This is a genomic window from Streptomyces sioyaensis (assembly GCF_004122735.1).
GTDB lineage: Bacteria > Actinomycetota > Actinomycetes > Streptomycetales > Streptomycetaceae > Streptomyces > Streptomyces sioyaensis.
This window is the reverse complement of sequence record NZ_SDIF01000008.1, coordinates 1-115,343: the sequence shown is the minus strand read 5'-3', so window position 1 is coordinate 115,343 and position 115,343 is coordinate 1. Positions and strand designations below refer to the sequence as shown.

The following is a 115,343-nucleotide window of genomic DNA, read 5'->3' as shown; positions in this document are numbered from 1 at the left end:
CCTGGACGCCTTCGGCCCCGGCCGGGTGATGTTCGGCTCCGACTGGCCGGTGTGCACCCTGGCCGCCGGCTATGAGGACGTCGTCGCGCTCGCGGAGGCGGCCACCGGACAACTCGCGGCGGCGGAACGGTCGGACGTCTTCGGGGGCACGGCCGGGCGGGTCTACGGGGTCGGGGCGCCGCCGGCAGCGGAGTCCGCGGGCCGCTGACACGGCGTCCGGATTCCGCCAGCCACGGCGCCCGCCGCGCCGGAAGATCGAGTCGTACCGCGGAGCAACCCCCGCGACACGGCGCCGCCCCTGCGGAAGCCACGGAAGCACGGCATACGGAAGCACGGCATTCCGCACGGCTGCGCCCGGCCACGGACGACTCGATACGAAGGTGATGACGATGACGGCGACGGTGCTGACGGAGACGACGGTGGCGGGGAACGGCGTCCGGCCGCTGGCCGGCAAGGTGGCGCTGGTGACCGGTGGCAGCCGGGGGATCGGCCGGGCGATCGCGCTGCGGCTGGCCGCCGACGGCGCGGCGGTGGCCCTGACCTTCCGGAGCGGGCAGGACCTCGCCGCGCAGGTGGTCAAGGAGATCGAGCGGGCCGGGGGGCAGGCCTGGGCGGTACGGGCCGACAGCGGTGACGCGGAAGCCGTGCGGGCCTCGGTGGCCGGCGCCGTCGACCGGTTCGGGCGGCTGGACATCCTGGTGAACAACGCGGGCATCGGCGTGCTCGGGCCGTTCGAGGACATCGCCCTCGACGATGTCGACCGGGTGCTGTGGACCAATGTCCGGGCGCCGTTCCTGGCGGCGCAGGCCGCGGCGGCGCATCTGACCGAGGGCGGGCGGATCATCTCCATCGGCAGCTGTATGGCCGAGCGGGTCGCCTTCCCCGGCGGCAGCCTCTACGCCACCAGCAAGGCCGCGCTCACCGGCCTGACCAGGACCCTGGCCCGGGAGCTGGGGGCGCGCGGGATCACCGCCAACCTCGTGCACCCGGGGCCCATCGACACCGATATGAACCCCGCGGACGGCGACAGTGCGGCGATGCAGGCGGGGCTCACCGCGCTGGGGGCGTACGGCCGGGGCGCGGATGTCGCGGCGACGGTGGCCCATCTGGCGGGCGGCGGCGGACGCTACATCACGGGCGCCTCGATCGCGGTGGACGGCGGCTTCGCGGCCTGACGGCCGGGCGCGGGCCGGGCGCAGGCGGGCGTGGGCCGGGCGCAGGCGGGCGTGGGCCGGAAGTGGGCCGGGCGCGGGCCGGGTGTGGGCACCCGCCTCACAGCGAGGCGCGCAGCCACTGCTCCACGCTCGCGATGTGCACCGTCGCCCAGGCCCGCGCCGCCTCCGCGTCCCGGTCGCGCAGCGCACCGAGGATCGCCCGGTGCTCGGTGAGGGTGCGTGTCACCGCGTCCTTCTGCGTCAGCCCCCGCCAGACCCTGGCCCGGGTGGTCGGCCCGGACAGCCCCTCCAGCAGGGAGCACAGCACGGAGTTGCCGGAGGCCGCCACGATGCCGCGGTGGAACTCCAGATCGCAGGCGACCAGATCCTCGACCGAGGGGGCCGGCCCCAACGCGTTCAACTGGGCCTCCAGGGCGTCCAGTTCCTCCACCGGGATCCGGCCGGCCGCCATGGCCGTGGCGGCCGGCTCCAGGATCCGGCGGACGGCGAGGAACTCCAGCACCGTGTCGTCGCGGTGGAAGTCCACCACGAAACTCATCGCCTCCAGCAGGAGGGTGGGGTCCAGGCTGGTGACATACGTGCCGTCGCCCTGGCGCACGTCCAGGATGCGGATGAGGGAGAGCGCGCGCACCGCCTCCCGCAGGGAGTTGCGGGACAGGCCGAGCTCGGCCGCCAGCTCGCTCTCCTTCGGCAGCCGGTCGCCCGGCCGCAGCGCGCCGGAGACGATCATGCCCTTGATCTTCTCGATCGCCTCGTCGGTGACCGCCATGCCGACCTCCCCGCCCGCCCGGACCCGTCCGGATCTCGCCCCGGATGACTGGCACAGACATCCGATGTCTGAGCCCATTATGACCTGTGATGCCCATCCCGGCCGCTCCGATGGGCGGCCCAGTCCTCCTCCGTGGCGGCGAAATCGACGGACAGCGCCATCCCGGCACGCGCCCCGCACGCGGAGACGACGATGGGGCGGCCCCCGTGGACCGCCCCCTCCTCACGCGCCGTACGCCGCCATGACGCACCGTCAGCTGACGGCTCTCAGCTCCCGGCCCTCAGCCGTCGTCGGCCGCGTCCGGCGCCTCCGCTCAGCCCGCCAGCATGTCCTTGACCTTCGCCCGGACGTCCTCCGTGTCCAGTCCGCGGATCATCAGGGTGGTGCGGCGGCGCAGCACATCGTCGACCGTCTCGGCCCACTCGTGGTCGCGCGCGTAGGCGACCTGCGCCCAGATCTCCGGGGCGTCGGGGTGGATGCGCTCGGCCAGCGCCGGGTTCTCGTTCGCCAGCCGGGCGATGTCGAAGGACAGCGAGCCGTAGTGGGTGGCGAGGTGCCGCGCGGTCTCCGGGGCCATCCGCGGGCCGGGCGTACCGCCGTCGACGAGCAGCCGGTGCGCGACCGCGTTCGGGTTGGCGATACCGGGCAGCGGGAGCTTCTTCGGCAGATGCGCGATCGGCTCCATGTCCTCGGCCAGCGGCTGGCCGGGCAGCGCGGCGAGCTTGCTCATGACCGTACGGCCGATGTGGCGGAAGGTCGTCCACTTGCCGCCGGCCACCGACAGCATGCCGCCGCTGCCCTCGGTGACGACCGTCTCGCGCTTGGCCTTGGAGGTGTCGCCGGGGCCGCCGGGCAGCACCCGCAGTCCCGCGAAGGAGTACGTGATCAGATCGCGCGACAGCTGCTGGTCGCGGACGGAGAAGGCGGCCTCGTCCAGAATCTGGGCGGTGTCCTTCTCGGTGACCGCGACATCCGCCGGGTCGCCCTCGAACTCCTCGTCCGTGGTGCCCAGCAGCAGCATGTCCTCCCAGGGGAGGGCGAAGGTGATGCGGTACTTGTCGATCGGGGTGGCCAGCGCGGCCTTCCAGGGGGCGGTGCGCTTGAGGACCAGGTGCGCGCCCTTCGACAGCCGGATGGAGGGGGCCGCGTTCGGGTCCTCCATCTTGCGCAGGTGGTCCACCCACGGGCCGGTGGCGTTGAGCACCAGGCGGGCGTTGACGCCGAACTCCTCGCCCTCCATCCGGTCCTTGAGCTCGGCGCCGGTGACCCGGCCCTGGGTGAAGCGCAGGCCGGTGACCTCGGCGTGGTTGAGGACCGTGGCGCCGGCCGCGGCCGCCGCACGGACGGTCATCAGGGCCATCCGGGAGTCGTTCATCTGGTCGTCGCCGTACACGGCCACGGCCTTGAGGTTGTCCGTCCGCAGCTCCGGCACGTCACGCTGCGCCTTGGCCGGGGATATGACGTGGCCGACGCCGTCGCCGAACGCGGACAGCGCCGAGTAGGCGAAGACGCCGGCGCCCAGCTTGGCGGCGCCGTGCGGGCCGCCCTTGTACACGGGCAGGTAGAAGGTCAGGGGATTGGCGAGGTGCGGTGCGACCTGGCGGGACACCGCACGCCGCTCGAAGTGGTTCTCCGCCACCAGCTTGACCGCGCCGGTCTGCAGGTAGCGCAGACCGCCGTGCAGCAGCTTGGAGGAGGCGGAGGAGGTGGCGCCGGCGAAGTCACCGGCATCCACCAGGGCCACCCGCAGTCCGGCCTGTGCGGCGTGCCAGGCGGTGGAGATGCCCAGGATGCCGCCGCCGATCACCAGGAGGTCGTACGTCGCCTTGGAAAGCTGCTCCCGAGTCTCGGCGCGGCTCGCGTGCGAACCACTGGCCGGGTGCGTCCCGAGTGCCGGGACGCTCTGCAGGGTGCTCATGTTTACTCCTCGTCCTCGATCCAGCCCATGGTCCGCTCGACGGCCTTGAGCCAGCTCTTGTACTCGCGGTCACGGGTGGCCGCATCCATCCGGGGGGTCCACTCGGCGGCCCGGCGCCAGTTGGCGCGCAGCTCGTCGGTGCTGGACCAGAAGCCGACGGCCAGTCCGGCCGCGTAGGCAGCGCCGAGGCAGGTGGTCTCGGCGACCATCGGGCGCACTACGGGAGCGTCCAGGAAGTCCGAGATGGTCTGCATCAGCAGGTTGTTGGAGGTCATACCGCCGTCGACCTTGAGCGCGGTCAGCTCGACGCCGGAGTCCTTGGTCATGGCGTCGGTGATCTCGCGGGTCTGCCAGGCGGTGGCCTCAAGTACGGCGCGCGCGATGTGCGCCTTGGTGACATAGCGGGTCAGGCCCGCGATGACACCGCGCGCGTCCGAACGCCAGTAGGGGGCGAACAGGCCGGAGAAGGCCGGCACGAAGTACGCGCCGCCGTTGTCCTCGACCGTGCTGGCCAGGGTCTCGATCTCGGCCGCGCTGTTGATCAGGCCCATCTGGTCGCGCATCCACTGGACGAGCGAGCCGGTGACGGCGATGGAGCCTTCCAGGGCGTAGACCGGCTCCTGGTCGCCGATGCGGTAGCCGACGGTGGTCAGCAGCCCGTTGTACGAATTGACCGGCTCGTGGCCGGTGTTCATCAGCATGAAGGTGCCGGTGCCGTACGTGGACTTGGCCTCGCCCTGCTCGAAACAGGTCTGGCCGAACAGCGCGGCCTGCTGGTCACCGAGCGCCGAGGCGACCGGGACGCCGGCCAGCACACCGCCGGTGGCGTGGCCGTAGACCTCGGAGGAGGACTTGATCTCCGGCAGCACCGCGGCCGGGATGTCCATCGAGGCGAGGATCTTCTCGTCCCACTGGAGGCCGTGCAGGTTCATCAGCATGGTGCGCGAGGCGTTCGTGACGTCGGTGACGTGCACGCCGCCGTCCACGCCGCCGGTCAGGTTCCAGATGACCCAGGAATCCATGGTGCCGAAGAGGATGTCGCCGCGCTCGGCGCGCTCGCGCAGGCCCTCGACGTTGTCGAGCAGCCAGCGGATCTTCGGACCGGCGAAGTACGAGGCCAGCGGCAGGCCGGTCTCGCGGCGGAAGCGGTCCTGGCCGACGTTGCGGCCGAGCTCCTTGCAGAGCGCGTCGGTGCGGGTGTCCTGCCAGACGATGGCGTTGTGGACCGGCTCACCGGTGGTCCGGTCCCACAGCACGGTGGTCTCGCGCTGGTTGGTGATGCCGATGGCCTTGACGTCGGCCGCGGTCAGCCCGGCCTTGTGGACGGCGCTGTCGACGACCTGCTGGACGTTGGTCCAGATCTCGGTGGCGTCGTGCTCGACCCAGCCCGGCTTCGGGAAGATCTGCTCGTGCTCCTTCTGGTCGACCGAGACGATCCGGCCGTCCTTGTCGAAGACGATGCAGCGGCTGGACGTGGTGCCCTGGTCGATGGCCGCAATGAACGGGCCATGCCCGTGGGACGCAGTGCCGTGCCCGTGGGAGGCAGTGGTGGGGGTGTCGCTCATGGTGTGCTCCAAGAAGTCTGTGCGGACGGGGCGGTCAGGCGGCTCAGGCGAACGCCACCTGGTAGATGCCCCCGGCGAGGGCTCCGCCGATCAGCGGACCGACGACCGGGATCCAGGCGTAACCCCAGTCTGAACCGCCCTTGTTCGGCAGCGGCAGCAGCGCGTGCACGATGCGCGGGCCGAGGTCGCGGACCGGGTTGATGGCGTACCCGGTCGGGCCGCCCAGCGACAGACCGATACCGGTGACGACCAGCGCGACCAGCAGCGTGCCGATGACGCCGACGCCCTTTCCGTTGTCGCTCAGACCGAGCGTCAGGATCGACAGCACCAGCACGACGGTGGCGACGATCTCGGTGGCCAGGTTCTGCACGGCATGCCGGATCTCCGGGCCCGTGGAGAAGATGCCCAGCACCGGGCCGGCCTTCGGCGCGGTGGCCTGGTCGACCAGGCCTTCATGGCTGGTGTGATCGGCCAGCACCTCGGGGTCCGTCAGATGGGCATGGAACTGCCCGTAGTACACGATCCACACCAGGACGGCGCCGATCATGGCGCCGAACATCTCGCCGGCGAAGTAGACCGGCACCTGGCTCCATTCGATCCCGCCCTTGATGGCGAGGCCGATGGTGACCGCGGGGTTGAGGTTGGCGCCGGACTTCGCGGCGATGTAGGCACCCGTGAGGACGGCGAAGCCCCACCCGAAGGCGATGGCGACCCATCCGGCGTTGAACGCCTTGGAGCGCTTGAATGTGACGGCGGCGCAGACGCCACCGCCGAGCAAGATCAGAACAGCGGTACCGATGGTTTCGCTGATGAAGATGTCGGAGCTGGACACCCGCGACTCCTTTGTCCTTCGTCCAGGGAATAACGAACCCCCGGGTCCCGTCCGGTGGTCCGCGCCCTCCGAGAGGGCGGTGATCGGTCCGCGGCGATGCCCCACCATAGCGAATATTGCCGTTAGGTGTTCGACAATGCCGACCGATGAACGGCAGTTTTCTTCACCCGTAGCACCCCGTCAAGGGTTCCGTGGCCAAAAACTTAGGTGAACTTAACGGGTGAAACCGGTCAGAACCGCCCGGCTCCAAGATCCCGGGACACGGCTCGTGCGCAATCCCTCACAGCGGCGACGATTTCCGGCCGCAGTTCGCCGTCGTTGCAGACCCGCTCCACCGCCCCGGTGATGCCCACCGCACCCACCGGCATCCGCCGCCGGTCGTGGATCGGCGCGGCCACCGAGGCCACCCCGTCCCAGGTCTCCTCCACGTCCGCGGCCCAGCCGCGCGCCCGGGTCAGATCCAGCAGCCCCTCGAAGTCCCCCAGGCCGGTCACCGTGCGCGGGGTGATCGCCTCCCGCTCCGCCTCGACGACCTCGCTGTGCGCGACCGGGTCGTACGCGCACAGCACCTTGCCCAGTGCGGTGCTGTGCAGCGGGTGCATCGCGCCGACCTCCAGCACCTGCCGGCTGTCGTCCGGCCGGAAGACGTGGTGGACGACCAGCACGCCCTGCTGGTGCAGGACGCCCAGGTAGACGGCCTCGCCGCTGGAGCGGGCCAGGTCGTCGGTCCAGACCAGGGCGCGGGCCCGCAGCTCGTGCACGTCCAGGTAGCTGTTGCCCAGCCGCAGCAGCTCCGCCCCGAGCTGGTAGCGGCCGGAGGCGCCGTCCTGCTCGACGAAGCCCTCCTGCTGCAGCGTCCGCAGGATCCCGTGGGCGGTGCCCTTCGCCAGTCCCAGTGAGGAGGAGATGTCGGAGAGTCCCAGCCGCCGTTCCCCTCCTGCGAGCAGCCGCAGCATCGCTGCGGCGCGCTCCAGCGACTGGATGGTGCGTGCCATCGGGCAACCTCCGAAGTGTGCGGTTCGACAATGCTGAACGATATCGGCCCATGCCGACTGGAGTCAGCGAAGTGACGCGACTTGGTCAGAGAAGCAACGAGTCTGCCAACGGCGGGGAAGGTGCCCGCAGTGGGGTGGAGCAGTGCTGTCCAGGGCGTGGAACGGGGAACACGTGTACCGGACCGGCAGCTACGCTGGCCGGGTGCGCCCTCTGAAGGAGGGTGCAAAGCCGACAGCCGTCGCAACCACGGGAGCATCTCCATGGCCTCGAACACGCCATCGCCCATCAGCACGTCCCGAGTCGACTCGTTCCGTGAGGCCCTGGCCTCGCGGGTGGTGGTCGCGGACGGTGCGATGGGGACCATGCTGCAGGCGCAGGATCCGTCCATGGAGGACTTCCAGCAGCTGGAGGGCTGCAACGAGATCCTCAACATCACCCGGCCGGACATCGTGCGGTCGGTGCACGAGGAGTATTTCGCGGTCGGTGTCGACTGCGTCGAGACCAATACGTTCGGTGCGAATTTCGCCGCGCTGGCGGAGTACGACATTCCCGAGCGGGTCTTCGAGCTGTCCGAGGCCGGTGCCCGGCTGGCACGTGAGGTGGCGGACGAGTTCACGGCCTCGACCGGACAGCAGCGCTACGTCCTGGGCTCGATGGGCCCGGGGACCAAGCTGCCGACGCTGGGGCACGCCCCGTACGTGACGCTGCGCGATGCCTATCAGCAGAACGCGGAGGGCATGATCGCCGGTGGCGCGGACGCGCTGCTGGTGGAGACCACGCAGGATCTGCTGCAGACCAAGGCCGCCGTGCTCGGCGCCCGCCGCGCCCTGCGGGCCACCGGCAGCAACCTCCCGGTGATCTGCTCGGTGACCGTCGAGACGACCGGCACGATGCTGCTGGGCTCGGAGATCGGGGCGGCGCTGACGGCGCTGGAGCCGCTGGGCATCGACATGATCGGCCTGAACTGCGCCACCGGCCCGGCCGAGATGAGCGAGCACCTGCGCTACCTGGCCCGGCATGCCCGCGTCCCGCTGGCCTGTATGCCCAATGCGGGCCTGCCCGTGCTGGGCAAGAACGGTGCGCACTATCCGCTGACCGCCGGCGAGCTGGCCGATGCCCAGGAGACCTTCGTCGCCGAGTACGGCCTCTCGCTGGTGGGCGGCTGCTGCGGCACGACCCCGGAGCATCTGCGGCAGGTCGTCGAGCGGGTGCGCGGCACCGTCCCGCCCGCGCGCGAGCCGCGCCCCGAGCCGGGCGCCGCCTCCCTCTACCAGACGGTGCCGTTCCGTCAGGACACCTCGTATCTGGCGATCGGCGAGCGGACCAACGCCAACGGGTCGAAGAAGTTCCGTGAGGCGATGCTGGACGGGCGCTGGGACGACTGCGTCGAGATGGCCCGCGACCAGATCCGCGAGGGCGCGCACATGCTCGACCTGTGTGTCGACTACGTGGGTCGCGACGGCGTGGCGGACATGGAGGAGCTGGCCGGGCGGTTCGCCACCGCCTCCACCCTCCCGATCGTGCTGGACTCCACCGAACTGAACGTCCTCCAGGCCGGGTTGGAAAAGCTCGGCGGCCGCGCGGTCATCAACTCCGTCAACTACGAGGACGGTGACGGGCCGGAGTCGCGCTTCGCGAAGGTCACCGCGCTGGCGGCCGAGCACGGTGCGGCGCTGATCGCGCTGACCATCGACGAGGAGGGCCAGGCCCGCACCGCCGAGCACAAGGTCGCCATCGCCGAGCGGCTGATCGAGGACCTGACCGGCAACTGGGGCGTCCACGAGTCGGACATCCTCATCGACTGCCTGACGTTCACGATCTGCACCGGCCAGGAGGAGTCCCGGGGCGACGGGATCGCCACCATCGAGGCGATCCGGGAGCTGAAGAAGCGCCACCCCGAGGTGCAGACCACGCTCGGGCTCTCGAACATCTCCTTCGGCCTCAACCCGGCCGCCCGGATCGTGCTGAACTCCGTCTTCCTCGACGAGTGCGTCAAGGCCGGCCTGGACTCGGCGATCGTGCACGCCTCGAAGATCCTGCCGATCGCGCGGCTGGAGGAGGAGCAGGTCACCACCGCCCTGGACCTGATCTACGACCGGCGGCGCCCCCAGCAGGGCGACGAACCGGCCTACGACCCGCTGCAGAAGCTGATGGAGCTGTTCGAGGGCGCGACGGCGAAGTCGCTCAAGGCGGGCAAGGCCGAGGAGCTGGCCGCGCTGCCGCTGGACGAGCGCCTGCAGCGCCGGATCATCGACGGCGAGAAGAACGGCCTGGAGGCCGACCTCGACGCCGCGTTGCAGGACCGCCCCGCGCTGGACATCGTCAACGACACCCTGCTGGAGGGGATGAAGGTCGTCGGCGAGCTGTTCGGCTCCGGCCAGATGCAGCTGCCGTTCGTGCTGCAGTCGGCCGAGGTGATGAAGAGTGCGGTGGCGCATCTGGAGCCGCACATGGAGAAGTCCGACGACGAGGGCAAGGGCACCATCGTGCTGGCCACCGTCCGCGGGGACGTCCACGACATCGGCAAGAACCTCGTGGACATCATCCTGTCCAACAACGGCTACAACGTCGTCAACCTCGGGATCAAGCAGCCGGTCGCGGCGATCCTGGAGGCGGCCGAGGAGCACCGCGCCGATGTGATCGGCATGTCGGGGCTGCTGGTGAAGTCCACGGTGATCATGAAGGAGAACCTGGAGGAGCTCAACCAGCGCAAGATGGCCGCCGACTTCCCCGTCATCCTCGGCGGCGCCGCCCTCACCCGCGCCTACGTCGAGCAGGACCTCCACGAGATCTACGAGGGCGAGGTCCGCTACGCCCGCGACGCGTTCGAGGGCCTGCGGCTGATGGACGCCCTGATCGCCGTCAAGCGCGGAGTGCCCGGCGCCACCCTCCCCGAACTCAAGCAGCGCCGCGTTCCCAAGCGGGACACCGCGGTGGCGGAGATCGAGGAGCCGGAGGGCGCGGTGCGTTCGGACGTCGCCGTCGACAACCCGGTCCCCGCGCCGCCGTTCTGGGGGACCCGGGTGGTCAAGGGCATCCAGCTCGCCGACTATTCGTCCTGGCTGGACGAGGGCGCGCTGTTCAAGGGCCAGTGGGGTCTCAAGCAGGCCCGCACCGGCGACGGCCCGACGTACGAGGAGCTGGTCGAGACCGAGGGCCGGCCGCGGCTGCGGGGCTGGCTGGACAAGCTGCAGACCGAGAACCTCCTCGAAGCCGCCGTCGTCCACGGCTACTTCCCCTGCCACTCCAAGGGCGACGACCTGATCCTGCTGAACGAGGACGGCACCGAGCGCACCCGCTTCACCTTCCCCCGCCAGCGCCGCGGCCGCCGCCTCTGCCTGGCCGACTACTTCCGTCCGGAGGAGTCCGGCGAGACCGATGTCGTGGGGCTCCAGGTCGTCACCGTCGGCTCGAAGATCGGCGCCGCCACCGCCGAACTCTTCGAGGCCAACTCCTACCGCGACTACCTCGAACTCCACGGCCTGTCCGTCCAGCTGGCCGAGGCACTCGCCGAGTACTGGCACGCGCGCGTCCGCGCCGAGCTGGGCTTCGGCGGCGAGGACCCGGACGACGTCGAGGACATGTTCGCGCTCAAGTACCGCGGCGCGCGCTTCTCGCTGGGCTACGGGGCCTGCCCCGACCTGGAGGACCGCGCCAAGATCGCGGACCTGCTCCAGCCGGAGCGGATCGGCGTCGAGCTCTCCGAGGAGTTCCAGCTCCATCCCGAGCAGTCCACCGACGCCATCGTGATCCATCACCCCGAGGCCAAGTACTTCAACGCACGGTAGCCGACCGGTCCCGGGCGACCGGGACCACCGGGGCGCGGTGCGATGGCGCCGTATGCGCAGGTCAGGGCCGTCCCCGGACGGCCCTGACCAGGAGCACCGCGCATTCCGGCGCGCACCGTCGTACACTTGTCGGTCCGGTAGTGGCCGGTCGTTCCCCCGCCGGGGAGGGCGACCGGCCCTTGCGTCCCTTGGGGACGTGGCAACGGAGGTGGATGGATGACCAGCAGCATCCCCGCAGTCGGCACCCGAACGGCCGAACCCGCGACCCTCCAGGCCGTCTTCCTCGATCTGGACGGGACCCTCGTCGACACCGAGGGGTTCTGGTGGGAGGCGGAGGCGGAAGTCTTCGCCGAGCTCGGGCACATCCTCGACGACGCACACCGCGAGGTCGTGGTCGGCGGCCCGATGACCCGCAGCGCCGGCTATCTCATCCAGGTCACCGGCGTCGACATCAGCCTGACCGAGCTCAGCGTGCTGCTCAACGCCGCCTTCCTGGCCCGGATCGGCCGCGGCGTCCCGCTGATGCCCGGTGCCGGCAGGCTGCTGGCCGAACTCGTCGCCCATGACGTGCCGACCGCACTCGTCTCCGCCTCGCACCGCGCCATCGTCGACCAGATGCTGTACTCCCTCGGCCCCGAGAACTTCCGGCTGACCCTCGCGGGCGACGACCTGGTGCGCACCAAGCCGCATCCGGATCCGTATCTGACGGCCGCCGCGCGGCTGGGCGTGGACCCGGCGCGCTGCGCGGTCATCGAGGACACCCTGACCGGTGTATCGGCAGGTGAGGCGGCAGGTTGCCGGGTCGTCGCGGTGCCGTCGGTGACGCCGGTCCCGCCGGCCGCGGGCCGCACGATCGTCCCGTCGCTGGAAGAAGTGGATCTCCCATTTCTCCGAACGCTCATCACGGAAAGCCGCCGGACCGTGCACTGAGCGTGTCCCGAAGAATGCCCCGGGGAACCGAGGGGAGTGGCCCGCTTATTTTCCGTGACGAATGCACTGACCGAATTGCTGCAGTGCCGTTGATCCCTGAACGCGTGACGTTTCTCACGCGCCAGGGCATCGACAGCGGGCCTCACAGGTGCTCCAGGGGGTCCCGTGGGGGGTTTCTGCGGGGGTAAGTGTCCGGATTGATGGAGCAACGCGCGTATCGTTCCCCCGTCCGGATATCGATCCGGCCGCCTCCGTTATCCATACGCCATATCGATTCAACTCCTTTGTGTCTCAGCGCGGCTGGCCGTGCCTACTAATCTCGACGCGAGCAACACCTCTGCGCTGATAAGGAACCTGCCGACGATGAATCGCAAGACCTTGGTGCTGCCGGCGCTGGCCGGACTCCTGGCCCCCGTTCTTGCTGCCTGCGGCGGCACGGACGGCGCGGGCGACGGCGGCAAGCCCATCGTCGTGGGAGTCGCCTCCCAGATCGAGGCAACCAAGGCAGCGCCCGCCCCTCTCGACCCGGCACAGGCCTACGACGTCGACGCCTGGAACGTGTTGCGCAGCACCCTCCAGACGCTGATGCGCCTGCCCAGGTCCGGCACCGCGCCGGTGCCCGAGGCCGCCGAGTCCTGCGGGTTCCGCGACACCCAGAACGAGCAGTACCGCTGCACCCTGCGCAGCGGACTGAAGTTCTCCAACGGCCATGCCCTGACCGCGCAGGACGTGAAGTTCTCCATCGACCGGATGCGTGGCATCAACAACCCCAACGGTCCGGTGTCGCTGCTCAGCGGCATCGACAAGGTCGAGGCGCCCAGCGACTCCGAGGTGGTCTTCCACCTCAAGAAGCCGGACGCCACCTTCCCGCAGAAGCTCGCGACGCCGGCCGCCGCGATCGTCGACAGCGAGGTCTACCCGAAGACGCGTCTGTACAACGGCTTCGACGTGGTCGGCTCCGGCCCCTACACGCTCAAGACCGAGCGCAAGAACGGCCGTCTCGCCAAGGCGATCTTCACCAGGAACCCCGGCTACAAGGGCGGTGAGAAGCCCAAGAGCGACAAGGTCGAGATGCGCTTCTTCGACGACTCCACCGCCATGGAGAAGGCGCTGCGCACGGGCGGCATCGACCTGATGAACCGCGGTCTGTCGCCCGCCCAGGTCAAGGGCCTGGAGAACTCCCGCGAAAGCCACATCGTGCTCCAGGAGATGCCCGGCCAGGAGATCCGCTACCTCGCCTTCAACACGAAGGACCCGGCGGTGTCCGACAAGGCCGTACGGCAGGCGATGGCGCAGCTCATCAACCGCTCCCAGCTGGTCCGGGACGTCTACTCCTACACCGGGGACCCGCTCTACTCGATCGTCCCCACCGGCCTCACCGGCCACATCAACTCGTTCTTCACCAAGTACGGGAACCCCAGCGTTTCCGCCGCCCGCAAGACGCTTCAGCAGGCGCACATCTCCACCCCGGTGAAGTTCACGCTGACCTACACCACCGGCCACTACGGCTCCAGCACCGTCCAGGAGTTCCGTACGCTGCAGCGCCAGCTCAACCAGAGCAAGCTGTTCGATGTCGACATCAAGGGCATCGACGGCTGGCAGCAGTTCCGCACCGACTCCACGGCCGGCAAGTACACCGCCTACGGCATGGGCTGGTTCCCCGACTTCCCGGACGCGGACAACTACATCGCGCCGTTCGTCGGCAAGGGGAACTTCCTCAACTCCGCCTACCGCAGCACCAAGATCGAGTCCCAGGTGATCCCGGAGACCCGGCAGCAGACCGACCGCAACGCCGCCGCGGCCGGCTTCAAGCAGGCGCAGGACACGTTCGCCGACGATGTCCCGCTGCTCCCGCTGTGGCAGGGCAAGCAGTATGTCGCCGCCCGCGACGACGTCACCGGCGTGGAATGGGCCCTCAACTCCTCCTCGTCGCTGCAGATGTGGGAGCTCGGCCGCGGCGTGGCCGACTGACCCATGCGCATCCGAACGATGCGTCACAGATCCGCCGCGGCCATCACACCGCGGCCCGACAGGCACGACCCAGAACGTGAGGAACAATTAGTGAGGAAGCGTGACCCGCGGCTGGCTGCCCCGATCGGAGCGGGGCTGGCGACAGCTCTGCTCGCGCTCGCCGGGTGCGGCACGGACGACCCGGAAGCTGCCGGCAACGGTGTACCCGTGGTCATGGGAATGACGAACACGACCATGGCCACCGACCCGGCGGCCGGTTACGACCCCGATTCCTGGCTGTTGTTCAACAACGTCTTCCAGTCGCTGCTGAGCTTCCCCAAGGGCGGTACCACCCCCGAGCCGGAGGCCGCCCAGCGCTGTGGCTTCACCGACGGTGACAGCAAGGTCTACCGCTGCACCCTCAAGGACGGCCTCAAGTTCAGCAACGGCGACGCGCTGACGTCCAAGGACGTCAAGTTCTCCTTCGACCGCACCCGGCGCATCAACGACAAGAACGGCCCCGCCGTGATGTTCTCCGCGCTCGACAAGGTCGACGCACCGGACGCCAAGACCGTGGTCTTCCGCCTGAAGACGCCCGACGCCACCTTCCCGATGAAGATCGCTTCGGGTGCCGGCTCCATCGTCGACCACGCCGACTACCCGGCCGACCGGCTGCGTTCCGACGGCAAGGCCACCGGGTCCGGCATCTACACGCTCAAGGAGTACAGCTCCAGTAAGGCCGTCTTCAAGGTCAACGGCTCCTACAAGGGCCCCGCGAAGGCCAAGAACTCCGGGATGACCGTGAAGTTCTTCAAGGGCGCGGAGCAGCTCAAGACGGCCGTCGAGAAGGGCGACGTCGATCTGGCCTATCGCGGCCTGTCCATGAAGGACATCGCCGCACTGGACAACGCCTCCCTGCACCAGCAGCACGGCACCCAGGTCGTCGAAGGCAGCAGCGCCGAGGTGATGCACCTGGTCTTCAACCTCAAGGACCCGGTCGCCGGCAAGCTCGGCGTCCGCAAGGCCATCGCCTACCTCCTGGACCGCTCGAACCTCGTCCGGGACGTCTACCAGCACACCGCGGAACCGCTCTACTCGGTCGTCCCGGCCGGTATCACCGGCCACAACACCGCCTTCTTCGACACCTACGGCGACCAGCCGAAGCCCGACAAGGCGAAGGAAGCGCTGCGCTCGGCAGGTATGCACGGCAAGGTGCCGCTCACCCTGTGGGCCACCCCCGACCGGTTCGGCCCGGGCACCGTCCCCGCCTTCCAGGAGATCGCCCAACAGCTCAACCGCAGCGGCCTGTTCGACGCCAAGGTGCGCAGCGTGCCCACCAAGGAGTACGAGAAGGGCGTGGCCGCCGGCCGGTTCGGCGTCTACGTCAAGGGCTGGATCCCCGACTATCCGGATCCCGACAACTTCACCCAGCCGTTCTTCGGCAAGGACAGCGTGCTGTCCAACCACTACAGCTCGCCCACCATCACCGGCCGGCTGCTGCCCAAGACGGCCGACCAGCCGGACCGCGGCGCCACCAAGTCCGACTTCCGGGAGCTGCAGAACATCATCGCCCAGGACGTGCCGGTCATACCGATATGGCAGGGCAAGCAGTACGCGGTCGCCCGTGACGGCATCTCCGGCCTGGAATGGACCCTGGACTCCTCGACCGTCTTCCGGTTCTGGGAGATCAGCAAGCCCTCCGAGGCCTGACCGGGCCCAGCACACGGCGGCGGGGCCGGTCCGGGAACTCCCGGGCCGGCCCCGCCGCCGTTCGTCTGCCGTGTCGTGCCGTGCGGCCGGCCGCTACTGCGCGCCGGGCCGCACCAGCCCGCTCTCGTACGCGTACACCGCCGCCTGCACCCGGTCCCGCAGCCCCAGCTTCGTCAGCACATGTCCCACATGCGTCTTGACGGTGGTCTCGCTCACGAACAGATCCGCGGCGATCTCCGCGTTGGACAGCCCACGGGCCACCAGCTTGAGCACCTCCACCTCACGCTCCGTGAGGGTGTGCAGGGTGTCCGGCACCGGCTCCTCGCCCGACGGCAGATGACCCGCGTACTTGTCCAGCAGCCGGCGCGTGATGCTCGGCGCCAGCATCGCCTCGCCCGCCGCCACCACCCGGATCGCCTGCACCAGCTCATCGGCCGGCGCGTCCTTGAGCAGAAAGCCGCTGGCCCCCGCCCGCAGCGCCTCGACGACGTACTCGTCCAGATCGAAGGTGGTCAGCACCAGCACCTTCGCCGGGCCGTCCTTCGCCGGGCCGGTGATCTGGCGGGTCGCCTCCACCCCGTCCATCCGGGGCATCCGGATGTCCATCAGCACCACGTCCGGCTGCAGCGCCCGCACCTGCTCCAGTGCCTGCAGGCCGTCACCGGCCTCGCCGACCACCGCCAGATCCTGCTCCGCCTCCAGAATCATCCGGAATCCCGTACGCAGCAGGGGCTGGTCGTCGACCAGCAGGACGCGGATGGCCACGTGCACTCCTTCGATAGGCCCTCTCCGGGCGATCGCGGGCCCGGCCCTGATCGCCCGGACCGGGTTAGATCTCTCCCATTCTGCCCTGCGGCACCACTGCGCCGTCCGCCGGGCGCACCTCCAGCGGATACACCGGGGGAGTGCCGCCGAATTCGGGACAGTGCGCCTGGTGGTCACACCAGCCGCACAGCTTGGTCGGCCGCGGCCGCCAGTCGCCGGTCACCGTCGCCCGCTGGATGGCCTCCCACAGCGCCAGCAACTTCCGCTCCACGCCCCGCAGGTCGGCCTCCCCCGGGTCGTACGTCACCACATCGCCGCTGCCCAGATAGACCAGCTGCAGCCGCCGCGGCACCACACCGCGCAGCCGCCACATCACCAGCGCGTAGAACTTCATCTGGAACAGCGCGCCCTCGGCGAACTGCGGCCGCGGCGCCTTGCCGGTCTTGTAGTCGACGATCCGCACCTCGCCCGTCGGCGCGACATCCACCCGGTCGATGAACCCCCGCAGCCGCAGCCCCGAATCCAGCACCGTCTCCACATACAGCTCACGGTCGGCCGGCTCCAGACGCGTCGGGTCCTCCAGCGCGAACCACCGCTCCACCAGCGCCTCGGCCTCCGCCAGCCAGGTCGCCAGCCGCTCGCCCGCGGTGTCGCCCGTGCTGCCGTCCGCCGTGTCGTCCGCGAACAGCTCGGCCAGCTCCGGCCGCTTGGCCAGCAGTTTCTCCCACTCGGCCGGCACCATCGCCCGCGCCCCGGCCGCCGTACGCTCCGCCGCCGGAGCGTCGAAGAGCCGCTCCAGCACCGCATGGACGACCGTGCCACGCGTCGCCGCCGCGCTCGGCTTCTCCGGCAGCCGGTCGATCACCCGGAAGCGGTAGAGCAGCGGGCACTGCATGAAATCGCCGGCCCGCGACGGCGACAGCGCCACCGGCGGCCGCGGCCCCTCCCGGTCCTCCGTTCCCGCTCCGGCGGCCTCCGCCGGCGCCCCGGCGGTCTCCGTCCCCGGCCCGCCGGGCCCGTCCTGCGTGACCGCCCCGGTCTGCTCCGCGCTCCATCCCATGCCGCAAAACCCTACGGCCCGCCACTGACAGGCGCTCACGCCGCGGTAGCCGCAAGGGCCCCGCGGCAGGTCGGGCCGGGGCACTCCGCATACCATCGACGCTGGACCCTTTCGCCCTGCATGATCGAGATACCAGGCCGAACAGGGGCGAATGCCGTAGTCGATGAGGGGACGCCGTGGACCAGAGCGGGAAGTCGCAGGACCCCCAGGAGTCCGTGCGGCCTCAGCCGCCCGAACCGCCCGAGCACCACGACCCGCCCAAGGCGCCCACGCCGGGCAGAAAGGGCAGCGGCGGCGGCATCCTGATGGGCCGTCCCTTCGGCGTGCCCGTGTACGTGGCCCCCAGCTGGTTCCTCGTCGCCGCCCTGATCACCTGGGTCTTCGGCGGCCAGCTGGAGCGGGTCCTGCCCGAGCTCGGCGCCGCCCGCTATCTCGTCTCGCTCTTCTTCGCCGTCGCCTTCTACGCGTCGGTGCTCGTCCACGAGCTGGCGCACACCGTCGCCGCGCTCCGCTTCAAGCTCCCCGTACGCCGCATCCAGCTGCAGTTCTTCGGCGGCGTCTCGGAGATCGAGAAGGAGACCGAGACGCCTGGCAGAGAGTTCGTCCTGGCCTTCGTCGGCCCGCTGCTCTCCCTCGTCCTCGCCGGCGTCTTCTACGCCGGGATGCACCTGGTCGAGCCGGGCACGGTCCCCGGCGTGCTGCTCGCCGGCCTGATGCTTTCCAACCTCATCGTCGCGATCTTCAACCTGCTGCCCGGCCTGCCCCTGGACGGCGGCCGGATGCTGCGCGCCGTCGTCTGGAAGCTCACCGGCAGGCCCATGAGCGGCACCATCGCCGCCGCCTGGGTCGGCCGCGCCCTCGCCGTCACGGTCCTCTTCGGCCTGCCGCTGCTCACCCACACCGGCGCCCTGGGCAACGCCCGCCCCGAGATCGGCGGCGCCGACTCGCTCACCGACGCCCTGCTCGCCGCGATCCTCGCCGCCATCATCTGGACCGGCGCCGGCAACAGCCTGCGCATGGCCCGGCTGCGCGAACGCCTCCCCGACCTCACCGCCCGCATCCTGACCCGGCGTGCCGTTCCCGTCGAGACCGACACCCCGCTCTCCGAGGGGCTCCGCCGCGCCAACGACGCCGGCGCCCGCGCCCTGGTCGTAGTCGACCGCCAGGGCCACCCCACCGCCCTCGTCCGCGAGGCCGCCATCGTCGGCGTCCCCGACCACCGTCGCCCCTGGGTCGCCGTGGGCACCCTCGCCCAGGACCTCAAGGACGGGATGCGGGTCTCCGCCGAACTCGCCGGCGAGGACCTCCTGGAGTATCTGCGCGCCACCCCCGCCACCGAATACCTCGTCGTCGAGGAGACCGGCGAGATCTACGGCGTGCTGTCCACCGCCGACGTCGAGCGGGCCTTCGTCTCCGCCATGGCCCGCCGCCCCTGACCCCGCGCGGCACGGCCCGCCCGCCGCCTCCCGGTCCGCCCGGCGGCCGCCCACTGGTCCGCGGCGCCCCAACGGGCCGGTAGGCTGGTCACATGTCCGAACCGACCGGTGCCGCCCGCCGTCGCGGGCCCTTCAAGGTCGGGGACCAGGTCCAGCTCACCGACCCCAAGGGACGCCACTACACCTTCACGCTCGAAGAGGGAAAAAGCTTCCACACCCACAAGGGAGCCTTCCCCCACGACGAGCTGATCGGTGCTCCCGAGGGCAGCGTTGTCCGTACCACCGGGAACGTCGCCTACCTCGCGCTGCGCCCGCTGCTCCCCGACTACGTCCTGTCCATGCCCCGCGGCGCCGCCGTGGTCTACCCCAAGGACGCGGGGCAGATCCTGGCGATGGCCGACATCTTCCCCGGCGCCCGCGTCGTCGAGGCCGGTGTGGGCTCCGGCTCGCTGAGCAGCTTCCTGCTGCGCGCCATCGGCGACGACGGCATGCTGCACTCCTACGAGCGCCGCGCCGACTTCGCCGAGATCGCCACCCAGAACGTCGAGCGCTACTTCGGCGGTCCGCACCCCGCATGGACGCTCACCGTCGGTGACCTCCAGGACAACCTCTCCGACGCCGACGTCGACCGCGTCATCCTCGACATGCTCGCCCCCTGGGAGTGCCTGGAGGCCGTCTCCAAGGCCCTGGTCCCCGGCGGCATCCTCTGCGCCTACGTCGCGACGACGACGCAGCTGGCCCGCACCGTCGAGGCGATCCGCGAGCACGGCACCTTCAACGAGCCGTCGGCCTGGGAGACCATGGTCCGCACCTGGCACGTCGAGGGCCTCGCCGTCCGCCCCGACCACCGCATGATCGGCCACACCGGCTTCCTGCTGACCGCCCGCCGCCTCGCCGACGGCGTCGAGCCCCCGCTGCGCCGCCGCCGCCCCGCCAAGGGCGCCTACGGGGACGACTACACCGGCCCGGGCGGTAAGGCAACGCCGGACGGACGGGAGAAGGCCGTACCGGCCAAGGACCGCTCCGCGGCGTCCGGAGACGGCTCCGCCGAGCTCGGCTGACCGACGTCACCGGTCCCGGCCGACCGCCCGGAACCGGCCACCGAATCCGCAGGCGCCGCCGACGAGTTCCCGCACCGGGAACCGCCGGCGGCGCCGTTGCGTTTCCCCCCGGGATCCCCACGGAAAACTCCGCCGGATCGGCACGGAAAACTCCCGTCCGGCCGGTTCCTTGGTGTCGCCTGCTGTGGAACGATGCTGGACACTCCCACCGCCACAGCACCTCACAGGAGTTACCCCGCGTGCAGCCCATGGCAGGCCAGGACCTCTTGCACACCCAGCCGCGCCCCATGCACTGGCTCGCCACCGCCACCGCCCTCTCGGCGGTCGTCGCGGCCGCGTCCTTCCTCCAGCCCGCCGACGCCACGGCCACGACCTCCCGCGACGCCACCACCGGCCGGCACCCCGCGGCCGCCCCCGACCCCGCCAAGGTGACCTTTCCGGTGGACTGCGGCCCCTACCGCCTCGACGTGGTGAAGAAGGTCTCCGCCGACCTCGACGGCGACGGGACGACCGAGACGGTAGCGGCGGTCCGCTGCCACAGCGGGACCGGCACCCCGCCCACCGGCGTCTACGTCCTGGCCCAGCCGACCAGGGCCGGCACGGCACCACGGTTCGTGGCCACCCTCGTCGCGCCCGCCCAGCAGCTCACCGCCCAAACCCTCACCGTCAGGCATGGCTCGATCTCGGCGGCGTTCCTGGGCTACTCCACCCGCGATGTGCCGCGCTGCTGCCCGGACACGCACAAGAGCCTCAAGTGGCAATGGAAGGGCGGGAAGTTCGTTCAGAGCGAACTCCCCGCCGCCATGGGCACCGCGCGTGCGTGATCTGTCACATGATGTGGTCGGCGCGGGCGCGTTCCGCACCCCGCCGGCTACTCCGCGTCCGGGCCGTAGACCTCGACGCCGTCCTTGACCCGGCGGACGTGGATGCAGTCCCCGGGGCACTCCTTCGCCGAGTCCCGCACGTCGGCGAGCAGCTTCAGCGGGACGGGCGTTGTGGCCCCCTCGTCCTGCAGCAGCTCGTCAGCGGGGCTTTTCACATAGGCCAGCCCGTCGATGTCGAGCTCGAAGACCTCGGGCGCGTACTGCGCACAGATGCCGTCCCCGGTGCACAGATCCTGGTCGATCCATACTTCCAGCTCTGGGGCTTCGTCCTGTGCGGTCATCTCGCCTGCCGTTCCTGCGTACGTGAACCGTTTTTGTCTAAGTGGCGCCAGCCCTGACGGGTGTTGACCGACTCGACGATACAACCGCTCGCTTTCCGATGTTGTTGGGTGGGTATTCCCTTGGCGTGAGGACGTGCGCAAGGGTGAAGATCGGACACGCCCCGACAGTCTTTTCGATCTAGGGGTTTCAACCTGCACCGGCCCAGGTAGGGTCAGGAAGCGTCCAGCTCCTTGGAGGAGGTGAGGACCGTGGCAGCCCACGACGACGACATCAACCGCGGCATCCGGCCGGGGCGAGGGTCTGAAGATCCCGCCGGCCAGGTTGCCTATCTCGAGCAGGAGATCGCCGTCCTGCGACGCAAGCTCGCCGACTCTCCGCGGCACACGAGGATTCTCGAAGAGCGGATCGTCGAGCTGCAGACCAACCTGGCCGGCGTCTCGGCACAGAACGAGCGTCTCGCCAATACTCTCCGCGAGGCCCGCGACCAGATCGTCGCACTCAAGGAGGAGGTCGACCGGCTCGCACAGCCGCCGGCCGGCTTCGGTGTCTTCCTGCAGGCGAACGAGGACGACACCGTCGACATTTTCACCGGGGGCCGAAAGCTCCGGGTCAATGTCAGCCCGAGTGTGGACACCGATGAGCTCAGGCGTGGCCAGGAGGTCATGCTCAATGAGGCGCTCAACGTGGTCGAGGCCATGAGGTTCGAGAGCGCCGGCGACATCGTCACCCTCAAGGAGATCCTGGAGGACGGCGAGCGCGCCCTGGTGATCGGGCACACCGACGAGGAGCGGGTGGTCAGGCTCGCCGAGCCACTGCTGGACATCACCATCCGCCCCGGCGACGCCCTGCTCCTGGAGCCCCGCTCCGGCTACGTCTACGAGGTCATTCCGAAGAGCGAGGTCGAGGAACTCGTCCTCGAAGAGGTTCCGGACATCGACTACACCAAGATCGGCGGTCTGGGCGGCCAGATCGAGCTGATCCGGGACGCGGTCGAGCTCCCCTACCTCTACCCCGACCTCTTCAAGGAGCACGAACTCCGCCCGCCCAAGGGTGTCTTGCTCTACGGCCCGCCCGGCTGCGGCAAGACCCTCATCGCCAAGGCGGTCGCCAACTCCCTTGCCAAGAAGGTCGCCGAGGTGACCGGGCAGCCCGCGGGGAAGAGCTTCTTCCTCAACATCAAGGGCCCCGAGCTGCTCAACAAGTACGTCGGCGAGACGGAGCGGCACATCCGGCTGGTCTTCCAGCGCGCCAGGGAAAAGGCGAGCGAGGGCACCCCCGTCATCGTCTTCTTCGACGAGATGGACTCCCTCTTCCGCACCCGTGGCTCCGGCGTCAGCTCGGACGTGGAGAACACCATCGTCCCCCAGCTGCTCTCCGAGATCGACGGCGTCGAGGGCCTGGAAAACGTGATCGTGATCGGCGCCTCGAACCGCGAGGACATGATCGACCCGGCGATCCTGCGCCCCGGCCGTCTCGACGTGAAAATCAAGATCGAGCGCCCGGACGCGGAGGCCGCCAAGGACATCTTCTCGAAGTACCTCACGGAAAATCTTCCGCTGCACTCCGACGACCTCGCCGAACACGGCGAATCGCGGAAGGCCGCAGTGAGTGGAATGATCCAGTCGGTGGTCGAGCAGATGTACGCGGAATCCGAGGAGAATCGCTTCCTGGAGGTCACCTACGCCAATGGTGACAAGGAAGTCCTCTATTTCAAGGACTTCAACTCCGGTGCGATGATCGAAAACATCGTAGGACGCGCAAAGAAGATGGCCATCAAGGCCTTCCTCGAACACAATCAGAAGGGTCTGCGGGTCTCCCATCTCCTCCAGGCTTGCGTGGACGAGTTCAAGGAGAACGAGGACCTGCCCAACACCACCAACCCGGACGACTGGGCCCGGATCTCCGGAAAGAAGGGCGAGCGGATCGTATACATCCGCACGCTGGTCACCGGAAAGCAGGGCGCGGACACAGGTCGCTCCATCGACACGGTGGCGAATACCGGCCAATACCTGTAACACCGCTCTCCGGCTGCGGATGTCCTGCACGGGGCGTCCGCAGCCGGACGCTTTTCCGGGAGCACCGGAACCGCTCCCCATAAGAGCGCGATGAACCAGGTAAAACCGGACTGGAGCAATGACTGTAATGATCTCCCCAGCGCCGCTAAGGCGTTCTAGGCTCTTCGGTACCGCTACATCACGCTGTGCGGGCGTGGGGCACGCACAGGGACCGGAGGCACAGCGGTACTTGAGCGCCGCCCCTATCCAGGGGCGCCGCCGGGCTAGGAGGGCCGCATGACCGTACGGCGAGTAATGGGAATCGAGACGGAGTACGGGATCTCCGTCCCCGGCCACCCGAACGCCAATGCCATGCTCACCTCATCCCAGGTCGTCAACGCCTACGCGGCCGCGATGCACCGGGCACGCCGTGCCCGCTGGGACTTCGAGGAGGAGAACCCGCTGCGGGACGCCCGCGGCTTCGACCTCGCACGGGAGAACGCGGACGCCAGCCAGCTCACCGACGAGGACATCGGCCTGGCGAATGTGATCCTCACCAACGGCGCGCGGCTCTACGTCGACCACGCCCACCCCGAGTACAGCGCCCCCGAGGTCACCAATCCGCGCGACGCCGTGCTGTGGGACAAGGCCGGCGAGCGGATCATGGCCGAGGCCGCCGAACGGGCCGCCCAGGTCCCCGGCGCCCAGCCCATCCACCTCTACAAGAACAACACCGACAACAAGGGCGCCTCCTACGGCACCCATGAGAACTACCTGATGAAGCGGGAGACCCCGTTCTCGGACATCGTGCGGCACCTGACGCCGTTCTTCGTCTCCCGTCAGGTGATCACCGGCGCCGGCCGGGTCGGCATCGGCCAGGACGGCCACGAGCACGGCTTCCAGCTCAGCCAGCGCGCCGACTACTTCGAGGTGGAGGTCGGCCTGGAGACGACCCTCAAGCGGCCCATCATCAACACCCGCGACGAACCGCACGCGGACGCGGAGAAGTACCGCCGGCTCCACGTGATCATCGGGGACGCGAACCTCTCCGAGATCTCGACGTATCTGAAGCTGGGCACCACCTCGCTGGTGCTCTCCATGATCGAGGACGGCTTCATCGCCGTCGATCTGGCCGTCGACCAGCCCGTCCGCACCCTGCACCAGGTCTCACACGACCCCACCCTGCAACACCTGATCACGCTCCGCACCGGCCGCACCCTCACGGCCGTCCAGCTCCAGATGGAGTACTTCGAGCTGGCCCGCAAATACGTCGAGGACCGTTACGGAGCGGATGCGGACGAGCAGACCAAGGACGTCCTGACCAGGTGGGAGGACGTGCTCGGCCGGCTGGAGAACGACCCGATGAGCCTGTCCGGCGAGCTGGACTGGGTCGCCAAGCGCGAGCTGATGGAGGGCTACCGCCGCCGCGACCGTCTGGACTGGGACGCCGCCCGCCTGCACCTCATCGACCTGCAGTACGCCGACGTACGCCCCGACAAGGGCCTGTACAACCGTCTGGCGGCCCGCGGCAAGATGAAGCGGCTCCTGGACGAGCCGGCGGTCGAGCGGGCCGAGCAGAAGCCTCCAGAGGACACCAGGGCCTACTTCCGCGGCCGCTGCCTGGAGCAGTACGCGGACGACGTCGCGGCCGCCTCGTGGGATTCGGTCATCTTCGACCTGCCCGGTCGTGACTCCCTGCAACGGGTTCCCACGCTGGAGCCGCTGCGTGGGACCCGGAAGCACGTCAAGGAGCTCCTGGACCGCTGCCGCACCGCGGAAGAGCTGGTGAGGACGCTGTCCGGCCGCTGAACCACGACAGGGTCACGACAAAATTCCCGGCGATCCGCAGCCGATCCGGGGCTGAAAATGCCGCGGTGCGGGAATCATCGAGGTGACTCCCGGGCGTTGCAGCAAGTGCAGGGCCGATGTCGGACCCTGCTTGTAGGGTCGGATCTTGAAGGTCACATCGAGCGGGGCGAACCGAGCGGGGTGAGGGACATGGCGACCAAGGACAGCGGCGGCGGACAGGCCAAGGCCACGCGTTCCACCGAAGAGGTCGAGGAGCAGACGCAGGACGCGCAGGCCACGGACGACCTCAAGGAACGCCAGGAGAAGCTGAGCGACGACGTGGACTCCGTCCTGGACGAGATCGATGACGTTCTCGAGGAAAATGCCGAGGACTTTGTGCGGTCCTTCGTGCAAAAGGGCGGGCAATAGGCGCGCTTTGCCTTTGAAACGAAGGGTCGGGGTGGGTGAGTGAGGGAGCGGCGAAGCGCCGCGCGCGGTGTGGAGAAGCTGCGCGCGGCCTTCGTCCCCTTGCGGTCTCACCGTGAGAAGTGCGGCGGCGTTGCCGGGAGGGCGCGGCGGACGTCCACCCACCTCACGCGCCAATACGCCCTCGGCGAAGCCGAACGCGAGGCGATGATCAAGGAACAGCGCGGGATGTGCGTGATCTGCCTGGCTGCCGACCCTGTGCATGTGGATCACGACCACGAGACGGGTAAGGTCCGAGGCGTACTGTGCTTCAGCTGTAACGCAGCCTTGGGTCAATTCAAGGATCGGCCGGACGTCTTGAGGCGGGCGGCCGAGTATCCGGAAGGAAACGTGTGGAAGCCAACACTCGAAGCATCGGGCGTCTACCAGCTGCCTTCCTGACGCCTGGCTCCTCGTCGTTCATGGACTTTCTCGGCGCGCACTCGCCCGATCTGCTGCCGGGCAACCGCCCGTTGCCGCCGGTGCAGGGTGCCATCGAGGCGCCGCACGGCACGACGATCGTGGCCGCGGCGTTCCCCGGGGGCGTGGTGCTCGCCGGTGACCGGCGGGCGACGATGGGCAATGTCATTGCGCAGCGTGATATCGAGAAGGTTTTCCCGGCCGACGAGTATTCGGCGGTCGGCATCGCGGGCACGGCCGGTCTCGCGGTGGAGATGGTCAAGCTCTTCCAGCTGGAGCTGGAGCACTTCGAGAAGGTCGAGGGTGCCCAACTCTCCTTGGAGGGCAAGGCGAACCGTCTGTCGACGATGATTCGCAGCAACCTCGGGATGGCCATGCAGGGCCTGGCCGTGGTGCCGCTGTTCGCCGGCTACGACCTCGACCGCGAGAAGGGCCGTATCTTCTCCTACGACGTGACCGGCGGGCGCTCGGAGGAGCACGGTTTCGCGGCGACGGGTTCCGGCTCGGTGTTCGCGCGCAGTGCCCTCAAGAAGCTTTTCAGGGAAGACTTCACGGAGGATCAGGCGGCCACCGCCGTCGTCCAGGCGCTCTATGACGCCGCGGACGACGACTCGGCGACGGGCGGGCCCGATATGGCGCGGCGGATCTACCCCATCGTCACGGCGATCACCGAAGACGGCTTCCGGAAGCTGTCCGACACGGAGATCTCGGACATCGCCCGGGCCGTGCACGAGCGCCGCCTGGAACAGCCCGACGGCCCGCGCGCGGCGCTGCTCTGACGGGACGGATGGTCCGCAATGCATTCGCCAGTGAGAGAGCTTTTGACAGGAAGGGACGGATAGCCGGTGTCGACGCCGTTCTATGTCTCACCCCAGCAGGCCATGGCCGATCGCGCCGAGTACGCCCGCAAGGGCATCGCGCGCGGGCGCAGCGTCGTGGTGCTGCAGTACACCGACGGCGTGGTCTTCGTCGCCGAGAATCCCTCCCGCGCCCTGCACAAGGTCAGCGAGATCTACGACCGGATCGCCTTTGCGGCGGTCGGCAAATACAACGAGTTCGAGAATCTGCGGATCGGCGGCGTGCGCTACGCCGATCTGCGGGGCTATACGTACGACCGTGAGGACGTGACCGCGCGGGGCCTGGCGAATGTCTACGCCCAGACGCTCGGCACGATTTTCTCCAGCGCCGCCGAGAAGCCGTACGAGGTCGAGCTGATCGTGGCCGAGGTGGGCAGTGCCCCCGAGGACGATCAGATCTACCGGCTGCCGCACGACGGCTCGATCGTGGACGAGCACGGTTCGGTGGCGGTGGGCGGCAACGCCGACCAGATCAGCAGCTACCTCGACCAGCGTCACCGCGACGGTATGACGCTCGCCGAGGCGCTCAAACTGGCGGTGGAGTCGCTGTCGCGGGACACCAACGGCGGTGAGCGCACCCTGACCGCCGAGCAGCTGGAGGTCGCGACGCTGGACCGTACGCGGCCGCAGCAGCGCAAGTTCAAGCGGATCCTGGGGCGGCAGCTCTCGCGGCTCCTGGACGAGCACGCCACCGCGGACGCCGGGGACGCGGCGGACGCGGATGCGGACGAGGACACCGGTGCCGGCGAGGCCGGGGCGTCCGACAAGAGCACCAAGGGCAAGGGAGCGACCGGCAAGGGCGACTCCGAGGGGGAGTCCGGCCCGCTGCTCTGATGCAGGGATTCCGGGAGGGAGACCCGGAGCGCGCGCCCCGGTGGGTCATCGCCCGCCGGGGCGCGCGGCGTTGCCGGGGGCGTCCGCGGGCGGGGCGGTGGAGCCGCGGGTGACCAGCTCCACCGGCAGGGCGGGGGCCGGGGCCGGATGTCCGTCGAGCACTGCCATCAGGGCCCGCATCCCGGCCTCGCCGAACTCCTCGGCGGGCAGCCGTACGGTGGTCAGCTCCGGCTCGACGGCCACCGCCAGGGCCAGGTCGTCGAATCCGGTGACGGAGACGTCTTCGGGGATCCGCAGGCCCAGCCGGCGTACGGCCTTGCAGGCGCCCGCGGCGATGATGTCGTCGTCGCAGAGCAGCGCCGTGGGGCGGGGGCCGGGGCCGGTCAGGGCGGCGTGTGCGGCCCGCAGCCCGGCGTCGATGTGGAGGGCGGTCGGCAGGCGCCGCAGGTGTGCCCCCGGGACGTCGTGCAGGGCGTCGGTGACGGCACGGGCCCGGACCTCGAAGGTCCAGGAGCGCACGTCGGCCGCGAGATGGGTGACGCGGCGGTGCCCGAGGGCGACCAGATGGGTGGTCAGCTGCCGTATGCCGTCCGCGATATCGAGGTTGACGGTGGCGGTGGCCCGGTGGTCGTCGGGCGCGCTGTCCAGCATGACCAGGGGCAGACCGGCGTCCCGGAGAGGGGCGAGGGCGTCGGCGGCCATGGAGGAGGCGATCACGCCGTCGAGGGTGGCCGCGGCGGAGTCGAAGGGGTCGCGGGCGGGGCCGATGCCCTCGGGGGAGGGGTAGAGGACCACCCCGAAGCCGTGGTCGGCGGCGACCCGGGCCGCGCCGGTGTAGACGCGGGCGAAGAATTCGGTGGTCAGGGCGGGGACGACGAGGAGCGCGGTGCGGGTGCGGCCCATCCGCAGGCTGCGGGCGGCGAGGTTGGGGCGGTAGCCCAGCTCGCGGGCGGCGTCGCGGACGGCCTCCGCCTTGCCGGGGGAGACCCGGCCGTGCCATTTGTCGCCCAGGACGAGGGAGACGGCGGCCTGCGAGACGCCGGCGAGGCGGGCGACGTCCCGGCTGGTGATGCGCGGCCTGCTCGCGCGCGCGGCCCCGGCCGCTCCGGTGATGGGGGCCTCGGTGCGTGCACCGGGGGGCGTGGCCTCGTTGCTGGTCACCGGGTGTGTCGCTCCTCGTGTTCGGCCGTTGCGGGGTGGACCGCGGCGTGCCGTCATGATACGTATAACGCCGGAAGTTATACGTAACACGTCCGGTCGGGCCGGACGGAGAGGGGCGGGGATGGCCGCGGGATATGCGGAGCTGCTCAGAACCCGGCACGCGGCCCGGCTCCTGGCCGGGACGCTGGCCGGCCGGCTGCCGAACGCCACCGCGGCGCTGGCCGTGGTCCTCTTCGTGCGGGCCGAGGGCGGCAGCTACGCCCTGGCCGGCGCGCTCTCCGCGGTCTACGGCCTGTGCAACGCGCTGGGCCAGCCGCTCCTCGGCCGGGCCGTGGACCTCTGGGGCCAGCCGCGGGTGATGCTGCCCGCCTCGGTCCTCTCGGCGCTCGGCGCGGCGCTGCTCACGGTCGTCGGCCTGGACGTGCTGTGGCTCGCCTATGCCGCCATGGTGATCGCCGGATTCTTCACCCCGCCCCTGGAGGGCGGTCTGCGGGCGCTGTGGCCCGGCGTCCTGCGGCGCGCGGACCGGGTGCATGCCGCCTACGCGCTGGACGCGGTCGCGCAGGAAGTCATGTTCGCGGTGGGCCCGTTGCTGGTGACGCTGTGCGTCGCGGTCTGGTCGGAGCGGGCCGCGCTGCTGGTGATCAACCTGATCGGGGTGCTCGGGGCGCTCTCCGTCGTGGTCTCGGAGCCGTCCCGGCAGTGGCGCAGCGCCCCGCGCGAGGCGCACTGGCTGGGGGCGCTGCGCTCGGCGGGGCTGCGGGTGCTGATCGGGTCGTTCTTCTTCGTGGGGCTGGCGCTGGGGTCGATCGCGGTGGCGGCGGTCGCGTACGCCGATGAGCACGGCGGCGGGATGATCTCCAGCTGGCTGCTCTCCGCGCTGGGCGCCGGTGCGCTGGTCGGCGGGGTGGTCTACGGCGCCCGCGAGTGGCCGGGGCGGCCGGAGGGGCGGCTGCGGCTGCTGATCGGACTGCTGGCGCTGGGGTATCTCCCGCTGGTGCTGGTCCCGGACGTCGTCGGGATGACGGTGCTGACCGGGGTCGCCGGGGTGTTTCTGGCACCGGCGCTGGCCTGCGCGTTCGTGGTCGTGGACCGGCATGCCCCCAAGGGCACCGTGACGGAGGCGTTTTCGTGGCTGGTGACGACGTTCGGGGTCGGATCGGCGATGGGCGCCTCGGTGGTGGGACCGGCGGTCGAGCGGGGCGGCGCGGTGGCGGGCTTCGCGGTGGCCGGGGCCGGTGGGCTCGCCGCGCTGCTCGTCCTTTTGTCGACGAAGCGATTCCTCGGGGATCCCGTGCAGCGTACGGCTGATGCGGGCACGACGGAAAATGATCGAAACGGGGCTGTCGAACCCGGTTTCAGAGCAGGCCGTCAGGCGTAATGTTCAGTCATGGACCGCCGCATTTTCGGGCTGGAGAACGAGTACGGCGTCACGTGCACGTTCAGGGGACAGCGCCGACTGTCGCCTGACGAAGTGGCGCGCTACCTCTTCCGCCGTGTCGTGTCATGGGGCCGCAGCAGCAATGTCTTCCTGCGGAACGGCGCCCGCCTGTACTTGGACGTGGGTTCGCACCCGGAATACGCAACTCCCGAGTGCGACAACGTGACCGAGCTGGTCACGCACGACAAGGCCGGCGAGCGCATTCTCGAAGGCCTGCTGGTCGACGCCGAGCGCCGCCTGCATGAGGAGGGAATCGCCGGCGACGTCTATCTGTTCAAGAACAACACCGATTCGGCGGGTAACTCCTACGGATGTCACGAGAATTATCTCGTCGCCCGTCATGGTGAGTTCTCCCGGCTCGCGGACATCCTCATTCCGTTCCTGGTCACCCGTCAGCTGCTGTGCGGCGCGGGCAAGGTGCTGCAGACCCCCCGGGGTGCCGTCTACTGCGTCAGCCAGCGCGCGGAGCACATCTGGGAGGGCGTCTCCTCGGCGACCACGCGCTCCCGGCCGATCATCAATACGCGTGACGAACCGCATGCGGACGCCGAGCGCTACCGGCGGCTGCACGTCATCGTCGGCGACTCCAACATGTCCGAGACGACCATGATGCTGAAGGTCGGTGCCACCGACCTCGTGCTGCGCATGATCGAGGCGGGCACGGTCATGCGCGATCTGACCCTGGAGAACCCGATCCGGGCCATCCGTGAGGTCAGCCACGACATCACGGGGCAGCGCAAGGTGCGGCTGGCCAGCGGGCGGGAGGCCTCCGCGCTGGAGGTCCAGCAGGAGTACTACGACAAGGCCGTGGATTTCTGCGACCGCCGCGGCATCCGTACGGGCCTCGTCGAGCAGGTGCTGGAGCTGTGGGGCCGGACGCTGGAGGCGATCCGGGACCAGGAGCTCGACCGCATCTCGACCGAGATCGACTGGGTGATGAAACATCAGCTCATCGAGCGGTACCGGACAAAGAACAACATCACCATGTCCCACCCACGGGTGGCGCAGATAGACCTCGCGTATCACGACATCCACCGCCGCCGGGGGCTCTACTACCTCCTGGAGCGGAAGGGTCAGGCCGCGCGGATCTGCAATGACCTGAAGATCTTCGAGGGCAAGTCGGTGCCCCCGCAGACCACCCGTGCGCGGCTGCGCGGCGACTTCATCCGCCGTGCGCAGGAACAGCGCCGTGATTTCACGGTCGACTGGGTGCATCTCAAGCTCAATGATCAGGCGCAGCGCACGGTCCTGTGCAAGGACCCGTTCCGGTCCGTCGACGACCGGGTGGAAAAGCTGATCGCCGGAATGTGACCCGCGGGGAATGCGGAGGTGTGCCGGGAGCCGAAGCGGCTCCCGGCACATTGCCTTGTTGCGCCAGGTGCACGGCGGCACAGGTCGTAGAGTGGCGGGCATTGCCCACTCACCCCACGAGCCCGAGTTGGACTGATGAACCTCATGAAGAACACCTGTCGCGCCGCCGCAGCAGCGCTGACCGTGCCCGTCCTGCTGTTCACCGCCGCCTGCGGGTCCGACGACGGCAAGAGCTCGGCGGGCGAACCGGTCGCCAAGGTCGACGGCAAGCCGGGGGCGCAGCCCAAGATCACGGTGCCCAAGGGCGCCAAACCGGCCGACAAGGCCGTCACCAAGACCCTCACCGAGGGCAAGGGCGCCACCGTCAAGAAGGGTGATCTGGTCCGGCTGGACTGGTCGGCGCAGTCGATGAAGGGCCAGAACCTCGGCAGCAGCTGGATGCGGCAGCCCGGCGCCAAGCCCGGCGGCCCGCGCGCCCAGATCGTCAGCGAGGTCACCGATCAGGCCCAGCAGCAGCAGTTGCCGCCGAAGGTGCTGGCCGCGGTCGCCGGGCAGAAGGTCGGCAGCCGCTTCGAGGTCGAGGGCACCGCCAAGGAGCTGGTCGGCCCCCGTCTGAACCCGCAGCTCGGCATCAAGCCGCAGGACGGCCTGGTGTGGGTCATCGATGTCGTCGGGGCGAAGAAGCTCGACAAGAAGGCGAAGGCCGAGGGCAAGCAGGCGGCGCCGGAGAGCGGGATGCCCGAGGTGACGGCCGCGGACGAGAAGGCCGCGAAGATCACCGTGCCCAAGGGGGAGCAGCCGCCCAAGGACCTCAAGCAGCAGGTCCTGATCAAGGGCAAGGGCCCCGAGGTGAAGGCCGGCGACGGGCTGATCGCGCAGTACACCGGTGTGAAGTGGGAGGACGGCAAGAAGTTCGACTCCTCCTGGGACCACGGTGGCGCGACCGCGTTCCAGATCGGCGCCGGTCAGGTCGTCCAGGGCTGGGACAAGGCGCTGGTCGGCAAGCACGTCGGTGACCGGGTCGAGATCGTGATCCCGCCGAAGCTGGCTTACGCCGGGAACCCGCAGAGCGGGCTGGACAAGAACACCCTGGTCTTCTCGGTCGACATCGTCGGCACGGTCTGACGGCGGCGCCCGCAAGATCTGCAAGACTGGCCCGGTAATCGTAAAGATTCGTAAGTAGGAGCACATCCGTGAGCATCGACAAGCCCGAGATCGACTTTCCTGACGGCCCGGCTCCCACCGAGCTTGAGATCGTGGACCTGAAGGAGGGCGACGGGCCGGTCGCCAAGGCCGGGGACACCGTCTCCGTCCACTACGTCGGTGTGTCCTTCAGCACCGGCGAGGAGTTCGACGCGAGCTGGAACCGCGGCAAGCCGCTGCAGTTCCAGCTGGGCGCCGGCCAGGTCATCGCCGGCTGGGACCAGGGCGTGCAGGGCATGAAGGTCGGCGGCCGCCGCCGGCTGACCATCCCCGCGCACCTCGCCTACGGCGACCGTGGCGCCGGTGGCGGCCTGATCGCTCCGGGCGAGACGCTGATCTTCGTCTGCGACCTCGTCTCCGTCTGAGGCCGCTGCCGCTCGCCCCGCGGGGCCACGGCTGACGTATCCGAGGGCCCGTGCCGCGATGGCACGGGCCCTCGGCTTTTGCCCTGAGCATCGCGAGCGGTACGGTCAACGATCGGGAGTACAACGAGAAAGGGCGTCGATGGCCATTGCCAAGGCCGAGCGGTTGATGAACCTGGCGCTGTGCCTGCTGGGGACGCGACGCCCGCTGACCAAGCGTGAGCTCAGGTCGTCCATCGAGGCCTATATCGAGGCCGGCAACGACGATGCGTTCAACCGTATGTTCGAGCGGGACAAGGACGATCTGCGGGAGCTCGGTCTGGTCATCGAGACCGTCGAGGGCATCGAGGGCGACGTCGGCTATCTCGCCCGGCGGGACAGCAACCGCCTTCCCCCGATCACCCTGGACGCCGAGGAGGCCGCCGCCCTCGGGCTGGCCGCGAAGATCTGGCAGCAGGCCCGGCTGGCCGGCGCCGCCTCCGGTGCCCTGCAGAAGCTGCGCGCGGCCGGTATGCCCCTGGCCGGGGAGGGCGCGAGCTACGACGCCGGGCAGCCGCACAGCGCGCTGGAGCCGCGGATCCCCGCCCACGAGGCCGCCTTCGAGCCGCTGATGCTGGCCTGCCGGGACCGCCGGCCGGTCGTCTTCGACTACCGCAAGTCCACGGCCGCCCACCCCGAGCAGCGGCAGGTCGAACCCTGGATCCTGGAGTGCTGGCGGGGCCACTGGTACGTCGCCGGCTGGGACCGCGAGCGCAAGGCGGAGCGGGTCTTCCGGCTCTCCCGGATCACCGGCAAGGTCCGTTCCCGGCAAGGGAAGTTCACCGCGCCGGTGCCCGATCACGTCACCGTCCGCGAGACCGTCGAGAGCTGGGCCGGCGAGACCGCCACCGGCACCGCCCGGATCAAACTCCGGGCCGAGCACGGCTATCCGCTGCGGGCCCGTGCGCTCACCGTCCGCGCGCTGGGCGACGGCTGGGACGAGCTGGAGATCCCCAGCGGCCATGGACTCGACGCCTGGCTCGTGGAGTTCGGGCCCGACGTGGTCGTACTGGAACCCGCGGAACTGCGCGCCGAGGTCATCGACCGGCTGCGTGCCGTGGCCAAGGGCTGAGAGGGACGGGACGCAGACTCCATGGCTACGAACGCGATCGACCAGACCCGCCGGATGCTGTCGCTGGTGACGTACCTGCGCGAGCGCCCCGGCGCCCGCGTCGGCGATGTCGCCCGCGCCTTCGGCATCACCGAGGACGAGCTGATCGCCGACCTCGACGTCCTGCCGATGTGCGGGACGAGCTTCCGCGGCGGCGACCTCCTGGACATCGACACCGACGGCGACCGCATCTGGTGGCACAACCCCGACGACGTCGCCGAGCCGCTGCGGCTGGCCGCCGACGAGGCGACCGCGCTGCTGGTCGCGGCCCGGGCGGTGGCCACCCTGCCCGGACTGCGCGAGGGCGACCGGCAGGCGCTGCTGCGGGCCACCGCCAAGCTGGAGGCGGCGGCCGGTGAGGCGGCCGGCGCCAGCTCCCGGCTCTCGGTGACCTTCGAGTCCGAGGGCGGGGTCTTCGCCGACGTCGACCGCGCCATCGCCGAGCGGCGCCGGCTGTGGCTGCGCTACTACTCCCCGGCGCGCGACGAGCTGACCGAGCGCGAGGTCGACCCGATCCGGCTGTTCGCCGTCGGCCATACGTACATGGAGGCGTGGTGCCGGCTCTCGGAGGCCCGGCGCACCTTCCGGCTCGACCGGGTCGCCGAGATCAAGCTGCTGGACGCGCCGGCCGATCCGCCGCCGGTCGAGCTGCGTGATCTGTCGGAGGGCCTGGTGCAGCCCGCGGCCGAGGATCCCGAGGTGTCCATCGAGGTCGGGCCCGGCGGCCGCTGGGTCGCCGAGTACTACCCGCACGACAGCGCCGAGGAGCTGCCCGACGGCGGTCTGCGGATCACCCTGCGCACCCCCGACCCGGCCTCGCTGCGGCGGCTGGCGCTGCGGCTGGGCGGGGACGGCCGGATCGTCGCGCCGCAGGCGCTCGCGGACAGCGCACGGCAGGCCGCCGACCGGGCACTCGCGGCATACGGCGAGTGAGCCCCGCGGCCACCGCGGGGAGAAGGAGGAGGCAGCGAGGGATGATGAGGACCACGAAGGTGACCGCCGGCCTGGCGGGCCGGGCCGCACCGGTGCTCTTCAAGGCCGCCTGCCCGGACTGCCGGGGCCGCTTCGAGCTCGCCTCGGACGCCTTCCGGCTGGCGATCGGCGCCAGCAGCCGTACCACCTTCTACTCCTTCACCTGCCCCGACTGCCGGCGCGCGGTGCGCAAACCGGCCGGCGAGCGGATCGTCGAGCTGCTCACCGGCGGCGGGGTCCGCACGCTGCGGCTGCACACGGGCTGACCGATAGGCTCGTCCCATGCTCTGGCCCATGATCGCAATCGCCCTCGGCTTCGCCGGGATCGCCGTGCTCGGCGTCCTGGCCGTCCGCGTCTTCGCGGAGGTGCGGCGGCTGGCCCGTCAGGTCGGTGCGGCCTCCGAGCAGATCCAGCGGGCCGCCGACGACCTGGAGCGGGCGGCGACACCGCTCGCCTCCCGGATGTCCGGGACCGGCCGGGACTGATCGGCGGGGCGGACAGGGAGTCGTTGCCGCCGGCGGCAGTGCTCTGCTGCCCGGAGGGCCGGAGAGGTACTCTGAGGCGCGGTGCGTACAGAGCGGCGGTCGAGGCAATCGGGGGGACGCACGGGCATTGCCCGGCGTTCACCACCGAACGTTACGATCGAGTGAGCACCAGGACGCCAGTCCGACCCCTATCGGCAGGCACCACAGCAGACGCCGCCCCGGCGAGAAGGTAGTCGCACATGCTCAGCAACCTGAGGCCCTCCGAGATCATTCTGATCCTCGTCGTTATTGTGCTGCTGTTCGGCGCGAAGAAGCTTCCGGACATGGCGCGTTCGCTCGGCAAGTCGGCCCGCATCCTCAAGAGCGAGGCCAAGGCGATGAAGAAGGAAGGCGAGACCGAGGGCGGTGCGGCCTCCGGCACGTCCGAGGCCTCCGACGGTGCCCAGCAGGCTCCTCGTACGATCCAGGCGGCTCCCGGTGATGTGAGCAGCTCGCGCCCCGTGGCCGAGCCGCAGCACACCACCAAGCAGAGCTGACCCGATCCGATCCCGCCGGCCGGTCCGGCCGGCGACGGCTGATGCACGAGACGAGGACGTGGGTTGCCCAAGTCTGCCCGCAAGCAGGAGAAGGACCCCGAGGGGCGGATGCCGCTCGCGGCGCATCTGCGTGAGCTGCGCAACCGGCTGCTGAAATCGGTGCTCGCCGTCGGTGTGATCACCGCCGTGGCGATGTGGCAGTACGACGCGATCGCCCACTTCATCACGGGGCCGGTCATCGACGCCGTCGGCTGCCCCAGCGGCACCGCGACCGCCGGGCCGCGCAGCCACCCGTGCGCGGAGGTCACCGCCAACGGTCTGCTGGCACCCTTCACCATCCTGCTCAAGCTGTCCCTCACGGTGGGCGTCGTCGGCGCCAGCCCGATCTGGCTGTACCAGCTCTGGGCCTTCCTCGCGCCGGGTCTGCACCGGCACGAGAAGAAGTACGCCCTGAGCTTCGTCGGCGCCGGCGTACCGCTCTTCCTCGGCGGCGCCTACCTCGCCTACGCGGTGCTGCCGACCACCGCGGGCGCCCTGGTCGGACTGACCCCCGACGACTGGGCCAACCTGTTCCCGGCCGACGAGTTCTTCGACATCGTCACGCGCATGGTCGTGGTCTTCGGCCTGGCCTTCGAACTGCCGCTGCTCCTGGTGCTGCTCAACTTCGGCGGTGTGGTCACCGGCCGCCGGATCCTGAGCTGGTGGCGGTTCATGGTGCTGGGCATCACGATCTTCTCGGCCATCGCCACCCCGACCGGTGACCCGCTGACCATGAGTCTGCTGGCCGCGCCGATCGTGGTGCTGTACTTCGGTGCCGCCGGCATCTGCCTGTTCAACGACCGCCGCCGCAAGCTGGGCAACCCGGATGCGGGGCTGGCGGACGACGAGGCCTCGGAGCTGGACCTGACGCCTTCCTCGCTCGGGGAGATCGAGTCGGTCTCCTCCGGGCGGATGCTGCCCGAGCAGGCCGGCGGCGACCGGTCCGACGACGGGCCGCGGCGCCCCGGCGGCTACGACGACGTGACCTGACGCGACGTGACCTGATGTGACGGTTCGTGACATGACGTGAACCGGGGTGACCCGGCCGGGTCCCTGGCGGCCCCCGCGCGCAGTGCGCCGGGGGCCGTTCGCACGCCGGCGGCCGGCTGCGGCGCACGCGACGGCCGACGGGACCGCGGACCGGACCCGCTCGGTGAGCGGACCGGACCCGCTCGGTAAAGGGCCGACATAAAGATCGCGTCGTTGTCAGAGGCGGCCGGTAGGCTCGTAGACACGATGACCGAGGACATGTCCCCTGCTGAGCGCTATGCCGCCGCCAAGCTCCGGGCGGCCGAGCAGGCCACCGCACTCGCCCCTTTCCGAGAGATGTACGACTTCGGCCTGGATCCGTTCCAGGTCGAGGCGTGCCAGGCGCTGGAGGCCGGCAAGGGAGTGCTGGTCGCGGCCCCCACCGGATCCGGCAAGACGATCGTCGGCGAATTCGCCGTCCACCTGGCCCTGGAGCAGGGCCGCAAGTGCTTCTACACCACGCCCATCAAGGCGCTGTCCAACCAGAAGTACCAGGATCTGGTCAAGCGTTACGGCGCCGGCAAGGTCGGTCTGCTGACCGGCGACAACAGCGTCAACTCCGAAGCCCCGGTGGTCGTGATGACCACCGAAGTGCTGCGGAACATGCTCTATGCCGGCTCGCGGTCGCTGGTCGGCCTCGGCTATGTGGTGATGGACGAGGTGCACTACCTCTCCGACCGCTTCCGGGGGGCCGTCTGGGAAGAGGTGATCATCCATCTTCCGGAGTCGGTGACGCTGGTGTCACTGTCGGCGACGGTCTCCAACGCCGAGGAGTTCGGCGACTGGCTGGACACGGTCCGGGGCGACACCGAGGTGATCGTCTCCGAGCACCGCCCGGTGCCGCTGTGGCAGCACGTCCTCGCCGGACGCCGGATATATGACCTGTTCGAGGAGCGGGACGGACAGAACGGCGGGCGCCGCGAGGTCAACCCCGATCTGGAGCGGCTCGCGCGGATGGAGAATTCCCGGCCGACGTTCGGCCGGGACAAGCGCCGGGGCCGCACGATGCGCGAGGCGGACCGCGAGCGCGAGCGGCGGCAGCGGTCCCGGATCTGGACGCCGAGCCGGCCCGAGGTCATCGACCGCCTCGACAACGAGGGCCTGCTGCCCGCGATCACCTTCATCTTCAGCCGGGCCGGCTGCGAGGCCGCCGTCCAGCAGTGCCTGTATTCGGGCCTGCGGCTCAACGACCAGGAGGGCCGTGAGCAGGTCCGCCGCATAGTGGAGGCGCGGACTGCCGGGATCGCCGACGACGACCTCCATGTGCTGGGCTACTTCGAGTGGTTGGAGGGCCTGGAGCGGGGCATCGCGGCGCATCACGCCGGCATGCTGCCGACGTTCAAGGAGGTCGTCGAGGAGCTGTTCGTCAAGGGTCTGGTGAAGGCCGTCTTCGCCACCGAAACGCTGGCGCTGGGCATCAACATGCCCGCGCGGTCGGTGGTGTTGGAAAAGCTGGTGAAGTGGAACGGCGAGCAGCACGCCGACATCACCCCCGGCGAGTACACCCAGCTGACCGGCCGGGCCGGGCGCCGCGGCATCGACATCGAGGGCCATGCGGTGGTGCTGTGGCAGCGGGGGATGGATCCGGGGGCGGTCGCCGGGCTCGCCGGGACGCGTACCTATCCGCTGCGGTCCTCCTTCAAGCCGTCGTACAACATGGCGGTCAACCTCGTCTCCCAGTTCGGCCACCACCGTTCGCGGGAGCTGCTGGAGATGTCCTTCGCGCAGTTCCAGGCCGACAAGTCGGTGGTCGGGATCTCGCGGCAGGTGCAGAAGAACGAGGAGGGGCTGGCGGGCTACCGCGGCTCGATGACCTGCCACCTCGGCGACTTCGCGGAATACTCCCGGCTGCGGCGGGAGTTGAAGGACCGTGAGACGGAGCTGGCCCGGCAGGGTGCGGCCCAGCGGCGGGTGGCGGCCGCGGCGGCGCTGGAGAAGCTGAAGCCCGGTGATGTCATCCATGTGCCCACCGGCAAGTTCGCGGGTCTGGCACTGGTCCTCGATCCCGGGATGCCCTCGGGGCGGACGAACGGCCACCGCGGCTTCGACGCGCAGGACGGCCCGCGGCCGCTGGTGCTGACTGCCGAGCGGCAGGTCAAGCGGCTGGCCTCGATCGACTTCCCGGTGCCGGTGGAGGCGCTGGACCGGATGCGCATCCCCAAGTCCTTCAACGCCCGCAGTCCGCAGTCGCGCCGCGATCTGGCGTCCGCGCTGCGCACGAAGGCCGGCCACCTCGTCCCGTCGCGGCACCGCAAGCCCCGGTCGGCGGCGGCCGACGACCGGGAGATCACCCGGCTGCGTACGGCCCTGCGCGCGCACCCCTGCCATGGCTGCGACGAGCGCGAGGACCACGCCCGCTGGGCGGAGCGCTACCACCGACTGCTGCGCGACACCCGCCAGTTGGAGCGCCGCATCGAGGGACGGACGAACACCATCGCCCGCACCTTCGACCGGATCTGCGCCCTGCTGACCGAGCTCGACTACCTCGAAGGGGACACCGTCACCGACGAGGGCCGCCGGCTCGCCCGGCTCTACGGCGAACTGGATCTGCTGGCCAGCGAGTGTCTGCGCGAGGGCGTCTGGGAGGGGCTGGGCCCGGCGGAGCTGGCGGCCTGCGCCTCGGCGCTGGTGTACGAGGCGCGCCAGGCGGACGACGCGGTGGCGCCCAAGCTGCCGGCCGGCCGGGCCCGGGAGGCCCTGGGCGAGATGGTCCGTATCTGGGGCCGGCTGGACGCCCTGGAGGAGACCCACCGGATCAACCAGGCGGAGGGCGTCGGCCAGCGCGAACCGGACCTCGGCTTCGCCTGGGCCGCCTACCGCTGGGCCTCCGGCTTCGGGCTCGACGAGGTCCTCCGTGACGCGGAGATGCCCGCCGGCGACTTCGTCCGCTGGTGCAAGCAGCTGATCGACATACTCGGTCAGATCGCGGCGGCGGCCCCGCCCGAGGGCACGGTGGCGCGCACGGCCCGCCGCGCCATGGACGGGGTGCTGCGCGGCGTGGTGGCGTATTCGTCGGTCGGCTGAGCGGGCCGGCCCCTCCTGGGCAGGCAGCTGCGGGCGACGGGGTGTGACGGCCGGGGCGGTGGGAGAAGGATGCCGCCATGACGATGACAAGCGACGAGGGCGCCGCCCCGGTGCGGCGCCTCGGAAGGCTCATCAGGCTGCGCCCGGAACACCGCGCGGAGTATCTGCGGCTGCACGCGGAGGTCTGGCCGGAGGTACTGGCGACGATCACCGCCTGCCACCTACGCAATTACTCGATCTTCCTGGAGGGCGATCTGCTCTTCTCGTACGCCGAGTACGTCGGGGACGACTACGCCGCCGATATGGCCGCGATGGCCGCCGATCCCGTGACCCGGCGGTGGTGGCGGCTCACCGAACCGTGCCAGGAGCAGACCGGGGGAGCCGTGCCGGGGGAGTGGTGGACCGATGCGGGAGGTCTTCCACCAGGACTGAGCCGCCGGGGGTGTTGCCCGGGCGGGGGCGTCGGCAGACCGCAACGGTGCACGCCGCGGGGGCCGATGGAGGACCGGCGACACGGGGCACCGGGCGCGTCGTTCCGCTCGGGACGACGCGCCGGGGGTGCGGACGGTCAGCCCGCGGCATCCGCCGTGTACACCCCGTCCAGCCAGCTCTGCCAGGCCCGTCCGGCCTTCTCGGCGTCGGTGTCGCCGGCGAACAGATGGAGTGTGAGGCCGACCGGCGCCTTGAAGGCGTTGCGCCCGAAGAAGCGGTACAGCCCGCCGTCGGTGCGCAGGCCGAGGAAGTGCTCGGTGCGGTAGTCGACGACCGCGTCCAGCGGGGCCGTGCCCGGCAGTTCGAGGCGCAGCCGGTCGCCCACCGCCGTCGTGGCTCTGACGCCGAGGGCGCGCAGCAGCCGCTCGAACCCGTCGGGGGTGAGCGATGCCGCCGGGCCCTGGATGTCGGCGAAGGCGGCCGGGCGGCCCGTGAAGTGCGCCAGGTACTGCCCGAGGGTGTGCAGGTAGAAGTCGGTGTGCAGGGAGGCGCCGTCGTACTGGCCGTCCCAGTCGTCGTCGCTCAGCACGCCGCTGTGGACGTACCGCAGTACGGCGGTGCCGCCGTCGCGGGCCTCGATGACGTACTCCAGCGCGTTGAACCAGCCGTCCTCGCCGTCCATCCGGACCTCGAAGCGGTGCGGCGGCTCCCAGACGGTGACCGCGTCGTCCGCCGCGTCGCTGCCCCCGACGCCGGCGACCTCCTCCTTGGGGAACATCCACGCCCCCGTACCGGTGGTGACGGCCGCGAAGACGTCTTCGGGGGCGGCCGGCAGCACGACCTCCCGGCGGATCTCGAACTCTCTGGGCATGGCTACTCCTCGGTCGGTGCGGTGGGCCGGTGCGCCGGGGCCGGCGCGGGTTCGTCGGCGGCACGGGTGATGCTGGGGTGCAGGGCGACGATCAGCCGGTGCTTGCGCCCGCCCGCCGCGCCGTCGTCGTGGTATTTCGCGACGAGGTGGTTCACGCTCGCGCCGAGTTCCTCGGCGAAGGCGGCCCGGTCGGCGGCCGAGGCGAACCGGATCTCACCGTCGACGGCGAAGGTCGCCAGCTGTTGCCGCGCCTTGGCCGAGCGCGTGATGAGCTCGCCCACCTCGCGCACCAGCCGGGCCGCGAGGGCCAGCAGCCAGCGGGCGGAGAGCTGGTCCGGCGCCCGGCCCGGGTCGGGCGCGACCGCGGCCAGCGCGGCGGGGGAGATCACATAGGACGCGGCCGTCGCCTGCACGATCCGCTCCGTCACATTGCCCTTGCGGCGCTCCTCGACCAGCTCGACCAGGCCGTGCCGCTCCAGGGCCCGCAGGTGGTAGTTGACCTTCTGCCGGGACAGGCCGACCTGCGCGGCCAGCGTCGTCGCCGAACCCGGCACGGCGAGCACGGCCAGCAGCCGCGCCCGCACCGGATCCAGCGAGACCCCGGCGGCGGCCGGATCGTCGATCACTGCTACATCGATCACCTCACCAGAGTGCAACCGAAAAACTTTGTTGTCAAGGAATGGAATGTTGTCGGAGGACGGGGGTGACCTTGTGGTGGCGAGGGGTGGCGATGCGGGTGGGGAGGGCGCGCGGGCCGGGGGAGGACGCCTTGAGTCAGCGACGGCGCCACGAGTCACACACGGCACGCCAAGGGCCCGGAGCTGACGTCGAGTTGCTCCGGGCCCGTGGGGAAACGGGTGGCCCACGCCTGCGCCTGCGGGGGCCGCGTCGTGCCGGGGCTGCCGCCCCGTGGGTCAGGAGGTCGTCGCTGCCGGGGACTCCTGCTCGGCCTCGACCTGCTGGTTCCAGTCGCGCTTGGAGGCCTGCCAGCCGTCCTCGTCATGGCCGGAGCGCCAGTAGCCGGAGATGGACAGCGCCTCGCGGGGGACGTCCCGCTCGACGCGGAGCAGCCGGCGCAGCTCCTTCACGAAGCCGGCCTCGCCGTGCACGAACGCCTGGACCTCGCCGGCCGGGAACTCCAGCGCCCTGACGGCCGCGACCAGTTCGCGGCCGACGGGGGCGTCGGCGCGGTACAGCCAGTGGATCTCGGCGCCGGCCGGGGCCGTCAGGTCCTGGCGCTCCTGCGGGCCCGCCACCTCGATGAAGGCGTGCACCTGCGCCCCCGAGGGCATCCGGGCGAGCGAGGCCGCGATGGCCGGCAGGGCGCTCTCGTCCCCCGCCAGCAGATGCCAGTCGGCGTCGGCGTCCGGGGCGTAGGCCCCGCCGGGGCCGAGGAACAGGATCTCGTCGCCCGGCTGTGCCGCGGCCGCCCACGGTCCGGCCAGGCCCTCGTCGCCGTGCACCACGAAATCCACGGTCAGTTCACGGCTGCCGGCATCCCAGGCCCGGACGGTGTAGGTACGGGTCCTGGGCCACTGGGTGCGCGGGAAGTCGGCGCGGATCTGCGCGATGTCGAACGGCTCGGGGTACTGCACGCCGGGCACCGGGAAGAGCAGCTTGATGTAGTGGTCGGCGTACTCGCCCGCCGAGAACTCCGCCAACTCCGCCGGCCCCTCACCCCCCAGCACCACGCGGACCATGTGCGGGGTGAGCCGCTCCGCGCGCTGTACCCGGGCGCGGTGCACGGTGGGCTTCTTGCGGGACGGACGCTCTGCAGCCACGGCGGTCTCCCCTGACGCGTGATGGTTAGGTTTACCTAACTTAACAGTTCACCGCCGCAGTGTGAGGAGCAGCCGCTGCAGCGCCCCGCCCAGACCCCACCGCGCGGCCAGCGCCTCCAGCCGCTCGGGGTCGGCCGGCTCGGCCGGGAGGGTGTGGTCGACGGCGGGGACGGGCGCGTCGGTGGCCACCTTCACGACCTTCGGCGCGACCGCCAGGTACGGGCCTGCCTCCCGCAGCCGGGTGCGCTGGGCGGGGGTCACCTTCGAGGCCGGGTCGGCCGCGGCGGCCAGGATGCCTGCCAGGTCTCCGTAGGCGTCCAGCAGCTTGGCGGCGGTCTTCTCGCCGATGCCCGGTACGCCGGGCAGGCCGTCGCTGGGGTCGCCGCGCAGCAGTGCCAGATCGGCGTAACCGGGGCCGTCCACGCCGTACTTCGCGCGCAGCAGCGCCTCGTCGGTGACCTGGAGGGTGCCGACGCCCTTGAGCGGATACAGGACGCGGATGCCGCGCCGGTCGTCGACGAGCTGGAAGAGGTCGCGGTCGCCGGTGACGATGTCGACCGGGCCCGTCGCCCGGGCGGTCAGTGTGCCGATGACGTCGTCGGCCTCGTACCCGGCCGCTCCGATACGGGCGATGCCCAGGGCGTCCAGGACGTCCTCGATGACCGGGACCTGCGGCGAGAGGGTGTCGGGGATCTCCTCCTCGTCGGGCTCCGCGGACCCGGCGGGGGCCTCCTCGGCGACCCGGTGGGCCTTGTACGAGGGGATCAGATCGACCCGCCACTGCGGGCGCCAGTCGAAGTCCATGCAGGCGACCAGGTCATCGGGGTGGTGGTCCTGGACGAGGCGGGCGATGAAGTCCAGCAGTCCGCGTACCGCGTTCACGGGAGTGCCGTCCGGGGCCCTGACCGATTCCGGTACCCCGAAATAGGCGCGGAAGTAGAGCGAGGCGGTGTCGAGGAGCATCAGGCGTCGAGTCACATCCCGCATGATGCCGTATGCCCCATACGTCACACAGGTGTGATCTAAAACACCGATGTGTTTGGGACAGATAAAGGCGGGCAGACGCGCACGCGGAGCTGACCGGTAGCGGATTCAAATATTCCACCGGTAAGGCGGGCCGACCCCGTGTCGCTCCACGACCTGTCCGTGGGGGTGACAGGTCGTTTCTCGTGCGACAAGAGAGGCATATGTGGCCAGGCTGCAAGCCGAGCACCTGTACAAAGTGTTCGGCAGAAGACCCGAGGAAGCGGTCCGCAGGCTCCGGGACGGTGCCGGCCGCGAGGAACTGCGGGACGAAGGCACCACCGCGGCGGTGATCGACGCCTCGATCGAGGTGGACGAGGGCCAGATATTCGTGGTCATGGGCCTGTCCGGATCCGGCAAGTCCACGCTGCTGCGCACGCTCAACGGGCTGCTGGAGCCCACCGCGGGAACCGTACGGTTCGACGGCCAGGACCTCACGTCGCTCAGCGACAAGGAGCTGCGCAAGGTCCGCTCCGAGAAGATCTCCATGGTCTTCCAGCACTTCGCGCTCTTCCCGCACCGCAGCGTGCTGGAGAACGCCGCCTACGGCCTCGACGTGCAGGGCGTACCGCGCGCCGAGCGCACCAGGCGCGCCACCGAGGCGCTGGAACTCACCGGGCTCAAGGGCTGGGAGAAGTCCTGGCCCGACGAGCTCTCCGGCGGTATGCAGCAGCGCGTGGGCCTGGCCCGGGCGCTGGCCACCGACGCCGATCTGCTGCTGATGGACGAGTCGTTCAGCGCCCTCGACCCGCTGATCCGGCGGGACATGCAGGACCAGCTGCTGGAACTGCAGAAGACCCTGAAGAAGACCATCGTCTTCATCACCCACGACCTCAACGAGGCGATGCGCCTCGGCGACCGGATCGCGGTGATGCGGGACGGCCGGATCGTGCAGATCGGCAGCGCCGAGGACATCCTCCTGCGGCCCGCCAACGACTATGTGGCGTCCTTCATCCAGGACGTCGACCGCAGCCGGGTGCTCACCGCCGGCGCGGTGATGGCCGAGGTCGGCACCGTACTGGGTGCCACGGCCCCCGACGGCCGGACGCTCGGCACCGCCGCGGAGTTCCGGGCCGCCGCGCCCGCGACGGTCGGTATCGACACCCCGCTCGCCGAGCTGTTCGCCCCCTGCTCGACCAGCACCGTTCCGGTCGCCGTGACCGACGCGCACGGTGAACTGGCCGGCGCCGTACCGGCCGAGCGGCTGCTCGCCGTCCTCGGCGACGGCGCGGACCGGGAGCCGGCCTCCGGCATCCCCTCCCAGGACACCGGCGCGCCCGCCACGACGGCGCGGCTCGACAAGCAGCCCGCCACGGGCACGGCGGCGGAGGACTCCCCGGCCGCGCCCGGGGACGACGCGCCCGAGGACGAGGTGAGCGCCGATGCCTAGGATCCCGATAGGCAGCTGGGCCGAGGGTGCCGTCAACTGGCTGCGCGACCACCTCGACTGGCTCTTCACCCTCATCACGAAGGTGCTGAACGGCCTCTACGACGTCATCCACACGGTCCTGTCCGGGCCCGAACCGCTGCTGCTGGCCGGCATCCTCGCGGTGCTCGCCTGGTGGCTGCGTGGTCTGCCGGCGGCCCTGCTGACCTTCCTCGGCTTCGCGCTGATCAAGTCGGTCGAACAGTGGGGCCCGACCATCGAGTCGCTCTCCCTGGTGCTGGTGGCCTGCCTGATCACCATCGTGGTCGCCGTGCCGCTCGGTATCTGGGCGGCCCGCAGCCGGGTCGTCGGCGGGGCGCTGCGCCCGGTCCTGGACCTGATGCAGACGATGCCGGCGATGGTCTACCTCATCCCCGGCATCCTCTTCTTCGGCCTCGGCGTCGTGCCCGGCATCGTCGCCACCATCGTCTTCTCCATGCCGCCCGCGGTCCGGATGACCGAGCTCGGCATCCGGCAGGTCGACGAGGAACTGGTCGAGGCGGCCGAGGCGTTCGGCACCCACCCGCGGCGCACGCTCTTCCGGGTGCAGCTGCCGCTGGCGCTGCCCACGATCATGGCCGGTATCAACCAGGTCATCATGCTGGCGCTGTCCATGGTCGTCATCGCCGGCATGGTCGGCGGCGGCGGTCTCGGCTCGTCGGTCTACAACGCGATCAGCTCGGTCGATGTGGCGCTGGGCGCCGAGGCCGGACTCGCGGTGGTCATCCTCGCCATGTACCTGGACCGGATGACCGGCGCGCTCAACCAGCGGGTCTCCCCGCTCGGCCGGCGCGCGCTGGCCAAGGCGCAGGCGGCGCTGGGCGGGATGAAGTTCCTGCACTGGCGGCCCGCCACCTCCGTGGCGATGGTCGGTGTGGTCGTGCTCGCGCTGCTCGCCGGCGGGATGAGCTACTTCGGCAGGTCCGGCGGCCCGTCCGGCGGCGGCAACGGCCGGCCGATCAGCCTCGGTTACGTCAACTGGGACGAGGGCAAGGCCACCACCTACCTGTGGAAGGAGATCCTGGAGCAGCGGGGCTACAAGCCCAAGGTCCAGGCGCTGGAGGCCGGTCCGCTGTTCGCCGGGCAGGCCCGCGGTGACATCGACGTCCAGACCAATGCCTGGCTGCCGACCACCCACGCCTCGTACTGGAAGAAGTACAAGGACAAGCTGGAGGACCTCGGGGCCTGGTACGACAAGACCTCGCTGGAGATCGCGGTCCCGTCGTACATGAAGGGCATCACGTCCCTCGACGACCTCAAGGGCAAGGGCGGCCAGTTCGGCGGCAAGATCACCGGTATCGAGCCGGGTGCCGGCGAGATGAAGATCCTCAAGGACAAGGTCCTCAAGGACTACGGCCTGGGCGGCGAGTACAAGGTCCAGGAGTCCAGCACCGCGTCGATGCTCAGCGAGCTGGACCGCTCGATCCGCGCCAAGAAGCCGGTCGCGGTCACGCTGTGGTCGCCGCACTGGGCGTACGACAAGTACAAGCTCACCAAGCTCAAGGACCCCAAGGGCTCCTTCGGCTCCGGAGACAGCCTGCATCTGCTGGGCCGCAAGGGCTTCGCCAAGGACGAGCCCCAGGTCGCCAAGTGGATGAAGAACTTCCATCTGGACGAGAAGCAGCTCACCAGCCTCGAGAACGACATCAAGAGCGCCGGTGAGGGCCATGAGCAGGACGGTGTGCGCACCTGGCTCAAGAAGCACCCGGGCCTGGTCGACAAGGTCGCGCCGTCCGCGGACGCCTCCTACGCCAAGGGCAAGGACGCGGGCAAGGCCCCGAACATCGGCTACCCCGCGTGGGACGAGGGCATCGCCACCACGTACCTGTGGAAGAACGTCCTGGAGAAGCGCGGCTACAAGCCGAACATCCGCAACCTCGACATCGGGCCGATGTGGACCGGGCTGTCCACGGGCCAGATCGATGTGGAGACCGACGGCTGGCTTCCGGTGGCGCAGAAGCAGTACTGGGACAAGTACAAGAAGGATCTCGTCGACGTCGGGGCCTGGTACGACAAGACCTCGCTGGAGATCGCGGTCCCGTCCTACGTCAAGGGCGTCAAGACGCTCGACGATCTGCGCAAGCACAAGGACGAGTTCGGCGGCAAGATCATCGGGATCGAGCCCGGCACCGGCGAGATGAAGCGCCTCAAGGACACCGTCGCCCCGGCGTACGGCCTGAAGGACTTCGAGGTCACCTCGGCCGGCACCAGCGCCATGCTGACCGAGCTGGACCGGGCGTACCACAAGAAGGAGCCCGTCGCCGTGGTGCTGTGGTCGCCGCACTGGGCCTACAGCAAGTACAAGCTCACCAAGCTCGCGGATCCCAAGGGCACCTGGGGCGCCAACAACCAGATCAAGACGCTCGGCAACAAGAGCTTCCCGAAGAAGTTCCCGGAGTTCGCCGGCTGGCTGAAGAACTGGAAGATGAACGCCGATGAGCTCGGCAGCCTGGAGAAGGACATCCAGGACGCCGGCAAGGGCAACGAGAACAAGGGCGTCGAGAAGTGGATCGGTGACCATCCGGGCATCGTCGACAAGATGGCGCCGGTGAAGTAGGCGAGCGGGGCGTGCCCGGCCCGCTCCCGCAGTGGGCCCCGTCCCCGGCCACCGGCCGGGCGGCGGGGCCTCTCGCATGGGCGGCCCGTGCCGGTGCCCCGTTCGGCGGCGGCCGCCGCGGGCCGCCGCCGGTCCCAAACGCGGCCGGTACGGCGAGATCTCCGCACGGCTCACCTGACCGGCCGCGTTTGCTGCGCGGCGGAACGGGACAGGTGATTCGCTCTCGTATATGACGGTATTTCCTTGGCGGTCGCCGTGGTCTGCCCACGGCCGCAGCGGTCGCGGACGCCGAAGGAGAGGATCGTGAAGCCTGCGCACACCGCCGCTGCCGCCCTGCTCGGCGTCACCGTCCTGGGCCTCGCCGCGCCCGCCGCGTCGGCCCATGTCGAGCCGGACCCCATGGTGGCCGGGCAACGGGTGCGCATCAGCGACGGCAGCCGGTGTGCCGCGGCCACCGGGGCGCGGGTGGCCTCGCCGCTGTTCGGGTCGGTGGTGCTGCGGCCGGGACACCGCGGGATGGCCGCCGATGCCCGGGTCGCCGAGGGGACGGCCCCGGGCCGCTACCCGGTCACCGTCGAATGCGGGCCGGGCCGGGAGCGGTTCACCGAGACCGTCACCGTGCGGGACGGCCGGGTCGAGGGGGTCGACGCCGGTCAGGCGGTGGGTGGTCTGGCGCTGTTCGCCCTGGCCGGGGGCGCGGCGTACTGGCTCCGCCGCACCGCCAACGGGCGCTCCCCGGGGACGGGTTGACCGGCTGCTGCCCGGCGGCGGTCCGCGGCCGGGCCGGTGCGCGGGCGCGTACCGTGGGCGGATGACCGGTCCTCGTTCCCCCCGGCGCGTGGTGTCCCTGGTGCCCTCTCTCACCGAGGCGGTGGCCGCCTGCGCGCCTGAGCTGCTGGTCGGGGCCACCGACTGGTGCAGCCACCCCGCCGGGCTCGACGTCGCCCGTATCGGCGGCACCAAGAATCCCGACCTCGGCGCGATCGCCGCGCTGGCGCCCGGGCTCGTCCTCGCCAACGAGGAGGAGAACCGTCCGCAGGACCTGGCCGCGCTCCGTGCCGCGGGGACGGACGTCCTGGTCACCGAGGTGCGGACGCTGGACCAGGCGTGGCGCGAGCTGACCCGGGTGCTGGTGGACGGCTGCGGGCTGCCCAGGCCCGGGTGGCTGGCGGCCGCCGAGGCCGCCTGGCGGGAGCTGCCGGTCCCGGCCACGGAGCGCACCGCGGTGGTGCCCATCTGGCGCCGGCCGTGGCGGGTGCTGGGCCGGGACACCTTCGCCGGTGACCTCCTGGCCCGCCTCGGCGTACGCAACCGGTACGCCGGCCACGCCGACCGCTACCCCCGGATCCCGCTGGAGGAACTGAACGGCGCGGGCGCCGAGCTCGTCGTGCTGCCCGACGAGCCGTACCGCTTCACCGCGGAGGACGGTCCCGAGGCTTTTCCCGCGCTGCCCGCGGCGCTGGTCAGCGGCCGCCATCTGACCTGGTACGGGCCGTCGCTGGTGGCGGCCCCGGCGGTGCTGGCCGAGGCGCTGGCCACGGCCCGCTGACCGCCGGGCGTTCGGCGGCTACGGGGTGACCGGCCGGGGCGGCGCCGGCAGGTGTCCGCGGGCCAGCCCGAGAGCGGTGCGGGTGAAGGCCACCGCCACCGCCGTGACGAGCAGTGCGTAGAGGGCCACCGCGAGCCCGTCGAAGGCGCCCAGCCCGGTCTGCCGGGCCAGTCCCGCCGCCCCCGTGACACAGGTCCCCAGCGGGAAGGTGAAGCCCCACCAGGTCAGCGTGAACCCCATGCCGTTGCGGACGGCGCGGACCACCATCGCCGTCGCGAGCGCGAGCCAGAGCAGGGCGAAGCCCATCACCGGGACGCCGTAGAGCACCGCGAAGGCGCCCATCGCGGGCGCCAGGGAGGCGTCCACGACTCCGGGCGCGACATGGGCGAGGTTGGTGACGGCGGTGGTGGACTGGCCCAGCGGGCCCAGGACGAGGAACAGCGTGGGGGTCAGGGCGAGGGGCAGCGGGCCGTGATGGAGCAGCCGGGACAGCACGAGCGGCAGCACGAGCAGGGTGGCCAGCAGGGACATCCCGAACAGCGCATAGCAGGCGTACAGCAGGGTCTGCCGCCACGGGCCGGCCGGCAGATGCGGCACCAGGGCGGGGCCCAGCGCCGCCGAGACCATGGGCGCGACCAGCGGCAGCAGCCAGACGGGGGAGGCGCTGCCGGCGTCGATGCGGTGCCGGGTCACCATCAGATACGGGATCGCCGCGGCCGCCGTGAGGCCGACGAGGGTGCCCAGGCTCCACAGGACGGCGTCGGCGGCGAGGGCGGCGGGTGCGCCGATGACCTCCCGGCCCACGGCCAGCGTGCCGCCGCCCACCGCCAGCAGCGCCATCGCCGTACAGCCGTGGAAGGGGGCGACCGCGGGGTCCAGCAGATGGCGGCGCACCTGGTCCCCGTGGCGGACCCAGTGCACACCCCGGGCGGCCAGCAGGGCCAGCAGCATCAGCGCCGACAGCGCCCAGACGGCCTGGTACGCGAGACGGGCACCGTTCGCCGTGAACGGCAGGGCCGCACCGGCGCCGGCGACGATCGCCGTCCCCATGACGGCGGCGTACCAGTTGGGCCCGAGGTGGCGTACCGAGCGTGGGGGAGCGGGGGTGCCGGTGCCTGTGCCGGTGACGGCGCGGGAAGCCGTGTGCGCGAGGGTTGCCATGGCATCCAGCGTGGTGGCCGGGCGCCGGCGCCACCAGGGGCATCGCGTCTATGAGGGCATAAGCTGGGTTTATGTGCAGAGGCGTGTTTGGGGGAGTCGATGGGTGACGAGGCCGAGCCCGCCGTGTCGCTGGCACACCGGGTCCCGGATCTCGGTGCGCTGGAGCTGCTGCTCGCCGTCGCCCGGCTCGGCAGCCTGGGGCGGGCCGCCCGTGCGCGCGGGATCAGCCAGCCCGCCGCCAGCAGCCGGATCCGGTCCATGGAGCGGCAGTTGGGGGTGGCGCTGGTCGAACGCTCGCCGCGCGGCTCCCGGCTGACGGACGCCGGTGCGCTGGTGACGGACTGGGCGCGGCGGGTGGTGGAGGCGGCCGAGGCCTTCGACGCGGGGGCGCAGGCGCTGCGCGGCCGGCGCGATTCCCGGCTGCGGGTCGCGGCCAGCATGACGATCGCCGAGTATCTGCTGCCGGGGTGGCTGATCGCGCTGCGCGCCCAGCGGCCCGGGACCGCCGTCTCGCTGCTCGCCGGCAATTCCCGCGCGGTCGCCGAGCGGCTGCTGACCGGCGCGGCCGACCTCGGATTCGTGGAGGGGCTCGAGGTGCCGGAGGGGCTGGACGGGACGGTCATCGGGCACGACCGGCTGATCGTGGTCGCCGCCCCGTCCCACCCCTGGACCCGGCGGCGTACCGAGCTGACCGCCGCCGAACTCGCGGCCACCCCGCTGATTCTGCGCGAGCGCGGCTCGGGGACGCGGCAGGTGCTGGACGCGGCGCTGGCCCGCCACGGCGGACTGGCCGCACCGCTCCTCGAACTCGCCTCGACCACCGCCGTGAAGGCGGCGGTGGTGAGCGAGGCGGCCCCCTCCGTCCTGAGCGAACTCGCCGTCGGGGAGGAGCTGACCGCGCGCCGGCTGGTGGAGATTCCGGTACGCGGGCTGCGGCTGGGCCGGGAGCTGCGTGCCGTGTGGCCGGCCGGTCAGCGCCCGGCGGGCCCGGCCCGCCAGCTGCTGGGACTGACCCGCCCGACGGCCTGAGCGGCCCCCGCACCGGCGGGCCGCCCCGCCCGCGGGATCACTCCGTGGCGGCCGCCCCGCCCGCCGCCACCAGGGCTTCCATCACCCGGGTGTCGTCGCCGGCCTCCGGGTGCCACTGCACCGCCAGCGTGAAGCCGGGCGCGTCCGGCAGCTCCAGGGCCTCGATGGTGCCGTCCTCCGCGTAGGCCGAGGCCAGCAGTCCGCGGCCGAGCCGGTCCACGGCCTGGTGGTGGTACGTCGGCACGGAGACCGGCTCGGGCAGCGTACGGCCCAGCAGCGTCCCGGGAACCGGCTTGATGTCGTGCCGCTCGAAGACGCCGGGGGCGCCCGCGTGGCCGTCGAGGTGCTGGACGAGGGTGCCGCCCAGCGCCACGTTCAGCAGCTGGAGGCCGCGGCAGATGCCCAGCAGCGGGACGCCGTCCGCCAACGCGGCCTCGATCAGGGCCAGTTCCCAGGCGTCCCGGTCCAGGGACGGCGGGCCGGTGCGGGGGTGCGGCTCCGCGCCGTACCGCGCCGGTGCCACATCCGCGCCGCCGGCGATCACCACCGCGTCCAGCCGCGCCACCGTCGCGGCGGCTGCCGCCGGATCGCCCGGCGGCAGCAGCACGGGCAGCCCGCCCGCGCGCTGCACCAGCCGCGGATATCCGGCGGGCACCAGCGCGGCCGGCAGCGTCCAGACCCCCCAGCTGGCTTCCTGCTGGTAGGTGCTGATGCCGATGAGAGGCTTGGACACGGATCCCGTCCCTTCAGAATTCCAGTTCGTGCTCAATGGCGGCCAGCTCCTCGGCCGAGCCCTGGACCTTCGGGCCGGTGAACCACTTGCGGGCCGACACCAGCCACCAGATGCCGGCGAAGCCGAGGACGACGAGGACGGCGATCGGGGTGTAGTTGAAGGTGTCCGTCGTGACCGGGCTGCTCGTCGGGAGCATGAACAGGACGGAGATGACCACGGTCCATCCGACGGCGATGGTGCCGATGGCCTTGCTCCAGCGGCCGAGGTGCCACGGGCCGCGCTCGAACCGGTCGCCCTGCAGCAGCCGGAGGAAGATGGGCATGACGTAGGCGATGTACAGGCCGATCACGGCGATCGAGGTGACGGCCGCGTACGCCGTGGTGTTCCACAGGTACGGCAGGCCCAGCAGGAAGGCGCCGCCGGCGGCCAGCCAGACCGCGTTGGTCGGGGTCTTGGTCCGCTTGTTGATGCTGTGCCACAGCCGCGAGCCGGGCAGCGCGCCGTCCCGGGAGAAGGCGTAGATCATGCGCGAGTTGGCGGTGACCGACGCCATGCCGCAGAAGAACTGGGCGCCGATGGCGATCAGCAGGAGCAGCTTGCCGCCGGTGCTGCCGAGGGCGTCGATGAAGATCTGCGCCGGGGGGACGCCGGTCTTGCTGTTCAGCGCGCCGTCGTAGCTCTGGATGGCGAAGGTGATGCCGACCAGCAGGATCCAGCCGGCGACCAGCGAGACGAGGATCGACATCACGATGCCGCGCGGCCCGGCCTTGGCCGCGTCGTGGGTCTCCTCGGTCATGTGCGCCGAGGCGTCGTAGCCGGTGAAGGTGTACTGCGCGAGCAGCAGTCCCAGCAGGCCGACGTAGAGGCTGGAGTGCCAGCCGGTGTTGTTGACGACGTGCGTGAAGACGAAGGAGGCGGACTGGTGCTTCGCCGGCAGGACGACCAGCGCGCCCACGATGACCAGCACACCGAAGACGTGCCACCACACGCTGACGTTGTTGAGCAGGGAGACCAGCTTCACGCCGAGGGTGTTCAGCAGGCCGTGCGCCAGCAGTATCACTCCGAACAGCATGATCGTGTGTGCCGGGGTGGCGGTGAAGCCGAACTGCAGGTCCAGCAGCGCGTTCAGGAAGGACGCGGCCCCGAAGTCGACGCCCGCGGTCACCGCGACCTGGCCGAGGAAGTTGAACCAGCCGGTGAACCAGGACCACGCCGGGCCGCGTGAGGGGGCCAGCTTCGCCGCCCAGTAGTACAGGCCGCCCGCTGTCGGGTAGCTGGAGCAGACCTCGGCCATCGCCAGGCCCACGAACAGGGTCATGATGCCGACCACCGGCCAGCCCCAGGTGATCAGGGCGGGGCCACCGGTGTTCATGCCGAAGCCGTACAGCGTCAGACAGCCGGAGAGCACCGAGATGATGCTGAACGAGACGGCGAAGTTGGAGAACGCCGACATGGAGCGTGCGAGTTCCTGCGCGTAACCGAGTTGGTGGAGGCGCTCTTCATCGCTGGACAGCTGAGGAGATTGATGTTCCTGGTCTGGGTCCGTCGCGTGCTTGTCGATCGACACAACGCCTCCGAGGGGCCTGAAGAATCCGTGGCGGGCACGGCGTCCGACGAACCGCTCCCTGCCTCGCAATAAAGGTATGGGGCGATACCTTTGCTCCCAGGAGAGCTGAGCGCAAGACCTGGACGGAAATATCTCGTGACGGTCAGGTTTCCCGGGACGGGAAGTTTCATGACAGGAAGCCGCGCAGCAGGGCCGCGGTGCCCGCGCAGTGCTCCCGCATCACCTCGCGGGCGCCGTCCGCGTCGCCCTCCAGCACCGCCTCGACCAGCGCGCTGTGCTGGGTCTGGGAGTGCTCCAGATTCCGCACCAGCAGCGGGATGCAGTCCAGCAGATCGTTGACGCTCGCCCGCACCGCCGCGTACTGCGCCGCCAGCGAGGGCGAGCCGGACAGCTCGGCGAGCGTCAGGTGCAGCAGGGTGTCGCGCCGGCGGTAGTCGGCCAGCGGGGCTTCCTGGGTCGCCGCGAGCGCCGCCCGCAGCCGGCCTCGCTGCACGTCGGAGAGCCCGTGGGTGGCGCACAGCCCGGCCGCGCCCACCTCCAGCACCTCCCGGAAGCGCAGGGTGTCCTCGACGTCGATCTTCTCGGTCCGGCGGCGCAGCTCGGCCTCGCCCGGATTCTCCGCCCGCACCCGGACGAACGTGCCGCCGTAGCGTCCGCGCCGGCTCTCCACCAGGCCCTCGTCCTGCAGCACCTTGAGCACCTCGCGCAGGGTGACCCGGCTGATCTGCAGCCGCTCCGCCAGCTCCCGCTCCGCGGGCAGCCGCTCGCCCTGGGGTACCAGGCCGAGCCGGACGATCTGGAGTATCTGCTCCAGCGCCTCCTCGAAGCCGTTGCCCGCCCGCACCGGCCGCAGCACGGGTGCCAGTCGGTCAGCCGCACCGTCCATCGATACCCCTTCCCAATCAATGGTTCGTGTGCCTACCTTATGACCTCCGGATGCAGTGACAGGAGGCAACACCGTGGCAGACCGCACGCCCCCACTCTCCGTCGAGGAGCTCAGAGACCTCGTCGACGCCGGGGAGATCGACACTGTCGTCCTCGCCTTCACCGATATGCAAGGCCGACTCCAGGGCAAGCGGTTCGCGGCCCGATATTTCCTCGACACCGTCCTCGACCACGGCACGGAGGGCTGCAACTACCTCCTCGCCGTCGATGTCGACCTCAACACGGTCGAGGGCTACGCCATGTCCTCCTGGGAACGCGGCTACGGCGACTTCGCCATGCACGGCGACGTCGCCACCCTGCGCCGCACCCCCTGGAACCCCGGCACCGCGCTGATCACCGCCGACCTCGCCTGGCACGACCGCTCCCCGGTCGCCGCCTCGCCCCGGCAGATCCTGCGGCGTCAGCTCGACCGTCTCGCCGAGCGGGGCTGGAGCGCGTACGCCGGTACCGAGCTGGAATTCATGCTCTTCAAGGACTCCTACGAGGACGCCTGGTCCCGCGGCTACCGCGAGATGAACCCCGCCAACCAGTGGAACGGCGACTACTCCGTCCTCGGCACCGGCCGCGTCGAGCCCGTCCTGCGCCGGATCCGCAACGAGATGGGCGCGGCCGGGATGACCGTCGAGTCCGCCAAGGGCGAGTGCAACCTCGGCCAGCACGAGATCGTGTTCGTCTACGACGAGGCGCTCACCACCTGCGACCAGCACAGCATCTACAAGACCGGTGCCAAGGAGATCGCCGCCCAGGAGGGCATGTCGCTCACCTTCATGGCGAAGTACGACGAGCGCGAGGGCAACTCCTGTCACATCCACCTCTCGCTGCAGGACGAGGACGGCCGGCCGGTGCTGGCCGACGAGAGCGGCCCGTACGGCATGTCGAAGACCATGCGGCACTTCCTGGCGGGCCAGCTCGCCGCGATGCGTGACTTCACGCTCTTCTACGCGCCCAACATCAACTCCTACAAGCGCTTCCGCCCCGGTTCCTTCGCGCCCACCGCCGTCGCCTGGGGCCCCGACAACCGCACCTGTGCCCTGCGGGTGGTCGGCCACGGCCGCGCCCACCGCCTGGAGAACCGGCTGCCCGGCGGGGATGTGAACCCCTATCTCGCGGTCGCCGGCATGGTCGCGGCCGGCCTGTACGGCATCGAGCACGAGCTGGAACTCCCCGAGGCCACCACCGGCAACGCCTACACCGGCGACGCCGCCCACGTTCCCACGACCCTGCGCGAGGCCGCCGAGCTGTGGGAGAACAGCCCGATCGCCCGCGAGGCCTTCGGCGACGAGGTCGTCGACCACTACCGCCACATGGCCCGCGTCGAGCAGGACGCCTACGACGCCGCCGTCACGGACTGGGAGCGCTTCCGCTCCTTCGAGCGCATGTGAGGAACCGACCGTGTCCACTGGTCTGCACGAGCTGAAGATTCTCAACCCGGCGACCGAGGAGGTGGTGGCCACCGTCCCCACCACCTCCCCCGCCGAGGTCGACACCGCGGTCCGCCGGGCCGCCGCCGCCCAGCAGTCCTGGGCCGCGGTGGCACCCGGCGACCGGGCCCGGCTGCTGCGCCGCTTCGCCGAGGTCGTCGACGCCCATATCGAGCCGCTGGCCGCGCTCGAACTCAAGGAAGCCGGCCATCCGCTGGGCAACGCCCGGTGGGAAGCGGTCAACGTCCGCGATCTGCTGCACTACGCGGCCGGGGGAGTGGAGCGCCTGAACGGCACCCAGATCCCGGTCGCCGGCGGCCTGAACATCACCGTTCAGGAGCCGCTCGGCGTGGTCGCGGTGATCGCCCCCTGGAACTTCCCGATGCCGATCGCCGCCTGGGGCACCGCCCCCGCGCTCGCGGCCGGCAACGCGGTGCTCCTCAAGCCCGCCGAGACCACCCCGCTCACCGCGATCGAGCTCGCCGAACTCGCCCTGGAGGCGGGGCTGCCCGAAGGCCTCTTCCAGGTCCTGCCCGGCGAGGGCCCGGTCACCGGCACCGCGCTGGTCGACCACCCCGGCGTCGCCAAGGTCGTCTTCACCGGCTCCACCGCGACCGGCCGGCAGATCGCCGCCCGCTGCGCGGCACAGACCAAGCGGCTCACCCTCGAACTCGGTGGCAAGAGCCCCAACATCGTCTTCGCCGACGCCGATCTGGAGGCCGCCGCGGCCGCCGCCCCCGGCTCCTTCCTCGACAACACCGGCCAGGACTGCTGCGCCCGCAGCCGCATCCTCGTCCAGCGCTCCGTGTACGACCGCTTCATGGAGCTGCTGGAGCCCGCGGTCAAGGCGTTCACCGTCGGCGACCCGGCCGATCCCACGACCCAGATGGGCCCGCTGATCTCCGCCGCCCAGCGCGAGCGGGTACGGTCCTACGTCCCCGAGGACGCCCCGGCCGCCATCCGCGGCGAGGCGCCCGCCGGCAAGGGCTTCTGGTACCCGGCCACCGTCCTGGAGGGCCGCCCCGAGGACCGTACGGCCGTCGAGGAGATCTTCGGCCCGGTCGCGGTGGTCATGCCCTTCGACGACGAGGCCGACGCGGTCCGGATCGCCAACACCACCGACTACGGCCTGTCCGGCTCGCTGTGGACCCGGGACGTCGGCCGCGCACTGCGGGTCTCCCGCGGCGTGGCGGCCGGCAACCTCTCCGTCAACTCCCACAGCAGCGTGCGGTATTGGACCCCCTTCGGCGGGTTCAAGCAGTCCGGCCTCGGCCGTGAACTGGGACCGGACGCGCTGACCGCCTTCACCGAGACCAAGAACATCTTCATCAGCACAGAGGAGCGCTAAGTGACCGACCAGACCGCAGTGTGCCGCCGCCTCGTCGGCCGTACCGCCGTGATCACCGGAGCCGGCAGCGGCATCGGCCTGGCCACCGCCCGCCGACTGGCCTCCGAGGGCGCCCACATCGTGTGCGCCGACATCGACGACAAGGCGGGCAAGGCCGCCGCCGAAGAGGTCGGCGGCACCTTCGTCCAGGTCGATGTGACCGACTCCGAGCAGGTCGAGGCGCTCTACAAGACCGCCTTCGACACCTACGGCTCGGTGGACATCGCGTTCAACAACGCCGGCATCTCCCCGCCCGACGACGACTCGATCCTCACCACCGGCCTGGACGCCTGGAAGCGCGTGCAGGAGGTCAACCTCACCTCGGTCTACCTCTGCTGCAAGCACGCGCTGCCCTACATGCAGCGGCAGGGCAAGGGCTCCATCATCAACACCGCCTCCTTCGTGGCCGTGATGGGCGCCGCCACCTCCCAGATCAGCTACACCGCCTCCAAGGGCGGCGTGCTGTCCATGTCGCGTGAACTGGGCGTGCAGTTCGCCCGCGAGGGCATCCGGGTCAACGCGCTGTGCCCGGGGCCGGTCAACACCCCGCTGCTCAAGGAGCTGTTCGCCAAGGACCCCGAGCGCGCCGCACGCCGTCTGGTGCACGTCCCGGTGGGCCGGTTCGCCGAGCCCGAGGAGATCGCCTCCGCGGTCGCCTTCCTGGCCAGCGACGACTCCTCGTTCGTCAACGCCGCCGAATTCCTGGTCGACGGAGGGATCGCGGGTGCGTACGTCACCCCGGTGTAACCACTAGTTGTTCACCTCCACTTCCGCGTCATGGCGGCCGGGCTTCGCACCACGCCCGGCCGCCATGCGCTAGCCTCCGCCTTCGATTCTTCGTTCGACAGGAGTGTGTTCCATGCTCACCAAACGTCGTTGGCTGGCAGCGGGTGCCGCCCTCGCGGTCGTGGGAGGCGGCGTCGCGTCCGCCCAGACGGCCACGGCGGGCCCGGCACCGCGTCAGTGCCCCACCCTCCACGTCACCAAGGGCTGGTACGGCGACAACCGTGCCAAGCTGCAGAAAATGATCGACGAGCGGGGCAGCTGCGCCGGCTCCGACGGCGCCCGGCCGGTCGCCACCTTCGACTGGGACAACACCGTCGTCAAGAACGACATCTCCGACGCCACGCTGGCCTGGATGCTGCGGCACGACAAGGTGCTGCGCCCCGCCAGCTGGAAGGCCACCAACAAGTGGCTGACCGACGACGCGGCTGCCGCGCTCACCAAGGCCTGCGGCACCTCCGTGCCGGCCGGCCACCCGCTGCCGACCTCGACCGACACCGGCTGCACCGACGAGATCCTCGACGTCTACAACGACGAGAAGACCTCCGGCGGCAAGACCGCGTTCGCGGGGGAGTGGAACCACCGGCGCACGGTGCCCTCCTACGTCTGGATCACCCAGCTGTTCGCCGGGCACACTCCGGACGCCCTGACCTCGTACGCCGCCAAGGCGCGCAAGCAGAACCTCGCCGCGCCGATCGGTACGGAGCAGACGGTCGGCACGCACAAGTGGGCCGGATACATCCGCTACTACGAGCAGCAGCGCGACCTGATCGGCACCCTCAAGAAGGCCGGCTTCGACGTCTACATCGTCTCGGCGTCCGCCGAGCCGCTGGTGCGCGCCTGGGCGCCCGGTGTGGGCATCGACCGTGACCACATCGTCGGCATCCGCAACATCGTCAGCCAGGGCCGGCTCACCACCGGCGTCCAGGGCTGCGGTGACGTCAAGGACACCAACGGTGAGGTCCTGACGTACATGGACGGCAAGCGCTGCTGGATCAACCAGGAGATCTTCCACGTCAAGGGCGCCAAGGCCTGGCAGCAGCAGGACCCGGCGCACCGCGCCGCCTTCGCGGCGGGCGACGCCGAGACCGATGTGACGTTCGTCGGCGATGCCACCGCCGGCCACCTGGCCATCAACCGCAACAAGACCGAGCTGATGTGCCGGGCGTACGACAACAGCGACCACCGCTGGATCATCAACCCGATGTTCATCGAGCCGAAGAAGCGCAAGACCGACGCTTACCCGTGCTCGACCGCCGGCTACGTCCAGCCGGACGGCACCCTCGCCCCGATCCACCGCCCCGACGGCTCGGTGATCCCGGACCAGCAGGACACGGTGTACTGAGCCACCGGCTCCGTACGGGGGAGGGCCGCGCCGGTCACAGAAAGGCGTGGCCCTCCCCGCGGTACGTCGGCACCGTGTCCACCACCCGGTCCCCGTCGACCAGGTGCAGCTCGGCGAACCGCTCGCACAGCTCACCGGCCTTCGCGTGCCGGAACCACACCTTGTCGCCGATCCGCAGCCCGTCGGCGGCCGGCCCCAGCAGCGGCGTCTGCACCTCGCCGGGGCCCTCCTGCGGGTCGTAGCGCAGCCCGGCCGGCAGATACGGCACCGGCAGCCGGTCCGCGCCGGCCACCCCCGACGCCGGATAGCCGCCGCCCAGCACCGTCACGACCCCCGGGCCGGGTCGGCGCACCACCGGCTGGGCGAACAGCGCCGCCGGACGCCCGCTGAACGAACGGAAGTTGTCGAACAGCCGCGGTACGTACAGTCCCGAGCCGGCCGCGATCTCGGTGACCGCCGCCTCCGCTGCGGTGTGCTGCACGCTGCCGGTCCCGCCGCCGTTGACGAACTCCAGCCGCGGTGCCACCGCCCGCACCGCCCGTACGGCCTCCCAGCGCCGCCGCGCCAGCTCCTTGCGCGCCGCCGCCTGCATCATCCGGACCGCCCGGGAGAACACCGGCCGGCCGGCGACCTCGTCGCCCACCCCCGCCAGATGCCCCTCGTACGCCATCAGTCCCACCAGACGGAACCCGGGCCGGCTCACCACCGCCCGGGCCAGCGCGGCCAGTTGGGCCGGCTCCCGCAGCGGAGAGCGGCGCGCACCGACCCGGACGTTCCCGACCGGCAGCCGGAAGGAGGTGTCCAGCTCCAGGCACACCCGCACCTCCGTGCCGCCGTGCGCACCGTCCGGGCGGGCCGCGTCGATCAGATCCAGCTGCGCCGGGTCGTCGACCATCACCGTCACCGCGGCCGCCAGGTCCGGCTCGGCGGTCAGCTCGGCCAGCCCCGCCCGGTCCGCCGTCGGATACGCCAGCAGGATGTCGCGGAAGCCCGAGCGGGCCAGCCACAGCGACTCGGCCAGCGTGAAACTCATCAGCCCCGCGAAGCCCTCCCGGGCCAGCACCCGCTCCAGCAGCGCCCGGCAGCGCACCGACTTGCTCGCCACCCGGATCGGCTTCCCCTGGGAACGGCGCACCAGATCGGCGGCGTTGGCGTCGAAGGCCCGCAGGTCGACGACGGCCAGCGGGGCGTCGAGGTGCGCGGTGGCCCGGTCGAAGGGGGTCTCCGCCGCGCGTGGGGGTCCCCCCGCTCGCGCGGAGCCGAGAGCGGGGGAGGAGTCGGGAGCCGGGGGACGGGCCCTGTCGCCATGCGCGTCGGCAGTCTGCGGTGACATGGCCGCAGCCTGCCAGAACCTCCTACCACTGGGTAGGGGGAGAGATGGCCACAGAGCGGACAGGGGTTGGAGCACGGACGCCGCCAGCCCTTAGAGTGGCCCGACACCGCAACCAGCAGGTCAGCGGCTGTTGTCCGGATACGAACCACCGTGCCCCGATTCCGGATCGGGTCGTGGCGGTCAGCGGTGCAAGGGGGAGCGCGGGTGAGCACCGACGCCGAATTCGCCGATGCGCGGCGCATCCCGCCCATACCCCCGCAGCCGCCCCGGCGGCCCGCTCCGCCGGAGCCTGCGGGGGACCCGCACACGGCCGTGCTGCGCCGGGTGCCGGGCGAACCTTCCGCCCCGGGGACGCCCCCCGTCCCGCCGCCTTCCATCTGGCGCACAGCCAGGGCCTGTGGAGCGGGCCGGGCGCGCCGTCGCGCCCCGGCGAGCCCGACCCCGCCACCCCGCAGGCGGCCGCCGGCGGCGAAGCGCCCGGCCCCGCATCCGCGCGCCTGGCACAGCCGCCGTGGGCCCCGGCCCCCCGGCCCGTGCACGGAGGTGGGCCCGGCGGGCTCCCGCGCCGCCCCCCGGCGAGCCGCCCCGGCGCCCGGGCGCTGGCCGCCGCGGCCTGCCTCGTCCTCGGCGTCGGCCTCATCGGCGGTGCGGCGGCGGGCAGTTGGCTCACCGACGAGGCCGCCGGCGCCACCCCCGACGCCGCGGCCACCTTCGCCAAGGGCCGCGACGTCTGGCACAACACCCCCGTCGACACCCTCTTCCCGCGCACCGTCCACGGCTTCGGCGCCGGCCCCGGCGGCGCCGACCGGACCTGGAGCCGGATCGCCGTCGCCCCCGACAGCGGCTGCACCGGCGCCTACGACCCCAAGCTCGCCGACGCGCTCGCCCGGGCGGGCTGCGTCCGCCTGCTGCGCGCCACCTACGTCGACGCCACCCGCAGCAGCGTCATCACCGTCGGGGCGCAGATCACCAAGGCCGACCAGGCCGGGATGACGGCGCTCAACACCCGCTTCAGCACCAGGAGTCTGGGCACCCGCACCGACCTGATGCCGCTGCCGTACGCTGCCCGGGACACCCCGGCCGAGGACTTCGGCCGCGCCCAGCGGGCCAGCTGGACCGTCCGGGTGCTCACCGACATCCCGGTCGTCGTCTACGCCGTCTCCGGCTTCGCCGACGGCCGCACCTTCGCCGCGCCGCAGCCCGCCGAGGCCGCGACGAAGCCCGGCGCCACCACCGCCCCGGCCGAATCCGGTCTGGGCCATGACGCCAAGGACCTGGCGGACCGCATCGGGAAGGACTTCCGCACGGCAGCCGGCGGCCCCCGGCAGACCACGGAGGCATCGTCATGACGAAGACCGTGCTGCGCGGCGCCGCCGTCGCACTGTCCTGCGCGGCGCTCGCGGTGCTGCCCGCCGTCCCCGCCCGGGCCGACGCCCTGCGCGCCCAGGAGTGGGCCCTCCAAGCCGTGCACGCCCAGCAGGCCTGGCGCACCACCAAGGGCGCCGGCGTCACCGTCGCCGTCCTGGACACCGGCGTGGACGCCAACCACCCCGACCTCGACGGCCAGGTGCTGCCCGAACAGGACCTGGTCGGCTTCGGCGCCGGGCCCGGAGACACCGCCTGGGCGCAGCACGGCACCGGCATGGCCAGCATCATCGCAGGTCACGGCCATGGTGCCGGCCGCCAGGACGGTGTGCTCGGGCTCGCCCCGCAGGCCAGGATCCTGCCGGTCCGGGTGATCCTGGAGGACAACGACCCACAGCGCGGCCGGGCCCGTACGGAGAAGGCGGGCGCGCTCGCCGACGGCATCCGCTGGGCCGCCGACCACGGCGCCGACGTGATCAACATGTCCCTCGGCGACGACAGCTCGTCCGCACACCCCGAGCCCCGGGAGGACGCCGCGATCCAGTACGCCCTCGGCAAGGGCATCCCCGTCGTCGCCTCGGCGGGCAACGGCGGCCAGAAGGGCAACCACGTCTCCTACCCCGCCGCCTACCCGGGCGTCATCGCGGCCACCGCCGTCACCCATGTGGGCGCGCGCGCCCGCTTCTCCACCCGCCACTGGTACGCCACGGTCAGCGCCCCCGGCTTCGACATCGTCATGGCCGACGCCGGGAACGGCTACCTCTCGGGCTGGGGCACCAGCCCCGCCGCCGCCTTCGTCTCCGGCGCCATCGCCCTGATCCGCTCCGCCCACCCCGACCTGAGCCCGGCCCAGATCCGCCGGCTGCTCACCTCCACCGCCCAGGACAGCCCCGAGGGCGGCCGGGACGACGACTACGGTGCCGGGCTGATCGACCCCGCCGCCGCCCTCACGGCCGCGGGGGACCTCAAGCCCACGCCGCAGAAGCCGTCCCCCGCCGCCTACGCCGACCGCTACTTCGGCCCCGGCCCCACCGCCGGCGACGCCGCGGACTCCCCGGTCAACTGGCTCCCCTGGACCGCCGGCGCCGCCGGACTGGCCCTCGTCGCGGCCGCGGTCGTCCTCTGGCGCGGCCGCCGGACCCACCCCTGACCGGTACGCACCCCGGCAGCCTCCGGACCCCGGCCCGCGCCGCGGACACCGCACCCCCGGCCGATACGCTCACGTGGTGCAGAAGAACATCCCCGATTCCGGTTTCCCCGACGACGACGGCTCCGCCGACCCGGCACTGACCGCGGCACTGGCGGCCTACGAGCGGGACCGCGACGCCGAGCCGGAACTCCTGGCGGCGCTCGCCGGGGCGCGTGTCCTGGTCCCCGTGGTGGCCGTGCTCGGCGAGGCCGAGACCGGACCCGACGGCCTGCGCCGCGAGAAGAGCAGCGACATGGCCGTCCCCACCCTCCAGGCCCCGGGCGGCCGCCGGGCCCTCCCCGCCTTCACCTCCATGGAGACCCTCCAGCGCTGGCGCGCCGACGCCCGGCCCGTCGCGGTCCCGCTCCAGCAGGCCCTGCTGGCCGCGTCCCACGAGCAGGCGGACACCGTCGTCGTCGACCTGGCCGGCCCGGTCACCTACCAGCTCACCGGCCCCGCCCTGCGCGCCCTCGCCGAGGGCCGCACCAGCGCCGACCCGCTCGCCGACCCGGCCGTCACCGGCGCCCTGCGCGCCCTGCTCGACGCCGAGCCGGCAGTGCGGCTCGCCCGGCTCGTGCCCTCCGGGGAAACCGACGCCACCCTCGCCCTCGGCCTCGCCCCCGAAGCGGACCCGGCCACGGTCGCCCAGCGGCTGGCCCGGGCGGTGGCCGCCGACGAGGTGCTGCGCGCCCGCCTGGTGAAGGGCCTGGATCTGGCCCTGCTGCCGCCCGGCGCCACCACCGACGGGGAGCCGCTCTTCCGGCGCTGACACCCCACCCACGGGGCCCGGCACCCGCTGCCGGTCCCCGGGCCGCCGACGGGCGGGTTCGTCTCCAGGGCCGCACAATGCGGAGGAGAGCTCAAGATCCACGCGAGGAGAGCCCCCATGGAGAAAACGGAGATCTCGACGGTCTTGACCCGCCCGGTCGTATCCGAGTTCCTCGGCACGCTGCTCCTGGTGTTCTTCGCCGTCGGCTCGGCAGTGCTGGCGGGCGAATACATCGGCACCTTCGGCATCGCCCTGGCCTTCGGCTTCACCATGGTGGCGCTTGCCTACGCGCTCGGCCCGGTCTCCGGCAGCCAGCTCAACCCCGCGGTGACCCTGGGCATGCTGCTGGTCCGCCGGATCACGCTGCGCACGGCGGCCGAGTACTGGATCGCCCAGGTCGTCGGCGGCATCGTCGGCGCGGCCCTGCTCTTCCTGGTCGCCAAGCAGGTCCCGGGCCTGCAGACCCACGCGTCGTTCGGCACGAACGGCTGGGGCGACCGCTCGGCGGTGCATCTCAACCTCGGCGGCGCCTTCGTCGTCGAGATGGTGATGACCTTCCTGCTCGTCTACGTGTGGCTGGCGGTCACCCACAAGGTGGCCGTGATCGGCTTCGGCGGTCTGGGGATCGGCCTGGCGCTGGCCACCGTCCACCTCATCGGCATCCCGCTCGACGGCACCTCCGTGAACCCGGCGCGCTCCATCGGCCCGGCGCTCTTCGCGGGCGGCGCGGCCATCACCCAGCTGTGGCTGTTCATCGTCGCGCCACTGATCGGCGGCGCCCTCGCGGCGGCGGTGCACCAGGTCACCCACCCGCCGCACGAGCCCTTCCTCATCGCCGACGAAGGCATGCCCCACAACGCCCCGACGGAGCCCCACGAGCCGATCTGACACCCGCCGCCCGCTCTCCGCGCACAGACGGGCCCCGGCCGTGTCCGGCCGGGGCCCGTCTGTGCGGTGTCGCGGAAACGCTTAGAACGCCTAGCCGTGGACCGGCCCGGTGTACTTCTCGCCGGGGCCCTGGCCGGGCTCGTCGGGTACCACCGAGGCCTCGCGGAACGCCAGCTGCAGAGACTTCAGCCCGTCCCGCAGCGGCGCCGCGTGGTACGAGCCGATCTCGGTGGCGCTGGCGGTGACCAGCCCGGCCAGCGCCTGGATGAGCTTGCGCGCCTCGTCCAGGTCCTTGTGCGCCTCGCCCTCCTCGGCGAGCCCGAGGTTGACCGCCGCCGAACTCATCAGATGCACCGCGACCGTGGTGATCACCTCGACCGCCGGCACCTCCGCGATGTCTCGGGTCATGGCGTCGAAGTCAGGGGTCGCCGCGTTCGGGGCGTCGGGCTGCTGCGGGGTCTGGTCGCTCATGTCTCGGGCTTCTTCCTGCTGAGGGGTCGCCTCCAGCCTATGGCCAGCGCGTCCGGCCCCCGCGTGCGGGAGTGCCCGTGACCGCGGCCCCGCCCGCGGCAACCGCACAGGAGTGGGTGCCACCCCTTGACTCGTGTATCCTGGTGTTCCGACCGGCCGGACACGCATGTGACCGGCCCACAAGTGGAGGCTCCGATCTCCCACCCGACTGGCCTCACCGGCCGGCGGGTCAACGGTCCGGCTGCGCCCCGCGGAGACTTCGCGGCGGTGCTCCAGATCCACGTGGAGCCCCGCCTGTGTCCCGTCCGGGGCATTTTTCATGTACCGGCGCGGTTGGTCACACCGAAAAGACGTTACGCGGCAGTCCGCCAGGCCGTCGCGTGGTGCTACCGAGGAGGATCCATCAGCGCCGAGCCCCGCATCAACGACCGGATTCGCGTCCCCGAGGTGCGACTCGTCGGTCCCAGCGGCGAGCAGGTCGGCATTGTGCCGCTTGCCAAGGCCCTGGAGCTTGCGCAGGAGTACGACCTCGACCTGGTCGAGGTGGCGGCGAACGCCCGTCCGCCGGTCTGCAAGCTCATGGACTACGGAAAGTTCAAGTACGAGTCGGCCATGAAGGCCCGTGAGGCGCGCAAGAACCAGGCGCACACGGTCATCAAGGAGATGAAGCTCCGGCCGAAGATCGACCCGCACGACTACGACACCAAGAAGGGTCACGTCGTCCGGTTCCTCAAGCAGGGTGACAAGGTCAAGATCACGATCATGTTCCGTGGTCGCGAGCAGTCCCGCCCCGAGCTGGGCTTCCGGCTCCTGCAGCGGCTCGCGTCCGATGTGGAGGAGCTCGGCTTCATCGAGTCGAACCCCAAGCAGGACGGCCGAAACATGATCATGGTTCTCGGTCCGCACAAGAAGAAGACCGAGGCGATGGCCGAAGCCCGTGAGGCGCAGGCCGCCCGCAAGGCGACGCGCCAGGGTGGTGCTCCCACGGAGGAGCCCGCCGAGGAGCCCGCCGAGGCGTGATCCCCAGGGCGCGAGCCCCGGATTCATGCCGGGGCACCCCGCCCCGGACACCAACCGATACATCTGACGCTCCCGCCAGCCCGGTCCGTCCCGGTGGGAGCGCCACTGACGAGGAGAGAACGGCGCATGCCGAAGAACAAGACGCACAGCGGTGCCAGCAAGCGCTTCAAGGTCACCGGCTCCGGCAAGGTGCTGCGTGAGCGCGCCGGCAAGCGCCACCTGCTCGAGCACAAGTCGTCCCGCGTGACGCGTCGCCTCACCGGCAACGCCGAGATGGCCCCGGGCGACGCCGCGAAGATCAAGAAGCTTCTCGGCAAGTGAGCCGCCGCGCCCCGCATGACGTACGGGGCGCGCGACTTCGACCGGGACCCAATCGAACCGGGCCGTGTGAGTACCCCCACGGCCCCGCTACAAGGAGTTAACAAGTGGCACGCGTCAAGCGGGCAGTCAACGCCCACAAGAAGCGCCGGGCGATCCTCGAGCAGGCCAGCGGCTACCGTGGCCAGCGCTCCCGCCTGTACCGCAAGGCGAAGGAGCAGGTCACCCACTCCCTCGTCTACAACTACAACGACCGCAAGAAGCGCAAGGGCGACTTCCGTCAGCTGTGGATCCAGCGGATCAACGCCGCTGCCCGCGCCAACGGCATGACCTACAACCGCTTCATCCAGGGTCTGAAGGCCGCCAACATCGAGGTGGACCGCAAGATCCTGGCCGACCTCGCGGTGACGGACGCCAACGCGTTCGCCGCGCTCGTCGAGGTCGCCCAGAAGGCGCTTCCGAGCGACGTCAACGCCCCGAAGGCTGCCTGAACCTCAGCCTGACGACGTTGTGACGCGGACCCGCAGGCCCCGGCCTGCGGGTCCGCCGCTTTTCCGGACCGGATCCCGCCCGGTCCGGGCCCCACGCACCGAAACAACAGAAGCGAGCCGCCGCCCATGGGCACCCCCGAGCTGATCTCCCCGCGTTCCCCGCGTGTCACCGCCGCCCGGCGGCTGGCCCGCCGCGCCTTCCGCGGCAAGGAGCGCCGGTTCATCGCCGAGGGGCCGCAGGCCGTACGGGAGGCCATCGCGCACCGCACGGACGGGGTGCCCACCCTGATCGAGCTGTTCGCCACCGTCGAGGCCGCCGAGCGGCACACCGAGATCGTCGAGGCGGCCCGCGCGGCCGGGGTGCGGGTGCACCTCGCCGACGACCGGACCATCGCCGACATCTCCCAGACCGTCACCCCGCAGGGCCTGCTCGGCGTCTGCCACTTCCTGGACTCGCCGTTCGAGGAGATCCTCGCCGCCCGCCCGCAGTTGATCGCGGTGCTCGCCCACGTCCGGGACCCCGGCAACGCCGGCACGGTGCTGCGCTGCGCGGACGCCGCCGGTGCGGACGCGGTGGTGCTCACCGACGCCTCCGTGGACCTGTACAACCCCAAGTCGGTGCGGGCGTCGGTCGGTTCGCTCTTCCACCTCCCGGTCGCGGTGGGCGTACCGGTCGAGCGGGTGGTGGAGGGACTGCGGAACGCCGAGGTGCGGATCCTCGCCGCCGACGGGGCGGGCGACCGTGACCTGGACGCCGAACTGGACGCCGGCTCCATGGGCGGGCCCACCGCCTGGGTGTTCGGCAACGAGGCCTGGGGGCTGCCGGAGGAGACCCGGGCGCTGGCCGACGCCGTCGTGCGCGTACCGATCCACGGCAGGGCCGAGAGCCTCAACCTCGCGACGGCCGCCGCGGTCTGCCTCTACGCCTCCGCCCGCGCCCAGCGCGGCACCGGCGGATGCCGTGCGGTGTCACCCGCCTGAGGGGCGTAGTCCGGATCCTCGCGGCACGGGTGGTGTGAGCTAGTAGGCTTGCGTGCCCGGGGGCCCGGAAGGGGGTAACGGGGATGAGTGTGAGGACTTCCGGCACCACAGCCACTGCCGGCGGCAGGCCGTCCGGCGGACCGCCGCGCGAGCCGTCGCCCGCCACGGCCGGAGCAGCGGACGCCCCGGGGACCGGTCTCGGGCTGGACCCCGACGATCTGCCCGACGGCCTGGTGGTCGCCGATGAGACAGGCCGGGTGATCTGCTTCAACGCCGCGGCGGCCAGGATCACCGGCATCGCCCCCGAGGACGCGCTCGGCCACCCCCTCGAACACGCCCTGCCGCTGCAGGACATCGAGGGCCGCCGCTGGTGGCGGCTCACCGACCCCTACGGCGGGCCGGCCATCCGCCGCGGCCAGCCGGAGCGCAATCTGCTGCTCGGCGGCCGCGAGGTGCTGGTCTCGGCCCGCTACGTCCGCAGCGGGCCGACCGGCCCCGTCCAGCGGCTGGTGATCGCGCTGCGCGGCACCGAGGCGCGGCGCCGTACGGAGCTCAGCCACGCCGAGCTGATCGCCACCGTCGCCCATGAGCTCCGCTCGCCGCTGACCTCCGTCAAGGGGTTCACTGCCACCCTCCTCCAGAAGTGGGAACGCTTCACCGACGACCAGAAGCGGCTGATGCTGGAGACGGTGGACGCCGACGCCAACCGCGTCACCCGGCTGATCGCCGAGCTGCTGGACATCTCCCGGATCGACTCCGGGCGGCTGGAGGTGCGCCGGCAGCGGGTCGACATGAGCGCCGCGGTCCGCCGGAACGTCCAGGCGCAGACCACCGCCGGCCAGCGGCCCGACCGCTTCCTGATCCGGATGCTGGAACCGCTGCCCGATTTGTGGGCGGACCCGGACAAGGTCGACCAGGTGCTGGGCAACCTGCTGGAAAATGCGGTGCGCCACGGCGAGGGGACCGTCACCATCGAGGTCGGACCGGTATCGGACGCGACCAGCACGGAGGGGACGAGCGTCACCGTGAGCGATGAGGGCCCCGGCATCCCCGAGGAGTCGATGAGCCGCGTCTTCACCCGCTTCTGGCGGGGCAGCAAGCGCGGCGGCACCGGCCTGGGCCTCTATATCGTCAAGGGCATCGTCGAGGCCCACGGCGGGACGATCACGGTCGGCCGGGCGCCGGCCGGCGGCGCGCAGTTCCGATTCAGTCTGCCCGTCGCGGCCCCGGCCTTCCTGGCCTGAGGACCCGCGCCGGGCGCCCCGCAGGGGCTCGGGCCTGCCGCGTGGCCCGTCCCCCTTAGACTTGACCTTTGGCACCTTTGGCGCACAGGCATCGCGGGCACCGCGCGGGCTCGGCATCCGACGTCTCCGAGCGACGTCTGGTCATCGACGTTTGTGAACGAAGAGCCGAGGCGAAGCGAGCCAAGCCAAGCCAGTCCACCGGAAGCACGGGAAGAGATGTCCGCACCCAATAAGTCGTACGACCCTGTCGAGGTCGAAGCCCTGAAACCGGAAGAGATCGCCGCCCGGCTGGACGAGGCGCTGGCCGCCATCGCCGCCGCGGACGATCTGGAGGCGCTGCGTGAGGTGAAGGTCGCGCACACCGGCGACCGCTCGCCGCTCGCGCTCGCCAACCGCGAGATCGGCGCCCTGCCGCCGCACGCCAAGGCGGACGCCGGCAAGCGCGTCGGCCAGGCCCGCGGCCGCGTGAACCAGGCGCTCAAGGCCCGCCAGGAGGAGCTGGAGGCGGAGCGCGACGCGCGCGTGCTGGTCGAGGAGGCCGTGGACGTCACGCTGCCCTACGACCGCACCCCGGCCGGCGCCCGGCACCCGCTGACCACCTTCATGGAGCGGGTCGCGGACGTCTTCGTGGCGATGGGCTATGAGGTAGCCGAGGGCCCCGAGGTCGAGGCGGAGTGGTTCAACTTCGACGCCCTGAACTTCGTGCCCGACCACCCGGCGCGCCAGATGCAGGACACCTTCTTCGTCCAGGGCAACGGCACCGAGGGCGATGAGAGCGGCGTCGTGCTGCGCACCCACACCTCGCCGGTCCAGGCCCGGACGCTCGTCGACCGCGAGCCGCCGGTGTACGTCGTCTGCCCGGGGCGGGTCTACCGCACCGACGAGCTGGACGCCACGCACTCCCCGGTCTTCCACCAGATCGAGCTGCTCGCCGTCGACGAGGGCCTGACCATGGCCGACCTCAAGGGCACGCTCGACCACATGGTCCGGGCGCTCTTCGGCCCGGACATGAAGACCCGGCTGCGGCCGAACTACTTCCCGTTCACCGAGCCGTCCGCCGAGATGGACATGGTCTGCTACGTCTGCCGTGGCGAGTCCGTGGGCAACCCCGACCGTCCCTGCCGTACCTGCTCCAGCGAGGGCTGGATCGAGCTGGGCGGCTGCGGAATGGTCAACCCCAAGGTGCTCATCGCCTGCGGCGTCGACCCCGAGAAGTACAGCGGCTTCGCCTTCGGGTTCGGCATCGACCGGATGCTGATGTTCCGGCACAACGTGGAAGACATGCGTGACATGTTCGAAGGCGACGTCCGGTTCACCCGGCCGTTCGGGATGGAGATCTGATGCGGGTCCCGCTTTCTTGGCTGCGGGAGTACGTCGACCTGCCGGCCACGGCAACCGGTCGTGACGTACAGGAAAAGCTCATCGCGGTCGGCCTGGAGGTCGAGACCGTCGAGCGCCTCGGCGAGGGCCTCAAGGGCCCGCTCGTCGTCGGCCAGGTGCTGACCATCGAGGAGCTGGAGGGCTTCAAGAAGCCGATCCGCTTCTGCACGGTCGACGTCGGCCAGGCCAACGGCACCGGCGAGCCGCAGGAAATCGTCTGTGGCGCGCGGAACTTCTCCGTCGGCGACAAGGTCGTGGTGGTCCTCCCCGGCGCCGTGCTGCCCGGCGACTTCAAGATCGCCGCGCGCAAGACGTACGGCAAGACCTCGCACGGCATGATCTGCTCCGGCGACGAGCTGGGCATGGGCGACGACGGCACGCACGGCATCATCGTGCTGCCGCCCGAGTACGAGGTCGGCACCGACGCCATCGCGCTGCTGGAGCTCGTCGACGAGGTGCTGGACATCGCGGTCACCCCGGACCGCGGCTACTGCCTGTCGATGCGCGGTGTCGCCCGCGAGACCGCCACCGCCTACGGTCTGCCGCTGCGCGACCCGGCGCTGCTCGACGTCCCGCCGCCGAACGCCGGCGGCTACCCCGTCCAGGTCTCCGACCCGATGGGCTGCGGCCGCTTCACCGCCCGTACGGTCGCCGGCCTGGAGCCCGAGGCGCGCACCCCGCTCTGGTTGCAGCGCCGGCTGCAGAAGGCCGGGATGCGCCCGGTCTCGCTGGCCGTCGACATCACCAACTACGTGATGCTGGAGCTCGGCCAGCCGCTGCACGCCTACGACCGGACCACGGTGTCCGGCCCGATCGGTGTCCGGCGGGCGACCCCGGGCGAGCAGCTGACCACCCTCGACGGCACCAAGCGGGTGCTGGACGCGGCGGATCTGGTCATCACCGACGACCGCGGCCCGATCGGGCTCGCAGGTGTCATGGGCGGTGCGAACACCGAGATCGCGGCCGCGGCCGCCGACCCCGAGACCGGGCGGCTGCGCGGCACCACCGATGTCGTGATCGAGGCCGCGCACTTCGACGCGCTCTCCATCGCCCGTACGGCCCGCCGGCACAAGCTGTCCTCGGAGGCCGCCAAGCGCTTCGAGCGCGGCGTCGACCCGGAGGCCGCGTCCGCCGCGGCCCAGCGGGCCGTCGACCTGCTGGTGCTGCTCGCGGGCGGTACCGCGGAGGAAGGCGTCACGGAGATCGTCACGCCCAGCGGGCCGCGCACGATCACCGTCTCCGCCGACCACCCGGACAAGGTCGCCGGTGTCGCCTACGGCCGGGAGACCGTCGTCCGCCGACTGCAGCAGGTCGGGTGCGATGTCTACGGCCAGGACGAGCTGGTCGTGACCGTGCCGTCCTGGCGGCCCGACCTCAGTGAGCCGAACGACCTGGCCGAAGAGGTCATCCGGCTGGAGGGCTACGAGAACCTGCCCTCCACCCTCCCGCTGCCGCCGGCCGGCCGCGGGCTGACCGAGCGTCAGCGGCTGCACCGCCGGGTCGGCCGGGCGCTGGCCGGTGCGGGCTATGTCGAGGCCCTGAACTACCCGTTCACCGGCTCGCACGTGCTCGACCAGCTCGGCATCGAGCAGGACGACCCGCGGCGCGCGGCGGTCACCCTCGTCAACCCGCTCTCCGACGAGGAGCCCGACCTCCGTACGACGCTGGTCCCGGGGCTGCTCGGCGCGCTGCGCCGCAACTACGGCCGCGGCACGCACGATCTCGCGCTCTTCGAGACCGGCCCGGTCTTCCGGGCGAGTGGTGACGAGAAGCCGGCCAGCCGGCTGGTGGTCGACCGCCGGCCGACCGACGACGAGATCGCCTCGCTGGACGCCTCGCTGCCGCAGCAGCCGCGGCGCGCCGCCGTGGTCCTCGCCGGGGGCCGGGAGCAGGCCGGCTGGTGGGGCGAGGGACGCCCCGCGAACTGGGCGGACGCCATCGAGGCGGGCCGCACGGTCGCGCGGGAGGCGGGCGTCGAGCTGATCGTCCGTCAGGACCAGCACGCCCCGTTCCACCCGGGCCGCTGTGCCGCGCTGCTCGCCCTCGTCGACGGCGAGGAGGTCCTCGTCGGCAACGCCGGTGAGCTGCACCCGCGGGTCACCAAGGCGATGTCCCTGCCGGAGCGTACGTGCGCGATGGAGATCGACCTGGACCGTCTGGAGCGGGCCGGCACCGGCCCGCTGCGCGCCCCGAAGATCTCGGCCTTCCCGGTCGCGACCCAGGATGTCGCGCTGGTGGTCGACGACTCCGTCCCCGCGGCGGAGGTCGAGAGCGCGCTGCGCGAGGGTGCGGGTGAACTGCTGGAGTCGCTCCGGCTGTTCGACGTCTTCACCGGTGAGCAGCTCGGTGCGGGCAAGAAGTCGCTGGCGTACGCGCTGCGCTTCCGTGCCGCCGACCGGACGCTGACCGCGGAGGAGGCCTCGGCGGCCCGTGACGCGGCGGTCGCGACGGCCGTGGAGCGGACCGGGGCGGTGCTGCGCGGCTGAGCGTGGGCGCTGCCCGCGACCGCCGCAACGGCGTGCTGAAGGCTGAGGGCGCAGACGGTATGGCCGTCTGCGCCCTCGGCATGTGCGGTGTGCGACGGGTGGGTCCTGCGCGGCCGGTGGGGCGTACCCGGGGTGGGGAAGACGGCCGTGGGGAGGCAGGGGCAGAGCACTCCGCCCCGGGGAGACCATCAGATCCGTACACGATCACCCAATCGGGTGATTATGTACGCATCGTCGTCGGGTGGACACGGAACGTCGCCAGAATCGGTCGGGTCCGGGCGGCCCGCGTGACCGCGGCAGCGGGCCGCACCAACCCGCTCAACGCCTGCTAGGGGACCACCGGCTAGGGGGACCATCGGCATGATCCGAACCTGGGCGAGGGGCGGAGTGCGCGCCGGTGCGGCACGCGCCCGGCGCGCCTTCGTCTTCGTCCTGCCCGGCCTCTGGGTGCTCGGTGTGGTGGCCTGGGAGCTGTGCCGCCCGACCAGCGGTCAGCTGCTGCAACTCCTCGCGGCCGCGCCGGCCATCGCCTGCGCGGGCACCGGCCGCCGGCAGTGCGTCCTGCTCGGCGGCGTGTGCGCCCTGCTCGCGCTGGTGCCGTTCGGCGGCGTCGAGGCCGGGGCCGGGCTGGGCACGCGCATGGTGACCTGCGGCGCGATCCTCGCGGTGATCGGCGCCAGCTATCTGACGGCCGGCCGGCGGCTGCGGCTGGTACGGGAGCTGGAGCGGACCCGGGAGGTCGCGGTCGCCGCCCAGCGGGTGGTGCTGCGGCCGCTGCCGCGGCGGATCGACGGGGTGCTGCTGGCGGCCGACCATCTCTCCGCGAGCGAGGGGGCCGAGGTCGGCGGTGATCTGTACGAGGTCGTGGGGACCCGCCATGGCGTACGGGCGGTGATCGGGGATGTGCGCGGGCACGGGCTGGAGGCCATAGGCACGGTCGCCGCGATGCTCGGCAGCTTTCGCGAAGTGGTGCACGACGAGCCCGAACTCGGCGATGTGCTGCGGCGGTTGGAGCGGTCGCACCAGCGGCATCTGCGCGAGCGGGCGGGGGAGGGGCAGCCGCCGGGCGGCGGGGAGTCGGTGGGCCGGCTCGCGGAGGAGTTCGTGACCCTGCTGCTGCTTCAGGTGGCGCGGGACGGCTCCGTCACTGCGCTGAACTGCGGGCATCCGTGGCCGTACCGCGTCGCCTGCCAGGCGGTCGCCCCGGTCGCGCCGGCCGAGCCGATGCCGCCGCTGGGGCTGTTTCCGCTGCCCGAGGAGCTGTCCGCGGTGCGGTGCGGGCGGCTGCGGCCCGGCGAGGGGTTGTTTCTGCACACCGACGGGGCGGCCGATGCGCGGGACGCGGCGGGGGAGTTCTTTCCGCTGGCGCAGGAGCTGCGCAGCAGTGTCGAGGCGGCCGCGGCGCCGTGCGGCCCCTCGCCGGCGGGGGTGGTCGGGGAGGTGCGGGAGGCGCTGCTGCGGCATGCGGGCGGGCGCCTCACCGACGACGTGGCGCTGGTGATGCTGAGCAACGACCGGGTGCGGGTGCCGGCGCGGTCGGCCGGCACCACGCCTCCTAGCGCGCGGCTTCCGCGCTGACCTGCCGGCCGCCCAGCGGCGGGAAGGTGACACCGGTCAGCCGCTCGGACGCCTGCCACAGCCGGCCGGCGCTCTCCGGGTCGCTGGCGGCGGCCGTCCTGCCGACCATCGCCGGTGCGCCGCGCATCTCGCCGAGCCCGTCGGGGCCGAGATAGGAGGCACCGGGCAGGTCCTGCGTGGCGGCGTAGAGGGTGGGGAGTGCACCGGCCCTGTTGTCCTGGGCGACCACGCGGTTGCCCAGTTGCATCACCGCGCGCCGCAGCGGGCTGGCGTCGGCGCCCTGCAGGTTGGTGGCGGCCCAGCCCGGGTGTGCGGCCAGGGCGCGCACCGGCGATCCCGCGGCGGTGAGGCGGCGTTGCAGTTCCAGGGTGAACAGCAGGTTGGCCAGCTTGGACTGGCTGTAGGCGGTGACGGGGCGGTACGCGCCGGTGAGGTTCAGGTTGTCGAAGTGGATGCGGTTGCCGGGCAGCCGGTGGGCCCCGGACGCCACGGTCACCACGCGGTCGGTGACGTACGGCAGGAGCAGGTTGGTCAGCGCGAAGTGGCCGAGGTGGTTGGTGCCGAACTGCGTCTCGAAGCCGTCCTTGGTCCGGGACTCGGGGATGTTCATGACCCCGGCGTTGTTGATCAGCAGATCGAGCGGGTCCTGCCAGTCGGCGGCGAAGGCGCGCACGGAGGCGAGGTCGGCCAGGTCGAGGCGGCGGACCTCGACGCTGCCCCGGGCGCCCCGCACGGTGTCCGCCGCGGCCTCGCCGCGCCCGGGGTCCCGTACGGCGAGCACCACATGGGCACCCGCCCGGGCGAGGGCATCGACGGTGGCGAGGCCGAGTCCGCTGTTGGCGCCGGTCACCACGGCGGTGCGGCCGGTCTGGTCGGGAAGGTCGGTGGAGTTCCATTTCGGGGTGTGAGCCATGGCGCCAATGTAGGCAACGCCAACAATGCTGTCAATGCCAACAATGTAGCCAGTGAATACATGGGAGATAGGATGGCCGGCATGCACACTCGTCGTTACCACCACGGAGACCTGCGCGCCGCGCTGCTCACCCGCGCCGAGCAGACGCTCCGCGAGAAGGGGCCGGGCGCACTGTCCCTGCGGGAACTGGCCCGCGACCTCGGCGTCAGCCACGCCGCGCCGAGCCGGCACTTCAAGGACAAGCAGGCGCTGCTCGACGCGCTGGCGCTGGCCGGTTTCGAGCGGCTGGACGAGGCCCTGAGCGCGTCCCGGGACGCCGCGGGCGAGGCATTCACCGACCGGCTCCGCGGGTTCGTCCGCGCCTATGTGGACTTCGCCCGCGCCAACGCCGAGCTGCTCGACCTGATGTACACGATCAAGCACGGTCCGGCGGCGTCCGAGGCGCTGATCGCGGCCGGCCAGCGGCTGGGCGCGATGGCGGGGGAGCTGGTCGCGGAGGGCCAGCGCAGCGGTGAGGTACGGGAGGGGCCCGTCGACAGCATCGCGATGCCGGTGTTCACCACCCTGCACGGCTTCGCCAGCTTCGCGGTGAGCGGCGTGCTCTCCGCGGAGGAGGCCACCTCCGGCTTCGACGCGGTGTTCGCGTACATACTGCGGGGCTGCGGGCCGAGTTGAGTCGCCGTCACCCTTCACACCCCGTGTGAGGGGCGCTTCACTACGCTCAACTGACGGAGTGGTGAAGTCGACAAGGCCATGAGCTGATGGCCCGTGGGCGGGCCCGGCTCACCAGGAGGCCGGTATGGAGCCCAACACCCTGCTCGACGCGATTCTCGACGAGTCCGGCATCTCGCACGCCGGGCTCGCCGCGCGCATCAACCAGCTCGGCCGGTGTCGCGGCCTGGCGCTGCGCTACGAACACACCGCGGTGGCCCGGTGGTTGAAGGGCCAGCGGCCGCGCGGGCAGGTGCCGGACCTCATCTGCGAGATCCTCGGCGAACGGCTGCACCGCCCGGTCGGGCTGGACGACATCGGGCTGAGCGGACCGGGTGACCGGCGCAGCACGGACACCCCGCTCTCCGGATTCGTCGAGCGGGCCACCGCGCTGTGGCGGTCCGACGAGCAGCAGCGGCCGCACATCCTCGACGCGCCCGCGCTGACCGGTACCTCGGCGGTCATCCCCGTGTGGGAGTGGGAGAACCCTCCCGAGGACTCCGATGTGTCCCGCGACGGGCTGACGCGCGTCGGCATGGCCGACATCGAGATGCTGCGCGCCGCGCGGACGCACTACGAGACGATGTACCGGAAGGCGGGTGGTATCGCTACCAGAGCACGCATCGTGGGATTCCTCAACGCCGAGGCGGCGCCGCTGCTGCGGGGCAGCTACAGCGATGCGACGGGGCGTCAGCTCCACCGGGCGACCGGCGGACTGGTCGCGGTCGCCGGCATCTGTGCGTACGACTCGGACTCGCTCGGGCTGGCCCAGCGCTACTTCCATCAGGCGCTGCGGCTGGCCAAGGCCAGCGGGGACCGCGGCCTCGGCGCGTATGTCATCGCGCTGCTGGTCAACCAGTCCCTCTTCGTACGGGAATACCGCCAGGCGGTCGCCTTCGCGGAGGCGGCGCTGCGGGCCGCGGGCCCGCAGATCACCCCGGCGCTCGCCGCGGACCTCTACGCGATGCAGGCCAAGTCCTACGCCCGGCTCGGCGACGGCGTCAGCGCGCTGTCGTGCATCCGGCGTGCGGAGGCGGCCGCGGAGCGCATCCGGCCCGGGCAGGAGCCGGCCGAGACGGGCTATGTCCAGCCCGGCCTGGTGAACGTACAGGTGGCGGAGGCGCTGCTGAGCCTCGGGGACCTGCGGGCCGCCCGGGAGCAGGCGGACGCCGCCGTCGACACCCCCGCACACGACCGCGGCCGGGTCCACCGGCTGGCCATGCTCACCCATATCGAGCTGCGCCAAGGCGATGCGGACCGGGCCGTGGCCGATGCCGCGCAGATGACGGAGCAGGCTCGGGGTATGGAGTCGCAACGGCTGCGGGACCGGCTGCGGGCGGTGCGCGAGCATCTGGCCAGGACCGGGAGCTCCGCGACGGACGAGGCTGCCGATCTCATCGACGAGGTGCTGCGCGTTCCGCTGTGACCGGGCTCGTGTCACCTTGCCGGCCAAACAGCGGAAGGTGGCAGTTACGTGCGTTGGAACATGCTCAGCGAAAAGCCCGTCTATGCGAATCCCTGGTTCCGGGTCCAACTGGCCGATGTGGAGCTGCCGGACGGCCGTCATCTGGATCACTATCTGATCCGGATGCGGCCCGTCGCCGTGGCCACCGTGGTCAACGAGGCCAACGAGGTGCTGCTGCTGTGGCGGCACCGTTTCATCACCGACACCTGGGGCTGGGAGCTGGCCGCCGGGGTCGTCGAGGACGGCGAGGACATCGCGGCGGCGGCCGCCCGGGAGATGGAGGAGGAAACCGGGTGGCGCCCGGGGCCCCTCCACCATCTCCTCACGGTGGAGCCGTCCAACGGCCTCACCGACGCGCGGCACCACATCTACTGGTCCGACCGGGCCGAGTACACCGGTCCGGCCCAGGACGGGTTCGAGTCCGAGCGGCGGGAGTGGGTGTCGTTGAAGCTGGTGCCCGACATGGTGGCGCGAGGGGAGGTGCCGGCCGCCAACATGGCCGCCGCATTGCTGATGCTGCATCACATCCGGTTGGGCTGACCGGTACCGGCCGGTGACCCGCGGCCGGCGGTCACCGGCCCGTGGCCTGCCACACCGCCACCGCCAGCGCCGCGAGCCCCGTGAGCGCGGCGAGCGAGGGCAGTGGCCAGCGGGCGCTCTCCAACTGCGTGACGCGGACCTGCAGTTCGTCCGCGTCACGCGTCTGCTGCTCGGAGCGCTGGGCCAGCAGCGCGAGTTGACCGTCGACCCGGGTGATGCCGACGTCGTGCAGACGTCTCAACTCGGCTAAGTCGGCGATCACCGGGTCGGTTCGGGGGTGGGCGGTCACGGTCCGCTCCTCATTCCTTCGTGTCGCGAGTTCGTAGTCCATACGGCTACCAGTCAACTGCGCTGCGGCGACGGGCGGGAGCGTGTGTGGCGGGGAGATGCTGGTCCATGTTTCACACCCCGTGCGAAATGACACGGGGTGACGGGCGGTGCGGCGCGTTCGTACGGGGTGTGAATCGCGCACCCCGACCGGGGCGGTTCACACGCTCCCGCTCGCGCCCGCGGGGGAGTTCACTCGAAGGTGCCACGGGGGCCGACGCCGGCGGACGGGCGCCCGCCGGCCCGGGGTCCGCCCGCCGGTTTTCCCCCGAGCGGCGGGCGGACGCCTCTCGGGCTCAGTACGAGTAGAAGCCCGAACCGGACTTCCGGCCCAGCCGGCCCGCGTCGACCATCCGGGCGAGCAGCGGGGGAGCGGCGTACAGGGGCTCCTTGTACTCCTCGTACATGGAGGCGGCGACCGAGGCCACGGTGTCCAGGCCGATGAGGTCGGTCAGCTTGAGCGGGCCCATCGGGTGGGCGCAGCCCATCTCCATGCCGTTGTCGATGTCCTCGCGGCTGGCGATGCCCGACTCGAACATCCGGATCGCGGAGAGCAGATACGGGATGAGCAGGGCGTTGACGACGAAGCCCGAGCGGTCCTGGGCGCGGATCGCGTGCTTGCCCAGGACGTCCTGGACCAGCGCCTCGGCGCGCTTGATGGTCTCCTCGCCGGTGGTCAGCGCGGGGATCAGCTCGACCAGCTTCTGAACCGGCGCCGGGTTGAAGAAGTGGATCCCGATGACCTGGTCGGGGCGGGAGGTGGCGACCGCCAGCTTCACCAGGGGGATCGAGGAGGTGTTGGAGGCCAGGATGGCGTCCGGCCGGGTGATCACCTGGTCGAGGATCTGGAAGATCTCGGTCTTGACCTGCTCGTTCTCCACCACGGCCTCGATGACGAGGTCACGGTCGGCGAATTCGCCGAGGTCGGTGGTGAAGCTGAGCCGGCCGAGCGTCTCGTCGCGCTCCGCGGTGGTGATCTTGCCGCGCTCGGCGGCCTTGCCGAGAGAGTTGGTCAGGCGGGTGCGCCCCAGCTCCAGTGCTTCGCCGGTGGTCTCGGCGACCATGACGTCCAGCCCGGCGCGGGCGCACACCTCGGCGATGCCTGCGCCCATCTGGCCGCAGCCGACCACTCCGACGCGTGCAATGTCGGCAAATGTGTCCGTCACCTCGTGCCTTTCGCTGATCTTCGGAAACCGGCGGTGCGCCGTAAGGTGCGACGCCCGCTTTCGGCCCCGACGTTACTCCGCGAGGTGCTGTGCTACCGGCGCCGGGGCGGGCATTCTGAGCCCTCAAGACGGTACGAACCAGACACTTGGGGACTTTTGATGAGACGGATGACACGACGAGGGTTCGCGGTGACCGCACTGGGTGCGGCCTCCTCCCTGCTCACCGCGGGGGCGGCGGCGCCCGCGGCCGGCGCGGCGCGGCGCGAGATGCGCGGCATGTGGCTGGCGACCGTCGCCAACCTCGACTGGCCCTCCAGCGCAAGGCTCACGCCGGCCGAGCAGCAGCGGGAACTGCGCGGCCTCCTCGACACCGCCGTCGCACGCAAGCTCAACACCGTGTTCTTCCAGGTGCGATCGACCGCGGACGCCCTGTGGCCCTCCCCGTACGAGCCGTGGGCGCAGTATCTGACCGGGCAGCAGGGCCGCGACCCGGGCTGGGACCCGCTCGACTTCGCGGTCCGCGAGGCGCACCGGCGCGATCTGGAACTGCACGCCTGGTGCAACCCCTATCGGATCGCCAACCACGACGACCCCGGCCGGCTCGTCGCGAACCACCCCGCCCGCCGGCACCCGAAGTGGGTCCTGTCGTACGGCGGCAAGCTCTACTACAACCCCGGGCTGCCGGAGGTCCGCGCCTTCGTCCAGGACGCGATGCTCGACGCGGTGCGGCGCTACCCCGTCGACGGGGTGCACTTCGACGACTACTTCTATCCGTATCCGGTCGCCGGCCGGCACCTGGACGACGACGCGGCGTTCCAGGAGTACGGCAGCGACTCCGAGAGCCGGGACGCCTGGCGGCGGGACAACATCAACCGGCTGGTCCACGAGATGGCGGGCAAGCTCCGCGACGAGGGCGAGCGCCGCGGGCGCCGGGTGCGGTTCGGGGTCAGCCCGTTCGCGGTCTGGCGCAACCACGCCACCGACCCGCAGGGCTCCCGTACCCAGGCGGGGGTGCAGACCTACGACGATCTGTACGCCGACACCCGCCGCTGGGTGCGCGAGGGCTGGCTGGACTACATCGTGCCGCAGGTCTACTGGCCGCTGGGCACCAAGGCCGCCGACTACGCCGAACTCGTGCCCTGGTGGGCGCGGACCGTCGACGGCACGGGGGTCGACCTCTACATCGGCGAGGCGCTCTACAAGGCGGGCGGGACGGAGCCCGTCGCCTGGAAGGACCCCGCCGAGATCTCTCGCCATCTCACCTTCGCCCGCGGCTATCCGCAGGTCGGTGGCCATGTGTACTTCTCGGCGAAGGTGGTCGCCAAGGACCCGTCCGGCGCCATGGCGCGGGTCGTACGCGACCACTACGCCAGCGCGGCACGGGCCTAAGGCCTCCGGGGCCGTCGCACGGATCGGCCGCACGGACCGTGGCCGCGCGGCCGACGTTTCGGTGGTCCGCGTACGGGACCGGGTCAGCGGCCGGATTCGGTGTCGGTGGCCTTGACGTGCCGGACGACGGAGTCGGGGCCGGGGGACATGATCGCCTCATGCCCGTCCTCGCCGCGGACACGGTAGGGCGGATCGCCGTTCGTGCCGATTACCTCGATGATCTCGACGACCCGGTCGTGATGCCCGACGGTCCTGCCGTGCACCACCAGCCGGTCGCCCCTGTTCGCGTGCATCAGGGCTCCTCCCCGTCTGGGGCGGCCGTGTGACCGGTGCGGCCGACGGTGCGCCGGCCAACGGTTGAACGGCCAACGGTTTCAACGGTTTACGGGCCTGTCGTGACCCGGACGGCGCTATCTGCCATCGCCGCAAGTTTACGTCCGCAGCGGCCCGACGCACCCGGGAAGTGCCGGGTTGTTCCGTCCCGGGGGCCGTCGGCGGCCCGTGCCCACGGTCCCGCCCGGCAGCCCGCCCCGGCGGCCCGTCTGTCACCCCCGGGCCCGCTGGGTGACCGCGATGCACGCCAGGACGGCCAGCGCCGTGGCGGGCGCGGCCGGTGGCAGGCGCTCGCCGAGCAGCAGCACCGACCACAGCAGGGTCAGCAGCGGCTGGGCGAGCTGCAGCTGGCTCGCCCGGGCGATGCCGATCACGGCCATCCCGCGGTACCAGGCGACCATCCCGAGGAACTGCGAGCCGACCGCCAGCCACAGCACCCCGGCGACCGAGCGCGCCGTCAGCTCCAGCGGCTCGGCGGACAGCGCCAGCGCCGCGCCCGCCACGGTCACGGGCAGCGCCAGCACCAGCGCCCAGCCGATCACCTGCCAGCCCGGCATGTGGCGGGCCAGCCGGCCGCCCTCGGTGTAGCCGGCCGCGCAGACCAGCAGCGCGACGAACAGCAGCAGATCGCTGCGGTTCGGCATCCCGCCGCTCTGCTGCACCGCAAAGCCGATGACGACGACGGCGCCGACCAGCGAGGCGATCCAGAACGTACGGGAGGGCCGGGCGCCGGTCCGTACGGCCGAGCAGGCGGCGGTGGCCAGCGGCAGCAGACCGACCACGACGGCGGCGTGCGAGGTGGTGGACGTCTCCAGGGCCAGGGTGGTCAGCAGCGGGAAGCCGAGCACGACGCCGCCCGCGACCACCGCGATGCCCGCCCAGTGGCGCCGCCCCGGCGGGCGTACCCGCAGCGCGAGGAGTGCGGCGCCGGCCGGGACGGTGGCCAGCACGCTGCGCAGCATCACCACCGTCCACGGGCCCATGCCCTCCAGTCCCCAGGCGGTAGCAGGGAAGGTGAGAGAGAAGGCGGCGACGCCGAGGACGGCGAGCAGCAGGCCGCGGCCGACGTGGGCGGTGGTGGTGGGCTTCGGGAGGCCCGGCCCCTTGACGGCGGCCTTCGGGGTGCCCGGCTCCTCGGCGGCGGTCGTCGCGGTGTCCGGATCACCGGCGGCAGGGGTGCTGACCGCTATTCCTACGGTGGCGATAGCGCTATCGTTGTGCTTCATGCAAGAGCGTAGCAGTGGTGCCGAGCTGGCCGCTATCCTCCGTAAAGAGCTGGACCGCTACTCTCCAGGAGAGAAGCTGCCGTCCAGTCGTGCCCTCGTCGAACGGCACCGGGTCAGCCCGGTGACCGTGTCCCGGGCGCTCGCCCAGCTGGCGGCGGAGGGCCTGGTCGTCACCCGGCCCGGCGCCGGGGCCTTCCGGGCCGAACCGCGGGGCGAGGCGCCGCGTCCCATCGACACCTCCTGGCAGGAGATCGCGCTGAGCGCGGAGCCGGCCGGCGATCAGGTGCCGCGCAGCGTGGACGCCACCGGCGTGCTGGCCACCCTCGCCACCCCGGCCCCCGGCGTCATCGAGTTCGACGGCGGCTACCTGCACGCCGATCTGCAGCCTGAACGCGCCCTGGCCGCCGCACTCGCCCGGGCCGGCCGGCGGCCGGGCGCCTGGGGACGCCCGCCGGTCGGCGGGGTGCCGGAGCTGCGGGCCTGGTTCGCCCGGGAGATCGCCGGCGCCGGCGGCCCGCTCGGCGCCAATGACGTGCTGATCACCGGGGGCGGTCAGAGCGCGCTGACCGCGGCGCTGCGCGCGCTCGCCGCGCCCGGCGCCCCGGTGCTCGTCGAGTCCCCGACCTACCCGGGCGTGCTGGCCGTCGCCCGCGCCTCGGGGCTGCGGCCGGTGCCCGTACCGATCGATGAGGACGGGGTCCGTACGGATCTGCTCGCCGAGGCCTTCCGCGCCAGTGGGGCCCGGCTCTTCGTCTGCCAGCCGCTGTTCCAGAACCCGACCGGCGCGGTGCTCGCCGCCGAGCGGCGCCGCGAGGTGCTGCGGGTGGTCCGTGCGGCCGGCGCCTTCGTGATCGAGGACGACTTCGCGCGGCTGCTGGCACACGCCGACGCCCCCGCGCTCCCGCCGACCCTGATGGCGGACGACCAGGACGGCACCGTCGTCCACGTCCGCTCGCTCACCAAGGCCAGTTCGCCCAATCTGCGGGTGGGGGCCCTGGCCGCCCGCGGCCCGGTGCTCGACCGGTTGCGCGCCATCCAGGTCGTCGACAGCTTCTTCGTGCCCCGGCCGCTCCAGGAAGCCGCCCTGGAACTCGTCGGCTCGCCCGCCTGGCCCCGTCATCTGCGGCTGATCGCCGGTGAGTTGACCGCCCGCCGCGACGCCCTGACCGCCGCCCTGCACCGGCAGCTGCCCGCGTTCACCCGGCACCGCCCGGCGCCGGGTCACGACCCCGCGCCCGGTGGTGTGTACGTCCCGCCGGGCGGCTTCCACCTCTGGCTGCGGCTGCCGGACGGCACCGACGAGGCGGCGCTGACCGGTGCGGCGCTGCGGGCGGGGGTCGCGGTCGCGGCCGGCCGCCCGTATTTCGCCGCCGAGCCGCCGGGCGCGTATCTGCGGCTGAGCTTCGCGGCGGCGTCCGGCACCGGCGAGATCGCCGAGGGCGTGCGCAGGCTCCGTGCGGCGTGTGCGGAGCTGGGGGTGGAGGTGAGCTGAGGGCGGGGAGGGGCGAGGTACGCCAGCGCCGCCGAGCCGGGCCGTCCACGGAGCGCGGGGCGGCACCGAGGGGATCCCGCTCGCCCACCGGTTCGACGCCGCCCCGCCGTTCTGCGAACCTCCCGGCATGAACGCCCCTGCCCTCGACGGCTACGAGATCTCCACCGACCCGGCCCGCCTGGACGCCGGCCTGGTCCATCACTGGCTGTCCACCGACGCCTACTGGGCCGTGGGCCGCCCGCGGGAGCTGCACGACCGCGCCGTGGCGGGCTCGCTCAACTTCGGCCTGTACGTGTCCGGTTCGGGGCGTCAGGCCGGCTATGCCCGGGTGGTCACCGATCACGCCACCTTCGCCTGGCTCTGCGACGTCTACATCTGCCGGGACGACCGCGGAAAGGGGCTGGGCACGGCCCTGGTCGAGGCCGTCGCCGACCACATGGCGCCCAGCGGCCTCAGCCGGCTGACGCTCGCCACCCAGGACGCCCACGGGGTGTACGAGAAGATCGGCTTCCGCCCCCTGGTGTCGCCGGAGCAGTGGATGACCTTGGGGCTGATCGACCCGGGTCCTGTCGAATTGTGATCAACTGGTGCCACCGGGGCGGCACCCCTCTTACCATCGGCGAATGAGCGTTCGACTCAAGCTGCTCGCCGCCGCCCGCAACTCCTCGCTGCTCGAAACCCGCTTCGACGACGACCGCCCGCTCGACACCGCCGGCTGGTACGAGGTCGAGCGGGCCGCTCCCGCCCTGTGCCGGCTCGCCGCCGCCGAACTGCGCTACTGCTCGCCGTCCGCCCGCTGCCGGGACACCGGCGAGGCGCTCGGGCTGCGCCCGCTGGCCCAGCCGGCGCTGCGCGACTGCGACATGGGGCGCTGGCGCGGCCGCACGCTGGGCGAGGTGACCGCCGCCGAACCGCGCGCGGTGGAGGCCTGGCTGGCCGATCCGCGCACCGCACCGCACGGCGGGGAGTCGCTGCCGGCGTTCATCTCCCGGGTCGGCGGCTGGCTGGACACCCGGCCGACCGACGACGCCGCCGGACTGCTCGCGGTCGCCGAACCCGGCGTCATCCGCGCCGCCCTGGTCTATGTGCTCCAGGCGCCCCCGCACGCGTTCTGGCGGATCGATGTGCAGCCGCTGTCGGTGACCACCTTCACCAGCCGGTCCGGTGGCTGGGACCTCCAGCTGGCGACCTGACCCGCCGCCCGCGCACCAGCGGAACGAGGCGGCCGGGCGGCCGGGCGGCGGAGCATTCTCACGCGGTGTGCGGTGCACGTCCCGGGGCCGTCCCGGCGCACCACCCGGAAAGCCCATTCCGCGCGCTCCGCCGTACGGGGCGTACGCACCCGTGTGACCTGCGGAAACAGCGAGCGCCGGAACGGGTTCCCGGGTAGTTCGCCCCCGGTGCGGCATTCGATCGAGGTGCGCGGCGGGTGACCGGGCGCTTGTCTCGGGTTATGCACATACGGCAGATATCCCCGTACGCCCTGGCGGCCGGCGCCCTGGTGGTGATCGTCCTGCTCGTCGGCGACGGCGACGGTGCGGACGCCGCCACCGAGGCCGTCGGCGGGGCGGTGAGCGACGCCGTCAACGAGGCCGCTCCCGCCGCCCAGGACACCGCCGGCACGGTGGTCGTACAGCCCGACCCGGTGGCACCGGGCACCGCCTTCTCCGTCCACGACGGCGGCAGCTGCGGGGGCGAATCCGCCACGGCGACCTTCGGCGACGCGGCGGACATCCCCGCGATGCAACTGCCCGGCCAGAGCGGCCGGACCGAGGGCACCGCGATCCTCCCGGAGAGCACGGCGCCCGGCTCGTACACGGTCACCCTCACCTGCGGCGGCACCTCGGGCGCCCGGCCCAGCGCGCTGGCATCCGGCCGGGACGGCGACGACGAGGACCACGGCGCGGGGTACGGCACCGAACAGGGCGACGGGGACGCCGGCGGGCGCGGCAAGGAATCCGGCGACGGCCGGAAGGTCCTCACCGGCACCATGATCGTCTCCGGCGGCGCCGACGGAACCGTCCCCCAGGGCGGCGCCGACACCGGCCTCGGCGGCGCGGCCGGTACCGGCCGGACGGCCACGACGGCCGGCGGCCTGCTGCTGATGGCCGCGGCCGGCTGGGGCGCCCTCGCCCGCCGCCGGGGCACCCGCGGCACCGGGAGCTGACGGCGGTGGAGCCCCATCCGCTCCGGCGCGGCCTGCTCATCGGCCTCCTCACGGCCCTGGTCACGGCGGGCGCGCTGGCGTTCGCCGCCGCCCGGCTCCGCGACCGCGAGGCCACCAGCGAGGTCGACGACGGCACCCACACCGTGCTGCGCACCGAGATCGCCAGAGCGATCAGCGGCCAGCTCACCCTGCCGTTCCGCAGCGGGCCAGACGCGGTGCACTGCTTCGGCGACCTGCGGCCCGTGCCGTACGACGCGGTGCGCTGCACGGCGCACTTCCCCCTCGGACGGGACCGCCACCTGACCGTCGAAGTCACCCGCGTCCGCCACAACATGGTCACCTACCGGCGCCACTCGCTGCCCCGTTGAGCGGCGCCGCGGCCGGGTCCGTCCCGTCCCGCTACGGCGTCAGATCCAGCGCGGCCAGCCCCGATCCGTCCATCAGGAACGGCACCGAGTCATGCGCATGCGTGATCTTCCAGGTGCCGTCGATCCTGCGGAGTCCGACGGTGGCGCGGCTCCACAGCTCCACCTCGAAGCCGTCCGTCTTCGTCCCGCGCATCCGGTTGATGCTGTGGCCGAACGCGACATCGTCGCCGACCGTGATCTCCAGCTGGGTCAGCGTCACCTCGATCGGTCCCCGCCAGGTCGCGTACCAGGCCTCGACGGCCCGCTGGTCCCGCGCCTGCGGTCCCTTGTACTGCAGCGGCGGCGCCAGGCTGAACTCCACGATGTCCGGCGCGCAGTGCGACAGAAACCGCCGGGCGTCCCGCGCCGTCGTCGCGGCCGCCCGGTCCTCCAGCACCTCCCGGATCCGCGCCTCGTCCGCCTTCCGTTCGCTGTCGGTCGTCATGAGGTCCTCCGTAAGTTGTTAGGTGGCCCGGGAGGGCCGGATGTGGCTTATGAGGTCTTGCCTTCAGTGGCTCGATGGGAGTGGCCGTCCGGCTCTCCGGGGCGCCCTGGCTGCTGATTGAGATGTGCGCGCTTGTGCGGTCGCTGATTACGGAGATGACGGCGGGGTGTTCCTCGGGCCAACGGCACGCTGTGCGGAACGAGGAGGGGCGAGTGAGCGACCGACGGAGCGAGGTCTGGGTCGGTATCGACGCGGGCAAGGGGCACCACTGGGCGGCGGTGGTCGATGGGACCGGTGCGACGTTGTGGTCGAAGAAGATCGAGAACGACGAGTCGGCAATCCTTGCCGCGCTCGGCGAGATCCTGGAGCTGGCGGACGAGGTCCGCTGGGCAGTGGACATCTCGGGGACGTCCTCGGCGCTGCTGCTGGCCCTGCTCGCGGCTCACGGTCAGCAGGCGGTCTACGTGCCCGGCCGGACTGTCAACCGCATGGCCGGTGCCTATCGGGGCGAGGCGAAGACCGACGCCCGCGACGCTTACGTGATCGCCGAGACGTCGCGTCACCGTCGGGACTTCGCCGCGATTGATGTGCCGGCTCAGCTGGCCGCCGACCTCGCGCTGCTGACCGCTCACCGGTCCGACTTGGTGGCCGACCGGGTGCGGATGATCAACCGGCTCCGCGACGTGCTGACCGGCGTCTTCCCGGCCCTGGAGCGAGCCTTTGACTACTCGGCCCACAAGGGTGCCCTGGTGCTGCTGACCGGGTACCAGACTCCGGCTGCGATACGCCGCCGCGGGCGGGCCCGGCTGACAGCCTGGCTTGCCAACCGCGGTGTCCGCAATGCCGACGCGGTCGCGGCCACCGCTCTGGAGGCCGCTCAAGCCCAGCAGACCGCCCTGCCCGGTGAGGACGTCGCCGGGCCGATCGTCGCTGAGCTGGCTGCCGAGATTCTCGCGCTGGACGACCGGCTGAAGCGCATCGACAAGCAGATCCGCGAGACCTTCCGCGCCCATCCGCAGGCCGGGACCATCGAGTCTCTGCCCGGCATGGGCCCCATACTCGGCGCCGAGTTCGTCGTTGCCGCCGGCGACCTCACGGCCTATGCGGACGCCGGCCACCTGGCCTCCGCTGCCGGTCTCGTGCCCGTTCCGCGTGACTCCGGCCGCAGGACTGGCAACATGCACCGTCCCAAGCGCTACAGCCGTCGCCTGCGCAGGGTGTTCTACATGTCCGCGCAGACCAGCATCATCCGCGAGGGGCCGAACCGGGACTTCTACCTCAAGAAGCGTGCCGAGGGGTGCAAGCACGTCCAGGCCGTCATCGCCCTGGCCCGCCGACGAGCCGGCGTCCTGTGGGCCCTCCTGCGCGACAACCGGGTGTTCACCTCCGACCCACCGGTCGCGCACGCGGCTTGACTCAGTCATTGAGACTCCCGTCGTCCGGCGCCGCAGCGCCCGCCTGTGCTGTGCAACGGGTAGACGCCGACGGCCACGGAAACTCATCGGTGCGGGCCGTGCGGACGTCGTCCCTGTGGGCGGCCCACCGGCCGCGGCCTCCTGGTCCGTGTCCCCGCCCGTATCCCTACGGCGCGGGCCGCGCCACCGCCGGGCTGCGGGACCGCCAGGCGTTCGCCGCCTCGACCCGGCCGCCCACCTGGAGCTTTGCGTAGGCGTGCTCCAGATGCTTGTCGACGGTCCGCGGGCTGATCGCCAGCCGGTGGGCGATCTGCTGGTTCGTCAGGCCCCGGGCGAGCAGGGCGAGGACGGCGGACTCGCGGCGGGTGACGGGGGACGGCACGGGCGTCGGCGGGGCGAGCCGGCCGAGGACGCGGCTGAGCCGGGTGCGCAGGACGGCGGCGGCCGCCACGTCGTCGTCGGAGAAGTCGCCGCCACTGCGGCTGAACGCCACACAGACCCTCCGCGGCACCCCGTCCGCATTGCCGGCGGGGAACGACATCGCCAGCTGATGCTCGCTGCCGCACGGCCGGTAGACGTCGGTGTAGGCGGCGAGGGCATGGAATTCGCCGGGGGTCTGGAGTGTGGAGCGGCGCATCGGGGTGCCCGGGCCCAGGGTGGTGTGGGCGACGAGGGGGTCGGCGGCCGACTCGCGGGCGAACGCCTCCCGGATGTCGTCGGTCAGCAGGCCGGCGGGCAGGGTGAGCGGGCGGTCGGCGGAGCCGGCGCGGGGGGACCAGACGATGCTGTCGCCGGGGACGGCGGCGAGCAACAGCGGCAGCAGGGCCGGAACGAGGGACTCCTCGTCGACGGCATCGCCCAAGAGGTCCACGACGGCGAGAATGCGCCGCAGGCCGGCCTCCGCGGCCGCGCTCATACGTCCAGCGTGCCGAGGGGGCAGGGGCCAGTCAAACGAGGGCCCGCCCGGCGGGCGGGACGCCCGGAGGACGAACGGCGGCTTCCACCCGGCCGACGGGGACACCCGCCCGACGGTGGCCACCCGGCCGGCCGGGGGAAGACCGGCCGGGCGCGTCAGACGCCTCAGCGTCCGACGGCATAGACGCGGTTGACGGGGGTCTCCGCGGCGAGTCGCCAGTGGTGGAGGCCGGCTTCGTCGGCGATCTGCCGCATCGCCTCCTCACCCGCGTGGTTTCCCAGTGCCTGCGGCCCGTGCTGGGCCAGCGCGGACGGCAGACAGACGGCGACCGAGGATGCGGTGATCGCCCGGCCGATGGGGTTGGTGTTCTCCTCGGCGTGCGCCGAGACGTTCGGCTCGACGAGCATGCAGGTCCCGTCGTCGGCCAGTGCCTCCTCGGCGTGGTGGAGGGCGCCGCCCGGATCGCCGATGTCATGTAGACAGTCGAAGAACGTGATCAGGTCGAAGTCCTCGCCCGGGAAGTCCTGGGCGGTGGCGACCTCGAAGCTGACCCGGTCGCCCAGGCCCTGCTCGGCCACGTTCTCGCGGGCCGCCTCGACGGACGGGCGGTGGAAGTCGAAGCCGCGGAACCGTGACCGGGGAAAGGCCTGCGCCATCAGCGTCGTGGAGTAGCCGTATCCGCACCCGACGTCCGCGACGAGCGCGCCGCGCTCCAGCTTCTCCACCACGCCGTCCAGCGCGGTCAGCCACTCCGGTACCAGCGCGGCCGCATAGCCGGGGCGGAAGAACTTCGCGGTACCGGCGAACAGCGCCGGGCCGTGCTCCTCCCAGCCGACGCCCTCTCCGGTGCGAAAGGCCGTCATGAGGGCGTCCTCGGTGGCGTAGAGGGCCTGCAGCAGGGTGAAGAAACCGGCCGCGTACGTGGGGGCGTCCTGGTCCGCCAGGACGGCGGCGTGCTCGTCGGGCAGCAGGTAGGTGTCGGTGCCGGGCGCGTAGGTGACGTATTCGCCGGCCACCTGGGCGGCCAGCCATTCGCGCACATAGCGTTCGGCCAGCCCGGTGCGGTCGGCGAGCTGTGTGGAGGTGAGCGGCCCGGCACCGGCCATGGCCGCGTACAGCCCGAGCCGGTCGCCGAGCGAGGTGCACAGGCCGGCGACCGCGGCGGCGCTGTCCGAGATCACCTTCTCCAGGAACTGCTGCACCCGCTCCTCGTCCAGGGCCCCACCGGGTGTGAGGTCGGCAGAGGTCGCCATGCGCGCCCACCTCCTCCGTCCTCTCCCACTGCAGCAGCGCGGCCGCCCGCCGCGCCATACGGGATTCGCCGTATTCGACGGGGGGACGGCACCGGCCGACACTGGAAGAACGAGGAGGTGCACCATGCGGAAGAAGGTCGACTGCCGGGATCACCCGAGCGAGATGAACTGCACCCTCGTCATCTCCGGCGAGGAGGACGAAGTGATCCGCGCCGCCGCCGAGCACGCGGTCTCCGTCCATGGGCACGCGGACAGCCCCGAACTGCGGGAGCAGATCAAGGCCGAGCTGAAGAACGAGGTTCCGCAGCACGCCTGACGCGCACGGCGATACGCCGTCCTGGCAAGGGGCGGCGGATTCGTCGTGCCCGGACGCGCGCCGCAGGGGCCACTGACCGGCGGCGGGGGGCTACGACCGGCGGCGGGGCTTGCCGCTCTTGCCGCCCTTGGCCCCGCCGGCACCGCCGCGCGGGGTCTTGCCGGCCGTCTTTCCAGTCGTCTTACCGGCCGTCTTGCCGGCCGCGGGCTTGCGCCGCGCACCGCCGGCGGGAGCGCGCTTCGACGACTTCGGCTCGGCCGGTGCGGTGGTGCGGCCCCGGGTGCTGTTGACCGTCCGCCCGCGCACGATCCCGATGAAGTCCTCCACCAGGTCGGTGGTCGCGTCCTCCGGCCAGGACAGCGCGACCCGCGACTGGGGGGCATCGGTGAGGGGCCGGTAGGTGAGGTCCCTGCGGTGGTGCAGCCGGGCGAGCGACTGCGGGACGACGAGCACGCCCACCCCGGCCGCCACCAGCTCGATGGCGTCCGCGGTCGTGGCGGGACGCTCGTTCGCGGGGCGGCCCGGCAGGGTCTCCCAGTCGAGGGTGTCATCGAGGGGGTGCAGCACGATGTCGTCGGCCAGGTCCTCGGCGGACACCTCGTCGACCGCCGCCACGAGGTGGTCCTTCGGGACCACGACCACCGTCGTCTCGGTGTAGAGGGGGATCGCGCTGAAGGTCGTGCGGTCGACCGGCAGCCGTACGAAACCCGCGTCGGCGCCGCCGTCCCGCAGCACACCGGCGGCCTCGGTGGCGGCCACCGCGACCAGGGTCAGCGGGATGCCGGGCAGCCGCTCCTGCCAGATACGCACCCACTTGGCCGGCGTCACGCCCGGTACGTACGCGAGCCGGAACGAGGGGGGCACATCGGAGCCTGTCACGCCGCCAGGTTACCGGTCGTGGTCGGAGCCCTCGCACACGCTGGCTACCCTTGACACCATGACGTCGCACCAGACCACCCAGACCATGAAGCCCGCGACCGCGGCAAAGAAGTTGGGTGTGTTCCTCGAAGCCACCCCCGCCGAGTTCCAGGAGGGTGTGGTCTCGCGCAGCGAGCTCAACGCGCTGCAGGCCGATCCGCCGGAGTGGCTGGTGGAGCTGCGGCGCAACGGCCCGCACCCCCGCCCGGTGGTCGCGGCGAAGCTCGGCGTCTCCATCTCGGGCCTGGTGCGCGGCGGCGTCACCGAGCCCCTCACCACCGAGCAGATCGACGCGCTGAAGCAGGAGCTTCCCGAGTGGCTGCAGAAGGAACGCGCCACCCAGGCCGAGGTCCGCAAGGAAGCCGTACGCATCAAGGAGAAGCAGCAGGAGAAGGACGCGAAGCGGGCGGAATGACTCCGCTGACGCTTTCCTGACCCGTCGACGGTCGACGGTCGACCGGCGGTCGTGGCCCGTCGCCCGTCGGCGGCCTGCCCCGCTTTCACGGACATCTCATCCGGGCCAGCTCTCGTACGCCATGTCCAGCGCCGCATGCGAAAGAAGTCTGGTGGTGTCCACGCAGGGCACCTCGAAGCCCTCGGCATTCATCACCAAAGGAAGTTCGGTGCAGCCGAGAAGAATGGCGTCCACCTCTCGCTCGACTCGGTGGGCGACACTTTCGAGCACACGTCGGCTCTCGTCCAGGAAAACACCCTTTGTCAGTTCGTTTGAAATGATCCCGGACACCGCGTCCTGGTCCTCGTCCGATGGGTAGACCACCTCGATCCCCATCGACGCCAAGGGGGCGTCATACAGGCGGCGCTTCGCGGTCGATGTGGTGCCGAGAACACCCACCCGACGGTACCCGTCCTTTCGGCATTGAGCCGCGGTGCTGTCAATGATGCTGAGTACCGGAATCTTTGCGTGCCGCACGACCTCATCAAATACGGCATGCATCGTGTTGGACGGGATTATCGCGAAATCGGCACCCGCCGCCGCTGTAAGGTTGACCGAATCGGCCAGAGTCGAGCCGAGATCAGAGAAGTCATCCGCAGCGATGGCGCGGCCGATTTTCTCGTACTTCGGCGTGTGGGTCACTATCTCCGGACACTCGATGCCGCGCCTTGCGGCTTCGCGGCCGATCTCCTGGTGGCATACCACGCCACCTTCTATCGTCGCGATGCATATACCCACGATCGCCATTTCATTCCCTCCAGTGGATCGACAGCGGCCGGTGGCCGCGCTCTGTCAGTCGAGGACGTCGGGTTCCTGCTCGGCGACGAGGTCGGCGAGCACCTGGAAGCTGTGCCGAGCCATGCCGGCGTTGCCGAACTGCCGGTGCGCCACAGCGGCTTCCTCGTCGGTCATGACGCGTGGCCCACCGGTGGCGTCGGCGAGCAGCTGCATCTGGCAGGCGCGGTCCATGGCGATGAACCACCAGGCAGCCTCTTCGACCGAGCGGCCGACGGTGAGCAGGCCGTGGTGTCGGAGGATGGCGGCGCGCTTGTCGCCGAGTTTCTTCGCGATGGCCTGGCCCTCGGTCCTCTCCAGCACCAGTCCCTGGTATGCGTCGAACAGGACGTGGTCACGGTAGAAGGCGCAGCTCTCCTGAACGATCGGGTCGAGCAGCTTGTTCAGGGTGGCGAACGCCCGGCCGTGGATGGTGTGCGCGTGGGCGACGGCGACGACGTCGGGACGCGCGTGGTGCACCGAGGAGTGGATCCAGAAGGCCGCCTTGTTCGTACGGCGCTCACCCTCGATGACATGGCCCAGCTCGTCGATCAACAGCAGGTCGCTGACCTTGATGCGGGAGAAGTGGACGGCATACGGGTTGACCCAGAAGCGGTCCGGGAACTCCGGGTCGCGGGCGGTGAGATGGCCGGCGATTCCCTCGTCGAAGCGGTAGCGGGCGAAGATGCGGAAGGCGATGGCCAGTTGGCGCTTGCGGTGCGCGCGCTCGGCCTCGACGGACTCCCGGCTCGCGGGGAGGTCGGGGAGATCCAGCATCTCGGGTTCGTCGGCGGTCCTTCGTGGTTTCTGCTGGACGGTCATCTGCTCGTCCTTCCGTGGCCAGATGCGTGCGGCGTGGCATCGGAGCCGGTCGCACGGGTGTTCTGTCGGAGCCGTCGTCGACGGCCGGGCGTGGCGGGTGCGGGAGTGGGATCCACCCGCGGGAAACGTTGATCCAGCAGCATGTCCGCCGGCTCGGCGACGGTCTCCGGTGCTCGCCAGGTTCGTCCGCTGTCCCGCAGCATGGCTGTTCAGTGGAGCCACTCTCCCATGAGGCAACCTCGCAGGCAATAGAAATTGCCTGACAGGCACGCTCTGGGGAGTGTGGGGGCTGTATGGCAGCGCGCCGGGGACCAGGGAGCCGTCGTCGGCGGCCGCCGCGAGGGCAGCCGCCGACGGAGCGGTCAGCGGCCGCGCGACGCGGCCGGAACGGGGTGGTGCAAGGGCATGGTGGTCGCGGTGGAGGCCATGAGCACCGTGACGGGGCGCTCGCCGACAGCGGAGAGTCGGTGCGGGCGGGAGGAGTCGAAGTGCACCGAGTCACCCTCGGACAGGCGGACGTCCTTGTCGCCGATCCGCAGCTCGACCGTGCCGGCCAGGGCGTGCAGCCACTCCTCGCCGTCGTGCTGCGCGGGCTGGGTGGCCTTGCCGACCGGCAGTTCGATGCGAATCATCGAGATCGCGCTGCGCGGGCCACTGAGCACGGCGAAGACGCCGTTACCGGTGTCGTGGCGGACGACATCGGCGGCCCGCAGCAGGTGGAAGCCCTCCTCGTGGTCCTCCTCGACCAGCTCGCTGAGCGAGACACCGTAGACCCGGGCGATCTGGAGCAGACCGCCGATCGACGGCTGCCGCTCGCCCTTTTCCAGCCGCGACAGATGCGGAGCGGAGATGCCGGTCTGTTTGGCCAGCGCGGCCAGCGTGAGATTGCGTGCGGTGCGCAACTCCCGCAACCGCCGGCTCACCCACAGATCGACATCCCGTTCACCTGCCACACGGGCAACGCTACACGCCAGTAGGACACCTCTGCCGGGTGCCGCTTCAGCTGCTCACCTGAGTCGCGTGGCGTCGCGGATGGGTTCGTGGGCACCCGTCACGCCCCGATGGATCACCCGCCGGGCGGAGCCGAGCCCGCTGGGTGAGGCTGAGCCGTGGAGGTGGGTCATGGGAAAGGTGCAGGCAGACGTGTGCGTGGTGGGCGCCGGCTTCGCCGGGCTCGCAGCTGCCAGACGGCTGGTCCAAGCCGGTCATGAGGTGGTCGTCCTTGAGGCCAGGGACCGGGTGGGCGGCCGGGTGTGGAACCGGGAGCTTCCCGACGGGACGGTGGTCTCGGCCGGCGGCACCTGGCTGGGCAAGGGGCAGGACCGCATGTTCCAGCTCTGCCGGGAACTGGGACTCGCGGTGTACCCCCAGTACGAGCAGGGCGATCATCTCCTGCGCCTGGACGGCGTCAACCACCGTTACCGCGGTGCCTTCCCCGTCATGGGCCCGGGGACGCTCTTCGCCCTCGGCCTGGCGTTTTCGCGTCTGCATCTGATGGCGCGGAGCCTCCCGGCGGATGCCCCGTGGCGGGCCCGGAGCGCTCGGGCGTGGGACGCCCGCACGCTCGGGCAGTGGCTTTCCGACCCGCTCAACGTGCCCTCGGCGGCCGCCCGCACCCTGCTCAGGTCGACCATGCACCTGCTGTTCTGCGCCGACCCGGCGGAGGTCTCGCTGCTGGGCGCCCTCACCCTGGCCCGGGGTGGCGGCGGTTTCGGCTACTACACCGACTCCCGCAGAACCGAATCCCACCTCGTGGACGGCGGAGCCCCCGAACTGGCCAGGCGCATGGCCGAGCAGCTGGGAGAGCGGGTGCACCTGTCCAGCCCCGTCCAGCGGATCGCACACGACGGCACCGGTGTGCGGATCGCTTCCGCCTCGCTCACCGTGCGGGCGCGGCGCGTGATCGTGGCGACGCCGCCGCTGCTGGCGGGGCGGATCAGCTTCGACCCGCCGCTCTCCACCGCGGCCAGCCATCTGCTGCAGCGAGTGGTACCGGGGTCGATCATCCGGGTGCACACGGTCTACCCGCGGCCGTTCTGGCGCGCGCTGGGCCTGTCGGGACAGACGCTCGCGCCCCGGTCGCCCGTCCCGATCACCATCGACCAGACACCACAGTCGGGAGAGCCGGGGGTGCTCAGCAGCTACGCCTTCAGTACCGGAGCCCTGCGGATGGGGCGCCTGGACCCGGCCGAACGGCGCGAGGTCTGGCTGGCCGCGTTGGCCGAGCGGTTCGGTGCCCAGGCACGCCGCCCGAGCCAGTATCTGGAGACCGACTGGTCCTCCCAGCAGTGGTCGCTGGGCGGGATGATCGGCCACTTCCCGACCGGCACCCTCACCAACTACGGCAGCGCGCTGCGCGAGCCGGTGGGCCGGATCCACTGGGCCAGTACCGAGTCGGCCACGCTGATGCACGGTCTGATGGAGGGCGCGGTGCGCTCCGGCGAGCGAGCCGCCCAGGAGGTCCTGACCGCGCTGTCTTCCGGCCGGCACGTCGCCGTCCTGCACGAGCGTTCTGCCTGATCCGCCCGGGCCGGCCGGGAAGTACGGACGCGCTGCGGTGCCACAAGCCGAATAGCCCTGTCCCCAAGGCGCCGTGGATCATGCGGAATTAGTTTCGTGCATATGACGGATGCGAACACCCCCACACGCCATGAAACCCGGCTCGCGCTCGTCCTGAACGGCGGCGTCAGCCTGGCCGTGTGGATGGGTGGCGTGACACACGAACTGGACCTTCTCCGGCGGGCTTCCAGCGGTGTCGACTCGCCGGGTGCCGTGGCCGACGAGGACCGGCCGGTCTTCGAGATCTGGGAGCGGCTGGCTCGTAATGCCGGGACCAAGATTTCGATCGATATCGTATCCGGCACCTCTGCCGGGGGATTGAACGGTCTGTTGCTCGCGACTGCTCTCGCCCGCGGTTCGGCCCTTCCCAATCTCCGTTCGGTGTGGCAGGAGTCGGCCGCACTGGACCAGCTTCTGAAGCCGCTGACAAAACCGGTGAACAGCGTGCTCAGGGGGCAGGCATTCGAGGAAAAGATGCGGGCGGCCCTCAATACCATCGGTGACTGCGCCGCATGTCCCCAGCAGCCGGTGACGTTGTTCATCACCGCGACCGCGCTGGACGGCCGGAGCAAACAGTTCAGCGACGGCTTCGGGGCGGTCTTCGATGTCCGTGACCATCGGCGCCTGTACCGCTTCCAGCAGGGTGAGCGGGTGACCTACACGAAGAACGCGCGCCAAACCTGGGACATGAAGCGAAAGCTGCACACCGACTTCGACAAGGCCAACGATGATTGCCTCGTGCTGGCCGCACGTGCCACGGCGAGCTTTCCGGTGGCCTTCGGTCCGGTCAGCGAGAGCCTTTTGATGAAGTACCGGCAGGAGCCGCCCGCGGCGCTGGGGTTCCCCGCGAGCTGCGTCATGGACGGCGGAGTGCTGAACAACGCCCCGTTCGGGCCGGTGCTCGACGCGATCACCCGGCGAAAGATCGACCTTCCGGTTCGACGCGTCGTCGCCTTCCTCGTCCCGTCCTCCGGACGGATTCCACCGGAGGACACCAAGGACCGGGCGTGCGACGAGGTCAAGTGGTTCGCAGCCGGCATGAGCGCCGTCCGGTATCCGGGGGAGGTCAATTTTCGCTCCGGCACCGAGGACCTGGCGAAACGTCTGGCAAGCAGCATTCGGGACCGGCAACTCGAACTCTTTCAGAGAATGGCGACCGACTCCGACCTGGACGAGACCACGCGCAAGGTGGCGTCGGACCTGCTTCCCGAGTACCGCCGGAACCGGGCTCGTGCCGTGCTGTACGACGTGCGCAAGCGCATGACGGCACTGGGCAGGGTGAATTGCCTGGCCGCGACGCCGGAAGCGGAGCGAAAGTGGGTCGACGAGGTTCTCGGGGCAGGCCGGCCGGAAGAGGGGACGTGGGCGCGCCCCAACTGGGTCCCGCGCAGCGATGCGAGTGAAATCCTGCGGCCTTTTGAGGGGGAGCGGGCCACTCGCTGGTCCTGGGGGCTCTCCACGGCGGAGCGGGTCCTGCAATGCCTCATCGGGCATCTTCATCAGCCACTCGTTGTCGACCGGGGCGGGAAGTTCGACACGGCGCGGGGTCCCTTGAGCGAAGGTGCACGGAAGATCAGCGAAGGGCTGCGCGACGTATTGGCGATGACGGACGCCGCCAACCTCGAGCTCCTCACGCATGCGCGAGGAGGGGAGTTCGCCGACGACGGAGCGGCTCGGCTCTGCCAGCGGGTGTTCGATGATCTGGCCATTCCTCAGAAGGCGGCGGGAATCATCCTGCAGGCGGCGAACGATTATATCGAGGCAGTTCGCGAGGCAACGCGCCTCATGAGCGAGGACGGCTCCGATTTCGGCACCGAGTGGGCATACCAGGGGAATTGGGATGCGAATTCAGTAGTGGCCGCCTGTCTGGCGGTCGAGGTGCTCTGCCGCACGTATGCACCTCCCGCGGAGGTCGTCGAACCCCTTGCGCCACAATTCGATTTCTTGCGACTCGGCCCCGATAACATCAGCCCCCTGTTCGACGAAGACCGATATGACGGAATGGGTGACCGTAAGCTCTTTGGCATCAAATTCGAGCACTTCGGTGCATTCATCGATCCCGAATGGCGAAGGTCCGACTTCGCCTGGGGCCGCCTCGATGGTGCGCACCATTTGCTGTACCTACTGCCGGGGCTCAGCGACCAGGACCGCCGAAGTGCGGAGGTGGAACTCCACTTGGCCATCCTCCGGGCGGAGGCGCCGCGGGGGCCCACGGGTGAATTGGCTACCGCGCGCGCCGCGCGCGCATGGATGGAAGGAAACCTGCAAAAGCAGCAGATGTCGAACCACGACCTCATGGAGGCCTTCTATCGCGGCAATGACAGGGCCAAGGAGACCCTGAAGGACGTCATGGAATCCGTCGGGAGGCTGCTCAAGGAGTCGGGAAAGCAGCCGGCTCGCGGCCCCGTGCCTCGCTGGGCGGCGGTGTGGGAGACCGTTGTGGCGTACGGAGAGTGCGTCCTTGACCCGTTCCTGAGCAAGGCCGACCTGGCGGGCAAGGAGAACAGAAAGCGCCGATGGCTCCGGCGGCTGACCCGGCCCTTGCGGCGAGCGATCTCGACCGCTTTTCAGCGAGACCCCACCGAGATCCCTCGCAAGGCAAAGGAAGGGCTGAAGCAGACGGCCCGCACCGTTGTCATCGGCATCCTCGTCGTCATTGCCGTCGCTTTCGCCGTCGCCCTCGCCCTCGGCCTCGTGCTCGGTATGCGGCTGGGCTGAAAACCACTCGCCATCGGGGCCGTGACCTGCGGTGATGCCCTCGCCGAGCGGGCCGCGCCGAAGTGCCGCCCCGCGCGCTCACCCACCGAGCGAAGGGATCGTCCGCCCGGCCACCCGACCACACCGGCCCCGGGCACCCCCACCCCACCTCATTGCATAAAACTGCCGCTATCCGTATAGTCATGCCATGAAGGAGGAGGGTCCATGACGGTACGAGCAGCAGTGGCCGGTGCGAGCGGGTACGCGGGGGGTGAAGTGCTGCGTCTGCTTCTGGGGCACCCGGAGGTGGAGATCGGGGCGCTGACCGGGTACTCCAACGCGGGTCAGCGCCTGGGGGCGCTGCAGCCGCAGCTGGTCCCGCTGGCCGACCGGGTGCTGGCGCCGACCAGCGCCGAGGCCCTGGCCGGGCACGATGTCGTCTTTCTCGCGCTGCCGCACGGCCAGTCCGCCGCGGTCGCCGAGGAACTCGGGCCCGAGGTGCTCGTCGTCGACTGCGGGGCCGACTTCCGGCTCACCGACGCCGCGGACTGGGAGGCGTTCTACGGCACGCCCCACGCGGGCACCTGGCCGTACGGCCTCCCCGAGCTGCCCGGGGGCCGCGCGGCGCTGCAGGGGACCCGGCGCATCGCGGTCCCGGGCTGCTACCCGACCGCCGTCTCGCTCGCCCTGTTCCCCGCCTACGCGGACCGGCTCGCCGAGCCCGAGGCCGTCATCGTGGCGGCCACCGGCACCTCCGGCGCGGGCAAGGCACTCAAGCCGCATCTGCTGGGTTCCGAGGTCATGGGCGCGATGAGCCCGTACGGCGTCGGCGGCGGCCACCGGCACACCCCCGAGATGATCCAGAACCTGAGCGCGGTGGCCGGCGAGCGCGTCGGCGTCTCCTTCACCCCGACCCTCGCCCCCATGTCACGCGGCATCCTCGCCACCTGCTCGGCCCGGGCCAGGCCCGGCGTGGACGCCGCCGCCGTACGGGCCGCGTACGAGAAGGCGCTGGCCGACGAGCCGTTCGTCCGGCTGCTGCCCGAGGGCCAGTGGCCGTCGACCGCCTCCGTGTACGGCTCGAACACCGCGCAGATCCAGGTGACCCTCGATGCCGCGGCCGGCCGGATCATCGCGATCAGCGCCCTCGACAACCTCACCAAGGGGACCGCGGGCGGCGCGGTGCAGAGCATGAACATCGCCCTGGGACTCCCGGAGGAGACGGGCCTGCCGAAGGTCGGGGTCGCCCCGTGACCCGGAGCGGCACAGGAGAGCAAGGCGTGACCGGCGGGGCCGGAGAAGCGACGGAGGAGAAGCAGTGAGCGTCACGGCAGCACAGGGATTCACGGCGGCGGGCATCGCCGCCGGGATCAAGGAGAACGGCAGTGCCGACCTCGCCCTCGTGGTGAACACCGGGCCCCGGAGCGCCGCCGCCGGTGTCTTCACCTCCAACCGCGTCAAGGCGGCGCCGGTCGTCTGGTCCGAGCAGGTCCTCAAGGGTGGCGCGGTCTCCGCCGTCGTCCTCAACTCCGGTGGCGCCAACGCCTGTACGGGACCGCTCGGCTTCCAGGACACCCACGCCACCGCGGAGAAGGCCGCCGAGGTGCTGGGGCACAGCGCCGGCGAGGTCGCGATCGCCTCCACCGGGCTGATCGGCCTGCGGCTCCCGATGGACAAGCTGCTGCCCGGGGTGGAGCGGGCCGCGGCCGAACTGACCCCACACGGCGGCGAGAAGGCCGCCATCGCCATCAAGACCACCGACAGCGTGCACAAGACCGCCGTCGTCACCCAGGACGGCTGGACCGTCGGCGGCATGGCCAAGGGCGCCGGCATGCTCGCCCCGGGCCTGGCCACCATGCTCGTCGTGCTGACCACCGACGCCGATCTGCCGTCGGCCGACCTCGACCCGGCCCTGCGCGCGGCCACCCGTACCACCTTCGACCGGATCGACTCCGACGGCTGTATGTCGACCAACGACACGGTGCTGCTGCTCGCCTCCGGCGCCTCCGGCATCGTTCCGGAGACCGGCGCCTTCGCCGAGGCGGTGCGCACGGTCTGCGCCGACCTCGCCCGGCAGCTGATCGGGGACGCCGAGGGCGCCAGCAAGGACATCCGGATCGAGGTCGTGGGCGCGGCCAGCGAGGACGACGCGGTGGAGGTCGGCCGCTCGATCGCCCGCAACAACCTCCTCAAGTGCGCCATCCACGGCGAGGACCCCAACTGGGGCCGGGTTCTCTCGGCCATCGGCACCACGTCCGCCGTCTTCGAGCCCGACCAGCTGAACGTCGCCATCAACGACGTCTGGGTCTGCAAGAACGGCTCGGTGGGCGAGGACCGCGAGCTGGTCGACATGCGCTACCGGGAGGTGCGGATCACCGCGGACCTCGCCGCCGGCACCGAGTCCGCGGTCATCTGGGCCAACGACCTCACCGCCGATTACGTCCACGAGAACAGCGCGTACTCGTCATGAGCGCGCACCCGAGGCTCCGGCGCGCGCTGTCCGCACAGCCCGCCTGGGGGTACCTCCCGCGAGAGGCGTGGGGGAGAAACGAGGCCGGCCCGGCATGAGCACCCGTAAGCACACCGCACTTCCCAAGGCACGCACCCTCATCGAGGCGCTGCCCTGGCTGACCCGGCACCACGGCAAGACCGTCGTCATCAAGTTCGGCGGCAACGCCATGATCGACGAGGAGCTCAAGCGCGCCTTCGCCCAGGACGTGGTCTTCCTGCGGCACGCCGGGCTGCGCCCCGTCGTCGTGCACGGCGGCGGCCCGCAGATCAGCGCCCAGCTGGACCTGCTGGGCCTGGAGTCGGAGTTCAAGGGCGGCCTGCGGGTCACCACGCCCGAGGCCATGAACGTCGTACGGATGGTGCTGGCCGGCCAGGTGCAGCGCGAGCTGGTCGGGCTGCTCAACGAGCACGGCCCGCTCGCCGTCGGCATGACCGGCGAGGACGCCCACCTGATGGCCGCCACCAAGCACTACGCCGACATCGACGGGGAGCGGGTGGACATCGGCCGGGTCGGCGAGATCACCGCCATCGACCCCGGCGCGGTCCAGGCGCTGCTGGACGACGGCCGGATCCCGGTCATCTCCTCCATCGCCCGCAGCAGCGACGAGGAGGACGCCTCGGCGGTCTTCAACGTCAACGCCGACACCGCCGCGGCCGCGCTGGCCGCCGCGCTCGGCGCCGAGACCCTGATGGTCCTCACCGATGTCGAGGGCCTCTACGAGGACTGGCCCGACAGCGACGAGGTGATCTCCCGCCTCACCGCCTCCGAACTGGAGAAGCTGCTGCCCGACCTGGCCAGCGGCATGGTCCCCAAGATGCGGGGCTGCCTGCACGCCGTGCGCAACGGCGTGCACACCGCCCGGGTCATCGACGGGCGGGTCCAGCACTCGATCCTGCTGGAGATCTTCACCGACGAAGGAATCGGCACGATGGTCGTGCCGGACGCGAACACGATCGAGGGGGCGACATGAGCGAGCCGGCACACGGCCACGGACCGGTGACCAACGCGGCTCTCACCGGGCGCTGGCAGGGCGCCATGATGGACAACTTCGGCACCCCCCGCGTCCCGCTGGTACGCGGCGAGGGCGCCAGGGTGTGGGACGCCGACGGCAAGGAGTACCTCGACTTCCTCGGCGGCATCGCGGTCAACGCCCTCGGCCATGCCCACCCCGCGGTGGTCCGCGCGGTCTCCGACCAGGTCGCCACCCTCGGCCATGTCTCGAACTTCTTCGTCGCCGAGCCCACCGTCGCGCTGGCCGAGCGGCTGCTCGCGCTGGCCGGCCGCCCCGGCCGGGTCTACTTCTCCAACTCCGGCGCAGAGGCCAACGAAGCCGCCTTCAAGATCGGCCGGCTGACCGGGCGCACCCACATGGTCTCCACCGCCGGCGGCTTCCACGGCCGGACCATGGGCGCCCTCGCGCTCACCGGCCAGCCCGCCAAGCAGGCCCCGTTCGCCCCGCTGCCCGGCGACGTCGACCACGTCCCGTACGGGGACGCCGACGCCCTGCGCGCCGCCGTCACCACCGACACCGCCTTCGTCATCCTGGAGCCCGTCCAGGGCGAGAACGGCGTCGTCGCGCCGCCGCCCGGCTACCTCCGGGCCGCCCGCGAGATCACCGCAGCCACCGGCACCCTGCTCGTCCTCGACGAGATCCAGACCGGTATCGGCCGGACCGGCCACTGGCTGGAGTCCCAGGCCCAGGGCGTCGAGGCGGACGTCATCACCCTCGCCAAGGGCCTGGGCGGCGGCCTCCCGATCGGCGCCACCCTCGCCTTCGGCCGCGCCGCCGACCTGCTCACCCCCGGTTCGCACGGCTCGACCTTCAGCGGCAACCCGGTGGTCTGCGCGGGCGCCCTCGCCGTCCTGGACACCATCGAGAAGGACGGCATCCTCGACCACGTCAAGCGGGTCGGCGAGCGGCTGCGTGAGGGGACCGAGGCCCTGGGGCACCCATTGGTCGGCCAGGTCCGCGGTGCGGGGCTGCTCCTGGGTATCGTCTTGACGGAGTCGCTCGCGCCACAGGTGCAGCAGGCGGCTCAGGACGCGGGCCTCCTGGTGAACGCGGTCGCGCCGGACGTCGTCCGGCTCGCCCCGCCGCTGATCGTCTCCGACGACGAAGCGGAAGAGTTCCTCCGGAAGCTGCCCGCGGTCCTCAACACGGCCCGCCAAGGGACCGACGGGGAACGACGATCCGGAGACTGACGACAACGATGACCGAGCCGCAGGACAACGAGTTGCACAACGGTGGCCAGGCCGTGCCGCAGACCCGCACCGCCCGCCACCGCCGGATCGTGGACATCCTCAACCGGCTGCCGGTCCGCTCCCAGAGCCAGCTCGCCAAGCTGCTCGCCGACGACGGACTGTCCGTCACCCAGGCGACGCTCTCGCGCGATCTGGACGAGCTGGGCGCGGTGAAGATCCGCAACACCGGTGGAGAGCTGATCTACGCGGTGCCCAGTGAGGGCGGCGACCGCAAGCCGCGGGCGCCGCTGGGCGAGTCGGCCAAGGAGGAGCGGATGCGCCGCCTCTCCGGCGAACTCCTCATCTCCGCCGAGGCCTCCGCCAACCTCGTTGTCCTGCGCACCCCGCCGGGCGCCGCCCAGTTCCTGGCCTCGGCCATCGACCAGGCCGAGCTGCACGACATCCTCGGCACCATCGCGGGCGACGACACCCTGATGCTCATCAGCCGCGACCCGACGGGCGGTCAGGCCCTCGCCGACCACCTGCTGCGGCTGGCGCAGAAGGCGCACTGAGCGCCCCCCGGAGCTACCCGGGCGCCTCGTCACGCCCCGGAGCACCTCGCCCCGCCCCGTGCGGCGGCCGTGTCGAGAATCCACCGAGCCACCCGTTGCCTGCCGAACCCCATACGGCAGGATGGCAGTTCGCGCCGGGACGTCCGCGGATGTCCCGGCGCCTTCGCAGCCCTAGAGACAAGGTGGCATGGTGACGAGACATCACATCCGGCTCATAGCACGTCCGCTCCTTCCGGTCGCAGGAGGAGCCGGCCGGTGAACCGCGCGGTGACACTGCACGACCTGATCGTGGCCGGAGCGGCGCTGGCCGCCGGCATCGTGGCGGGCCTGCTGTTGCGGGTGGCCCTGCGGTGGCTGGGCAAACACGCGCTGCGCACCCGCTGGAGCGGGGACGACGTCATCGTCGACGCGTTGCGGGCCGTGGTGCCCTGGGCGGCGATCACCGGCGGGCTGGCGGCGGCGACCGCCGCACTGCCGCTGACGGAGCGGGTCGGACACACCGTCGACCGGGCGCTGATGGTGCTGCTCATCCTGGTCGTCACGCTCACCGCGGCCCGGGTGATCACCGGGCTGGTGAGGTCCCTTGCCCAGTCCCGGTCCGGGGTGGCCGGATCGGCGACCATCTTCGCCAACATCACCCGCATCATCGTGCTGGCGATGGGATTTCTCGTCGTCCTGCAGACCCTGGGCATCTCCATCGCCCCGCTCCTGACCGCGCTGGGCGTGGGCGGTCTCGCGGTCGCCCTGGCCCTCCAGGACACCCTCGCCAACCTCTTCGCGGGCGTGCACATCCTCGCCTCGAAGACGGTGCAGCCCGGCGACTACATCCGGCTCAGCAGCGGCGAGGAGGGCTATGTCGTCGACGTCAACTGGCGTAACACCGTGGTGCGGCAGCTCTCCAACAACCTGGTGATCATCCCCAACACCCAGCTGGCCGGCACCAACATGACCAACTTCACCCGCCCGGAACAGAAGTTGACGATCCTGGTGCAGGTGGGGGTCGGCTACGACAGCGACCTCGACCACGTCGAGCGGGTCACCACCGAGGTCGTCGAGAGCGTCATGAAGGACATCAACGGCGGTGACCCGGACCATGAACCGGCCGTCCGCTTCCACACCTTCGGCGACTCCCGGATCGGCTTCACGGTGATCCTGGGCGTCGGCGAGTTCAGCGACCAGTACCGGATCAAGCACGAATTCATCAAGCGCCTGCACCGGCGCTACCGCGACGAGGGCATCCGGATCCCCTCCCCGGCCCGGACCGTGGCCCTCCAGAAACCGGAGGAGATCGCGATTCCGCACCAGCGCGACCTCTCGGAGACCGCGCCGTACTCGGAGACCGCGCCGTAGCGGACGCCGCGGGGCCGGCCGCCCCGCGGGCCGCACACCCGCCGGGGCCGCTGCCGGCCCGGCCGGACCCCGCCTTCCCGGGCCCGTCGCAGTCCCGGGAAGGCTGCCGGGCCCGGGCCTCCGCGCCGCCGCCGCAACGGCAAAGGCCGCTCCCCATCTCAGGAAGCGGCCTCTGACCTGCAAAAACACCGTCGGGACGACAGGATTTGAACCTGCGACCCCTTGACCCCCAGTCAAGTGCGCTACCAAGCTGCGCCACGTCCCGGTGCTCGTACCGGCCGGACGATGCCCGGCCGGGGTGTGCAGAAGAAAAATACCCTGTCCCGGGCCCTGAATCCAAAGCGGGGCCCCACGGGGGTGCGTCCCGCCCTCCCTGCGGGGTCTCCCGGCCCGTGGTTCGATGAGGTATGGGTGAAATGTCCCCGGCGGAGGCCGTCCGGGTGCGCCGGGTGTACGAGGCGCCGGAGCCGGATGACGGGGCGCGGGTGCTGGTCGACCGGCTGTGGCCGCGCGGGCTGTCCAAGGCGGATGCGCAGCTCACCGAGTGGTGCAAGGACGTGGCGCCCTCGGCCGAGCTGCGGCGCTGGTACGGCCATCAGGAGGAGCGGTTCGAGCGGTTCGCCGAGCGCTATCGCGCGGAGCTGGCGCAGGAGGGGCCCCGGCGGGCGCTGGAGCGGCTGCGGGCGCTCGCCGCCAAGGGGCCGCTGACGCTGCTGACGGCCACGAAGGATGCGTCCATCAGCCAAGCGGCTGTGCTGGCCGAGGTGCTCCGAGAGGGGGCCTGAGGGCTCGCGCCACGCCGACGACCCGCCGCTGACCTGCATATTCATCGACGCGTTGACGAAACATACGGTGGAGTGCATACTTATACCCATCAGCGAATGCACCGTAAGGAGAAACCCGTGACCGAGCGCGTCGTACTCGCCTACTCGGGCGGCCTGGATACCTCCGTCTGTATCGGCTGGATCGCCGAGGAGACGGGCGCCGAGGTCATCGCCGTTGCCGTGGACGTCGGCCAGGGCGGCGAGGACCTGGACGTCATCCGCAAGCGTGCGCTTGCCTGCGGCGCGGTCGAGGCCGAGGTCGCGGACGCCAAGGACGAATTCGCCGACGAGTACTGCCTCCCGGCGATCAAGGCCAACGCCCTGTACATGGACCGCTATCCGCTGGTCTCCGCGCTCTCCCGGCCGACCATCGTCAAGCACCTGGTCGCCGCCGCCAAGAAGCACGGCGCCACCACCGTCGCCCACGGCTGCACCGGCAAGGGCAACGACCAGGTCCGCTTCGAGGCCGGCATCTCCTCCCTCGCCCCCGACCTGAAGTGCATCGCCCCGGTCCGTGACTACGCGATGACCCGGGACAAGGCGATCGCCTTCTGCGAGGAGAAGAACCTCCCGATCGCGACCACCAAGAAGTCGCCGTACTCCATCGACCAGAACGTCTTCGGGCGGGCCGTGGAGACCGGCTTCCTGGAGGACATCTGGAACGCGCCGATCGAGGACGTGTACGAGTACACGGAGAACCCGGCCACCCAGCGGGAGGCCGACGAGGTCATCATCTCCTTCAAGGAGGGCGTCCCGGTCGCCATCGACGGCAAGCCCGTCACCGTCCTCCAGGCGATCCAGCAGCTCAACGAGCGGGCCGGCGCCCAGGGCATCGGACGGATCGACATGGTCGAGGACCGGCTGGTCGGCATCAAGTCCCGCGAGGTGTACGAGGCGCCCGGCGCCATCGCGCTGATCACCGCGCACCAGGAGCTGGAGAACGTCACCGTCGAGCGCGAACTGGCCCGCTACAAGCGGCAGGTCGAGCAGCGCTGGGGCGAGCTGGTCTACGACGGCCTGTGGTTCTCCCCGCTCAAGCGCGCCCTGGACGGCTTCATCAACGAGGCCAACCAGGCGGTCAGCGGCGACATCCGGATGACCCTGCACGGCGGCCGCGCGGTCGTCACCGGCCGGAAGTCCGACCAGTCGCTCTACGACTTCAACCTGGCGACGTACGACACCGGCGACACCTTCGACCAGTCGCTGTCGAAGGGCTTCATCGAGCTCTTCGGTATGTCGAGCAAGATCGCGGCCAAGCGCGACCTGGCCTGAGCCCGCCCCGTTACCTTCGTACAACGACCGCCTCCCTGCCTTCGGCCAGGTGGGGGGCACCCCCTGGTCCTTGAGACCTTGGGGGAGTTCGTACACCACAGCAGCCATGAGGAGCAGCAGTGAGCAGCAACAGCGGTGACGTCCGGCTCTGGGGCGGCCGTTTCGCCGACGGACCCGCCGAGGCGCTGGCCCAGCTGTCGGCGTCGGTCCACTTCGACTGGCGGCTGGCCCCGTACGACATCGCCGGCTCCCGCGCGCACGCCCGCGTGCTCCACAAGGCGGGCCTGCTCACCGAGGACGAGCTGAGCCGGATGCTCGCCGGGCTCGACCAGCTCGAAGCCGATGTCGCGGACGGCTCGTTCACCGGCACCGTCGCCGACGAGGACGTCCACACCGCCCTGGAGCGGGGCCTGCTGGAGCGGCTCGGCCCGGACCTCGGCGGCAAGCTGCGGGCCGGCCGGTCGCGCAACGACCAGGTCGCCACGCTCTTCCGGATGTACCTGCGCGACCATGCCCGGATCATCGGCGGGCTGATCGCCGACCTCCAGGAGGCGCTGGTCGGCCTCGCCGAGGCCCACCCGGACGTCGCGATGCCGGGCCGCACCCACCTCCAGCACGCCCAGCCGGTGCTCTTCGCCCACCATGTCCTGGCCCATGTGCAGTCGCTGTCCCGGGACGCGGAGCGGCTGCGGCAGTGGGACGACCGCACCGCCGTCTCCCCGTACGGCTCGGGCGCGCTGGCCGGCTCCTCGCTCGGCCTCGACCCGGAGGCGGTCGCCGCCGACCTCGGCTTCGAGCACGGCTCGGCCGGCAATTCCATCGACGGCACGGCCTCGCGGGACTTCGCCGCCGAATTCGCCTTCATCACGGCGATGATCGGGATCAACCTCTCGCGGATCGCGGAGGAGATCATCCTCTGGAACACGAAGGAGTTCTCCTTCGTCACCCTCCACGACGCCTTCTCCACCGGCTCGTCGATCATGCCGCAGAAGAAGAACCCGGACATCGCGGAGCTGGCGCGGGGCAAGTCCGGCCGCCTCCTCGGCAACCTGACCGGGCTGCTGGCCACGCTCAAGGCGCTGCCGCTCGCGTACAACCGCGACCTCCAGGAGGACAAGGAGCCGGTCTTCGACTCCTGCGACCAACTGGAGGTGCTGCTCCCGGCGTTCACCGGCATGATGGCGACCCTGACCGTCAACCGCGAGCGCATGGAAGAGCTGGCGCCGGCCGGCTTCTCGCTGGCCACCGACATCGCGGAGTGGCTGGTCAAGCAGGGTGTGCCGTTCCGGGTGGCGCACGAGGTCGCGGGGGAGTGCGTCAAGGAGTGCGAGGCGCACGGCATCGAGCTCGACCAGCTCACCGATGAGCAGTTCGCGAAGATCTCGCCGCATCTGACCCCGGAGGTGCGGGGGGTGCTGAACGTCCCGGGCGCGCTGGCCTCGCGCAGCGGCCGCGGTGGCACCGCTCCCTCGGCGGTGGCGGTCCAGCTCGCCGAGGTGCGGACCGATCTGGTCCGCCAGCAGGAGTGGGCGGCGGCCAAGCAGCCCCTGAAGCGGCCCTAGCCGGCTCAGGCGTACGACGGCGGCCCGCCCCCGGGAGAGACCGGGGGCGGGCCGCCGTCGTACGTGCCGGGAAGAGGTGAGCCATGAGGGTGTGAGACATTGACGTCTCATTCGGTTACCATATGTCTCATGGCTGTGGACCGGGAACAGGTACTCAAGGAAGCCGCCGCGCTGCTCACGCGGCGGGCGACGACGTCGATGGACGAGATCGCCCGCGCCGCGGGCATCAGCCGGGCGACCCTGCACCGGCACTTCGCCGGGCGGGACGCCCTGATCAAAGCGCTGGAGGAGCAGGGGATAGCGCAGTTCGGGCAGGCGATGGACAGCGCGCGGCTGGACGAGGGGGACGCCGCCGGTGCGCTGCGCCGGCTGATCACCGAAACCGAACCGGTGGCCGACATGCTGGCCTTTCTCGCCACCGAGAACCAGCTCTTCGAGGGCGACGAGGTCAACGCCGGCTGGGACCGGCTCGACGCCCGGATCACCGCGCTGTTCCGACGCGGCCAGGAAGAGGGCGACTTCCGGATCGATCTGAGCCCCGCCTGGCTCGCCGAGGCGCTCTACGGACTGATCGGCGCCGGCGCCTGGGCCGTCCACGAAGGACGGGTCGCCCGTAACGACCTTCACCACTCGATCGCCGAGCTGCTGCTCGGCGGCATCCGACGGAGCATGGAGAAATGACCGAGACCATAGCGTCAGGACCGGCCGGTTCGGCCCATGTGGACGACCAGCCCCGCCCGGGTCGCTGGCTCGCGCTCGCCGTCCTCGTCCTCGCCGTCCTGCTGGTCGGCGTCGATGCCACGGTCCTCGGCCTCGCCACCCCCTTCCTGAGCGAAGACCTGCGCCCCTCCGGCGCCCAGCTACTGTGGATCGGCGACATCTACTCCTTCGTCATCGCCGGTCTGCTGGTGTCCATGGGCAGCCTCGGCGACCGCGTCGGCCGCAAGAAGCTGCTGCTGATCGGCTCCGTCGGCTTCGGCGCGATGTCGGTGCTCGCCGCGTACGCCTCCAGCCCGGAGATGATGATCGCCGCGCGGGCCCTCCAGGGCGTGGCCGGGGCGACCCTGATGCCCGCCACCCTGGCGCTGATCCGCAACCTCTTCCACGACCCCAGGGAACGCAGCCTCGCCATCGGCATCTGGGGCGCGATGGCCTCGGCCGGTATGGCCGTCGGGCCGGTCCTCGGCGGCTTTCTGCTGGGGCACTTCTGGTGGGGCTCGGTCTTCCTGATCAACCTGCCGGTGATGGCGCTGCTGGTCGCCGTCGGCGCCAAGGTCATCCCGGAGTCACGTAACCCGGACCCCGGGCCGTGGGACATCCCCAGCGTCGCGCTCTCCCTCGTCGGCATCGTCGGTGTCGTCTACGCCATCAAGGAAGCGGCGGTGGAGGGCTACCGCTGGGACATCGCCCTGGCGGCCGCCATCGGGGTGCTCGCACTGGTCTGGTTCGTCCGCCGGCAGCTCACCCTGCCCGCCCCGCTGCTGAACATGAAGCTCTTCGCGCACCGCGGCTTCTCCGGGGCGGTGCTGGCGGATCTGCTGACCATCCTCGGGCTGTCCGGGCTGGTCTTCTTCCTCTCCCAGTTCCTCCAGATGGTGCAGCAGCGCTCGCCGCTGAACGCCGGACTCGTCGAACTCCCGGCCGCGGTCGGCGCGGTGGGCGCGGGCCTGGCCGCCGGCTGGGTCGCCCGGAAGCTGTCCGTACGGATCGTGGTGGCCGGCGGTCTCGCCGTGGTCGGGCTGTCGCTGGTCGGCTGCACGACCCTGCACGCCGACACCGGCACCGCGGCGCTGTGCTTCATCCTCTTCATCGTCGGCGTCGGCGCCGGTTTCTCGTTCACCGTCACCGCCGATGTGATCCTCTCCAATGTGCCCAAGGAGGAGGCGGGAGCGGCCTCCGCGGTCTCCGAGACGGCCTACGAACTCGGCGCGGCCCTCGGCATCGCCCTCCTCGGCTCCATCGTCACCAGCATCTACCGGGGCTTCGCCACGCCCTCCGGGGTGTCCGAGCCCGCCGCCGACGCCGCCCGGGAATCGCTCGGCGGCGCCGTGGAGACGGCCGGCCAACTCCCCGCCGACCAGGGAGCGGCACTGGTGAAGGCCGCTCAGGACTCCTTCGTGAACGGGGTGGACGTCGCGGCCGGGGTGGGGGCGGTGGTTCTGCTGTCCGCCGCGGGAGCCGCCTGGTTCCTGCTCCGCGGCCAGCAGCTGGGCAGCGGCCCGGGCCGGACCGGGAACGCGGCCTTCGCCACGGCCGGGCGGCAGCCGGGGCCCGGGCCCGGCCCGGCGGCCGGCGACCCGGTGGAACGCCTGTAACACCCGTCTCGCCGAACGGCCGCTCCGCCGGACGGCGGGCCCCACCGCGCCCCAGGGCGTGTCCTGTGGATCAGGTGCCACGCACCCGCCATGATCCACGGGACACGCCCTGGGGGCGACTGTCCCCCGCCCGTTCACGCCCGGTACGCACCACGGTGACCGGTCGTCCCGAGCGGCTTGCTTGACTCTCCCGTCGTCCCCTCACGGACGGCCCGCTCAGGAGAGTGACGCAGTGCGCGACATCGGACGACGCTCCTTCTTCACCGCCGCGGGGGCTCTGGCCACGGCGAGCGCCATCGGCAGCAACGCCTACGCCACCGGCCACGCCCGCGACGCGGCCACCGCCGACGAATACGTCGACGTCCAACTCCTCAACATCACCGACCTTCACGGCTATCTGCAGGGCGCGCCCGGCGCCCACTCGATCATCACCGGAGCCGGCGGGAAGACCTACACCGTCGGGGGCGTCGCCTCCATGGCCGCCCACCTGGAGCGACTGCGCGACGGCCGCCGCAACTCCCTCTTCTTCGCCCCCGGTGACCTCTTCTCCGGCTGGGAGTTCGACGCCGCCGCCTTCGCCGACGAGCCCACCATCGAGGCGCTCAACGCCATGGGCCTGGACTTCGCCTCGGCCGGCAACCACGAGTTCGACAAGTCCGCGACCTTCCTCACCTCGCACATGGAGGACGGCGACGGCTACCCGACGGTCGGCCGCGACGACGACTTCACGGACTCCACCGGCCGCCGCTACCGTGGCGCCGAGTTCCCCTACTACAGCGCCAACATGGTGTGGCGCTCCAACGGCGAACTGGTGCTGCCGCCGTACAACATCGTGCAGGTGGACGCCGGCGGCGGCCGCCGGCTGCCGGTCGGCTTCATCCATCTGACCGCCATCGGCACCGAGTCCTTCCCCGGCTCCTACCAGCCGGGACTGCGCACCCTGGACGAGCTGGAAACCGCCAACCGCTGCGCCGCGGAGCTCAAGAAACGCGGCGTCCACGCGATCGTGCTCAGCATGCACGACGGCGCGGTGGCCGGCAGCGACTTCTCCAGCGGCAAGAACCCCTCGGGGCCCGCCTACGAACTGGCGCTGCGCGCCTCCCCGGACATCGACGCCATCGTCACCGGCCACTGGCACTGCGCCTTCACGATGATGCTGCCCGACCCCAACGGCGACCCCCGGCCCTTCGTCGAGGCCGGCTGCTACGGCCAGCTCATCAACGAGATCAACCTGCGGCTCGACCCCGACACCGGCTCGGTGGTCCGGGAGCTGACCACCTCCGTCAACCACCCCAACACCCACGACGTGACGCCGGACCCCGAGCTGCGCTCGATCGCCGGCTACTGGGCGGACTACGCCAGCCGGCGCGCCCGCAGCCGCCTGGGCACCCAGACGGCCTCCTTCACCCGGCGGCGCAACGCCGCGGGGGAGAGCACCATGGGCAACCTCGTGGCCGACTGGGCCCTGTGGGCGGGCCGCCAGGAGCACGGCCCGATGGACGACCCCGCGGAGTACCCCAACACCCCCGCCGACCTCGCCGTCATCGCGGTCGCACCGCGCGTCGGCCAGGCCCTGATCGCCGGCGATCTGATCCGGGACGAGGAGTCCGACGGCACCGTCACCTTCGCGCAGGCCTGGAACTCCGTCGGCTTCGGCGACCCGATCATGACCGTCACCGTCACCGGCCGGCAGATCCACGACGCCCTGGAGGAGCAGTGGGCGCCGACCGCCGGCGGCGGCCTCGGCTACTCGCCGCTGGCCGTCTCCGCCAACGTCCGCTACACCTTCGACGCCGCGGCGCCGGTCGGCCGGCGGATCGACCCGTCCGACGTCTTCATCGACGGCACCGCCCTCGACCTCACCCGCCGCTACCGCCTCGCCGCCCCCTCCTACACCCTCATCAACCAGGACGGCTTCAGCGCCTTCACCGGATTCACCGCACCGGTCCGGCACACCCGTGACTTCGAGAGCTTCGTCTCCTTCGTCCGCACCAAGAAGCAGCTGGCGCCCGCCCCGTTGAACCGGGTGTCGGTCAAGAACGCGGGGGTGCCCGGCGCCCGCACCGGCACCGTCGTCCGTCACCAGCAGCTGCTCCAGGCCGACGGCAGCCCGGTCCCGCGGCCCGAGGCGGCGCTGCGTACGGCGCGGCCCGGCGGCGCCGAGGGCCGGCGCGGCCCCGACGGCTTCCGGGTGCCCTGCTGACCTCCGCGGACCGGCGCACACGCGAACGGGCCCCCTCCGCGGAACGGAGGGGGCCCGGCGCACCGCCGAGGGGTCAGGCGGCCCTGGCCTTGGTGGCGTAGATGTCGACGTACTCCTGGCCGGAGAGCTCC

104 protein-coding genes, 1 tRNA gene and 1 pseudogene (1 of these 106 running past the window's edge) are annotated in these 115,343 nt (G+C 71.3%); 74 read left to right on the top strand and 32 right to left on the bottom strand.

Features of this window, described 5'->3' with window-relative positions; genetic code table 11:
* Positions 1–208 carry the final stretch of an amidohydrolase family protein gene (locus tag EST54_RS05015; RefSeq protein ID WP_129245423.1) on the top strand. The gene continues 650 nt to the left of window position 1, outside the view, so only the last 208 of its 858 coding nucleotides appear in the window; the start codon falls outside the window, past its left edge; the stop codon is at positions 206–208.
* A gap of 175 nt (positions 209–383) precedes the next feature.
* Entirely contained in the window at positions 384–1,175 is a 792-nt protein-coding gene (locus EST54_RS05010) for an SDR family oxidoreductase (protein ID WP_129245421.1), read from the top strand.
* A 97-nt stretch (positions 1,176–1,272) separates the two neighbouring features.
* Here the strand turns inward: EST54_RS05010 and EST54_RS05005 are convergent, their stop codons facing one another.
* The 5 genes from EST54_RS05005 to EST54_RS04985 all read right to left on the bottom strand — a co-directional run bounded on the left by EST54_RS05005 (position 1,273) and on the right by EST54_RS04985 (position 7,254).
* On the bottom strand, positions 1,273–1,944 hold the full coding sequence (locus tag EST54_RS05005) for a FadR/GntR family transcriptional regulator (protein WP_096215624.1): 672 nt from the start codon (positions 1,942–1,944) through the stop codon (positions 1,273–1,275).
* 313 nt (positions 1,945–2,257) lie between these two features.
* A complete protein-coding gene (locus EST54_RS05000) occupies positions 2,258–3,862 on the bottom strand; it encodes a glycerol-3-phosphate dehydrogenase/oxidase (RefSeq protein WP_129245419.1) in 1,605 nt (534 codons plus the stop codon).
* A gap of 2 nt (positions 3,863–3,864) precedes the next feature.
* Positions 3,865–5,427, bottom strand: coding sequence for a glycerol kinase GlpK (glpK, locus tag EST54_RS04995; protein ID WP_129245417.1), 1,563 nt, complete (start codon positions 5,425–5,427; stop codon positions 3,865–3,867).
* 43 nt (positions 5,428–5,470) lie between these two features.
* Positions 5,471–6,259 (bottom strand): MIP/aquaporin family protein, encoded by a 789-nt coding sequence (locus EST54_RS04990; RefSeq protein ID WP_129245415.1) that lies wholly within the window; start codon positions 6,257–6,259, stop codon positions 5,471–5,473.
* Positions 6,260–6,489: 230 nt separating this feature from the next.
* Positions 6,490–7,254, bottom strand: a complete 765-nt coding sequence (locus tag EST54_RS04985) for an IclR family transcriptional regulator (RefSeq protein ID WP_129245413.1) — start codon at positions 7,252–7,254, stop codon at positions 6,490–6,492.
* 261 nt (positions 7,255–7,515) lie between these two features.
* Between EST54_RS04985 and metH the strand changes: the two genes are divergently transcribed.
* The 4 genes from metH (at position 7,516) to EST54_RS04960 (ending at position 15,633) form a co-directional block, all read left to right on the top strand.
* Entirely contained in the window at positions 7,516–11,043 is a 3,528-nt protein-coding gene (gene metH, locus EST54_RS04980) for a methionine synthase (RefSeq protein WP_129245411.1), read from the top strand.
* 216 nt (positions 11,044–11,259) lie between these two features.
* Positions 11,260–11,973, top strand: coding sequence for an HAD family hydrolase (locus EST54_RS04970; RefSeq protein WP_129245409.1), 714 nt, complete (start codon positions 11,260–11,262; stop codon positions 11,971–11,973).
* Between the two features lie 363 nt (positions 11,974–12,336).
* Positions 12,337–13,944, top strand: a complete 1,608-nt coding sequence (locus tag EST54_RS04965) for an ABC transporter substrate-binding protein (RefSeq protein WP_129245407.1) — start codon at positions 12,337–12,339, stop codon at positions 13,942–13,944.
* A gap of 90 nt (positions 13,945–14,034) precedes the next feature.
* Positions 14,035–15,633: an ABC transporter substrate-binding protein gene (locus EST54_RS04960; protein WP_129245405.1), complete on the top strand. Its 1,599-nt coding sequence runs from the start codon at positions 14,035–14,037 to the stop codon at positions 15,631–15,633.
* Positions 15,634–15,726: 93 nt separating this feature from the next.
* On the opposite strand, the gene EST54_RS04955 is transcribed toward EST54_RS04960, so the two are convergent.
* Positions 15,727–16,398, bottom strand: coding sequence for a response regulator (locus EST54_RS04955; RefSeq protein ID WP_006607627.1), 672 nt, complete (start codon positions 16,396–16,398; stop codon positions 15,727–15,729).
* Between the two features lie 64 nt (positions 16,399–16,462).
* Positions 16,463–17,458 (bottom strand): RecB family exonuclease, encoded by a 996-nt coding sequence (locus tag EST54_RS04950; RefSeq protein WP_129245403.1) that lies wholly within the window; start codon positions 17,456–17,458, stop codon positions 16,463–16,465.
* A 176-nt stretch (positions 17,459–17,634) separates the two neighbouring features.
* On the opposite strand from EST54_RS04950, the gene EST54_RS04945 reads away from it, so the two are divergent.
* The 3 genes from EST54_RS04945 to EST54_RS04935 all read left to right on the top strand — a co-directional run bounded on the left by EST54_RS04945 (position 17,635) and on the right by EST54_RS04935 (position 20,779).
* Entirely contained in the window at positions 17,635–18,894 is a 1,260-nt protein-coding gene (locus EST54_RS04945; protein WP_129245401.1) for a site-2 protease family protein, read from the top strand.
* Positions 18,895–18,986: 92 nt separating this feature from the next.
* Positions 18,987–19,955, top strand: coding sequence for a tRNA (adenine-N1)-methyltransferase (locus EST54_RS04940; RefSeq protein ID WP_129245399.1), 969 nt, complete (start codon positions 18,987–18,989; stop codon positions 19,953–19,955).
* A 248-nt stretch (positions 19,956–20,203) separates the two neighbouring features.
* Entirely contained in the window at positions 20,204–20,779 is a 576-nt protein-coding gene (locus tag EST54_RS04935; protein ID WP_129245449.1) for a hypothetical protein, read from the top strand.
* A 47-nt stretch (positions 20,780–20,826) separates the two neighbouring features.
* Here the strand turns inward: EST54_RS04935 and EST54_RS04930 are convergent, their stop codons facing one another.
* Positions 20,827–21,120, bottom strand: coding sequence for a ferredoxin (locus EST54_RS04930; RefSeq protein ID WP_129245397.1), 294 nt, complete (start codon positions 21,118–21,120; stop codon positions 20,827–20,829).
* A gap of 249 nt (positions 21,121–21,369) precedes the next feature.
* Here EST54_RS04930 and arc point away from each other — a divergent pair, with 249 nt between their 5' ends.
* From arc to prcA, 6 genes are all read left to right on the top strand, one after another.
* Positions 21,370–23,136, top strand: a complete 1,767-nt coding sequence (gene arc / locus EST54_RS04925; RefSeq protein WP_129245394.1) for a proteasome ATPase — start codon at positions 21,370–21,372, stop codon at positions 23,134–23,136.
* Between the two features lie 276 nt (positions 23,137–23,412).
* Entirely contained in the window at positions 23,413–24,924 is a 1,512-nt protein-coding gene (gene dop / locus EST54_RS04920; RefSeq protein ID WP_338059680.1) for a depupylase/deamidase Dop, read from the top strand.
* A gap of 189 nt (positions 24,925–25,113) precedes the next feature.
* Entirely contained in the window at positions 25,114–25,332 is a 219-nt protein-coding gene (locus EST54_RS04915) for a ubiquitin-like protein Pup (protein WP_129245392.1), read from the top strand.
* A 69-nt stretch (positions 25,333–25,401) separates the two neighbouring features.
* Positions 25,402–25,770, top strand: a complete 369-nt coding sequence (locus tag EST54_RS34815; protein ID WP_307825339.1) for an endonuclease VII domain-containing protein — start codon at positions 25,402–25,404, stop codon at positions 25,768–25,770.
* Positions 25,722–26,567 carry a proteasome subunit beta gene (prcB, locus tag EST54_RS04905; RefSeq protein WP_129245389.1) on the top strand — a complete coding sequence of 282 codons (846 nt, stop codon included), beginning with the start codon at positions 25,722–25,724 and terminating at the stop codon, positions 26,565–26,567. Before EST54_RS34815 ends, prcB begins: the two co-directional genes overlap by 49 nt.
* A gap of 66 nt (positions 26,568–26,633) precedes the next feature.
* Entirely contained in the window at positions 26,634–27,479 is an 846-nt protein-coding gene (prcA, locus tag EST54_RS04900; RefSeq protein ID WP_129245387.1) for a proteasome subunit alpha, read from the top strand.
* Between the two features lie 45 nt (positions 27,480–27,524).
* Here prcA and EST54_RS04895 read toward each other — a convergent pair whose 3' ends face one another.
* Positions 27,525–28,640, bottom strand: a complete 1,116-nt coding sequence (locus tag EST54_RS04895; RefSeq protein WP_129245385.1) for a LacI family DNA-binding transcriptional regulator — start codon at positions 28,638–28,640, stop codon at positions 27,525–27,527.
* A 121-nt stretch (positions 28,641–28,761) separates the two neighbouring features.
* Here EST54_RS04895 and EST54_RS04890 point away from each other — a divergent pair, with 121 nt between their 5' ends.
* The 12 genes and pseudogenes from EST54_RS04890 to EST54_RS04835 form a co-directional block, all read left to right on the top strand.
* Positions 28,762–30,021 carry an MFS transporter gene (locus tag EST54_RS04890; protein WP_129245383.1) on the top strand — a complete coding sequence of 420 codons (1,260 nt, stop codon included), beginning with the start codon at positions 28,762–28,764 and terminating at the stop codon, positions 30,019–30,021.
* 9 nt (positions 30,022–30,030) lie between these two features.
* Complete coding sequence (gene pafA, locus EST54_RS04885) at positions 30,031–31,392, top strand: Pup--protein ligase (RefSeq protein ID WP_006607613.1); 1,362 nt, start codon at positions 30,031–30,033, stop codon at positions 31,390–31,392.
* Between the two features lie 135 nt (positions 31,393–31,527).
* The gene (locus EST54_RS04880; protein WP_129245381.1) at positions 31,528–32,517 is read left to right on the top strand and encodes an FKBP-type peptidyl-prolyl cis-trans isomerase; all 990 of its coding nucleotides are present in this window, start codon (positions 31,528–31,530) and stop codon (positions 32,515–32,517) included.
* A gap of 68 nt (positions 32,518–32,585) precedes the next feature.
* Positions 32,586–32,960, top strand: a complete 375-nt coding sequence (locus tag EST54_RS04875) for an FKBP-type peptidyl-prolyl cis-trans isomerase (RefSeq protein WP_129245379.1) — start codon at positions 32,586–32,588, stop codon at positions 32,958–32,960.
* Between the two features lie 139 nt (positions 32,961–33,099).
* Entirely contained in the window at positions 33,100–34,068 is a 969-nt protein-coding gene (locus tag EST54_RS04870) for a helix-turn-helix transcriptional regulator (RefSeq protein WP_129245377.1), read from the top strand.
* 21 nt (positions 34,069–34,089) lie between these two features.
* Positions 34,090–35,040: a helix-turn-helix transcriptional regulator gene (locus tag EST54_RS04865; RefSeq protein WP_129245375.1), complete on the top strand. Its 951-nt coding sequence runs from the start codon at positions 34,090–34,092 to the stop codon at positions 35,038–35,040.
* Positions 35,041–35,084: 44 nt separating this feature from the next.
* A complete protein-coding gene (locus tag EST54_RS04860; protein ID WP_129245444.1) occupies positions 35,085–35,345 on the top strand; it encodes a hypothetical protein in 261 nt (86 codons plus the stop codon).
* A 16-nt stretch (positions 35,346–35,361) separates the two neighbouring features.
* Positions 35,362–35,565, top strand: a complete 204-nt coding sequence (locus EST54_RS04855; protein ID WP_006607607.1) for a hypothetical protein — start codon at positions 35,362–35,364, stop codon at positions 35,563–35,565.
* A 239-nt stretch (positions 35,566–35,804) separates the two neighbouring features.
* A complete protein-coding gene (gene tatA / locus EST54_RS04850) occupies positions 35,805–36,101 on the top strand; it encodes a Sec-independent protein translocase subunit TatA (RefSeq protein WP_129245373.1) in 297 nt (98 codons plus the stop codon).
* Between the two features lie 63 nt (positions 36,102–36,164).
* Positions 36,165–37,130, top strand: a complete 966-nt coding sequence (gene tatC, locus EST54_RS04845; protein WP_239012192.1) for a twin-arginine translocase subunit TatC — start codon at positions 36,165–36,167, stop codon at positions 37,128–37,130.
* A 246-nt stretch (positions 37,131–37,376) separates the two neighbouring features.
* Positions 37,377–40,193, top strand: coding sequence for a DEAD/DEAH box helicase (locus tag EST54_RS04840; protein ID WP_129245371.1), 2,817 nt, complete (start codon positions 37,377–37,379; stop codon positions 40,191–40,193).
* A 77-nt stretch (positions 40,194–40,270) separates the two neighbouring features.
* Positions 40,271–40,540: pseudogene (locus tag EST54_RS04835) on the top strand (L-rhamnose mutarotase); the annotation flags it as partial.
* Between the two features lie 221 nt (positions 40,541–40,761).
* On the opposite strand, the gene EST54_RS04830 reads toward EST54_RS04835, so the two are convergent.
* The 4 genes from EST54_RS04830 to EST54_RS04815 form a co-directional block, all read right to left on the bottom strand.
* Positions 40,762–41,496, bottom strand: a complete 735-nt coding sequence (locus tag EST54_RS04830) for an SRPBCC family protein (RefSeq protein ID WP_129245370.1) — start codon at positions 41,494–41,496, stop codon at positions 40,762–40,764.
* Positions 41,497–41,498: 2 nt separating this feature from the next.
* Complete coding sequence (locus EST54_RS04825; RefSeq protein WP_129245368.1) at positions 41,499–42,137, bottom strand: ArsR/SmtB family transcription factor; 639 nt, start codon at positions 42,135–42,137, stop codon at positions 41,499–41,501.
* Between the two features lie 273 nt (positions 42,138–42,410).
* Positions 42,411–43,277, bottom strand: coding sequence for a siderophore-interacting protein (locus EST54_RS04820; protein WP_129245366.1), 867 nt, complete (start codon positions 43,275–43,277; stop codon positions 42,411–42,413).
* 48 nt (positions 43,278–43,325) lie between these two features.
* Positions 43,326–44,240, bottom strand: coding sequence for a 5'-3' exonuclease (locus EST54_RS04815; protein WP_129245440.1), 915 nt, complete (start codon positions 44,238–44,240; stop codon positions 43,326–43,328).
* 226 nt (positions 44,241–44,466) lie between these two features.
* Here EST54_RS04815 and EST54_RS04810 point away from each other — a divergent pair, with 226 nt between their 5' ends.
* From EST54_RS04810 to EST54_RS04795, 4 genes are all read left to right on the top strand, one after another.
* A complete protein-coding gene (locus EST54_RS04810) occupies positions 44,467–45,690 on the top strand; it encodes a quaternary amine ABC transporter ATP-binding protein (protein WP_129245364.1) in 1,224 nt (407 codons plus the stop codon).
* Positions 45,683–48,283, top strand: a complete 2,601-nt coding sequence (locus EST54_RS04805; protein WP_129245362.1) for an ABC transporter permease/substrate binding protein — start codon at positions 45,683–45,685, stop codon at positions 48,281–48,283. Before EST54_RS04810 ends, EST54_RS04805 begins: the two co-directional genes overlap by 8 nt.
* A gap of 303 nt (positions 48,284–48,586) precedes the next feature.
* On the top strand, positions 48,587–49,033 hold the full coding sequence (locus EST54_RS04800) for a hypothetical protein (RefSeq protein WP_129245360.1): 447 nt from the start codon (positions 48,587–48,589) through the stop codon (positions 49,031–49,033).
* A gap of 61 nt (positions 49,034–49,094) precedes the next feature.
* Entirely contained in the window at positions 49,095–49,832 is a 738-nt protein-coding gene (locus EST54_RS04795; RefSeq protein WP_129245359.1) for a helical backbone metal receptor, read from the top strand.
* 18 nt (positions 49,833–49,850) lie between these two features.
* On the opposite strand, the gene EST54_RS04790 is transcribed toward EST54_RS04795, so the two are convergent.
* Complete coding sequence (locus EST54_RS04790) at positions 49,851–50,993, bottom strand: TDT family transporter (protein WP_129245357.1); 1,143 nt, start codon at positions 50,991–50,993, stop codon at positions 49,851–49,853.
* A 99-nt stretch (positions 50,994–51,092) separates the two neighbouring features.
* Here EST54_RS04790 and EST54_RS04785 point away from each other — a divergent pair, with 99 nt between their 5' ends.
* Positions 51,093–52,022 (top strand): LysR family transcriptional regulator, encoded by a 930-nt coding sequence (locus EST54_RS04785; protein WP_129245355.1) that lies wholly within the window; start codon positions 51,093–51,095, stop codon positions 52,020–52,022.
* A gap of 37 nt (positions 52,023–52,059) precedes the next feature.
* Here the strand turns inward: EST54_RS04785 and EST54_RS04780 are convergent, their stop codons facing one another.
* From EST54_RS04780 to EST54_RS04770, 3 genes are all read right to left on the bottom strand, one after another.
* Positions 52,060–52,755, bottom strand: coding sequence for a gamma-glutamyl-gamma-aminobutyrate hydrolase family protein (locus tag EST54_RS04780; RefSeq protein WP_129245353.1), 696 nt, complete (start codon positions 52,753–52,755; stop codon positions 52,060–52,062).
* Positions 52,756–52,768: 13 nt separating this feature from the next.
* A complete protein-coding gene (locus EST54_RS04775) occupies positions 52,769–54,208 on the bottom strand; it encodes an amino acid permease (protein WP_239012260.1) in 1,440 nt (479 codons plus the stop codon).
* A 280-nt stretch (positions 54,209–54,488) separates the two neighbouring features.
* Positions 54,489–55,208, bottom strand: a complete 720-nt coding sequence (locus EST54_RS04770) for a FadR/GntR family transcriptional regulator (RefSeq protein ID WP_129245351.1) — start codon at positions 55,206–55,208, stop codon at positions 54,489–54,491.
* A gap of 73 nt (positions 55,209–55,281) precedes the next feature.
* Here EST54_RS04770 and EST54_RS04765 point away from each other — a divergent pair, with 73 nt between their 5' ends.
* The 4 genes from EST54_RS04765 to EST54_RS04750 all read left to right on the top strand — a co-directional run bounded on the left by EST54_RS04765 (position 55,282) and on the right by EST54_RS04750 (position 60,203).
* Complete coding sequence (locus EST54_RS04765) at positions 55,282–56,649, top strand: glutamine synthetase family protein (RefSeq protein WP_129245349.1); 1,368 nt, start codon at positions 55,282–55,284, stop codon at positions 56,647–56,649.
* Between the two features lie 10 nt (positions 56,650–56,659).
* Complete coding sequence (locus EST54_RS04760) at positions 56,660–58,036, top strand: aldehyde dehydrogenase family protein (RefSeq protein WP_129245347.1); 1,377 nt, start codon at positions 56,660–56,662, stop codon at positions 58,034–58,036.
* Positions 58,037–58,822: a 3-oxoacyl-ACP reductase gene (locus EST54_RS04755; protein WP_129245345.1), complete on the top strand. Its 786-nt coding sequence runs from the start codon at positions 58,037–58,039 to the stop codon at positions 58,820–58,822.
* 112 nt (positions 58,823–58,934) lie between these two features.
* On the top strand, positions 58,935–60,203 hold the full coding sequence (locus EST54_RS04750; RefSeq protein WP_129245343.1) for an HAD family hydrolase: 1,269 nt from the start codon (positions 58,935–58,937) through the stop codon (positions 60,201–60,203).
* Positions 60,204–60,237: 34 nt separating this feature from the next.
* On the opposite strand, the gene EST54_RS04745 is transcribed toward EST54_RS04750, so the two are convergent.
* Complete coding sequence (locus tag EST54_RS04745) at positions 60,238–61,536, bottom strand: amino acid deaminase/aldolase (protein ID WP_244942439.1); 1,299 nt, start codon at positions 61,534–61,536, stop codon at positions 60,238–60,240.
* Positions 61,537–62,069: 533 nt separating this feature from the next.
* Here EST54_RS04745 and EST54_RS04740 point away from each other — a divergent pair.
* The 4 genes from EST54_RS04740 (at position 62,070) to EST54_RS04725 (ending at position 65,747) form a co-directional block, all read left to right on the top strand.
* Entirely contained in the window at positions 62,070–62,885 is an 816-nt protein-coding gene (locus tag EST54_RS04740) for a hypothetical protein (RefSeq protein WP_129245341.1), read from the top strand.
* Positions 62,882–64,051 carry a type VII secretion-associated serine protease mycosin gene (mycP, locus tag EST54_RS04735; protein ID WP_129245339.1) on the top strand — a complete coding sequence of 390 codons (1,170 nt, stop codon included), beginning with the start codon at positions 62,882–62,884 and terminating at the stop codon, positions 64,049–64,051. The genes EST54_RS04740 and mycP overlap by 4 nt, the downstream gene beginning before the upstream one ends.
* Before the next feature lie 73 nt (positions 64,052–64,124).
* On the top strand, positions 64,125–64,859 hold the full coding sequence (locus tag EST54_RS04730; protein WP_129245337.1) for an SseB family protein: 735 nt from the start codon (positions 64,125–64,127) through the stop codon (positions 64,857–64,859).
* Between the two features lie 117 nt (positions 64,860–64,976).
* Positions 64,977–65,747: an aquaporin gene (locus EST54_RS04725; protein ID WP_129245335.1), complete on the top strand. Its 771-nt coding sequence runs from the start codon at positions 64,977–64,979 to the stop codon at positions 65,745–65,747.
* 90 nt (positions 65,748–65,837) lie between these two features.
* On the opposite strand, the gene EST54_RS04720 is transcribed toward EST54_RS04725, so the two are convergent.
* On the bottom strand, positions 65,838–66,218 hold the full coding sequence (locus EST54_RS04720; protein ID WP_129245333.1) for a DUF1844 domain-containing protein: 381 nt from the start codon (positions 66,216–66,218) through the stop codon (positions 65,838–65,840).
* A 333-nt stretch (positions 66,219–66,551) separates the two neighbouring features.
* Between EST54_RS04720 and infC the strand changes: the two genes are divergently transcribed.
* The 8 genes from infC (at position 66,552) to EST54_RS04680 (ending at position 75,716) form a co-directional block, all read left to right on the top strand.
* Positions 66,552–67,238, top strand: a complete 687-nt coding sequence (infC, locus tag EST54_RS04715) for a translation initiation factor IF-3 (RefSeq protein WP_129245331.1) — start codon at positions 66,552–66,554, stop codon at positions 67,236–67,238.
* A 126-nt stretch (positions 67,239–67,364) separates the two neighbouring features.
* Positions 67,365–67,559, top strand: coding sequence for a 50S ribosomal protein L35 (rpmI, locus tag EST54_RS04710; RefSeq protein WP_016576627.1), 195 nt, complete (start codon positions 67,365–67,367; stop codon positions 67,557–67,559).
* A 104-nt stretch (positions 67,560–67,663) separates the two neighbouring features.
* Positions 67,664–68,047, top strand: a complete 384-nt coding sequence (gene rplT / locus EST54_RS04705; RefSeq protein WP_006607577.1) for a 50S ribosomal protein L20 — start codon at positions 67,664–67,666, stop codon at positions 68,045–68,047.
* A 126-nt stretch (positions 68,048–68,173) separates the two neighbouring features.
* Positions 68,174–69,028 carry a TrmH family RNA methyltransferase gene (locus EST54_RS04700; protein WP_129245329.1) on the top strand — a complete coding sequence of 285 codons (855 nt, stop codon included), beginning with the start codon at positions 68,174–68,176 and terminating at the stop codon, positions 69,026–69,028.
* Between the two features lie 83 nt (positions 69,029–69,111).
* Positions 69,112–70,272 (top strand): sensor histidine kinase, encoded by a 1,161-nt coding sequence (locus EST54_RS04695; RefSeq protein ID WP_174857391.1) that lies wholly within the window; start codon positions 69,112–69,114, stop codon positions 70,270–70,272.
* A gap of 216 nt (positions 70,273–70,488) precedes the next feature.
* Entirely contained in the window at positions 70,489–71,613 is a 1,125-nt protein-coding gene (gene pheS, locus EST54_RS04690; RefSeq protein ID WP_129245327.1) for a phenylalanine--tRNA ligase subunit alpha, read from the top strand.
* Complete coding sequence (gene pheT / locus EST54_RS04685; protein WP_129245325.1) at positions 71,613–74,138, top strand: phenylalanine--tRNA ligase subunit beta; 2,526 nt, start codon at positions 71,613–71,615, stop codon at positions 74,136–74,138. Before pheS ends, pheT begins: the two co-directional genes overlap by 1 nt.
* 360 nt (positions 74,139–74,498) lie before the next feature.
* Positions 74,499–75,716: a PP2C family protein-serine/threonine phosphatase gene (locus EST54_RS04680; protein WP_129245323.1), complete on the top strand. Its 1,218-nt coding sequence runs from the start codon at positions 74,499–74,501 to the stop codon at positions 75,714–75,716.
* On the opposite strand, the gene EST54_RS04675 is transcribed toward EST54_RS04680, so the two are convergent.
* Positions 75,694–76,629 carry an oxidoreductase gene (locus EST54_RS04675; RefSeq protein WP_129245321.1) on the bottom strand — a complete coding sequence of 312 codons (936 nt, stop codon included), beginning with the start codon at positions 76,627–76,629 and terminating at the stop codon, positions 75,694–75,696. The two genes, EST54_RS04680 and EST54_RS04675, sit on opposite strands and share 23 nt — an antisense overlap.
* Before the next feature lie 81 nt (positions 76,630–76,710).
* Between EST54_RS04675 and EST54_RS04670 the strand changes: the two genes are divergently transcribed.
* The 3 genes from EST54_RS04670 (at position 76,711) to EST54_RS04660 (ending at position 79,345) form a co-directional block, all read left to right on the top strand.
* Positions 76,711–77,304: a TetR/AcrR family transcriptional regulator gene (locus EST54_RS04670; RefSeq protein WP_129245319.1), complete on the top strand. Its 594-nt coding sequence runs from the start codon at positions 76,711–76,713 to the stop codon at positions 77,302–77,304.
* A gap of 124 nt (positions 77,305–77,428) precedes the next feature.
* The gene (locus tag EST54_RS04665; RefSeq protein WP_129245317.1) at positions 77,429–78,766 is read left to right on the top strand and encodes a transcriptional regulator; all 1,338 of its coding nucleotides are present in this window, start codon (positions 77,429–77,431) and stop codon (positions 78,764–78,766) included.
* Positions 78,767–78,814: 48 nt separating this feature from the next.
* Positions 78,815–79,345, top strand: coding sequence for an NUDIX domain-containing protein (locus EST54_RS04660; protein ID WP_129245315.1), 531 nt, complete (start codon positions 78,815–78,817; stop codon positions 79,343–79,345).
* Positions 79,346–79,376: 31 nt separating this feature from the next.
* Here EST54_RS04660 and EST54_RS04655 read toward each other — a convergent pair whose 3' ends face one another.
* Positions 79,377–79,634 carry a hypothetical protein gene (locus tag EST54_RS04655; protein WP_129245313.1) on the bottom strand — a complete coding sequence of 86 codons (258 nt, stop codon included), beginning with the start codon at positions 79,632–79,634 and terminating at the stop codon, positions 79,377–79,379.
* A gap of 334 nt (positions 79,635–79,968) precedes the next feature.
* On the bottom strand, positions 79,969–80,838 hold the full coding sequence (locus EST54_RS04650) for a 3-hydroxybutyryl-CoA dehydrogenase (RefSeq protein WP_129245311.1): 870 nt from the start codon (positions 80,836–80,838) through the stop codon (positions 79,969–79,971).
* Between the two features lie 159 nt (positions 80,839–80,997).
* On the opposite strand from EST54_RS04650, the gene EST54_RS04645 reads away from it, so the two are divergent.
* On the top strand, positions 80,998–82,227 hold the full coding sequence (locus EST54_RS04645; protein WP_129245309.1) for a glycoside hydrolase family 10 protein: 1,230 nt from the start codon (positions 80,998–81,000) through the stop codon (positions 82,225–82,227).
* 83 nt (positions 82,228–82,310) lie between these two features.
* Here EST54_RS04645 and EST54_RS04640 read toward each other — a convergent pair whose 3' ends face one another.
* Both EST54_RS04640 and EST54_RS04635 read right to left on the bottom strand, forming a co-directional pair.
* Positions 82,311–82,520 carry a DUF1918 domain-containing protein gene (locus tag EST54_RS04640; protein WP_006607564.1) on the bottom strand — a complete coding sequence of 70 codons (210 nt, stop codon included), beginning with the start codon at positions 82,518–82,520 and terminating at the stop codon, positions 82,311–82,313.
* A gap of 252 nt (positions 82,521–82,772) precedes the next feature.
* On the bottom strand, positions 82,773–83,786 hold the full coding sequence (locus tag EST54_RS04635) for a DMT family transporter (protein ID WP_129245307.1): 1,014 nt from the start codon (positions 83,784–83,786) through the stop codon (positions 82,773–82,775).
* Here EST54_RS04635 and EST54_RS04630 point away from each other — a divergent pair.
* The 5 genes from EST54_RS04630 (at position 83,785) to EST54_RS04610 (ending at position 87,813) form a co-directional block, all read left to right on the top strand.
* Positions 83,785–85,278: an aminotransferase-like domain-containing protein gene (locus tag EST54_RS04630; protein ID WP_129245305.1), complete on the top strand. Its 1,494-nt coding sequence runs from the start codon at positions 83,785–83,787 to the stop codon at positions 85,276–85,278. The two genes, EST54_RS04635 and EST54_RS04630, sit on opposite strands and share 2 nt — an antisense overlap.
* Before the next feature lie 127 nt (positions 85,279–85,405).
* A complete protein-coding gene (locus EST54_RS04625) occupies positions 85,406–85,858 on the top strand; it encodes a GNAT family N-acetyltransferase (RefSeq protein ID WP_129245302.1) in 453 nt (150 codons plus the stop codon).
* Positions 85,859–85,901: 43 nt separating this feature from the next.
* Positions 85,902–86,471 carry a histidine phosphatase family protein gene (locus EST54_RS04620; RefSeq protein ID WP_129245300.1) on the top strand — a complete coding sequence of 190 codons (570 nt, stop codon included), beginning with the start codon at positions 85,902–85,904 and terminating at the stop codon, positions 86,469–86,471.
* 260 nt (positions 86,472–86,731) lie between these two features.
* On the top strand, positions 86,732–87,445 hold the full coding sequence (locus tag EST54_RS04615; RefSeq protein ID WP_129245299.1) for a hypothetical protein: 714 nt from the start codon (positions 86,732–86,734) through the stop codon (positions 87,443–87,445).
* A 5-nt stretch (positions 87,446–87,450) separates the two neighbouring features.
* A complete protein-coding gene (locus EST54_RS04610) occupies positions 87,451–87,813 on the top strand; it encodes a DUF4333 domain-containing protein (RefSeq protein ID WP_129245297.1) in 363 nt (120 codons plus the stop codon).
* Positions 87,814–87,844: 31 nt separating this feature from the next.
* On the opposite strand, the gene EST54_RS04605 is transcribed toward EST54_RS04610, so the two are convergent.
* Positions 87,845–88,297, bottom strand: a complete 453-nt coding sequence (locus tag EST54_RS04605) for a YybH family protein (RefSeq protein WP_129245295.1) — start codon at positions 88,295–88,297, stop codon at positions 87,845–87,847.
* Positions 88,298–88,509: 212 nt separating this feature from the next.
* On the opposite strand from EST54_RS04605, the gene EST54_RS04595 reads away from it, so the two are divergent.
* The gene (locus EST54_RS04595; RefSeq protein ID WP_129245293.1) at positions 88,510–89,712 is read left to right on the top strand and encodes an IS110 family RNA-guided transposase; all 1,203 of its coding nucleotides are present in this window, start codon (positions 88,510–88,512) and stop codon (positions 89,710–89,712) included.
* Between the two features lie 166 nt (positions 89,713–89,878).
* Here EST54_RS04595 and EST54_RS04590 read toward each other — a convergent pair whose 3' ends face one another.
* Both EST54_RS04590 and EST54_RS04585 read right to left on the bottom strand, forming a co-directional pair.
* A complete protein-coding gene (locus EST54_RS04590) occupies positions 89,879–90,628 on the bottom strand; it encodes a helix-turn-helix transcriptional regulator (protein ID WP_129245291.1) in 750 nt (249 codons plus the stop codon).
* Between the two features lie 164 nt (positions 90,629–90,792).
* Positions 90,793–91,881, bottom strand: a complete 1,089-nt coding sequence (locus EST54_RS04585; protein ID WP_129245289.1) for a class I SAM-dependent methyltransferase — start codon at positions 91,879–91,881, stop codon at positions 90,793–90,795.
* A gap of 124 nt (positions 91,882–92,005) precedes the next feature.
* On the opposite strand from EST54_RS04585, the gene EST54_RS04580 reads away from it, so the two are divergent.
* Positions 92,006–92,197: a DUF1059 domain-containing protein gene (locus EST54_RS04580; RefSeq protein WP_129245287.1), complete on the top strand. Its 192-nt coding sequence runs from the start codon at positions 92,006–92,008 to the stop codon at positions 92,195–92,197.
* A gap of 90 nt (positions 92,198–92,287) precedes the next feature.
* Here the strand turns inward: EST54_RS04580 and EST54_RS04575 are convergent, their stop codons facing one another.
* Positions 92,288–93,076, bottom strand: a complete 789-nt coding sequence (locus EST54_RS04575) for a LysR substrate-binding domain-containing protein (protein WP_129245285.1) — start codon at positions 93,074–93,076, stop codon at positions 92,288–92,290.
* Positions 93,077–93,134: 58 nt separating this feature from the next.
* On the opposite strand from EST54_RS04575, the gene EST54_RS04570 reads away from it, so the two are divergent.
* Positions 93,135–93,530 (top strand): DUF5997 family protein, encoded by a 396-nt coding sequence (locus tag EST54_RS04570; RefSeq protein WP_129245283.1) that lies wholly within the window; start codon positions 93,135–93,137, stop codon positions 93,528–93,530.
* A 96-nt stretch (positions 93,531–93,626) separates the two neighbouring features.
* On the opposite strand, the gene EST54_RS04565 is transcribed toward EST54_RS04570, so the two are convergent.
* The 3 genes from EST54_RS04565 to EST54_RS04555 all read right to left on the bottom strand — a co-directional run bounded on the left by EST54_RS04565 (position 93,627) and on the right by EST54_RS04555 (position 96,118).
* Positions 93,627–94,316, bottom strand: a complete 690-nt coding sequence (locus tag EST54_RS04565) for an aspartate/glutamate racemase family protein (protein ID WP_129245281.1) — start codon at positions 94,314–94,316, stop codon at positions 93,627–93,629.
* Positions 94,317–94,361: 45 nt separating this feature from the next.
* Positions 94,362–95,165, bottom strand: a complete 804-nt coding sequence (locus EST54_RS04560; RefSeq protein ID WP_174857390.1) for a class II aldolase/adducin family protein — start codon at positions 95,163–95,165, stop codon at positions 94,362–94,364.
* Between the two features lie 362 nt (positions 95,166–95,527).
* Positions 95,528–96,118, bottom strand: a complete 591-nt coding sequence (locus EST54_RS04555; RefSeq protein WP_129245279.1) for a helix-turn-helix domain-containing protein — start codon at positions 96,116–96,118, stop codon at positions 95,528–95,530.
* Positions 96,119–96,287: 169 nt separating this feature from the next.
* Between EST54_RS04555 and EST54_RS04550 the strand changes: the two genes are divergently transcribed.
* The 8 genes from EST54_RS04550 to EST54_RS04515 all read left to right on the top strand — a co-directional run bounded on the left by EST54_RS04550 (position 96,288) and on the right by EST54_RS04515 (position 107,036).
* Positions 96,288–97,685 carry a flavin monoamine oxidase family protein gene (locus tag EST54_RS04550; RefSeq protein ID WP_129245277.1) on the top strand — a complete coding sequence of 466 codons (1,398 nt, stop codon included), beginning with the start codon at positions 96,288–96,290 and terminating at the stop codon, positions 97,683–97,685.
* Between the two features lie 102 nt (positions 97,686–97,787).
* A complete protein-coding gene (locus EST54_RS04545; RefSeq protein ID WP_129245276.1) occupies positions 97,788–100,442 on the top strand; it encodes a patatin-like protein in 2,655 nt (884 codons plus the stop codon).
* A gap of 204 nt (positions 100,443–100,646) precedes the next feature.
* Entirely contained in the window at positions 100,647–101,675 is a 1,029-nt protein-coding gene (gene argC / locus EST54_RS04540) for an N-acetyl-gamma-glutamyl-phosphate reductase (protein ID WP_129245274.1), read from the top strand.
* Positions 101,676–101,739: 64 nt separating this feature from the next.
* Entirely contained in the window at positions 101,740–102,891 is a 1,152-nt protein-coding gene (gene argJ / locus EST54_RS04535) for a bifunctional glutamate N-acetyltransferase/amino-acid acetyltransferase ArgJ (protein ID WP_129245272.1), read from the top strand.
* A 94-nt stretch (positions 102,892–102,985) separates the two neighbouring features.
* Complete coding sequence (argB, locus tag EST54_RS04530; RefSeq protein WP_129245270.1) at positions 102,986–103,903, top strand: acetylglutamate kinase; 918 nt, start codon at positions 102,986–102,988, stop codon at positions 103,901–103,903.
* Positions 103,900–105,135: an acetylornithine transaminase gene (locus EST54_RS04525; protein WP_129245267.1), complete on the top strand. Its 1,236-nt coding sequence runs from the start codon at positions 103,900–103,902 to the stop codon at positions 105,133–105,135. The genes argB and EST54_RS04525 overlap by 4 nt, the downstream gene beginning before the upstream one ends.
* A gap of 8 nt (positions 105,136–105,143) precedes the next feature.
* Positions 105,144–105,686, top strand: coding sequence for an arginine repressor (locus EST54_RS04520; protein WP_129245265.1), 543 nt, complete (start codon positions 105,144–105,146; stop codon positions 105,684–105,686).
* Positions 105,687–105,941: 255 nt separating this feature from the next.
* Positions 105,942–107,036, top strand: a complete 1,095-nt coding sequence (locus EST54_RS04515; RefSeq protein WP_129245263.1) for a mechanosensitive ion channel family protein — start codon at positions 105,942–105,944, stop codon at positions 107,034–107,036.
* 191 nt (positions 107,037–107,227) lie between these two features.
* Here the strand turns inward: EST54_RS04515 and EST54_RS04510 are convergent.
* A tRNA-Pro gene (locus tag EST54_RS04510) sits at positions 107,228–107,301 on the bottom strand.
* A gap of 151 nt (positions 107,302–107,452) precedes the next feature.
* Here EST54_RS04510 and EST54_RS04505 point away from each other — a divergent pair.
* The 6 genes from EST54_RS04505 (at position 107,453) to EST54_RS04480 (ending at position 115,212) form a co-directional block, all read left to right on the top strand.
* On the top strand, positions 107,453–107,821 hold the full coding sequence (locus tag EST54_RS04505) for a DUF488 domain-containing protein (RefSeq protein ID WP_129245261.1): 369 nt from the start codon (positions 107,453–107,455) through the stop codon (positions 107,819–107,821).
* Positions 107,822–107,938: 117 nt separating this feature from the next.
* Positions 107,939–109,132 (top strand): argininosuccinate synthase, encoded by a 1,194-nt coding sequence (locus tag EST54_RS04500; RefSeq protein WP_129245259.1) that lies wholly within the window; start codon positions 107,939–107,941, stop codon positions 109,130–109,132.
* Positions 109,133–109,251: 119 nt separating this feature from the next.
* Positions 109,252–110,694, top strand: coding sequence for an argininosuccinate lyase (gene argH / locus EST54_RS04495; RefSeq protein WP_129245257.1), 1,443 nt, complete (start codon positions 109,252–109,254; stop codon positions 110,692–110,694).
* A gap of 129 nt (positions 110,695–110,823) precedes the next feature.
* Positions 110,824–111,375, top strand: a complete 552-nt coding sequence (locus EST54_RS04490) for a TetR/AcrR family transcriptional regulator (RefSeq protein ID WP_129245255.1) — start codon at positions 110,824–110,826, stop codon at positions 111,373–111,375.
* Positions 111,372–113,009, top strand: a complete 1,638-nt coding sequence (locus tag EST54_RS04485; RefSeq protein WP_129245253.1) for an MFS transporter — start codon at positions 111,372–111,374, stop codon at positions 113,007–113,009. The genes EST54_RS04490 and EST54_RS04485 overlap by 4 nt, the downstream gene beginning before the upstream one ends.
* 232 nt (positions 113,010–113,241) lie before the next feature.
* The gene (locus EST54_RS04480) at positions 113,242–115,212 is read left to right on the top strand and encodes a bifunctional metallophosphatase/5'-nucleotidase (RefSeq protein WP_129245251.1); all 1,971 of its coding nucleotides are present in this window, start codon (positions 113,242–113,244) and stop codon (positions 115,210–115,212) included.
* The last annotated feature ends 131 nt before the right edge of the window (positions 115,213–115,343 follow it).

Bases quoted from the DNA above. Each gene is read 5' to 3' on its own strand.
- EST54_RS05010 (WP_129245421.1), top strand. From the start codon at position 384: ATGACGATGACGGCGACGGTGCTGACGGAGACGACGGTGGCGGGGAAC.
- rpmI (WP_016576627.1), top strand. From the start codon at position 67,365: ATGCCGAAGAACAAGACGCACAGCGGTGCCAGCAAGCGCTTCAAGGTC.
- EST54_RS04525 (WP_129245267.1), top strand. From the start codon at position 103,900: ATGAGCGAGCCGGCACACGGCCACGGACCGGTGACCAACGCGGCTCTC.
- EST54_RS04565 (WP_129245281.1), bottom strand. From the start codon at position 94,316: ATGGCGATCGTGGGTATATGCATCGCGACGATAGAAGGTGGCGTGGTA.
- EST54_RS04720 (WP_129245333.1), bottom strand. From the start codon at position 66,218: ATGAGCGACCAGACCCCGCAGCAGCCCGACGCCCCGAACGCGGCGACC.
- EST54_RS04725 (WP_129245335.1), top strand. From the start codon at position 64,977: ATGGAGAAAACGGAGATCTCGACGGTCTTGACCCGCCCGGTCGTATCC.
- EST54_RS04860 (WP_129245444.1), top strand. From the start codon at position 35,085: ATGAGGACCACGAAGGTGACCGCCGGCCTGGCGGGCCGGGCCGCACCG.
- EST54_RS04795 (WP_129245359.1), top strand. From the start codon at position 49,095: ATGACCGGTCCTCGTTCCCCCCGGCGCGTGGTGTCCCTGGTGCCCTCT.
- EST54_RS04970 (WP_129245409.1), top strand. From the start codon at position 11,260: ATGACCAGCAGCATCCCCGCAGTCGGCACCCGAACGGCCGAACCCGCG.
- EST54_RS04775 (WP_239012260.1), bottom strand. From the start codon at position 54,208: ATGTCGGCGTTCTCCAACTTCGCCGTCTCGTTCAGCATCATCTCGGTG.
- EST54_RS04505 (WP_129245261.1), top strand. From the start codon at position 107,453: ATGTCCCCGGCGGAGGCCGTCCGGGTGCGCCGGGTGTACGAGGCGCCG.
- EST54_RS05000 (WP_129245419.1), bottom strand. From the start codon at position 3,862: ATGAGCACCCTGCAGAGCGTCCCGGCACTCGGGACGCACCCGGCCAGT.
- EST54_RS04675 (WP_129245321.1), bottom strand. From the start codon at position 76,629: ATGGCTCACACCCCGAAATGGAACTCCACCGACCTTCCCGACCAGACC.
- EST54_RS04890 (WP_129245383.1), top strand. From the start codon at position 28,762: ATGGCCGCGGGATATGCGGAGCTGCTCAGAACCCGGCACGCGGCCCGG.
- EST54_RS04585 (WP_129245289.1), bottom strand. From the start codon at position 91,881: ATGGCGACCTCTGCCGACCTCACACCCGGTGGGGCCCTGGACGAGGAG.
- EST54_RS04915 (WP_129245392.1), top strand. From the start codon at position 25,114: ATGGCGACCAAGGACAGCGGCGGCGGACAGGCCAAGGCCACGCGTTCC.
- EST54_RS04665 (WP_129245317.1), top strand. From the start codon at position 77,429: ATGGAGCCCAACACCCTGCTCGACGCGATTCTCGACGAGTCCGGCATC.
- EST54_RS04950 (WP_129245403.1), bottom strand. From the start codon at position 17,458: ATGGGATGGAGCGCGGAGCAGACCGGGGCGGTCACGCAGGACGGGCCC.
- argC (WP_129245274.1), top strand. From the start codon at position 100,647: ATGACGGTACGAGCAGCAGTGGCCGGTGCGAGCGGGTACGCGGGGGGT.
- EST54_RS04485 (WP_129245253.1), top strand. From the start codon at position 111,372: ATGACCGAGACCATAGCGTCAGGACCGGCCGGTTCGGCCCATGTGGAC.
- EST54_RS04830 (WP_129245370.1), bottom strand. From the start codon at position 41,496: ATGCCCAGAGAGTTCGAGATCCGCCGGGAGGTCGTGCTGCCGGCCGCC.
- EST54_RS04790 (WP_129245357.1), bottom strand. From the start codon at position 50,993: ATGGCAACCCTCGCGCACACGGCTTCCCGCGCCGTCACCGGCACAGGC.
- EST54_RS04840 (WP_129245371.1), top strand. From the start codon at position 37,377: ATGACCGAGGACATGTCCCCTGCTGAGCGCTATGCCGCCGCCAAGCTC.
- EST54_RS05005 (WP_096215624.1), bottom strand. From the start codon at position 1,944: ATGGCGGTCACCGACGAGGCGATCGAGAAGATCAAGGGCATGATCGTC.
- argB (WP_129245270.1), top strand. From the start codon at position 102,986: ATGAGCACCCGTAAGCACACCGCACTTCCCAAGGCACGCACCCTCATC.
- EST54_RS04695 (WP_174857391.1), top strand. From the start codon at position 69,112: ATGAGTGTGAGGACTTCCGGCACCACAGCCACTGCCGGCGGCAGGCCG.
- EST54_RS04560 (WP_174857390.1), bottom strand. From the start codon at position 95,165: ATGACCGTCCAGCAGAAACCACGAAGGACCGCCGACGAACCCGAGATG.
- EST54_RS04745 (WP_244942439.1), bottom strand. From the start codon at position 61,536: ATGTCACCGCAGACTGCCGACGCGCATGGCGACAGGGCCCGTCCCCCG.
- EST54_RS04855 (WP_006607607.1), top strand. From the start codon at position 35,362: ATGCTCTGGCCCATGATCGCAATCGCCCTCGGCTTCGCCGGGATCGCC.
- EST54_RS04815 (WP_129245440.1), bottom strand. From the start codon at position 44,240: ATGCTCCTCGACACCGCCTCGCTCTACTTCCGCGCCTATTTCGGGGTA.
- EST54_RS04930 (WP_129245397.1), bottom strand. From the start codon at position 21,120: ATGACCGCACAGGACGAAGCCCCAGAGCTGGAAGTATGGATCGACCAG.
- EST54_RS04940 (WP_129245399.1), top strand. From the start codon at position 18,987: ATGTCCGAACCGACCGGTGCCGCCCGCCGTCGCGGGCCCTTCAAGGTC.
- EST54_RS04570 (WP_129245283.1), top strand. From the start codon at position 93,135: ATGACGTCGCACCAGACCACCCAGACCATGAAGCCCGCGACCGCGGCA.
- EST54_RS04805 (WP_129245362.1), top strand. From the start codon at position 45,683: ATGCCTAGGATCCCGATAGGCAGCTGGGCCGAGGGTGCCGTCAACTGG.
- EST54_RS04620 (WP_129245300.1), top strand. From the start codon at position 85,902: ATGAGCGTTCGACTCAAGCTGCTCGCCGCCGCCCGCAACTCCTCGCTG.
- EST54_RS04605 (WP_129245295.1), bottom strand. From the start codon at position 88,297: ATGACGACCGACAGCGAACGGAAGGCGGACGAGGCGCGGATCCGGGAG.
- pheS (WP_129245327.1), top strand. From the start codon at position 70,489: ATGTCCGCACCCAATAAGTCGTACGACCCTGTCGAGGTCGAAGCCCTG.
- metH (WP_129245411.1), top strand. From the start codon at position 7,516: ATGGCCTCGAACACGCCATCGCCCATCAGCACGTCCCGAGTCGACTCG.
- EST54_RS04645 (WP_129245309.1), top strand. From the start codon at position 80,998: ATGAGACGGATGACACGACGAGGGTTCGCGGTGACCGCACTGGGTGCG.
- EST54_RS04670 (WP_129245319.1), top strand. From the start codon at position 76,711: ATGCACACTCGTCGTTACCACCACGGAGACCTGCGCGCCGCGCTGCTC.
- EST54_RS04700 (WP_129245329.1), top strand. From the start codon at position 68,174: ATGGGCACCCCCGAGCTGATCTCCCCGCGTTCCCCGCGTGTCACCGCC.
- EST54_RS04880 (WP_129245381.1), top strand. From the start codon at position 31,528: ATGAACCTCATGAAGAACACCTGTCGCGCCGCCGCAGCAGCGCTGACC.
- EST54_RS04635 (WP_129245307.1), bottom strand. From the start codon at position 83,786: ATGAAGCACAACGATAGCGCTATCGCCACCGTAGGAATAGCGGTCAGC.
- EST54_RS04630 (WP_129245305.1), top strand. From the start codon at position 83,785: ATGCAAGAGCGTAGCAGTGGTGCCGAGCTGGCCGCTATCCTCCGTAAA.
- EST54_RS04680 (WP_129245323.1), top strand. From the start codon at position 74,499: ATGATCCGAACCTGGGCGAGGGGCGGAGTGCGCGCCGGTGCGGCACGC.
- mycP (WP_129245339.1), top strand. From the start codon at position 62,882: ATGACGAAGACCGTGCTGCGCGGCGCCGCCGTCGCACTGTCCTGCGCG.
- EST54_RS04550 (WP_129245277.1), top strand. From the start codon at position 96,288: ATGGGAAAGGTGCAGGCAGACGTGTGCGTGGTGGGCGCCGGCTTCGCC.
- EST54_RS04490 (WP_129245255.1), top strand. From the start codon at position 110,824: ATGGCTGTGGACCGGGAACAGGTACTCAAGGAAGCCGCCGCGCTGCTC.
- pafA (WP_006607613.1), top strand. From the start codon at position 30,031: ATGGACCGCCGCATTTTCGGGCTGGAGAACGAGTACGGCGTCACGTGC.
- EST54_RS04985 (WP_129245413.1), bottom strand. From the start codon at position 7,254: ATGGCACGCACCATCCAGTCGCTGGAGCGCGCCGCAGCGATGCTGCGG.
- EST54_RS04750 (WP_129245343.1), top strand. From the start codon at position 58,935: ATGCTCACCAAACGTCGTTGGCTGGCAGCGGGTGCCGCCCTCGCGGTC.
- EST54_RS04965 (WP_129245407.1), top strand. From the start codon at position 12,337: ATGAATCGCAAGACCTTGGTGCTGCCGGCGCTGGCCGGACTCCTGGCC.
- EST54_RS04580 (WP_129245287.1), top strand. From the start codon at position 92,006: ATGCGGAAGAAGGTCGACTGCCGGGATCACCCGAGCGAGATGAACTGC.
- pheT (WP_129245325.1), top strand. From the start codon at position 71,613: ATGCGGGTCCCGCTTTCTTGGCTGCGGGAGTACGTCGACCTGCCGGCC.
- dop (WP_338059680.1), top strand. From the start codon at position 23,413: ATGACCGTACGGCGAGTAATGGGAATCGAGACGGAGTACGGGATCTCC.
- EST54_RS04615 (WP_129245299.1), top strand. From the start codon at position 86,732: ATGCACATACGGCAGATATCCCCGTACGCCCTGGCGGCCGGCGCCCTG.
- glpK (WP_129245417.1), bottom strand. From the start codon at position 5,427: ATGAGCGACACCCCCACCACTGCCTCCCACGGGCACGGCACTGCGTCC.
- EST54_RS04785 (WP_129245355.1), top strand. From the start codon at position 51,093: ATGGGTGACGAGGCCGAGCCCGCCGTGTCGCTGGCACACCGGGTCCCG.
- tatA (WP_129245373.1), top strand. From the start codon at position 35,805: ATGCTCAGCAACCTGAGGCCCTCCGAGATCATTCTGATCCTCGTCGTT.
- EST54_RS04870 (WP_129245377.1), top strand. From the start codon at position 33,100: ATGGCCATTGCCAAGGCCGAGCGGTTGATGAACCTGGCGCTGTGCCTG.
- EST54_RS04520 (WP_129245265.1), top strand. From the start codon at position 105,144: ATGACCGAGCCGCAGGACAACGAGTTGCACAACGGTGGCCAGGCCGTG.
- EST54_RS04640 (WP_006607564.1), bottom strand. From the start codon at position 82,520: ATGCACGCGAACAGGGGCGACCGGCTGGTGGTGCACGGCAGGACCGTC.
- EST54_RS04770 (WP_129245351.1), bottom strand. From the start codon at position 55,208: ATGGACGGTGCGGCTGACCGACTGGCACCCGTGCTGCGGCCGGTGCGG.
- EST54_RS04935 (WP_129245449.1), top strand. From the start codon at position 20,204: ATGGCAGGCCAGGACCTCTTGCACACCCAGCCGCGCCCCATGCACTGG.
- EST54_RS04625 (WP_129245302.1), top strand. From the start codon at position 85,406: ATGAACGCCCCTGCCCTCGACGGCTACGAGATCTCCACCGACCCGGCC.
- EST54_RS04865 (WP_129245375.1), top strand. From the start codon at position 34,090: ATGGCTACGAACGCGATCGACCAGACCCGCCGGATGCTGTCGCTGGTG.
- EST54_RS04545 (WP_129245276.1), top strand. From the start codon at position 97,788: ATGACGGATGCGAACACCCCCACACGCCATGAAACCCGGCTCGCGCTC.
- EST54_RS04590 (WP_129245291.1), bottom strand. From the start codon at position 90,628: ATGAGCGCGGCCGCGGAGGCCGGCCTGCGGCGCATTCTCGCCGTCGTG.